At 42.0% G+C, this 81,939-nt stretch carries 63 protein-coding genes (1 of these 63 running past the window's edge); 44 read left to right on the top strand and 19 right to left on the bottom strand.

Features of this window, described 5'->3' with window-relative positions; genetic code table 11:
• Positions 1-767: 767 nt before the first annotated feature.
• Positions 768-2,009 (top strand): malic enzyme-like NAD(P)-binding protein, encoded by a 1,242-nt coding sequence (locus JIG37_RS22070; protein WP_054552813.1) that lies wholly within the window; start codon positions 768-770, stop codon positions 2,007-2,009.
• A gap of 99 nt (positions 2,010-2,108) precedes the next feature.
• On the opposite strand, the gene metJ is transcribed toward JIG37_RS22070, so the two are convergent.
• Positions 2,109-2,429, bottom strand: coding sequence for a met regulon transcriptional regulator MetJ (gene metJ / locus JIG37_RS22065; protein ID WP_036973203.1), 321 nt, complete (start codon positions 2,427-2,429; stop codon positions 2,109-2,111).
• 224 nt (positions 2,430-2,653) lie between these two features.
• On the opposite strand from metJ, the gene metB reads away from it, so the two are divergent.
• Both metB and metL read left to right on the top strand, forming a co-directional pair.
• Positions 2,654-3,913, top strand: a complete 1,260-nt coding sequence (metB, locus tag JIG37_RS22060; protein ID WP_054552812.1) for a cystathionine gamma-synthase — start codon at positions 2,654-2,656, stop codon at positions 3,911-3,913.
• A gap of 4 nt (positions 3,914-3,917) precedes the next feature.
• Positions 3,918-6,263, top strand: a complete 2,346-nt coding sequence (gene metL / locus JIG37_RS22055; RefSeq protein ID WP_199530289.1) for a bifunctional aspartate kinase/homoserine dehydrogenase II — start codon at positions 3,918-3,920, stop codon at positions 6,261-6,263.
• Positions 6,264-6,342: 79 nt separating this feature from the next.
• On the opposite strand, the gene JIG37_RS22050 is transcribed toward metL, so the two are convergent.
• A complete protein-coding gene (locus JIG37_RS22050) occupies positions 6,343-8,853 on the bottom strand; it encodes a PBP1A family penicillin-binding protein (RefSeq protein ID WP_054552810.1) in 2,511 nt (836 codons plus the stop codon).
• Between the two features lie 132 nt (positions 8,854-8,985).
• Between JIG37_RS22050 and JIG37_RS22045 the strand changes: the two genes are divergently transcribed.
• The 9 genes from JIG37_RS22045 (at position 8,986) to JIG37_RS22005 (ending at position 17,924) form a co-directional block, all read left to right on the top strand.
• A complete protein-coding gene (locus JIG37_RS22045; protein WP_054552809.1) occupies positions 8,986-10,065 on the top strand; it encodes a pilus assembly protein PilM in 1,080 nt (359 codons plus the stop codon).
• Entirely contained in the window at positions 10,053-10,625 is a 573-nt protein-coding gene (locus tag JIG37_RS22040; protein ID WP_054552808.1) for a PilN domain-containing protein, read from the top strand. The genes JIG37_RS22045 and JIG37_RS22040 overlap by 13 nt, the downstream gene beginning before the upstream one ends.
• Entirely contained in the window at positions 10,615-11,220 is a 606-nt protein-coding gene (locus JIG37_RS22035) for a type 4a pilus biogenesis protein PilO (protein WP_054552807.1), read from the top strand. Before JIG37_RS22040 ends, JIG37_RS22035 begins: the two co-directional genes overlap by 11 nt.
• Positions 11,217-11,753: a pilus assembly protein PilP gene (locus JIG37_RS22030; protein ID WP_199530288.1), complete on the top strand. Its 537-nt coding sequence runs from the start codon at positions 11,217-11,219 to the stop codon at positions 11,751-11,753. Before JIG37_RS22035 ends, JIG37_RS22030 begins: the two co-directional genes overlap by 4 nt.
• Positions 11,740-13,833, top strand: coding sequence for a type IV pilus secretin PilQ family protein (locus JIG37_RS22025; protein WP_138599276.1), 2,094 nt, complete (start codon positions 11,740-11,742; stop codon positions 13,831-13,833). Before JIG37_RS22030 ends, JIG37_RS22025 begins: the two co-directional genes overlap by 14 nt.
• Before the next feature lie 178 nt (positions 13,834-14,011).
• Complete coding sequence (gene aroK / locus JIG37_RS22020) at positions 14,012-14,530, top strand: shikimate kinase AroK (protein WP_036973192.1); 519 nt, start codon at positions 14,012-14,014, stop codon at positions 14,528-14,530.
• Between the two features lie 27 nt (positions 14,531-14,557).
• The gene (gene aroB / locus JIG37_RS22015; RefSeq protein WP_199530287.1) at positions 14,558-15,628 is read left to right on the top strand and encodes a 3-dehydroquinate synthase; all 1,071 of its coding nucleotides are present in this window, start codon (positions 14,558-14,560) and stop codon (positions 15,626-15,628) included.
• The gene (locus JIG37_RS22010) at positions 15,628-17,028 is read left to right on the top strand and encodes an AAA family ATPase (protein WP_054552804.1); all 1,401 of its coding nucleotides are present in this window, start codon (positions 15,628-15,630) and stop codon (positions 17,026-17,028) included. The genes aroB and JIG37_RS22010 overlap by 1 nt, the downstream gene beginning before the upstream one ends.
• Before the next feature lie 53 nt (positions 17,029-17,081).
• Positions 17,082-17,924, top strand: coding sequence for a Dam family site-specific DNA-(adenine-N6)-methyltransferase (locus tag JIG37_RS22005; protein WP_054552803.1), 843 nt, complete (start codon positions 17,082-17,084; stop codon positions 17,922-17,924).
• On the opposite strand, the gene JIG37_RS22000 is transcribed toward JIG37_RS22005, so the two are convergent.
• Together JIG37_RS22000 and JIG37_RS21995 are read right to left on the bottom strand one after the other, a co-directional pair.
• Positions 17,896-18,081: a DUF2970 domain-containing protein gene (locus tag JIG37_RS22000; RefSeq protein ID WP_054552802.1), complete on the bottom strand. Its 186-nt coding sequence runs from the start codon at positions 18,079-18,081 to the stop codon at positions 17,896-17,898. The two genes, JIG37_RS22005 and JIG37_RS22000, sit on opposite strands and share 29 nt — an antisense overlap.
• 5 nt (positions 18,082-18,086) lie before the next feature.
• Positions 18,087-18,383 carry a hypothetical protein gene (locus JIG37_RS21995; protein ID WP_054552801.1) on the bottom strand — a complete coding sequence of 99 codons (297 nt, stop codon included), beginning with the start codon at positions 18,381-18,383 and terminating at the stop codon, positions 18,087-18,089.
• A 333-nt stretch (positions 18,384-18,716) separates the two neighbouring features.
• Between JIG37_RS21995 and rpe the strand changes: the two genes are divergently transcribed.
• Genes rpe through trpS form a run of 3 tightly spaced genes read left to right on the top strand, consistent with a single transcriptional unit; the run spans position 18,717 to position 21,120 of the window.
• Positions 18,717-19,403: a ribulose-phosphate 3-epimerase gene (rpe, locus tag JIG37_RS21990; RefSeq protein WP_138599274.1), complete on the top strand. Its 687-nt coding sequence runs from the start codon at positions 18,717-18,719 to the stop codon at positions 19,401-19,403.
• The gene (locus JIG37_RS21985) at positions 19,400-20,065 is read left to right on the top strand and encodes a phosphoglycolate phosphatase (protein ID WP_199530286.1); all 666 of its coding nucleotides are present in this window, start codon (positions 19,400-19,402) and stop codon (positions 20,063-20,065) included. Before rpe ends, JIG37_RS21985 begins: the two co-directional genes overlap by 4 nt.
• A gap of 50 nt (positions 20,066-20,115) precedes the next feature.
• Positions 20,116-21,120, top strand: coding sequence for a tryptophan--tRNA ligase (gene trpS / locus JIG37_RS21980; RefSeq protein WP_054552798.1), 1,005 nt, complete (start codon positions 20,116-20,118; stop codon positions 21,118-21,120).
• A gap of 132 nt (positions 21,121-21,252) precedes the next feature.
• On the opposite strand, the gene JIG37_RS21975 is transcribed toward trpS, so the two are convergent.
• The gene (locus tag JIG37_RS21975; protein WP_199530285.1) at positions 21,253-22,146 is read right to left on the bottom strand and encodes a TraB/GumN family protein; all 894 of its coding nucleotides are present in this window, start codon (positions 22,144-22,146) and stop codon (positions 21,253-21,255) included.
• Between the two features lie 55 nt (positions 22,147-22,201).
• Positions 22,202-22,393 (bottom strand): hypothetical protein, encoded by a 192-nt coding sequence (locus tag JIG37_RS21970; protein ID WP_138599271.1) that lies wholly within the window; start codon positions 22,391-22,393, stop codon positions 22,202-22,204.
• A 277-nt stretch (positions 22,394-22,670) separates the two neighbouring features.
• Between JIG37_RS21970 and JIG37_RS21965 the strand changes: the two genes are divergently transcribed.
• The gene (locus JIG37_RS21965) at positions 22,671-22,916 is read left to right on the top strand and encodes a hypothetical protein (RefSeq protein WP_199530284.1); all 246 of its coding nucleotides are present in this window, start codon (positions 22,671-22,673) and stop codon (positions 22,914-22,916) included.
• 14 nt (positions 22,917-22,930) lie between these two features.
• On the opposite strand, the gene JIG37_RS21960 is transcribed toward JIG37_RS21965, so the two are convergent.
• Entirely contained in the window at positions 22,931-23,986 is a 1,056-nt protein-coding gene (locus tag JIG37_RS21960) for a hypothetical protein (RefSeq protein WP_054552794.1), read from the bottom strand.
• A gap of 12 nt (positions 23,987-23,998) precedes the next feature.
• The gene (gene uvrA / locus JIG37_RS21955) at positions 23,999-26,818 is read right to left on the bottom strand and encodes an excinuclease ABC subunit UvrA (protein WP_199530283.1); all 2,820 of its coding nucleotides are present in this window, start codon (positions 26,816-26,818) and stop codon (positions 23,999-24,001) included.
• Positions 26,819-26,980: 162 nt separating this feature from the next.
• Between uvrA and JIG37_RS21950 the strand changes: the two genes are divergently transcribed.
• From JIG37_RS21950 to JIG37_RS22960, 3 genes are all read left to right on the top strand, one after another.
• Positions 26,981-28,348, top strand: a complete 1,368-nt coding sequence (locus tag JIG37_RS21950; RefSeq protein WP_054552792.1) for an MFS transporter — start codon at positions 26,981-26,983, stop codon at positions 28,346-28,348.
• 20 nt (positions 28,349-28,368) lie between these two features.
• Positions 28,369-29,061: a single-stranded DNA-binding protein gene (gene ssb, locus JIG37_RS21945; protein WP_054552791.1), complete on the top strand. Its 693-nt coding sequence runs from the start codon at positions 28,369-28,371 to the stop codon at positions 29,059-29,061.
• A 326-nt stretch (positions 29,062-29,387) separates the two neighbouring features.
• On the top strand, positions 29,388-31,040 hold the full coding sequence (locus JIG37_RS22960) for an EAL domain-containing protein (RefSeq protein ID WP_199530282.1): 1,653 nt from the start codon (positions 29,388-29,390) through the stop codon (positions 31,038-31,040).
• Here the strand turns inward: JIG37_RS22960 and JIG37_RS21935 are convergent.
• Entirely contained in the window at positions 31,037-31,936 is a 900-nt protein-coding gene (locus JIG37_RS21935; protein WP_199530281.1) for a pyridoxal-phosphate dependent enzyme, read from the bottom strand. The genes JIG37_RS22960 and JIG37_RS21935 overlap by 4 nt on opposite strands.
• A gap of 238 nt (positions 31,937-32,174) precedes the next feature.
• Between JIG37_RS21935 and JIG37_RS21930 the strand changes: the two genes are divergently transcribed.
• The 9 genes from JIG37_RS21930 to tldD all read left to right on the top strand — a co-directional run bounded on the left by JIG37_RS21930 (position 32,175) and on the right by tldD (position 44,848).
• Positions 32,175-34,202, top strand: coding sequence for a formylglycine-generating enzyme family protein (locus tag JIG37_RS21930; RefSeq protein ID WP_054552788.1), 2,028 nt, complete (start codon positions 32,175-32,177; stop codon positions 34,200-34,202).
• A gap of 132 nt (positions 34,203-34,334) precedes the next feature.
• The gene (locus JIG37_RS21925) at positions 34,335-35,378 is read left to right on the top strand and encodes a rod shape-determining protein (RefSeq protein WP_054552787.1); all 1,044 of its coding nucleotides are present in this window, start codon (positions 34,335-34,337) and stop codon (positions 35,376-35,378) included.
• On the top strand, positions 35,378-36,220 hold the full coding sequence (gene mreC / locus JIG37_RS21920; protein WP_054552786.1) for a rod shape-determining protein MreC: 843 nt from the start codon (positions 35,378-35,380) through the stop codon (positions 36,218-36,220). The genes JIG37_RS21925 and mreC overlap by 1 nt, the downstream gene beginning before the upstream one ends.
• Positions 36,213-36,692, top strand: a complete 480-nt coding sequence (gene mreD / locus JIG37_RS21915; protein WP_054552785.1) for a rod shape-determining protein MreD — start codon at positions 36,213-36,215, stop codon at positions 36,690-36,692. Before mreC ends, mreD begins: the two co-directional genes overlap by 8 nt.
• The gene (locus JIG37_RS21910; RefSeq protein WP_138616160.1) at positions 36,692-37,261 is read left to right on the top strand and encodes a Maf family protein; all 570 of its coding nucleotides are present in this window, start codon (positions 36,692-36,694) and stop codon (positions 37,259-37,261) included. The genes mreD and JIG37_RS21910 overlap by 1 nt, the downstream gene beginning before the upstream one ends.
• A gap of 1 nt (position 37,262) precedes the next feature.
• On the top strand, positions 37,263-38,735 hold the full coding sequence (rng, locus tag JIG37_RS21905) for a ribonuclease G (RefSeq protein WP_138616162.1): 1,473 nt from the start codon (positions 37,263-37,265) through the stop codon (positions 38,733-38,735).
• Positions 38,735-42,592 (top strand): YhdP family protein, encoded by a 3,858-nt coding sequence (locus tag JIG37_RS21900; RefSeq protein WP_199530280.1) that lies wholly within the window; start codon positions 38,735-38,737, stop codon positions 42,590-42,592. The genes rng and JIG37_RS21900 overlap by 1 nt, the downstream gene beginning before the upstream one ends.
• Positions 42,582-43,412, top strand: coding sequence for a carbon-nitrogen hydrolase family protein (locus tag JIG37_RS21895; RefSeq protein ID WP_187489759.1), 831 nt, complete (start codon positions 42,582-42,584; stop codon positions 43,410-43,412). Before JIG37_RS21900 ends, JIG37_RS21895 begins: the two co-directional genes overlap by 11 nt.
• Positions 43,409-44,848, top strand: coding sequence for a metalloprotease TldD (gene tldD, locus JIG37_RS21890; protein ID WP_055021391.1), 1,440 nt, complete (start codon positions 43,409-43,411; stop codon positions 44,846-44,848). Before JIG37_RS21895 ends, tldD begins: the two co-directional genes overlap by 4 nt.
• A gap of 54 nt (positions 44,849-44,902) precedes the next feature.
• Here the strand turns inward: tldD and JIG37_RS21885 are convergent, their stop codons facing one another.
• The 3 genes from JIG37_RS21885 to JIG37_RS21875 form a co-directional block, all read right to left on the bottom strand.
• On the bottom strand, positions 44,903-45,634 hold the full coding sequence (locus JIG37_RS21885) for a glutaredoxin family protein (RefSeq protein ID WP_199530279.1): 732 nt from the start codon (positions 45,632-45,634) through the stop codon (positions 44,903-44,905).
• A gap of 125 nt (positions 45,635-45,759) precedes the next feature.
• Complete coding sequence (locus JIG37_RS21880; RefSeq protein ID WP_199530278.1) at positions 45,760-47,433, bottom strand: hypothetical protein; 1,674 nt, start codon at positions 47,431-47,433, stop codon at positions 45,760-45,762.
• 205 nt (positions 47,434-47,638) lie between these two features.
• The gene (locus JIG37_RS21875) at positions 47,639-48,679 is read right to left on the bottom strand and encodes a helix-turn-helix domain-containing protein (RefSeq protein WP_199530277.1); all 1,041 of its coding nucleotides are present in this window, start codon (positions 48,677-48,679) and stop codon (positions 47,639-47,641) included.
• Positions 48,680-48,874: 195 nt separating this feature from the next.
• Between JIG37_RS21875 and JIG37_RS21870 the strand changes: the two genes are divergently transcribed.
• Positions 48,875-49,033 carry a hypothetical protein gene (locus tag JIG37_RS21870; protein ID WP_166338734.1) on the top strand — a complete coding sequence of 53 codons (159 nt, stop codon included), beginning with the start codon at positions 48,875-48,877 and terminating at the stop codon, positions 49,031-49,033.
• Positions 49,023-49,616 carry a Fic family protein gene (locus JIG37_RS21865; protein ID WP_166338735.1) on the top strand — a complete coding sequence of 198 codons (594 nt, stop codon included), beginning with the start codon at positions 49,023-49,025 and terminating at the stop codon, positions 49,614-49,616. The genes JIG37_RS21870 and JIG37_RS21865 overlap by 11 nt, the downstream gene beginning before the upstream one ends.
• A gap of 87 nt (positions 49,617-49,703) precedes the next feature.
• On the opposite strand, the gene gorA is transcribed toward JIG37_RS21865, so the two are convergent.
• Positions 49,704-51,065, bottom strand: a complete 1,362-nt coding sequence (gene gorA / locus JIG37_RS21860) for a glutathione-disulfide reductase (protein ID WP_199530276.1) — start codon at positions 51,063-51,065, stop codon at positions 49,704-49,706.
• Between the two features lie 151 nt (positions 51,066-51,216).
• On the opposite strand from gorA, the gene prlC reads away from it, so the two are divergent.
• The 5 genes from prlC to JIG37_RS21835 all read left to right on the top strand — a co-directional run bounded on the left by prlC (position 51,217) and on the right by JIG37_RS21835 (position 57,977).
• Positions 51,217-53,268 (top strand): oligopeptidase A, encoded by a 2,052-nt coding sequence (prlC, locus tag JIG37_RS21855; protein ID WP_138616173.1) that lies wholly within the window; start codon positions 51,217-51,219, stop codon positions 53,266-53,268.
• Positions 53,269-53,375: 107 nt separating this feature from the next.
• Positions 53,376-54,554 (top strand): response regulator, encoded by a 1,179-nt coding sequence (locus JIG37_RS21850; RefSeq protein WP_199530275.1) that lies wholly within the window; start codon positions 53,376-53,378, stop codon positions 54,552-54,554.
• 43 nt (positions 54,555-54,597) lie between these two features.
• The gene (locus JIG37_RS21845; RefSeq protein ID WP_138599257.1) at positions 54,598-55,353 is read left to right on the top strand and encodes a class I SAM-dependent methyltransferase; all 756 of its coding nucleotides are present in this window, start codon (positions 54,598-54,600) and stop codon (positions 55,351-55,353) included.
• Positions 55,354-55,470: 117 nt separating this feature from the next.
• Positions 55,471-57,396: a methyl-accepting chemotaxis protein gene (locus JIG37_RS21840; protein WP_199530274.1), complete on the top strand. Its 1,926-nt coding sequence runs from the start codon at positions 55,471-55,473 to the stop codon at positions 57,394-57,396.
• Positions 57,397-57,503: 107 nt separating this feature from the next.
• Positions 57,504-57,977 carry a peroxiredoxin gene (locus JIG37_RS21835; protein WP_054552771.1) on the top strand — a complete coding sequence of 158 codons (474 nt, stop codon included), beginning with the start codon at positions 57,504-57,506 and terminating at the stop codon, positions 57,975-57,977.
• Positions 57,978-58,053: 76 nt separating this feature from the next.
• Here JIG37_RS21835 and JIG37_RS21830 read toward each other — a convergent pair whose 3' ends face one another.
• On the bottom strand, positions 58,054-60,189 hold the full coding sequence (locus JIG37_RS21830; protein WP_054552770.1) for a S8 family peptidase: 2,136 nt from the start codon (positions 60,187-60,189) through the stop codon (positions 58,054-58,056).
• 323 nt (positions 60,190-60,512) lie between these two features.
• Between JIG37_RS21830 and JIG37_RS21825 the strand changes: the two genes are divergently transcribed.
• Complete coding sequence (locus JIG37_RS21825) at positions 60,513-61,697, top strand: NAD(P)/FAD-dependent oxidoreductase (RefSeq protein ID WP_199530273.1); 1,185 nt, start codon at positions 60,513-60,515, stop codon at positions 61,695-61,697.
• 252 nt (positions 61,698-61,949) lie between these two features.
• Here the strand turns inward: JIG37_RS21825 and katG are convergent, their stop codons facing one another.
• The 4 genes from katG to JIG37_RS21805 form a co-directional block, all read right to left on the bottom strand.
• Positions 61,950-64,163 (bottom strand): catalase/peroxidase HPI, encoded by a 2,214-nt coding sequence (gene katG / locus JIG37_RS21820; RefSeq protein ID WP_199530272.1) that lies wholly within the window; start codon positions 64,161-64,163, stop codon positions 61,950-61,952.
• A 189-nt stretch (positions 64,164-64,352) separates the two neighbouring features.
• Complete coding sequence (locus JIG37_RS21815; RefSeq protein ID WP_199530271.1) at positions 64,353-67,106, bottom strand: prolyl oligopeptidase family serine peptidase; 2,754 nt, start codon at positions 67,104-67,106, stop codon at positions 64,353-64,355.
• A 119-nt stretch (positions 67,107-67,225) separates the two neighbouring features.
• Positions 67,226-68,785 (bottom strand): MASE1 domain-containing protein, encoded by a 1,560-nt coding sequence (locus JIG37_RS21810; protein ID WP_199530270.1) that lies wholly within the window; start codon positions 68,783-68,785, stop codon positions 67,226-67,228.
• A complete protein-coding gene (locus JIG37_RS21805; RefSeq protein ID WP_199530269.1) occupies positions 68,772-69,401 on the bottom strand; it encodes a response regulator transcription factor in 630 nt (209 codons plus the stop codon). Before JIG37_RS21805 ends, JIG37_RS21810 begins: the two co-directional genes overlap by 14 nt.
• Positions 69,402-69,627: 226 nt before the next feature.
• Between JIG37_RS21805 and JIG37_RS21800 the strand changes: the two genes are divergently transcribed.
• The 3 genes from JIG37_RS21800 (at position 69,628) to JIG37_RS21790 (ending at position 75,120) form a co-directional block, all read left to right on the top strand.
• Positions 69,628-69,870, top strand: a complete 243-nt coding sequence (locus JIG37_RS21800; RefSeq protein WP_138616187.1) for a DUF465 domain-containing protein — start codon at positions 69,628-69,630, stop codon at positions 69,868-69,870.
• A gap of 185 nt (positions 69,871-70,055) precedes the next feature.
• Positions 70,056-72,302 carry a S46 family peptidase gene (locus JIG37_RS21795; protein WP_199530268.1) on the top strand — a complete coding sequence of 749 codons (2,247 nt, stop codon included), beginning with the start codon at positions 70,056-70,058 and terminating at the stop codon, positions 72,300-72,302.
• A 139-nt stretch (positions 72,303-72,441) separates the two neighbouring features.
• Positions 72,442-75,120, top strand: a complete 2,679-nt coding sequence (locus JIG37_RS21790) for a M14 family metallopeptidase (protein ID WP_199530267.1) — start codon at positions 72,442-72,444, stop codon at positions 75,118-75,120.
• Positions 75,121-75,269: 149 nt separating this feature from the next.
• On the opposite strand, the gene JIG37_RS21785 is transcribed toward JIG37_RS21790, so the two are convergent.
• On the bottom strand, positions 75,270-76,730 hold the full coding sequence (locus tag JIG37_RS21785; RefSeq protein ID WP_199530266.1) for a Gfo/Idh/MocA family oxidoreductase: 1,461 nt from the start codon (positions 76,728-76,730) through the stop codon (positions 75,270-75,272).
• 274 nt (positions 76,731-77,004) lie between these two features.
• On the opposite strand from JIG37_RS21785, the gene JIG37_RS21780 reads away from it, so the two are divergent.
• The 5 genes in view from JIG37_RS21780 to JIG37_RS21760 are tightly spaced (at most 23 nt apart) and all read left to right on the top strand, a layout consistent with a single transcriptional unit that may run on beyond the window.
• Positions 77,005-78,270, top strand: coding sequence for a D-tagatose-bisphosphate aldolase, class II, non-catalytic subunit (locus JIG37_RS21780; RefSeq protein ID WP_054552755.1), 1,266 nt, complete (start codon positions 77,005-77,007; stop codon positions 78,268-78,270).
• Between the two features lie 23 nt (positions 78,271-78,293).
• The gene (locus tag JIG37_RS21775; RefSeq protein ID WP_199530265.1) at positions 78,294-79,412 is read left to right on the top strand and encodes an SIS domain-containing protein; all 1,119 of its coding nucleotides are present in this window, start codon (positions 78,294-78,296) and stop codon (positions 79,410-79,412) included.
• Between the two features lie 17 nt (positions 79,413-79,429).
• Positions 79,430-80,353 (top strand): ROK family protein, encoded by a 924-nt coding sequence (locus JIG37_RS21770; protein ID WP_054552753.1) that lies wholly within the window; start codon positions 79,430-79,432, stop codon positions 80,351-80,353.
• The gene (gene nagA, locus JIG37_RS21765) at positions 80,331-81,494 is read left to right on the top strand and encodes an N-acetylglucosamine-6-phosphate deacetylase (protein ID WP_199530264.1); all 1,164 of its coding nucleotides are present in this window, start codon (positions 80,331-80,333) and stop codon (positions 81,492-81,494) included. Before JIG37_RS21770 ends, nagA begins: the two co-directional genes overlap by 23 nt.
• A gap of 13 nt (positions 81,495-81,507) precedes the next feature.
• Positions 81,508-81,939, top strand: partial view of a GMC family oxidoreductase gene (locus JIG37_RS21760; RefSeq protein ID WP_199530263.1) — the 5' end (the start) only. Its footprint extends 1,263 nt past the window's final position; only the first 432 of its 1,695 coding nucleotides appear in the window; the start codon lies at positions 81,508-81,510; its stop codon lies off the right edge, out of view.

Genomic DNA, 81,939 nt, shown 5'->3' with positions numbered 1-81,939 from the left:
AATCATTTTGAGGGATTAAACCTGTCGCTATCTGCGTTAAAAATTTCTGATTTAGAACAACTAAATAACGAAATTTTTGCCTTGCTATCAACGAGGTTTTATTGCCTCAAAATAGATCACTTAATTAAGCGAATTGGTATAACGCCGCCACTTACTTATCATCTTCACTTATGTATCTTGCATAACTATTTCTGGCTGTTATGCCCATTATGTCGCTATTTTTGCAGACAAATTGCCACCCCTTGGCTATATTCTTTTTTGTATAAATGAGTATACCAATCCGCAATAATACTTAATCATTTTGAGGGATTAAACCTGTCGCTACCTGCGTTAAAAATTTCTGATTTAGAACACAACTAAATAACGAAATTTTTGCCTTGCTATCAACAAGGTTTCATTGTCTCAAAATAGACTACTTAATTAAGCGTATTGGTATCTAAAAGTTATTAGAAATAATAAATTTAAATAACTTTGTTAGCAAATGCTGTGAACTTCGTTGAAATGGCTGTTTTGGGCTAATTTCGGCTAATTGCAGTGTACGTGCGTATAAAATACAACAACACGTGCTTAAAAGGTCATAAATAGATGAATTTTTATGTCTGGTTAATCGCAACTATGCACAGAAATTGTTGGGAAATCCTTTAAAATTAAGCGATATAGCATATAACAGGATAGACCTGATAATACTTGGAATTTTTATACATTACAGGTATCGTACTGATGCAAGCTCTCTCACTTTTTAACTTTTTGCAGGATACTATCGCGTTATGTCAGATTTTCGTGAACAAGCATTACATTACCACGCTCACCCCGTTCCAGGTAAAATTAGTGTTGAACTAACCAAGCCAGCCGAAACGGTTAACGATCTCGCTTTAGCTTATAGCCCAGGTGTGGCTGAACCAGTCCGTGAAATTGCTGCTGATCCAGCAAACGCCTATAAATACACAGGCAAAGGCAACATGGTTGCAGTTATTTCAAACGGTACCGCAATTTTAGGTTTAGGTAACTTAGGTCCGCTTGCATCAAAACCTGTAATGGAAGGTAAAGCCTTACTATTCAAACGTTTTGCTGGCCTTGACTCAATTGATATTGAAGTTAAACACCGCACAACAGAAGATTTCATTAATACGGTTGCTAACATCGCTGATACGTTTGGTGGTATCAACCTAGAAGATATTAAAGCGCCAGAATGTTTTGAAATCGAAAAAGCGCTTATCGAGCGCTGTGATATTCCCGTTTTCCACGATGACCAACATGGTACCGCTATTGTTACAGCTGCTGGTATGCTTAACGCCCTTGAAGTGCAAGGCAAAGATATCGAAGATGCTATCATCGTATGTTTAGGTGCTGGTGCTGCTGCTGTTGCTTGTATGGAGCTTTTAATTAAGTGTGGTGCACTGCGTGAACACATTTATATGCTTGACCGTAAAGGTGTGATCCATACTCGTCGTGATGACTTAAACGAGTATAAGCAATTATTTGCTAACAACACCGATAAGCGTACATTACAAGATGTTATTGCTGATGCTGATGTATTCGTTGGTGTATCAGGTCCTAACCTGTTAACTGCAGATGATCTTAAGCTGATGGCAGATAAGCCAGTTGTGTTTGCATGTTCAAACCCAGATCCTGAGATTGCTCCAGAAGTTGCACATAGCGCGCGTAACGATTTAATTATGGCAACGGGTCGTTCAGATTTCCCTAACCAAGTAAATAACGTGCTTTGTTTCCCATTCATTTTCCGTGGCGCGTTAGATGTTCGTGCAACGGCAATTAATGATGAAATGAAAATTGCTGCAGTTCATGCTATTCGTGGCATCGCGAAAGAGCCTGTACCAAGTGAAGTATTAAAAGCGGCTGGCGTTGAGTCACTTGAGTTTGGTGCCGAGTACATCATTCCTAAGCCTATGGATCCGCGTTTATTACCACGTATTGCACGTGCTGTTGCTGAAGCGGCTGTAGAGTCGGGTGTGGCGCAAATCGATATGCCAGAAGATTACATGCGTTAAACTTAATTAGCCTTAGGTATAACGCTCAATAAAAAACTCAGCCTAGGCTGAGTTTTTTTATATCTGCGATTATCGGCGGTGATCCGATGGCCGAAATACTTATTCTGAATCAAGCACTGGGATATCTAATCCCATTTCTTGCATAATTCTTTTAACTTCTTCAGGTACCTTTTCAGGGTTGTCTTTACGTAGGTCGTCATCATTTGGTAATGGTTGACCTGTAAAAGCATGTAAGAAAGCTTCACACAATAACTCACTGTTCGTCGCATGACGCAGGTTATTGATCTGGCGGCGTGTACGCTCGTCAGTTAATACTTTTAATACGTTAAGTGGGATTGATACGGTAATCTTTTTTACTTGTTCTGATTTTTTACCGTGTTCTGCATATGGGTGAATGTATTCACCGTTCCATTTAGCCATAAGTTGTTTCGTTGCCTCGGTTGTCAGTGATTTACGCCTTATTCACAGCGCAAGATGCGGAAATTCTATCTCTTTAAAAAAGATAGTCAAATACTAGTTATTTGGCCATCTAGTGGTGTAAATGTATAAACCTCTATGTGTAAGCGATAAATGCTTTGACTTCTCATATTTGATCATCTAACCTTTTAGACGTCTAAACATCCAATTAAAGAATAGGTGATGAAATGAGCGAAAAAAATAAAGCGACGATTGCTGTTCGTCACGGCATAGAAGCCGATAAACATCATGGTGCGGTTGTGCCTCCTTTATACTTATCAACCACCTATTCGTTTGCTGATTTTGATACTAAGCGCCAGTATGACTATGGTCGCAGCGGTAATCCAAATCGCGATATCTTAGCTGAAACCTTAGCTGAACTTGAAGGTGGTGCTAAAGGTATTATCACTGCAACAGGTATGTCTGCTGTGCATTTAGCCACTCAGCTATTAAACAGTGACGACACGTTAGTGATCCCACATGACTGTTATGGCGGTAGTTATCGTTTATTCACCTCGCTTGAAAAGCGTGGCCTGTTAAAACTAAAAGTTTTGGATTTAACTAAATCTGAAAATCTCCAAGAAATTTTAGCGATTAAACCTAAGTTGATTTGGATTGAAACGCCAAGTAACCCAATCTTGCGTTTAACAGATATTAAAGCAATCACTAGTATTGCTAAGCAGTGTGGTGCTTTGGTTGCGGCTGATAACACCTTCTTATCACCTGCATTACAAAACCCAATTGAGTTTGGTGTTGATATTGTTGTGCACTCAACCACTAAATACATCAATGGTCACTCTGATGTAGTGGGCGGTGCAGTGATTGCTGCAACGCAAGAGCTAGGCGACGAGCTTGCTTGGTGGGCGAATAATATCGGTATTACTGGTGCACCATTTGACAGCTACTTAACGCTTCGTGGTTTACGTACTTTAAATGTACGCCTAAAGCAGCACCAAGAAAATGCCTTTGCCATTGCTGAGTATTTAGAAAGCTCTCCTTATGTGAGCCAAGTTTATTACCCTGGCCTTGCTTCTCACCCACAACATGAGCTTGCTAAAGCACAGCAACGCGGTTTTGGTGGCATGGTGAGCTTTGATATTAAAGGCGACATCAACGATGCTGCTGCGTTTTTAACAAGCCTTAAAGACTTTAGCCTTGCTGAGTCGTTAGGTGGGGTAGAAAGTTTGATTTGTCACCCTGCAACAATGACCCACGCAGGCATGGAGCCTAAAGCGCGTCTTGAAGCTGGTGTGGGCGATACCTTGATCCGTATTTCTGTAGGCATTGAAGACGTAAAAGATCTCATTGCTGATTTAGACCGTGTTTTCAATTTAGTTAAGCCAGGTCAAGGACTGCAAGTTACAAAAGCTGAAGCTAAGCAAGCACAGCAAGATACACAACAAAACGCGTCATTTAAGTTAACGCCAGCACATACGGCATTGTGGTAGAAAAATGGTAAATATTGTTCATAAATTTGGTGGCTCAAGCTTAAGCTCGGCAGATCGTTATCATGCGGTAGCGAACATCGTTCTTGCTAATACTGAGCAGGGCGATTGCGTCGTTGTGTCGGCATCGGGTAAAACAACCGATACCCTGGTAAAGCTTTGGCAAAGTTACCAGCAGCAAGATAGCCAAGCTGTTAGCGATATTCTATTGCTTATTGATAACAATCAACGTGCGCTTATTGAGCAGCTACTTATAGGGCAGAATAAACAACAGGCGTTGGCACAGTTAAAAGATGAACTTGCTGTATTAAATGAATTAATTAGTCAGCAGCAGTTACTTGAAGCCCCTTTACTTGCTCATGGTGAAGTGTGGTCGGCGCGGTTATTGGCTGCTTATCTAAATCAGTTAGGTGTCGATTCGCAAGATGTTGATGCAAGACAGCTATTTACTCTAAATGGTGGCCAGCTTTTACATCAAAAAAACCAACAGCAATGCAGTGATGCGATTAGCAGAACACATATCAACGTAGTAACGGGTTTTATAGCTGCAGATTGCCAAGGTAATACGGTGACATTAGGCCGTAATGGCAGTGATTACAGTGCCACTTTGTTAGCGAGTTATACTTTTGCCAAGCAAGTGTCTATCTGGACAGATACACAAGGGGTATTTAGTACTGACCCTCGTAAAGTTAAAAATGCGGTTAAGTACGCCAAAGTATGCCGCGAGCAAGCTAACTTATTAGCGCGTTTAGGTAACCCAGTATTGCATGCAAAAACCTTGTCGCCGTTAAAAGACTCAGAAATTAAATTAGTGGTAAGAAGTAGCTTTGATTGTGATGCAACGCCAACCGAGGTAGTAAAAGAAGGTTATAGTAAAGCAAAACGTTTTATTACGACCTTAGATAACATCGATTTATTACGGGTTGATAAACTAAGCAGTGGTGAAGTCGGTGAGCTTAGTCAGTTAATTCAACACAGCCTGCATCACTTTACTAAAGAGGGCGATACTTACTTATTAGTGCCAGGTCAAAGCACTCACCAAGTTGTCAGCCACTTAGCGGGCCGTGCAAATATTGTCGAGTCAAATTTAAGTGGTTGTGCAGTAGTTGCCCCAACAGCTGATGTATCTGCGCTAACAGAGCAAGCCACAGCGCTTTTAAAAGAGCAAAGTATTCATCCTCGTTTTGTACAACAAGACGATAACTATGTGTTGATCTTAAACGATCAGGCAATTGATAGTGATGTTTTAACTCTTCTACATGACAAGCTGGTAAACAAAGGTCAAGAGTTGGCCATTATCGTTGCTGGACTTGGTAATGTAGGCGAAGTGTTCTTATCGCAACTACAAGCTCAGTTTGCGCGTTTATCTGCTCAGTACAAAGTAAAAGTAGTTGCTCTTTTACGCTCTAAACAAATGCTTTTTAGTGCCAGTGGTTTAAATACCGAAACATGGCAAGAGCAGTGGCATAATGAAGCGCAAAGCTACGACAAAGCTGAATTATTAGCACGTATCAATGAACTAGATTATGAGCACAAAGTGGTGATTGATATCACTGCCAGTGAGGCGTTCAGTCAGTTATACCCTGACTTTGTTGAACTTAACTGTCATTTGATCAGTGCAAACAAATATGCGGGCACTGCAGAAAATAGCTGGTATCAAAACCTACGCACTAATTTGGCTGAGCGAAACTTGTTGTGGCGTTATAACACCAGTGTGGGCGCAGGTTTACCGATTAACTTTGCTTTAGCTGATTTGCAAAATAGCGGAGACAGCATTAACCGCATTGAAGGGGTATTCTCGGGTACTTTATCGTGGTTATGTAGCAGTTATGATGGCAGTGTGCCGTTTTCAGATTTAGTGCTTCAAGCTCAGCAAATGGGCTATACAGAGCCAGATCCTCGTGAAGATTTATCTGGCCGTGATATGCAGCGCAAACTGCTAATTTTAGCGCGTGACTTAGGCCTTGATTTAGAGCTTGATGATATTGCTTTAACACCTCTGATGCCTGAACAGCTTGCATCAGGAAGCTGGCAAGATTTCCTTGCAAACAAACAGCTACTTGATGAATTCATGACAGAAAAAGCAGCCCAAGCTGCGGCGGAAGATAAAGTGGTGCGCTACACCGGTGCTATAACACTCGTAGATGGTAAGGTTCAGGCTCAAGTTGGTTTAGTCAATGTTGGCAAAGATGATGTACTAGCAAGCCTTAAACCGGGCGATAACATCTTTGTGATCAATTCACACTGGTATACAGATAATGCATTGGTGATCCAAGGCCCAGGAGCGGGTAAAGAAGTCACTGCCGCTGGGGTGCACTCAGACCTATATTGGCTGGTAAATAACCTAAAGTAATTTTGCTGATCTTAGTTTAAATAGCTAAGCAAAAAGCGCCCCAAGGGCGCTTTTTTATGTCTTATAGCAACTTAGTTATTTAGAACAACTCTTCCTCTGTGCTGAGCTTTTCTTCAAATACGTCTGTTGGTTGATCGAGTACGTACTTAGTTGGTGCAGTGCCTTTAATGAAGTATTCAAAACGACTGGTGTAATCATTTTTGTGACTCAATAGACCTGTTGCTAAGTCGATTCGAACCGATACTAAACCTTCAGGAAGCTCAATAGGTGCTTCTGGCATACCATCAAGGGCTGCACGCATAAAGTCGACCCATGCAGGTTGCGCGGTTTTAGCGCCGGATTCTGCACCTGATATTTGCGATTTATCGAGGTTACTATTGTAAGTCGAGCGGCCTAGCGCTTTTCCAGGGTTATCAAAACCAACCCAGACCGAAGTCATTACATTGCGATTAAAGCCGCTAAACCAAGTATCTACCGAATCATTAGTGGTACCTGTTTTACCAGCTAAATCACGACGATCAAGTGCTTGTGCACGCCAGCCTGTGCCACTCCAGCCTGTTTTATGGGTCCAACTACCGCCCCCCCAAATTGCACTGTGCATAGCTTGCGAAATTAAAAATGCATTTTGCTTAGAAATGATACGAGGCGCACAGCGAGGTGTTTTCGTTATCTCCGCTTCAGTAAAACTCTGTTGATTCTGGTTAAGAGATGCAAACTCAGGGGTTACAGTTTGCTTAGGCGCATCACAAGCAAGTTCAGGCTCTGTTTTAAATAAAACAGTACCCGCCGAATCCTGAATCTCAGAGATAAAGTAAGGGGTTATCAAATGACCGCCATTGGCGAATGTACTCATACCGCGGGCTAGTTCAAGTGGAGTGATTGAAGCGCTACCGAGTGCGAGTGATTCACTGCGGTTAATATCGTTATTCAAAAAGCCAAACTTAAGCAAATGATCGGCTGTACGCTCAAGGCCAACACCACGTAATAGGCGCACCGAGATTACGTTCTTCGATTGTGCGAGTGCTCTGCGAATACGTATAGGACCATTATAAACCGCTGGGCTGTTCTTAGGGCGCCATGCCACACCTTGGCTTTTATCCCATTGATTAATTGGCGCATCATTCAAAATAGAAGCAAGCGTATAGCCATTCTCAAGTGCCGCTGAATAAATAAATGGCTTAATGTTTGAGCCTACTTGGCGTTTTGCTTGAACTGCGCGATTGTATTGGCTTTGTTCAAAGCTATAACCACCGACAATCGCTTTAATACGACCATCTTGCGGATCAAGTGAAACAAGTGCGCTCGATGCTTCTGGTACTTGGCTAAGGATATAGCTTTCATCTGCATTTTTACGCAGCCAAATTTGCGCTCCCGCTGATAAAATTTCGGTAGCTGTTTTTGGTGCAAAGCTTTGACGGTAACGCGTAATATATTTACGCGCCCATTTTAGACCATCCCACTCAACAGTGACTTGTTCACCGCTTTTTAATAGCACATCAATTGATTGTTCAGCGACGTTGGTGACAACACCTGCTAATAGCGGACCAAATTCTTTGACATCTTTTAATTTAGATAAGATCTCTTCTTGGCTAAGAGGGCTTTCATTTTCGCTGTCCCATAACTGAGCCGCAGCACCACGGAAGCCATGACGCATATCGTAAGCGTGTAGGTTATCAACAATCGCATCTTGAGCAGCCTGTTGAATGTTAGAGTCAACGCTGGTGTAAACTTTAAAACCAGTATTATAGGCGCGCTCGTGACCATAACGAGCTACCATTTCAGCACGAACCATCTCTGAAATATACGGGGCATAGACTTCAATTTCTGCGCCGTGAAATTTTGCAGTAATAGGTGCGTTAATAGCCTCTTCATATTCGCTTCGAGTGATGTACTTTTCGGTGTACATACGACCTAATACGACATTTCGACGAGCCTTTGCGCGAACTGGGTTACGAATAGGGTTAAGTGCAGAAGGTGCTTTAGGTAGGCCTGCAATCATCGCCATTTGCGCTAAAGTTAACTCGTTTAAATCTTTGCCATAGTAAACTTGCGCAGCTGCACCAATACCAAAGGCGCGATTACCCAATTCGATTTTGTTTAAGTATAATTCGAGAATTTCGTCCTTAGTTAAAATACTTTCAATGTGAAGAGCTATGAAGATCTCTTTAACTTTACGGATATATGCTTTTTCTCGGGTTAAGAAGAAGTTACGGGCAAGCTGCATGGTTATCGTACTTGCGCCTTGTTTCTTTTCACCGGTAGATATGAGTACAATGGCTGAGCGAACTATACCAATTGGATCAATGCCAATATGTTCATAAAAGCGATTATCTTCTGTTGCTAATATTGCATCGATTAATGGTTGGGGTATTTGATCTATTGTTACTGGAATGCGGCGTTTTTCACCAAATTGATTGATCAATAAGCCATCTCGTGAGAAAACTTGCATAGGTGTCTGTAACTGAACGTCTTTTAAAACCTGAACGCTAGGAATGTCGGGTTTAACGTAATAGTATAGACCAACTAAAGTGATTAGTCCTAAGAATGAGCAGATGATAATAAATTGTAAAGTTCGCTTTAATAAAATCACTTATATTTTCCCTAAATGGACTCCCAATTAGAATCGGAGACTGCTAGTATATATTGATTAAAAAATGAATAATATTTTTTCAGATAAAAATTATAACTTGTTTATTATTAAAACAAAGGCCAAGTTGCAAACATGCTAAGTCAGCTATTTAAAAAGCCTTCATCTATGATGGTAGGGATCGACATCGGATCACACTGTATAAAGGCAGTGTTATTGCAGGAGACAGACGCTGGTTTGCGGCTTGAAGCACTAGCTATTGAACCTATGCCTAAAGGCGCTATGTCTGAACGTTCTATTCAAGACATAGAAGCAATAGGTAATGTTATCGCGAAATTAAAAAGAAAAATACCTAAATCCGTACAACGCGCTGCTGTTGCAGTGTCTGGGCAAACCGTGATCACAAAAGTAATTTTTATGGATGTATCATTAACTGATGCTGAACTTGAGTCACAAATTGCTATTGAAGCAGACAGCTTAATTCCTTACCCCCTCGACGAAGTTAATATCGATTTTGAAAAACTGGCTATCAACGAAGCGGATCCAAGTAAAGTTAATGTACTTCTTTCGGCAGCGCGAACTGAAAGTGTGCAAGCTCGTGTAGGTGCTCTTGAAACAGCTAACTTAAAAGCGGCAGTGGTCGATGTAGAAAGTTATGCCCTCAGCCGAGCAATGGATGTTTACTATCAACAGTTGCCAAGCGATGCTTACAATAAGTGTGTCGCTGTGGTTGATATTGGTGCTGTTCTGATGTTGGTTAGTGTGGTGCAAGAGGGTGAAACAATTTATACCCGTGACCAAGTATTTGGCGGCGATCAATACACTAATAGTATCGTTGCTTATTATAATAAAAGCTTTGATGAAGCTGAAATAGGTAAAACAACAGGGGATTTACCACCAAATTATACTTTTGAGGTGTTAGCGCCATTCCAAACATCACTATTGCAGCAAGTAAGACGCGCAGTACAAATGTTCTTAACAACCAGTGGTAAAGAGCAAGTTGACTATATTGTTCTAACGGGTGGCACAGCTATGATTGATGGCCTTGACAGGCTTTTAATTGAAGAACTGGGAATCCATACGGTGGTTGCTGAGCCATTTGCAAACATTGAAATCTCCGCAAAAGTGGATCGGAATATGCTGCAGCGTCACCGAACTCAGTTTGCAATAGCCACAGGACTGGCATTAAGGAGCTTTTCATCATGCCACATATAAATTTACTGCCCTGGCGAGAACAGCAAAGAAAAGACTCACAGAATAAATTTATAACTGTGCTTTTTTCTGTTGTTGTTGTCAGCTTTATCAGTATGTATCTATTGAGCTCTTTTTACAGCGGCCTTCGTCAAGGCCAAGATGCAAAGAATAACTTTTTAAATACTGAGATCGCTCTTTTGAATCAACGTATTAGGGAAATTAATGAGCTTGATAAAAAGAAAGAAAACTTACAGCAACGAATGCGTTTAATTGAAGAGCTGCAAAGTAGTCGTAACTTAGGTACACAAATCATGGATGAAGTTGCGAAAATAGTCCCTGCAGGTGTCTATTTGACTAAGTTGGAGCGCCGTGGTGACCAAATTCATGTAACAGGTCGTAGCGAATCGAATAACCGCTTATCGACCATGCTACGTCAAGTTCAAAGTTCTTATTTACTAGAGCGCCCAGTAATGCAAGGCATTGTTGCAGGTGAGCAGACATCAAGGCTATTAAGTGACTTTAATATGGATTTTTATGTTAAACCGTTTGATCAGATAGGTGAGGCGCGTAATGAACCTTGATATCAAATCGTTAACTGAAATAGATTGGAATGAAATAGAGCTCGAAAACATGGGTGATTGGCCCATTGCTGTAAAAGCGTTATGTTGTGCTTTTGTAGCTGCAATCGTGTTGTATTTTAGTTATAGCCTATTGGTGTCTGATGAGATTGCCAGCTATCACAGCGCCGTAGCAAAAGAAACTGAGTTGCGTAACACTTACAAGCAAAAATATGCTTTAGCGAGCAACTTAGAACTGTATCGCCAACAAATGGTAGAAATGGAAGAGAAATTTTCTCAACTATTGAAGCGCTTACCTACCTCGAATGAAACACCTGGGTTGCTTGATGATTTATCTTATGTTGGAACGACAAGTGGTTTAACCTTCTTAAAAATTGGTTGGTTACCTGAAATTGAAAAAGAATTTTATACAGAGCTACCGATAAAAATTGAGGTGGTGGGTACTTACCATGAATTCGGTGAATTCGTTGGCAAAGTAGCACAGTTACCGCGTATTGTTAGTTTGCATGATTTTACAATTCAAACTTTAGGTAATGGCGAGCTTACTTTTAGTGTTGTAGCCAAAACATATCGTTACGAGGGGGGCACTAAAAAATGAAGAAGCTTTCCTTAGTTATATTAATGAGCTTTGCGTTAGCCGCTTGTAATGATGATACTGCTGAGCAAAAAGAGTTTATCGATCAGGTAAAAGCTAGCACAACGCCGAAAGTTGAACCGATCCCACAGATAGCGCAATTTGAATATTTTGAATACAGTGCAAGTAGACTTCGCAGCCCATTTGTTGCTCCGAAGCCTGAGATTATTCAAAATAACCTTGTGCAGGTGAAGAACTGTCTTCATCCTGATCCAAATCGAGTTCGCCAACCTCTTGAGAAATACCCATTAGATAATTTGCTTATGAAAGGTACCATAGGCCGAGCTGGCAATACTTGGGCACTCATCAAAGCGGCAGATGAAACGCTTTATCGCGTAACCGTAGGTAATTACATTGGTTTGTATCATGGTGAAATAAAAGAAGTGCACGACAATTACATAGAATTATTAGAATTAATCCCTGATGGGGCTGGTTGTTGGAAAGAGCGTCTGACAAAGCTAGAAATGTTAGAGGCGGATACAAATGGTGCAAGTTAATCTTATGAAAGGTAAAAAAAATATGCATAAAGGAATGGCTTGGTTTAAAAACATGCATAAGTTCATGTTAGCTGCACTTGCTTTTTTAATAGCGCAGTCAGCAGTTGCGGCACCTTTACTATATGATGTGCGTTATAACCCATTAATGAAAGGCGAAACACAACTACAGCTTGTGTTTGATGAGGCACTGACATTCGAACCAAAAGTCCAGGTGTATAACTCACCAGCACGCATCGAAATGTTATTCAGTAATGTAGGTGTTGATAATGAAATGCGTGATGTACCTGTGAACCAAGCAGGTATTCAGCATGTAACAAGCACCATGACCGCTGATGGTTTGAAGGTCGTTGTATCGTTAGATAAATTAAAAATCTATAAAACGTTCGCTAAAGATAACATCCTAACGCTGCATGTTTCTGATAACCCAATTAGTGGAGACGAAATAGCGGATCCACTCTCAGCAGCCAATAATTATATAAATACAGTTCAGTCGATAGATTTTCGTCGTGGTGAAAAAGGCGAAGCAAGGCTGTTAGTATTTTTACAAGACACGCAAGCAGCTATAGATGTTCACGAAAGTGGTGGCAAAATTATTGCTGAGTTCCACCATACTGATATTCTCGATGATCTACTTTATCAGCTTGATGTGATGGACTTTGGCACAGTCGTTAGCAATATTGAGACGTTTAAAGAAGGCAATATGACACGTATCGTGGTTGAGCCAAACGCTGCATTTAAATTCACTCATCAGCAAATTGAGAATATTTTTACTTTAACTGTCGAAAAAGATGATACGCAACGCGCTTACCTTGAAGGGGGAATTGAGTATCAAGGACGTCCAATGACGTTAAACTTCCAAGATATTCCCGTGCGTTCAGTACTGCAAATAATCGCAGGTTACAATGAATTTAACTTAGTAACGAGTGATTCTGTTACAGGCAATATTACTTTACGACTAGAAGGAGTCCCTTGGGATCAAGCGCTTGACGTAGTATTGAAAGTGAAAGGCTTAGATAAGCGCATGGATGGCTCTATTTTAATGGTCGCCCCTTCTGAAGAGTTGGCTGCCCGAGAAGCTAAAGAACTTAAAGCTAAGCAGCAAGTTGAAGACTTAGAACCGCTTTATAGCGAATATATTCGCCTTAACTATGCAAAAGCTGAAGAGTTTGCAGACCTATTGAAAACAGACACAAATAGCATTATCTCAGCGCGAGGAAGTGTTTCTGTTGATAAACGAACGAACACTTTGCTGATCAAAGACACTGCAAAAAGTATTGAAAGTGTGCGTCGTATGGTTGAGACCCTAGACATTCCTGTTAAGCAAGTCGTGATTGAATCACGTATGGTGACAGTGAATGATAATGTGCAAGAAGACTTGGGTGTTCGTTGGGGTATTAGTGACGTAGGAAGCGATGGTGCTATTTCTGGCTCTTTAGAAGGCGCTGGCGGCATGTTTGGTGCGGGCTCTTACGATAATATTCCAAGTATTTCTGATCGCTTAAATGTCAATTTACCGGTTTCAAGCCCTGCGGGTAGTATTGGTGTGCAAGTCGCTAAGCTAGCCAATGGCACTATTTTAGATTTAGAGTTAAGTGCGCTTGAAGAAGAAAATCGCGGCGAAATTATCGCAAGCCCACGCATCACGACGGCTAATCAACAAAAAGCACGAATTGAGCAAGGTACAGAAATTCCATACGTTGAAGCTGCATCTAGTGGCGCAACGACAGTAACATTCAAAAAAGCGGTATTGAGCTTAGAAGTAACGCCTCATATTACACCTGACAACAAGGTGATTTTAGACTTAGTAATTACACAAGATACTCGTGGTGATACGGTACAAACGCCAACAGGCTCTGCTGTGGCGATCAATACCCAAGAAATCCAAACCCAAGTATTAGTAGAAAATGGTCAAACAGTGGTGCTTGGTGGTATTTTTCAACAACAAATTGTTAATTCAACTAAGAAAGTACCATTGTTAGGTGATATTCCTTATTTGGGTGTGCTGTTTAAAAGCACGAGTGAATTTAACGAGAAGAAAGAGTTGTTAATCTTCGTAACCCCTAAAATTCAAATTGATTAAGTGATTTTTTCTTAAGCAACGAGCAATTAGCATTTTAATTGCTCGTAATCTGGCTTTTTATGCTAATTGACTTGAAATACCCAAGCAATTACTGAGATAATCCCCTCCTTAATTTTGGGGCCAGGTCGTTAGGCGGGGTTTTATTTCAAATTTTAGAGTTCGTTTGTACTAAAAAGATATGGCTGAGAAACGTAATATATTTCTAGTGGGCCCTATGGGGGCTGGCAAAAGCACAATTGGTCGTCACATTGCTGACCAATTACACCTTGAATTTTTCGATTCAGATCAAGAGATCGAGCGTCGTACTGGAGCAGACATTGCTTGGGTATTCGATCTTGAGGGTGAAGAGGGCTTTCGACTTCGTGAAGAAACTGTAATTTCAGACCTAACTGAGATGCAAGGTATCGTTCTTGCAACAGGTGGTGGTTCTGTGATCAGTAAAGAAGTACGTAACAAGCTTTCTGCTCGTGGTATTGTTGTATACCTTGAGACACCAATCGAAAAGCAAGTTGCACGCACACAGCGCGACAAGCGTCGCCCATTATTGCAAACAGAAGAAGCACCGCGTGATGTACTAGAGCGCTTAGCTGAAGAACGCGAACCGTTATACAAAGAAGTTGCTGATTTTGTTGTCCGCACTGATGAGCAAAGCGCGAAAGTTGTTGCTAATCAAATCATCGAGAAATTAGATTTTTAAAAACCAATAATAAAAAGGAAACTAGCTATGCTTGAATTAACAGTTAATTTGGACGAGCGAAGTTATCCTATTTATATTGGTCAATCTGCTCTTCAAGAGACTGGTCGGCTGCGCGAGCACATCGGCGACTGTCGACCTATCATTATCACCAACGACACCATTGCACCTTTATATCTTGATAATGTAATGACGTCGTTGGCTGATCTAAACCCGTTATCTTTTACCATCCCTGATGGCGAACAATATAAATCACTTGAGTGGTTTGAAAAGATTTCGGCATTCTTACTTGAACATAACTGTGGCCGCGATACTTGCCTTATTGCCTTAGGTGGCGGTGTGGTGGGTGATCTCACTGGTTTTGTTGCTGCATGTTATCAACGTGGCGTGCCTTTTATTCAAGTGCCAACGACTTTGCTTTCGCAAGTCGATTCATCTGTTGGCGGTAAAACGGCAGTAAACCACCCACTTGGTAAAAACATGATTGGTGCGTTTTACCAACCACAAGCAGTATTTATCGATACGCAATCGCTACATACTTTGCCTGAGCGTGAATTCGCAGCGGGCATGGCTGAAGTGATTAAATATGGCCTTATTTACGACACTGAGTTATTTGCTTACCTTGAGCAAAATATCACTAAACTTAAATCTCTTGATGAACAAACTTTACAGCATGTGATTTATCGCTGTTGTGAAATCAAAGCCTTGATTGTTGCACAAGATGAAAAAGAAGCTGGTTTACGTGCATTACTAAACTTAGGGCACACCTTTGGCCACGCAATTGAAGCGCAAATGGGCTATGGTAATTGGCTACATGGCGAAGCCGTTGCGGCAGGTATGGTACTGGCAGCACGCCTTGCACATACCCGTGATGACTTAAACGCAGCAGAAGTTGAACGCATTATTAAATTGATTGCTGAGTATGATTTACCTGTCGATATTCCGGCAGAAATGACCAACGAGCAGTTTTTAACGCACATGCGTAAAGATAAGAAAAATAAAAAAGGCACGATTCGCTTTATTCTACCTACCCAATTTGGTCAATGTGCGCTGGTAAGTGATGTTACTGATCAGCAGGTTTGTGATTTAATAGCGCGCTAATGCAATCGCAAATATTGCCTAGCCGTGCTGCGCTAGTTGATCGAATCGCTCTGCAGTTTGAATATGGGCAAAACCTAATTTGCTTACTCGGTCCTTCTGGCCTTGGTAAAAGCTATTTATTAGAAACCTTCATCACGGATAAATACCTCGACTTTAATAAAGCGTTTGTTCAGTTGTCGGGAAAAATGACCGACCAACAGTTTATGACTGAACTGTTAGAACAAAGCTTTAGCAACCCACTAATTGATCACGCTTTAAGTTTGTCTGAAAACTTCTATCAACTTTATAAACAACAGCCTTGTGGTGATTGTTTATGGGTCATTGATGGAGGGCGTCATTTATCTGAAGAGTTAATTCAGCAATTAGAAGTCCTTGCCAAGCAAAGCCCGAGCACGTTATACATACTGATTGCATCACAATCGGCAGGGCAGTTTAGTCAAGCAGTTGAAATCCACTTAGAGTCGCTAAATTTAAGTGAAAGTAAGCAACTGATGCGTTGGTTTTTCGATAACCTCCCTGTTGAAGAAGACCCCGTTTTTCGCACCTTTTTACAAGAAGCGCATGGTAACCCAGCTTTATTACTTGCTTGGCAGCCGGAACAACAAACTGCAGACATTCGCGCACCAGAAAAAAGCTATAAACTGCTTTATTTAATTTTGCTCTTAATCACGACCATGGTGCTGATCATTGGCTTTTTATATAAAGCTGATATGACTGAGTGGTGGAAAGCGCATTACCAGCAGGATACAACGAACTCTGTGGCAACAGCACTGCCTGCAGAAGCAGTAATCAATGGTCGAGTAGAAAGCAAAGAGCTAGTTCTAGAACAAGCTCAAGACGATCTTCAAGCCGAGCAGCAAGTTGCTACTAATGATGAGGACAACACAACTCAGGCAGCTAAGGTGCCAGTTGATAACTCTGCGATAGAAAACCGTGAGAATGAAAGTCATAACAATAATGTCGCTGCGATTGTTGATAGCCTTTTGCCAGCAGAGCGAATAACACAAGAGACTGAGCAACCAACGACAGATGAAGTTATAGCTGCCGTCATCAACGATGCTGAGCAAACCGAGTCTGCCATTGAGCCAGAGCTGCCATTAGTAGGAAATGCGTGGTATTTATCTCAGCCAGATGACAATTTTGTAATCCAATTACTTGCGGTGACTAAAAAAGAGATTAGCGATAAGTTTATTACTGAAAATGGCTTGCAAGGGCAAGTAAATACTTACCAAAGCTTACGGAGTGGTAAGCCGTGGTGGATTGTAACTTATGGTAGTTACACCACACTGAATGATGCTAAGAAGGGCGTAACAACACTTTCTGATAATGTGCGTAAAAATCAGCCGTTTTATAAAAAAATAAGTAAAATTAAACAAGAAATCGCTTCACTAAATCAGTAAATTAAAACTGATTAGTGTAAAATCGCGCAACACCGAATTGAAGTTAAGAGCAGATGCAGCAAAAGACCAGAGCCTTCCTTAAATGGGCAGGTGGAAAATACAGCCTAGTTGAAGATATTCGTACCCGCTTGAAGCAAGCGAGTATGGATGCTGACACCTTAGTTGAACCTTTCGTTGGTGCTGGCTCTGTATTCCTTAATACTGATTTTAAGCATTATATTTTAAATGATATAAATGCGGATCTGATCAATCTTTACACTGAGCTTAAGCGCACGCCCGATGAGTTTATTAGCGACGCTAAAAAGTTGTTTGTAGAGCTTAATAACCACCCCGAAGCCTATTACGAATATCGTGTTCAGTTTAATCAAAGCAGTGATGTGTATGAGCGTGCGATTTTATTTTTATACATGAATCGCCATGGCTATAACGGGTTGTGTCGCTATAATCTAAAAGGTATTTTTAATGTTCCTTTTGGTAAATATAAGCGCCCGTATTTTCCTGAAAAAGAAATGCATTTCTTTGCTGAAAAAGCTCAGCAAGCAACCTTTACTTGCTTAGGTTATGACAAGGTATTTAAGCTTATTCCTAATAATGCGGTTGTATATTGCGATCCACCTTATGTGCCTTTGAGTAAAACAGCTTCATTTACTTCTTACGCTAAAGGCGGTTTCAATTTAGATGACCAAGCAAACTTGGCGAATTTAGCTGAGCAAGCCGCATTCGAAAATAACACGCCGGTACTTATTTCTAACCACGATACAGTGTGGACGCGTAAAATCTACAGCCAAGCATCATTAGATGAGATTCAGGTAAAACGCACGATTAGCCCCAAGGGCGGTTCACGCAATAAAGTGAACGAGCTAATGGCTATGTATTTAGCACCAAAGAAACGGTGAAATAAATCGCTGCTACAAATAGACTGAAAAAAATCAGGGCAATGACGATGATAGTACTGAGCGAGTGCTCTTTGAAGTCAGCTTGACGCTTATTTTCTGATTGCACACCAAAAAATGCCGCAAAGACACTTTGTAATGCACTCATGAATTTGTTCATACGATTTAGAACTTAGAACCTAAACCGCTAACTTTCTTTGACTCTTCACTACTTGTTAATAACTCAAGTAAATCAAGATAATGGAACTGAGCACTGCGGCTATCACCCGTTAACCAAGAAAACCATCCTGTTTCTTGTTCTGCTTTCATACATTGAGCAGAAGATGATGATGCGTTAAGCGTGTTGCATGAGCAACCAGACGCCGCTGCTAAAAAGTCGTCTTCATCAGCAGATGAAAAAGATACAAACGCAGCAACCGTAAGTGCGGACGCGATTAAGATCCCTATTTTAAAAGCACGCATGAGAATAACCCTTGTTTGTGTTACTTAAACAAGCATACATAACAATTGCTCAAATAACAAACTTAATTATCGCTGAATTAAATAAAAATTTAATAAAATTAGCTCTTTAAAGTAAATTTAATGTTTATTATTTGTTTCATTTTATTGTGTTGTAGATGGCTTTTTAATAGAGTTATTGCTCAAATTTTGACTAAAATAACACTAATTCAATAGGCTAAAAGGATTAGCTTAAAGCAATCGCCCTTTAACAATCAGCTGCGGTGTTTAAATCAGCAGTCGATTGGGTTACATTATGCGCTCTTCTTGCAGTCGCAAATTTTAATGGAATCTCTCATGTTGGAAACATTACAAAAGTATTTAATTGCCCCTTCTATTTTATCAGCCGACTTTGCCCGTTTAGGTGAAGATGTTGATCGTGTACTAGCAAGTGGAGCAGATGTTGTACATTTTGATGTGATGGATAACCATTATGTGCCAAACCTAACTTTTGGTCCGATGATTTGTAAAGCACTGCGCGATTACGGCATTACAGCCCCGATTGATGTGCACCTTATGGTAAAGCCTGTCGATCGTCTAATTCCCGACTTCGCTGAAGCGGGCGCTTCTATCATCAGCTTTCACCCAGAAGCCAGTGAGCATATTGACCGTACCTTGCAACTCATAAAAGACAGTGGTTGCCAAGCAGGGCTTGTATTTAATCCTGCAACCAGCCTTAGCTACCTTGAGCATGTGCTCGATAAAGTTGATGTGGTGCTATTAATGTCGGTTAACCCTGGTTTTGGCGGCCAAAGCTTTATTCCTCATACCCTCGAAAAGCTTCGCCAAGCGCGTAAAATTATTGATGATTCAGGTCGCAAAATTCGTTTAGAAGTTGATGGTGGCGTTGGTGTTGATAACATTGCTGAAATTGCCGAAGCGGGCGCTGATATGTTTGTTTCAGGCTCGGCGATTTTCAATCAACCAGATTACAAAGCGGTTATCGATGCGATGCGTAACGAGCTTGCAAAGGTTGAGCCATGAAATACGATGCGGCATTTTTCGATTTAGATGGCACCTTAGTCGACAGTGTTTATGATTTATACATTGCGATGAACCTGACCCTAACTGATCTAGCATTTCCGATTGTGACACAAAAGCTAGTTGAAAGCTGGGTAGGTAATGGCATAGAAACGCTTGTAAAGCGTGGTTTGAGTGGCGATATGCAAATCAGTGAGCATTTAGATGAAGCCCTTGCTGAGCGTGCAATTAATTTGTTTTATCAGCACTATGACCAAGTTGTAGGCGATTACAGTGCGCTTTATCAACATGTAGAAACCGGGCTTGCTGCCCTTGCTGGTATTCCTAAAGTGGTGATCACCAATAAGGCTCGTCGTTTTACCGAAAAGCTACTTGATAAACTGTCACTGACTAGTCATTTTCAGTTGATTGTATGTGGTGATGATATGGCAAAGAAACCATCACCTGAGCCTTTAGTATTTGCTTGTCAGCAATTAGATGTCAGCCCAGCCAAAGCGGTTATGATAGGCGACTCTAAAAGTGATATTTTGGCTGCCAAAGCGGCTAAGGTGGATGTTGTTGCGCTTAGTTATGGCTATAACCAAGGTGAAAACCTCGCTGATTTCAATCCAGAGTACCTCTGCGAGAATTTCTTAGATATAATACCCGTTCTTACCCAAAGGTAAGTGCATTTTAAATTCGTCTTTTTAGTTTAGTAAAAATATAAAGGAACATCATGAGTAAACCAGTAGTGTTAAGTGGCATTCAGCCAACCGGTGGTATGACAATAGGCAACTATGTTGGCGCTATTAACCAGTGGCTTAAGCTACAGGAAGACCACGAAAGTTTCTTTATGTTAGTTGATTTACACGCTATTACTGTACGCCAAGATCCTGAGCAACTACGCTCGCGCGTGCTTGACGGTATTGCGCTGTATGCTGCATGTGGTATCGACCCAGAAAAAGCGGCGTTATTCGTACAATCTCAAGTGCCAGAACATGCACAGCTTAGTTGGGTTTTAAACTGTTACGCTCAAATGGGTGAGCTTAACCGTATGACGCAGTTTAAAGATAAGTCTTCTAAGCATGCTAATAACGTGAATGTGGGCTTGTTCTCTTACCCTGTACTGCAAGCTGCAGACATCTTGTTATACCAAGCAGATCAAGTGCCAGTGGGTGAAGACCAAAAGCAACACCTTGAATTAACACGTGATATCGCAACACGTTTTAACAACCTATACGGTGACGTGTTCAAACTACCTGAGCCGTACATTCCTGAGTTTGGCGCACGTGTAATGAGCTTACAAGATCCGCTCAAGAAAATGTCTAAATCAGATGAAAATCCAAACGGTTACATCATGTTATTAGATGAGCCGAAGAAGATTGAAAAGAAACTGAAAAAAGCAGTAACCGATTCAGACGAGCAAGCTCGTATTTATTTTGATCGTGAAGAAAAGCCAGGTGTATCTAACCTACTTACTTTATTATCAGTGGCCACTAAGCGCTCTATTGAAGATTTAGTTCCAGAATACGAGGACAAGATGTATGGCCATCTGAAAAAAGACACTGCAGCAGCGGTTGTTAATATGATTGAGCCAATTCAAGCACGCTTTAAAGAAATTCGCGAAGATCAGTCATTACTTGATAGCATTATGAAATCAGGTGCTGAAAAAGCGAGTATCCGCGCTGAAAAAACATTAAAAGCAGTCTACGATGCGGTAGGTTTTATCCCTCGCCCGTAAGCTTGTGATAAATTATTGAAATAAAAATACCGCTTGATAGCGGTATTTTTTTAGCTATTAAAAGCTAAGCGCCATTAATACTGTAAATAAACAGATAAGTGCAGCAGCGGTTTTGTCTGTTTTTTCCATTTTTTATTTCTCACCTGTGTTCAATTGTTTAATTACATAACCTTTATTTTTTAATAAGCCTAACAAGCTATCTTCACCAGCTAAGTGGGCTGTGCCAACGAGCAGTAACTCTTTTTGCGAATTAGTAAAATAATTTTCAATGTGACCAAGCCAAGTTAGATTTCGTTGCTTGATCAACATTTGGTAAGTATTAGGGTCATGTTCTTGTAAAGGCATAAGAGTAAGTTCATCTATTGCTTGCATATCGCCATTTTTCCATGCATTAAGCATTGCGATGTACAGTGCTTGGTAACTAGAAATTTGCGTTAATAGTGACTCAATAAAGGCATTTTCGTCTTGGCTACCTACTTGTTTAAACAGGTCTAATTGAAAAGCCACGGTCTCTAGATAAGCGACTTCTTTTTTATCTCGCTTAGCCAATTTCGCGAAGTAACTATCAACACCTTCACCCATAAGTTGTTGCTTTTGAAGTTCTAGCGGCATGATTAGCACGCTTAACATAAAGGGGCGAAAGCTATCGAGTTCGCTGAGTTTCATATCATACTGGGCAAGTTGTTCTTCTAGTTGCTGTTTCACCTTTGCTGATAACTTGCTACTCAGTGTTTCGCCAGCTTGATAACTAAGAGTTTTAAGCATAGTGAGTTGTGCTGAGCTATCGCTTGGTGCGGGCACATCAGTTTCAAGTACTAAGATATCAGCCTGTTTATACGCTTGATTAAATTCATCAGGAAGGGGGAGTTCCTTGGGCGGCAAAACGTGGATTGAACCAGCAACATATATAAATTCATTACCTTTACTAACTTTCCATACGGCACTTTTTGCTGCACCAAAACCACTTATTAATAGGCCTGTCGCAGCAATTGATGAGATTAGCAAGTGTCTAGTTAGTGTTTTCATTATTTAAGCCTGTTAATTTAAAGAAGCTTGCTCAGCATGCTGAGCAAGCCAAGTATTACTTATTCAGTTGTTGCTCAATTTGCTGATCAATTTTATTGTTCATTTGCTCAATAGATGCTTCGATAGAGGTCTCTAATTGCTTGTTTAGCTTTTGAGTACCTTGAGCATTAAGTAAGGTATTCGTTGATGTAATAATGATTGCAGTGACCGCTAAAAGTGACATCATTTTTAAGACTGAGTTAGCCATAATTTAATTCCTTTAATTGGTTGATTAGTTTTATCAGCGAAGCAAAATTGGTTGGTAGCCCGTTGATGGAAACTACAATAGCGAGGAAAGCTGCTAGAGTCGCTTATCTAGTTCTAAGCAATTTATATATAAGGTTTTAAAATATTAATTTGAATATTTTCAATGGTTTAAGTTTAATTCTTATGAGGGGAAATAAGGTTTTAAATCATTTAATTTTTGCGGTTTTGTCTTTTGATGATAGTTTGGATGCAGCAAATAGGAACTTGGAGGTTTTGATATGGGTTTTAAAGTAAAACATTATGCGGCTAAAACTATACCTGCGAATAGCTCATTAGAATGGGAGCTAATCTTAACTGAGCTTATCATTGGTAGCCTTTGTGCTGCATTCGCAAAGATCGGCTATGATGCCGCTATGTTACTTATTTTTATACCTAATTTAGTAATCGCCTTAGTTTGCTTTGGCTTTATTGGGCTTTCGATATTTCACTTCATAAGAGAAAAACGCAGTAAACCAAGTGAGTAGTATAGATTGCTGCGCTATTTTTCTACTGGGGTAACGCCTGGCGAGTCGCACGCAATGACTTCAAATCGATAGCCATACTCAGCATGGTGATCAGGGGTTACTTGCACAATCTCATAATCATTCAGCTCAACGGATTTACTGTTTTCTGCTTTTAAACAGCGTGAATAACTATCGGCTTCAAAGCTGTAAGCAAACATGGCAATTAAACGTTTGCTACGTTCAAAGTAACCTTTGGTATCTAGAAACTGACGAAGGTTTTCGGCGGTTTCGCCGTCAACTTCTACATCTACGTCTTGGCTTGGGGCTGAGCTTTGTGTATTTTCAGGAAGTTGTTGCTCGAGCTTTTTACCAAGTTCTTCGACTGCTTTTTGCTGTTCTTCACCTGATTCCTTGGCAATGACTTTACTATCCACAAAGGTGCTGACCATATTGTCGAGCACTTCTTCAGGTGGCTTATCATCAAGAAATGAAATTAAGTTAATAAAGACTACCGACGCTAAAACAAAGCGTACAATGGCGGTTAATAATGGTGAGTAGCTTTGACTAATAAACTTAACTCGCTCAGAGCCAAATGGCTTTATCAGCAATAAAACAAAAATATAAAAAGGTAAAAAAAGTTGAAATAACAATAAAGTACCTAGGGTTATTCCCATTGCCCAAGGTGGTAAATATAACAAGGTGGCAAAGTTATGTGTGTAGTTAAAGTGACTAGCTGAGACATGAGTTACATCATTAACTATGCCGCTTGCACCAGCCAACACAAAATTAGCGATACTGGCATAGAAGATTAAAATCAGTGCTTTGCCGGCAAGCGAGTGCCAAAGTTGGTTAAACTTGGGCCAAAACTCAATAACAAGCGCAATAATGGTGATGGTGGCACTTAACCAGCCCGATTGCAGAACAATCAGGCTGCTTAATGCTAAAAGATAGAGCTTTTGCGCGGTACTTAAGTTAAACCAAATGGCTTTTAACTGTTCAACCAGCCTCGTTTTATGAGGCTGCCAGCTACGTTGCTGTTGTTGAAACTGTTTATTAGCGCGCCATTTTGCAATTTTTAAATACCTACGCACGCAATATCCTTTTTATAGTAATGGTTTTAAGTACCTTCCTGTGTGTGAACGCTCACAATCGGCAACGTCTTCAGGTGTACCAGAAATTAAAATTTCACCACCGCCTGAGCCGCCTTCAGGGCCTAAATCGACAATCCAGTCTGCGGTTTTGATCACATCAAGGTTATGCTCGATAACAACAATGGTATTACCGTGATCGCGTAAGCGGTGAAGCACGACTAATAATTGCTGAATATCAGCAAAGTGTAAACCCGTAGTTGGTTCATCAAGGATATATAAGGTTTTACCTGTATCGCGTTTTGAAAGTTCGCGAGCTAGTTTTACACGCTGTGCTTCACCACCAGAGAGGGTAGTAGCAGCTTGACCTAAGCGAATATACGACAAGCCTACATCCATTAGGGTTTGCAGTTTACGTGCAATAGCCGGAATTTTATCAAAATAGTCACGGGCATCTTCTACGGTCATTTCGAGTACTTGGTGAATGTTTTTACCTTTGTACTGTACTTCGAGGGTTTCACGGTTGTAGCGCTGACCTTTACATACATCACAAGGTACATACACATCAGGTAAAAAGTGCATTTCTACCTTGATCACACCATCGCCTTGGCAAGCCTCACAACGGCCACCTTTAACGTTAAAGCTAAAACGGCCCACTTTATAGCCACGTGAACGGGCTTCTTGAGTACTCGCAAATAGCTCTCGAATACCGGTGAAAATACCGGTGTAAGTTGCTGGGTTTGAGCGCGGAGTACGGCCAATTGGGCTTTGGTCAATATCAATCACTTTATCAAAATGCTCTAGACCCTTGATTGACTTATACGGTGCCGCCTCTGCGGTCGTTGCGCCATTTAACTCGGTATGAGCCAGTTTAAATAAAGTGTCGTTGATAAGTGTCGATTTACCTGAGCCTGATACACCTGTGATACAGGTCATTAAACCAAATGGAATACGTAAATCAACGTTCTTTAAGTTGTTACCTGTGGCACCAAATAACTCAAGCCATTTGTCGGTAGTTTGATGGCGAGCCGCCGGTACTTCGATTTTCTTTTCGCCAGAGAGGTACTGACCCGTGATTGAATCTTTGCTAGCTAGAATATCGTCATGGGTACCTTGTGCAATAACATGGCCGCCATGAACACCGGCACCCGGGCCGATATCGATAATATGATCCGCAGCGCGAATGGCATCTTCGTCATGTTCAACCACAATAACGGTGTTGCCTAAATCGCGTAAGTGAATAAGGGTTTTTAGTAGGCGGTCGTTATCGCGTTGGTGCAAACCAATTGATGGTTCATCCAGTACGTACATAACACCAACAAGGCCTGCACCAATTTGGCTTGCCAAACGAATACGCTGAGCCTCACCACCAGAAAGGGTATCGGCACTTCGCTCAAGTGATAAATAATTAAGGCCGACATTGATTAAGAAAGATAAACGGTCGCGAATTTCTTTGAGAATTTTTTCGGCAATTTGTGCGCGCTGACCAGTTAAATTCAAGCCATCAAAAAATGCCATGCTTTCACCAATACTCATTGTGGTGATAGCTGGCAAGTTTGTTTGACCTATAAATACATGGCGAGCTTCTTCACGTAGTCGCGAGCCATGACAGCTCGGACACGCTTGGCTTGTTTGGTATTTAGCAAGCTCTTCGCGCACTGAGTTTGACTCGGTTTCACGGTAGCGGCGATTCATATTATTTAAAACGCCTTCAAACTCATGGTTACGCGTAATTAAGTCGCCACGGTCGTTACGATAGTTAAAGGCAATTTTAGTTTTGCCAGAACCTTCAAGAATTACCTTTTTGGCCTCTTTACTAAGCTCTTGGAAAGGCACTTCTAGGTCAAACTTATAATGCTCTGCGACAGCTTGCAGCATTTGGAAGTAATAAAAGCTGCGTTTGTCCCAGCCTTTAATTGCACCGCCCGATAAACTTAGCTCTGGATTTTGTACAACACGGTTTGGATCAAAATACTGACGCACACCTAAACCATCACAGCTTTGACACGCACCTGCCGGGTTATTAAACGAGAATAAACGCGGCTCAAGTTCACTCATAGCGTAGCCACACGTTGGGCAGGCAAAATTAGCAGAAAAAAGCATATCTTCGCTGAGTGAATCGTCCATTGCCGCTACATGGGCAATACCACCTGATAGCTCAAGGGCTGTTTCGAATGATTCAGCTAAACGCTGTTGTTGGCCATCTTTAACTTTAAAACGGTCAACCACGACCTCGATAGTATGCTTTTTATGAAGCTCAAGGGTCGGAGGATCTGATAAGTCACAGACTTCGCCATCGATACGGGCGCGAATGAAGCCTTGACTTGCGAGTTGCTCAAGCAGCTTAACGTGCTCACCTTTACGATCTTTTACTACTGGCGCTAATAGCATTAGCTTACTTCCTTCAGGAAGCGCTAAAACCGTATCGACCATTTGGCTGATCGTTTGTGCTGCAAGCGGTAAATCGTGAGTAGGGCAGCGAGGCTCACCTACACGGGCAAATAATAAACGTAAGTAATCGTAAATCTCGGTAATCGTACCGACCGTTGAACGCGGGTTATGCGACGTTGATTTCTGTTCGATAGAGATAGCCGGCGATAAACCTTCGATGTGATCAACATCGGGTTTTTCCATTAGTGATAAGAACTGTCGTGCATACGCTGACAGTGACTCAACATAACGACGTTGCCCTTCTGCATACAAGGTATCAAACGCTAAAGACGATTTCCCTGAACCAGATAGGCCAGTGATAACTATCAGCTTATCACGGGGAATGGTTAGGCTGATGTCTTTTAAATTGTGCGTACGGGCGCCTCGGACTTCAATGTTTTCCATGCTATCTCGTTTTATTACCTAATTATTTTTTCAGTATCTCATAATACGCGATAAGATTAATCCTTGATCAAAGAAAAAATCATCACTTACAGGTGATTATTTAGTTTTCGCTTGTGGTAGAATCCACGCTCAAATTTTAATAGACAGCAAGATCAGTAATTCATGACAGCATCTTCACTCAACTCTCGAGAAAAACGCGCTGCCGTTTCGTTGGCGAGCGTATTTGCATTCCGTATGCTTGGCCTATTTATGCTGATGCCAGTATTGGCGATTTATGGTCAGCAATTAGAAGGGTTTTCGCCGCTTTGGATTGGCTTTGCTATTGGTGCTTATGGTTTAACGCAAGCCGTGCTGCAAATCCCTATGGGTTGGTTGTCTGATAAAATTGGTCGTAAAAAAGTGATTATTGGTGGCCTTTGTGTGTTTGCACTTGGCTCTGTTATTGCTGCAACCGCTGAGTCTGTGCAAATGGTTACGCTAGGGCGTGCACTACAAGGCATGGGGGCAATTGCCAGTGCCTTATTGGCGCTTGCTTCTGATTTAAGCCGTGATGAACAGCGTCCGAAAGTTATGGCCGTTATTGGTATGTGTATTGGTATGAGCTTTGCCGTTGCTATGCTACTAGGGCCTATTGTTGCTGCATCGTGGGGAGTTGCTGGGGTATTTTGGCTTACCGCAGGATTGGCCATTTTAGGTATTTTAATTGTGTTGTTTTTGGTGCCTAATGCTGTCAATAAGGCGCCAAAAGGTGACACACTTGCTACGCTTGATGATATTAAGCAACTGATTAAACACCCACAATTAGCACGCCTCGATTTTGGCGTAATGCTGCTTCATCTTACATTAACTACCGTATTTGTAGCCTTACCAGGCCAACTGATAAAAGACGGCTTAGTCGCAGACCATCATTGGTATTTATATATCCCTGTGCTGTTTTTAGCGTTTTTCTTGATGGCACCAATGATGATTGTGGCTATTCGTAAAGAAAAAGAAAAACAAGCCTTTATTGGCTCAATCGCACTGCTTGTTTTAAGTATGCTCGCGATGTCGTTATGGGTTGATTCGGTGATTGGCATCGGTATTTGTATGTTGGTTTACTTTATTGCTTTTAATTTTTTAGAAGCAACCATGCCTGCACTTGTTTCGCGTATTGCCCCAGCAAACCAGAAAGGTTCTGCGATGGGGGTATTTTCATCTACGCAGTTTTTTGGTGCCTTTTTAGGTGGTTTATTAGGGGGTTACGTTGCTCAAGCATTAAGTGCGCAAGCAGTGTTTGCGGCGGCGGCACTTGTTGGGGTAATATGGCTTATCCTTGCTTGGAATATGCAAGTCCCACCAAGAAGTAAAATAATTAGCTTAATGACTGAATTAAGTTCAGAGCAGCAGGCACAAGCGCTTGCTTCTCGTCTTGTTGCTTTACCGGGCGTAATTGAAGCAACGGTTGTCTGTGATGAAAATCGCAGCTATTTAAAGATTAATGATAAAGAATTTGACCTAGACCAAGCACGCAAAGTGGCTGGTTTAATCTAACGTTTTATAGGAGAAGTTCCATGGCACGCGGTGTGAACAAAGTTATCTTGGTTGGTAATTTAGGCCAAGATCCAGAAGTACGTTATATGCCTAATGGCAATGGCGTAGCGAATATCAGCATTGCTACGACAGATAGCTGGAAAGATAAAAACACAGGGCAAATGCAAGAGCGTACTGAATGGCACCGTGTCGTGTTATTTGGCAAACTAGCAGAAGTTGCTGGTGAATACCTTCGTAAAGGTTCACAAGTGTACATCGAAGGTCGTTTACAAACGCGTAAATGGACTGATCAATCAGGCCAAGAAAAATACACTACAGAAATCGTGGTAGACATGGGCGGTCAAATGCAAATGTTAGGCGGTCGTGGTGAGCAGCAAGGTGGTGGCGGTGGCTATCAAGGTGGTCAATCACAAGGCGGTTACCAAGGTGGTCAGCAACAAGGTGGCGGTTACGGCGGTGGTGCACAGCAATCACAAAGCAATAACAGCTATGCTCCACAGCAACAGTCTGCGCCAGCACAGCAGCAACAGCGTCCACAACAGCAGTCTGCACCGCAGCAGAGCAATAACCAATATGGTGGCGGTTATGGTCAGCAGCAAAACAATGCACCTCAACAAGGTGGTTTTGCACCTAAGCCTCAAAATGCCCCACAAGGCGGCGCATCAAATCCAATGGAACCACCAATCGACTTTGATGACGATATCCCGTTCTAATTCACAATATAATTAGATTGTAGAGTTAGTTTTTAAAACCCAGCTTAGTTGCTGGGTTTTTTATTTACGCAATACTTCGTAATCACTACTTTTGTTTGGGTTGTGTTGATTACAAAATAATTCTCATAAACTGTTTTTGCTAGGTGTTTAAAATTACAAAACTTTTGACAGCGCTGGTTATAGGATATTTCTGATATTGCTTTAAATCGCCCCGCAGCCTTGTATTTATAGGGTTCTTGAACAACACTTTGTGTATGTTTAAGCAACTAACCTGTGAAATGAAACGAGACTTAACTTCACGAATAAAGCAACCGGAGGCCATCTACGTGGCGGCCGCATTTTTGCTGTTAGTTGTTTTTAATATTTTTTTAAGTGATGTGTTACACGACAAAGTGCACCGAACAGGCACTGAACTAGCCAAGCAGGTGTATGAGCTGAACCTTGATCCGGTTGTGTCGCAAGATATCATTGCCACATTAGTTAAAAGCCAAGGCTTTGCAATGAATGCTAGCGACGTTCCGCAAAACTTTGCGAATTTCATCGATCTTGAGCAGGAGGTTTTTAGCTATAAGACCGTTAATTTACGCTTATTTCATTGGCCTTCATGGTTAGTTGAAAGTCACTTATTTATATTTTTAAATTTAATATTGCTTGGCACTGGGTATTGGGGTTTCCGTTGGTGGAAAAAAATGTTCAAGCAATTAGAAACCTTAGAGCAGCCACAAATACAAAGCCAAGAGCAGCAAGTGGTTGAGGCACCGCCAAAGCAGTTGACATCTCCAAAACCATTAGCGCACCAAGATTTGAATATCTTATATGGTGTGCCAACTAATTATAATCATTTGTTTGCACTATTTTTTTGGAAAAGCCCGTTTCCTGCTAACCTTGATATCGATAACTACTTTAAATTAGTGATTGCTAAAGGCTTTGGTGAGCTTGTAAATCGCTCTGTTAAATTACTGCCTTCTGGCGGTATCGCTGTCACCTTAAATAATGTACCTGCCACTGAAATTGATAAATACACAAAGCGACTACATCAAGTTATCTATCAAGCTTGTTTAAATTACCGTAGTGATTTGTCTCGCGCTGATATAAAAATTGGTGTGTGTAATTACCGCACAGGGGCTGATCAGGCAGTGGTTTATCAGCTTACTAAATCGGCATTAGCACTGGCGAAACAAAGCGCTTGGCAGCATATTCATCGCTTACCTTTTGGTCACACGCAGTCAAACATGCTGGCTGATAGCAAAGAACATCTTTTTGAGTATATAAAGAAAAAACACTTTATGTTGTTTTTTCAGCCGTTATTTGACTTGCAAACGGGCGATATTTTGCAGCATGAGGCATTGATCCGTATTCGACACAAAAGCTTAGGTTTGCTTGCTGCTAGGCACTTTATTCCACACATGAGTAGTAAAAAAGATGTTTTACTGTTAGATAAAACCGTAATTTTACAAGTAAAAAAGATGTTGTTGAATGAGTCTGGTAGCTTAAAGGTAAGTATTAACTTGCATGCGATGAACTGGTTCAATGATGAGTTTTGGGATTGGTTAAATCAGCAGACAGATGACTTTAAGTGTATCGACAGGTTGCAATTTGAACTCAGCGAAGATGATTATTTAAAACAGCATAAAAAGCTTAGTACACAGTTCGAGTGTTTAGAAAAACTCTCGGCAGGTATAGTTATTGATAATGTACGCAGCAGTGAGCACCTAGCGACCTACAAAGGCATTAATAACATTTGTAGTATTAAGCTAGCTTTAGAGCTAATTCATAATATAGACACAAGTGCTCAGCAACAAAAAATTGTTAAGCAAATAATTACTAAAGGGGCAGAGCTAAACTTTCCTGTCTATGCAGTTGGAGTAGAAACACAGAACGAACTTGCGACCTTAAAAAACTTAGGTGTTATTGCCGCGCAAGGCTTTTACTTTGCTGAACCTTTGCAGAAGTTAGCAGATATAACACCTCATAGTTAGCTTATCAGGCCTCGATATTTCAGGCCAGTTAACCCTTGTAGCCCACCTGTATGGATTGCAATGATGTGCGAACCTTTAGCAAAGTAGCCTTGCTCTATAAGTTGCCATACAGCAAAGAGCATTTTACCGCTGTAAATTGGCTCAAGCGCAATAGTGTGTTGCTTGCTAAAAGTTTGGCAAAATTGCCACAAGTTATCGCTAAACTTTCCGTAGCCACCATCATGAAAGTCGCAAAGCAGCTGCCAGTTTTGTTGCTGATTTGCTTTATTGCTTAGCTGCTTTATCTCATCAATTAAGTAGTGCGCTTGTTTCAGTACTGCGACACCTAACAGCTTTGTGTGCTGCGGTGCGCCTTCAATTAACCCCGCCAATGTACCGCCACTGCCAGTAGGGCAAACAATCACATCAGAACTTGGTAGGCTCTGTGCTAACTCTTTGCAACCTAAAAGCGCAGCTGCGTTGGTGCCGCCTTCTGGCAGTATGTAGGCATTAGGAAATTGTGCTTGCAATTGTGCTAGGTAAGTTTGGTCGTGCCTTAACCGGTAAGTAATTCGATTTACTGGGTGTAAGCTCATACCGCATTGCTTTGCGTAGTTGAGTGTTGGATTTGCTTCGTCTAGCTCAGGGCCGCGAATAATGCCGTGGGTTTTAAAACCAAATAGTTTACCCGCAGTTGCTGTGGCATGAATATGGTTTGAAAATGCACCACCAAAAGTGAGTAGTTCAGATTTCTTCTGTTGCTGCATGGCTTGCAAGTTAAATTTTAGCTTACGCCATTTGTTGCCACTAATTTGCGGGTGAATAAGATCATCACGCTTGATGCTGAGCTGAACTTTACGTGCCGCTAATAAGGGGTGATGAATTGTTTGTACTGGTGATTCAAAAGAACTATTCACGGTATCATTTTTTAGTAAATAAACACGCCCAATTGTAGCAAAGTCGTCTTAGAGATAGAAATTAGTCAATTAAACCAAAATGATTTTGTTATTTACTGGCATCAACTAAGGTAATAGAGGTAAACTGAGATAATAATTGAACAAAGCTTGTGTTTTGCCTTGCAAGTACATAGCATAAGAGTTTAATTATAAAAAATAATAATGACCAAATAATTGCCGCTTTTTGGGAATGGAATATATGCGAATTGCTCCTTTATCTCTGTTAATTTCAGTTAGTTTGCTAGCGACAAGTGCATTTGCACAAGATACAGCTACGGTAACTGGCATTGAATCAGAGATCAGTAAAAAACAAGCCGAATACGATAACTCGACCCTAATCCTCGAAAAACACCTAAAAGAAGAAAGTCAGTTACAAAAACAACTCGAATTATTGCGCGCCCGCTCAACTGAGCTAGATAAAGAAAAAAACCAAGCGCTAGATGCAATGAACGAGATGTATCGCCGACTGATTGATGACCCAACTCTTGATATCAGCAATGCGCAGTCGCGTTACCAAAAAGCTGTGGTTGATCATAAACAAAACAAAGATGATATTTCGATGCAATTGGCGGCAATTGCTTCGCATAGAAAAGATATCGAGCAAATTCGTGTATCTAAGCACACTCAGCTGAATACCTTAGAAAGCTTAAAAGAGCAGTTAGCAACAGCACGTGTTGAGCGTTTACGTAACGAGTTTACACGTGAAGGCACGCTAGAAGTTAATCATACGATTAACTGTAAGCGTACCGAAACGCTTGCTGCCTGTGAACAGCGCGGCCAACAAATGGGTTTACAAAAAGCCACTAAACGTTTTGTAGACCAGATTTTTGCTAACTTAACAGAAGAGCGTTTAGTTGAACCGAAACGTAACCTTGCCGGTGCACAGGTTAAGATTTTAAGTAGCCATGTCGTGAACAGTGCTTTTAGTGGTCAAGGTAACTACAACGTTAATTTAAGCGTGACCATGCGCGGTGATGTAAACAGCAGTCGTTTATGTAGCCTACTTAATTTAGACAATCGTTTTTGTGCAGATTATGGCACGCCTTTGGCCGGTAATTATCAAGCAAATTACGACGCAACGTATTCAGATAGTCAGTTAACATTCAGTAACTCTCAGGATAATAATCAAGTGGTTTCTGTATCACGTTTTAATGAGCAACCTGTAAGCGATTATTCTGTAAAAAAGCCAATTAAGGTTGAACCATTACCTGATCAAAATAAATCTAAAATGGTTGAATTAACACTGCGTTCAAATGTTTATGATGATGAAGTGTTTATTGATGGCGTGAGCTATGGTGCAACTAGGTTAACAACGTCATTACCAAAGGGCTTTCACAATATTGAAATTCGCAAACGTGGCTACAAAAGCTATAAAGCGCGAATTGATCTGCGTAAAGCACAAACCATTAATGCAAACCTAGTTAAAGTGCCTGAGCCAGTTGTTGCTGAAGTGACAGCGGCACCAGAGCAACCTGTAACAGCACCTGTTGCAAGTATTGTTAATAAAACCAGTTCTGCCAGCATTGTAGTTATTCCCGCTGGTAAATTTAAGATGGGTGACATTAACGGCAATGGGTTAGCGAATGAGCGCCCAGTGGTAGAAAAAACCATTGCTAACTCATTTGCAATGCAAAGCAAAGAAGTAAGCGTTGGTGAGTATGAGCAATTCGTTGCGAATACCGGCTATAAAACAGAAGCAGAAAAAGATCGCGGCTGTGCATATTACTTAAATGGTGAACCAGTTTGGGAAGCAACTCTAAACTGGCGCAATCCGGGTTTTGATCAAGAAAGCGATTTCCCGGCGGTTTGTTTAACTTACAACGATGCCAAAGCGTATGCAGATTGGTTATCGGGTCAAACAGGCCAGTTATTTCGTTTACCAAACGAGGTTGAGTGGGAATACGCTGCACGTGCAGGTAAAGAAACTGAATACCCTTGGGGTAACGAAATTGGTAAAAATTTAGCGAACTGTGGCTGGTGTGGAAGCGAATGGTCAAACAGGAGCGCAGCACCAACAGGGTCGTTTTCTCCTAACGCATTCGGCCTATACGATACAGTAGGTAATGTGTGGGAATGGACAAACAAAAAGTCAGGGCAGTCTGATGTGGCTGTTCGAGGCGGTGCATGGAATTTTGCTCCAAGCCTAGCACGCGTTTCAACGCGCTTAATCTTAGCGCCAGATTTTCGTGCAAACTATATCGGTTTCCGTTTAGTACGCGAACGATAAGAATTTAAAAAGGAAGCAATGGATGCTTCCTTTTTTAGCAATTTAATTAAAGCAGTTGCGCTTTTTCATGATTAGCATGATAGAGTGAGAGCAGCTAGTATAAGAACGAATTTTCAAAGGTCATCCAGCCTCATGTTTAAAAAACTCCGTGGTATTTTTTCAAACGATCTATCGATCGACTTGGGTACAGCCAATACCCTAATTTACGTAAAAGAAGAAGGTATTGTATTAAACGAGCCTTCAGTTGTTGCTATTCGTCAAGAGCGTGCTGGTGGCCCTAAGAGCGTAGCATCTGTCGGTACCGAAGCTAAGCAAATGCTAGGTCGTACACCGGGTAACATCAAAGCGATTCGTCCAATGAAAGACGGTGTCATTGCTGACTTCTACGTGACCGAAAAAATGCTACAACACTTTATCAAGCAAGTGCATAACAACAACTTTATGCGCCCAAGCCCGCGTGTTCTTATCTGTGTGCCTTGTGGTGCAACACAAGTAGAAAAACGTGCGATTCGTGAGTCGGCTATGGGTGCCGGTGCTCGTGAAGTTTATCTAATCGAAGAGCCAATGGCTGCGGCTATCGGTGCTGGCCTACCAGTGTCTGAAGCAACCGGTTCAATGGTTGTTGATATCGGTGGTGGTACAACTGAAGTTGCCATTATTTCATTAAATGGTGTGGTTTACTCTTCATCTGTACGCATCGGTGGTGACAAATTTGATGAAGCTATCATTAACTATGTACGTCGTAACTTTGGTAGCTTAATTGGTGAAGCAACTGCCGAAAACATCAAACACCAAATCGGTTCGGCTTTCAAAACAGATGAGCCAATTGAAATTGAAGTACGTGGTCGCAACCTAGCGGAAGGTGTGCCGCGTTCATTCACCCTTAACTCGCACGAAATTTTAGAAGCACTGCAAGAGCCATTAATGGGTATTGTAAGCGCGGTAATGGTTGCTCTTGAGCAATCTCCACCAGAGCTTGCATCTGATATCTCTGCTCACGGTATGGTATTAACCGGTGGTGGTGCATTATTAAAGGATCTAGACCGTTTATTAATGGAAGAAACTGGTATCCCAGTTGTGGTTGCTGATGATCCATTAACCTGTGTTGCACGTGGCGGCGGTAAGGCACTAGAAATGATTGATATGCACGGTGGTGACGTATTTAGCTACGACTAATGAAGTTACTTTTTGGTCGTACCATCTCTTTGCAACTGCGGCTTTTTGTCGCAGTGCTTTTGAGTGTCGTGCTGATCGTGGGCGATCGCTACACGCAAGGTGGTACAACAATCCGCACCAGCCTAAACACTCTAGTTAGCCCACTCATTTACCTTGCCAACTTGCCGTATGAGCTATTTAGTATTGGCGCGAAGAACCTGCATACCCGCGAACAGCTTTTAACCGAAAACGAAGCATTAAAAAAGAAGCAGTTACTACAAAGCGAACAATTACAACAACTGCAATTTCTATCTCGTGAAAACGATAAATTACGTGCTTTACTCGGTTCATCGGCTAAACAATCAAACCGTAAAATTATTGCACAAGTCCTCTCTGTTCACTCAAATCCGTATAGCCACCAAGTGGTTATTAACCGTGGTACAACCGATGGCCTAAGCGAAGGCCAAGCTGTGATTGACGAAATGGGTGTAGTGGGGCAAATCACTCAAGTGGGGTCAACTACTTCGCGCGTACTGCTGATGACAGATACAACTCATGCCACACCTGTGCGTATTTTACGTAACGATGTGCGTACCGTGGTTGAGGGCATTGGTAAAATTAACGTGGTAAAGCTTTCGCATGTACCGCATAGCCTTGATGTTCGCATTGGCGATATTTTGGTTACGTCTGGTCTTGGTGGTACCTTCCCAGAGGGTTATCCGGTTGCCGTGGTGACCGAAATTAACCGCGATGAAGGGCGTCCTTTTGCGCAAGTTTATGCTGAGCCAATTGCGCAACTTGACCGTATTCGCTTATTGGTTGTGCTGTGGCGTAATCAGCAGGAGAGCATCAGCAATGAATAGTCGTCACTCTTTGCTGATTGCTATCAGTATCTTTTTTGCATTGGTAATGGCACTAATGCCGTTACCAATTTCGTTTGAGCCATACCGCCCAGATTGGGTGTTAATGGTATTAATGTATTGGTCGTTAGCGGTGCCGCACCGTCTAAATATTGGCACAGCCTGGGTCGTTGGTTTATTAATGGACCTTGCATCAGGTTCGCCACTCGGTGTGAACTCACTGACTTATTCGGTGTGTATATTTATCACTGCGAGTAACTTCCAAAAAATTAGAAACTTTTCTTTATGGCAGCAAAGCATTTTAATTGCTTTGTTTTTAACGCTTTACCACCTCATGCAATTTTGGCTTAACCACTTTTTAATGGGCGTTTATTTTAGCCCGCATTATATGTGGCCAGTGCTAACCGGCATGCTTTGTTGGTGGTGGATATTCTTAATTTTGCGTAAATATCGCCGTCATTTCAGGATTAGATAATGCAAACCGCAATTTATTTGGCGTCTGCATCACCGCGCCGAAAAGAGTTGCTCAGCCAACTTGGCGTTGAGTTTTCTCAATTTAGCGTTGATGCTGATGAAAGCCAATTCCCAAACGAAGCCCCGCGTGACTATGTAGAGCGCCTAGCCAAACTCAAAGCACAATCGGGCGTTGCTATGGGTTACACCGACCGCCCAGTACTTGGCAGCGATACCGTGGTTGTCATTGATGATACCGCACTTGGTAAGCCGCTAGACCAAGCTGATTTTACCGCCACCATGAAGCGCTTATCTGGCCGTACTCATCAAGTGATGACGGCTGTGGCAATTGCTGATAGTGAGCAAGTAAAAAGCTGCCTTGTTGTCACCGATGTTACATTTAAACCACTAAGCGATGCGGAAATTGATGCCTACTGGCATAGTGGTGAGCCGCAAGATAAAGCCGGTGGTTATGGCATTCAAGGCTTAGGTGGCCGCTTTGTGAGTCATCTTTCGGGTAGCTATTTTGCGGTTGTCGGCTTACCTTTATATGAGACAGAGCAGTTATTAAACGAATTTTTAAGAGGGTAACATGAGCACCGAATTACTGATCAACGTTACACCGAGCGAAAGTCGCGTTGCGCTTATCGAAAATGGCGTACTGCAAGAAATCCAATTAGAGCGAATTGGCAACCTTGGGATCGTGGGCAATATTTACCTAGGTAAAATCAGCCGCGTACTACCGGGTATGCAGGCTGCGTTTGTCGATATTGGCTTAGAGAAAGCCGCCTTTTTACATGCATCAGACATTGTAAACAGTGCCTCAATTGTAGAAGGCGTTGACGAACAGCCAATCAAAAAAGTACAAGATATTCGAGAGCTTGTGCGCCAAGGTCAACATATCATGGTGCAAGTGGTTAAAGACCCGCTAGGTACCAAGGGCGCGCGCTTAACAACCGATATCACGATTCCTTCTCGTTATTTAGTGTTTATGCCAGATGCAACACATGTAGGTGTAAGCCAGCGTATTGAAACCGAAGAAGAACGTTCGCGTTTAAAGAAAATTGTTGCTGAATATGGTGATGATGACGGCAGCTTTATTGTTCGTACCGCAGCAGAAGGTGCATCTGAAGCAGAGCTACGTCACGATGCGGAATTTTTAAAAAAGCTGTGGCAAAAAATCGTCACTAAGCGCAAAAAAACCAGTAAAGAAAGTATCTTGCATGAAGACTTAACACTGGCTTTTCGTACTCTACGTGACTACGTAGGTGAAGACATGGAGCGTATTCGTGTTGACTCAAAACTAACCTATCAAGAGCTTAAAGAATTTACTGAAGAATTTGTGCCGCTGTTATCGGGAGCATTAGAATACTACCCGGGTGAGCGACCTATTTTCGATTTATTCGATGTTGAAACCGAGATCCAAAAAGCACTACATCGTAAAGTTGAGCTTAAATCGGGAGGTTATTTAATTATCGACCAAACCGAAGCGATGACAACCGTTGATGTAAATACCGGTGCGTTTGTTGGCCATCGTAACCTCGAAGAGACCATTTTTAATACTAATATCGAAGCAACCTCAGCGATTGCTCGTCAGCTACGTTTACGTAATTTAGGCGGCATCATTATCATCGACTTTATCGATATGATTAGTGATGAGCACAAACGCCGAGTATTGCATTCACTTGAATCTGCGCTTGCAAAAGATCGTGCAAAAGCCAACATAAATGGCTTATCTGCACTAGGCTTAGTAGAGATGACCCGCAAACGCACCCGCGAAAGCTTGGAGCACATTCTTTGTGATGTGTGTCCAGCGTGTTCAGGGCGCGGCTCGCAAAAAACGGTCGAAACGGTTTGCTACGAAATCTTGCGTGAAATCGTGAGGGTAAACCGTGCCTATGCAGCTGATAAGTTCATGGTTTACGCATCGCCTTCGGTAAGTGAAGCATTGATCAATGATGAGTATCACAACCTTGCTGAGCTGGAACTATTTATTGGTAAGCAAGTCAGTATTCAAACAGAGAGTTTATACAACCAAGAACAGTTTGATGTGGTAATGATGTAATGAAGGCAAAAACGGTCTGCTTTTATTGTTTACGTAAGTTATGGCAAGTATTTGCTATTACTCTCGTACTGCTGGCCGTAATTGTCTCTGTGGTAAAGTATTCACTGCCATACGCGAATGACTATAAAGATGACATTGAAGCGTTTTTGTATGAACGTTTTGATGTAAATTTAGCGATTGGCTCAATCTCAGCCAGTTGGCAGGGGAAAGGACCTGCTTTAGTTATCGAAGATATTTCCTTTGAAGATAACCAAACCTCACCCATTGCACTCACCATTGATAAAGCGAGCCTTGAAGTTAACTTATGGGAATCTATAAAAACCCGTCAGCTTAAATCGAGCTACTTTGTGATCAATGGTTTTCATGCTGATGTCGATTTACCAACGATGCTTGATTTAGGCACTAATCAACAATCAGGTAACTTTGAGCAAAAAGAACTTATTGAAGGTTTGTTTCTTGGTGAAACAGGGCACTTTGCAGTGCAAGATAGTAGCCTTAACTTTATCCTCAATGATGGTAAAGAGCGTAAGCTCATTCTTGAAAACATTGTCTGGCAAAATACCCCTGAGCAACATCAAGGCTCAGGTACATTAGCGCTACCAGGAATTTCTGTTGGTAGCTTTGACGCCCGTATGGCATTGAATGGGTCGACCCTCGAAACCATGGCAGGTGATATCTATGTGCAAGCGGCGAACGTTGATGTATCTAAATGGCTGGCACAATATATTAATACCGACAAGCAGCAGCTTAATTCAGACATCAACTTACAAACTTGGTTTAGCCTTGATAAAGGCCTGATCAGCGATGTAAAAGTGCAGTGGCTACCGAGTTTTATCAACTGGCAACAAAACCAAGAAGCGCATCAAATTAGTTTAAGCGAAGGTGGTTTTCATTTATTTCCAAAGCAAGGTGGCTGGCGCTTAAAAAGCACCGGACTTACCTTTGAAAGCGATTTAAAACAATGGCCAACCTTACAATTTGAAGCTCAGCTTGGCGATAAAAATCAAATTTGGTTAAAGCAATTTGATTTTGCATTGCTGGCCAAGTTATCGCAGTTAAGTAACTTTGAAGTACTTGCCCCGTTTTTAGCTCGTCAACCCAATGGTCAGTTAAGTGATGCCTACCTTGAGTTAGGTCAGCAGGATAACTGGCAACTTTGGTTTCAGGGCGAACAAATTAATTGGCTGTCGCTGCAAGGTGTTCCGGGTGGGCAAGCTATCCGCGTTAATGGCTTAATTAATCAATCAGCTGGGCGAATTCAGCTTTATGGCGAGAATAATCAACTATTAACAAACGGCAGCTTTAGCCAAGATATTGCCTATAACCAATTAAATGTAGAACTAGACCTTCATCATTATGATGATGGCTGGCGCATTAGTAGCGATAATATTTGGCTTGATAACGACGAAGTAACTGTGGCTGCTGAGATGATGCTCAGCCTGACTGATGAACCGCGGTTAGATTTATATGCTGAAGCCTATGCCCCTGATGCCAAAGTCGCTGGGCATTATTTTCCGTTACCTGTCATGAGCAAAAGCCTTGTTAGCTACCTCAATGGAGCCATTAAAGGTGGCGAAGTAAATAAAGCGCAAGTGTTGTTCTCAGGGCCATTTAAAGGGTTTCCGTTCAAAGAGCAGCAAGGTCAATTTGAAGTGTTAGCGAATGTTGAAAACGCGAACTATAAGTTTTCACCAAGCTGGCCAGAAGTTGAAGATGCCAACGTCATTTTACATTTCGAAAATGAGCGCATGGATATCTATAGCAAGTCGGGCAAGCTGGTTAATCTAGTCCTTGGCGATAGCGTGCATGTCAGTATTGCCGATTTAATGAATGCAGATGTCTTAAAAGTTGCTATTAATAAACGCGCCCATGGCGATAAGCTTAATCCCTTCTTTTCTGCGACTCCGTTAGCAAAACCGTTAGCTGATGTATTTGAGGTAGTTCAAGCGAAAGGGGAAGCGCAGGCTGAAATTGAATTATTAGTAGATCTAGAATCTGGTCATGTTGATGCGATTGGTGAAGTTGAGTTAGCTAATATTCCGATTTACCTTGCACAGCCTGGGATCACACTTAATCACATGACCGGTATTGTTAAGTTTAACAACGATAAAATCGACTTAAAAAATGCCAAAGCAGATTGGATGGGTATGCCGCTCACTGCAAGTTATAACAGTGAAAGTGTGGCTGATAACTATCGCGCTGAAATTGCTATAAAGTTAGCGCTTGAAGCTGAGCCTTTAATTGAACAGGCCCATGGTTTACTGGCCGGTTACTTAAGCGGCCAAAGTGATGTAGATATTAATGTGTCGCTTAACTTTTTACCGAATGACTTTAATTACCGCGCCGATGTGAGTGGTAATTTAATCGGTGTGACTAGCCAACTACCTGCACCTTATAACAAAGGCGCAGAGCAGAAATGGCCATTAACTGCAGTGGTACAGGGCGACCGTATTTCTAATTTGATCACCGCAAATGTTGATGAGCAGTTATTTTTTAATGCGATTTTAGATAATGGCGAAAAGAAATTTAGTAATGCCCATTTAATTTTAGGTGCACAAGATTTAGGTTTGAACCGTGAAGGTTTTGCGGTATCTATTGATTTACCAGAAACCGAAATAGTGCCTTGGTTTGGCTTAATTGATCAAATTATTGCGCTTACCAAAGTTAAGTCAGATGCGCCAAGTGTGATGCCTGCATTCAACAACGTAACGGGCAAATTTAATAAACTGGCACTACACAATATCGACTTTAATGATTTTGAATTTCGCTTAGCGCCAAAACAATCAGATTTAGAGTTAAAGCTAAATGCTAAAGAATTACGTGCCGATGCACTGATCCCAACCGGTGAAACACGCAGACCAATTCAAATTTTTACTGACTATCTGCGTATTAATTTTAACGAAGTTGCAGAGCAAACAGAGCAAAGCACTGAACCTGAAGATTTAAGCTGGTTAACCCGAGTCCCAGCCATCGAGTTTAACTGTGAAGATTGTAAAGTCGCTGAGTATCAGCTCGATAAAATTAAAAGCAGCTTAGTTGGGGAGAACGATAAACTTTTGTTTACTGAGCTGGTCATCGACAAAGGCGATCACGTATTGCGCGGTAAAGGGCAATTTGCCGATGGGCAAACACGCTTTAGTGGTAACTTACAAAGTGACGATATTGGTGCGCTATTTGATGAGTTTGATATCACTACTACAGTAAAAGACTCTGACGCCAATATTAAGTTTGATCTTGCTTGGCAAGGCGCACCTTATAGCTTTGATGTACCAAGTTTAGCCGGTGAGTTAGATTGGCGTTTAGGTGAAGGACACCTTGCTGAGATCAGTGATGGTGGTGCGCGAGTATTCTCATTACTGAGTTTAGACTCGTTAGTGCGTAAGCTGAAACTGGACTTTAGAGATGTATTCTCCAAAGGCTTTTTCTATAACAGCATGCAAGGCACGATGCAGCTAGAAAAGGGCATTGCTTACACTCAAGATACCAAACTTGATGGTGTGCCTGCTGATTTAACGATTAAAGGCCATACAAACTTAAATACCTTTGAAATTGATTACGATCTAGCGGTTGCGCCGCAGGTAACGTCGAGTATTCCAGTGATTGTGGCATGGATGGTTAATCCGGTAAGTGGTCTTGCTGCGTTGGCAATCGACAAAGTGATTCACTCAGCGCGGGTGATCTCAGAGATCAACTTTAAAGTAACAGGCAGTATGAACGACCCTGTTGTCGAAGAAGTTGATCGTAAGAGCCGTGAAGTGACGTTACCGCAAGCCGCGCAAAGCCAGCCGCAGTCGTCGACGCAACTAAAATTAAAAGATGCCGCATCTTCAGCGAGTTTAGATAATAATGAAGGCTAATCCTCACCCACAGGTTGTTGCAGTACAAATGTGCTCAAGTATGAATGCTGAGCAAAATCTCGCTTTTTTAGCAGAGACATTGAATCAGTTACCTGCAACTCGGCCATTGCTAGTGTGTTTACCCGAAAGTTTTTTGATCTTTAGTAAGCAAAGCCAAGCAAGCTATCAATTAGGTCACCAAAGTGAGGCATATAAAGCGCAACTTGCCGATTTATGCAAGCAACATGATATTTGGTTAGCCGCTGGCACCCTGCCTGTTTCGCAGCAAAATGGTAAGTATTTAGCCGCCTCGTTTTTATTTAACAACCAAGGCGATGTGGTTGCGCAGTACAATAAAATTCATTTATTTGATGTAGATGTAGCCGACACTACCCGCAGTTACCGAGAGTCTGATGCGACGCAAGCAGGCAATGATATTGTGGTGGTCGACTCGCCATTTGGTAAAATTGGCTTAGCAGTATGTTATGATCTACGTTTTAGTGGCTTATTCACCGCCATGCAGCGCCAAGGGGCTGAGCTTATTTTAGTGCCCAGTGCCTTTACCACAGTCACCGGCGCTGCTCATTGGCATATTTTATTAGCTGCGCGGGCAATCGAAACACAATGCTATGTGGTTGCCGCAGCGCAGTGGGGCGAGCATGAAAATGGCCGCCACACATATGGCCACAGCATTATTATTTCACCATGGGGAGAAACGCTCAGTGAGCTTGCCTCTGGTACCGGGTTTATCAGCCATGAGCTTGATTTAAACCGCTTGAATACAATTCGCCAAGACATGCCTGTGCAGTCTCAGCAACGATTTAGAGAGCATTTATTATGAACACGGTTGAACAGCATTTATTACATGACAGCCAATTAACAAGAGAAGAATTAGAAAAAACGCTCGCTTTTATTCATCAGCACCAAGTTGACTATGCCGACCTGTATTTTCAATCGAGCCATCACGAATCTTGGGTGCTTGAAGACGGTTTAGTAAAAGAAGGCTCATACAACGTTGAGCGTGGTGTGGGTGTGCGTGCTGTTAGCGGTGAAAAAACCGGTTTTTCATACTCAGATGCGATTAACCTTGAAGCGTTAAACAAAGCAGCAACGGCTGCGCGTAGCATTGCCAATGCTGGCGAAAACAAAACAATTCAGGTGTTCAGTGATGTAGCTGCTAAAGAGCAGTATGCGCCGCATCAGCCAATTCAAAGCATGAGCAACGATGACAAAGTAAGCCTGCTACGTGAACTTGAAAACTATATTCGTCAATTAGCGCCGGATGCTGAGCAAGTGATCAGTTCAATGTCGGCGGTTTATGAAGAAGTGTTAATTGCTGCAAGTGATGGCACCTTTGCCACCGATATTCGCCCGCTTATTCGCTTAAACTGCTCAGTGTTACTTGAGAAGAACGGCCGTCGTGAGCGCGGTGGTGCAGGGGGCGGTGCGCGTTTAGATTATGGCTATTTTAAAGAGTTAGTCGATGGCAAACCGCGCTGGATGGAATACGCCGAAGAAGCTGTTCGCCAAGCAAAAGTAAACCTAGAAGCAATCGATGCACCTGCCGGTAGCATGGAAGTCGTGCTAGGCGCAGGTTGGCCGGGTGTGTTACTACACGAAGCGGTAGGCCATGGCCTAGAAGGTGACTTTAACCGTAAAGGCGCATCAGCGTTTAGCGGTAAAGTAGGTCAAAAGGTGGCATCTGAACTGTGTACAGTCGTGGATGATGGCACCATTGCTGATCGCCGTGGTTCATTGAACGTGGATGACGAAGGGACACCAGCTGCGTATAACGTGCTTATTGAAAACGGTATTTTAAAGGGCTACATGCAAGATAAGCTCAATGCCCGTTTGATGGGTGTTAACCCTACTGGTAACGCACGCCGTGAATCGTATGCTCATTTACCTATGCCGCGTATGACCAACACCTATATGTTAGGTGGCGAGCACAGCCAAGCTGATATCATCAGCTCAGTGAAAAAAGGTATCTTCGCGCCTAACTTTGGTGGCGGCCAAGTGGATATTACGTCAGGTAAGTTTGTATTTAGTGCCTCTGAAGCCTACTTAATTGAAAACGGTAAAATCACGCAACCTATCAAAGGCGCAACACTGATTGGCAATGGCCCAGAAGTGATGCAGCAAATTTCGATGGTAGGCAACGACTTAGCGCTTGATAAAGGCGTTGGCGTGTGTGGCAAAGATGGCCAAAGCGTACCTGTTGGTGTGGGTCAACCAAGCCTTAAAATTGATAACCTAACCGTGGGTGGTACGGCTTAATAATCCTCACTAATAGTTAAAATGAACGCGAGGGTAATCCCTCGCGTTTTTGTATTAGCCCAATAGCATCCATATACCCGCGGCTATCATAAATAGGTTTTCACTCAGAGAGATAAAGCCGAGCGGCACATTACTGTCGCCACCAACACAGGCACATTTCAGTTCTCGTTTATCGATATACACAGCCTTAATAACCGATATCGCACCTATACCACCAATAAATAATGAAAATGGTGCAACAGCTAAGGCGGGTAATTTAGCCACCATACCTATCGCTACATACGCCTCGATAAATGGATAAACATAGGCGTAGGGCACGACACGCATGGCTAGTAAGTCATAGGTAATAAATGAGTTAGAAAAGCTGAATAAGTCTTGCAGCTTTTGTATCGCTAATACCGCCATTGATAATGCCACGAACAGCATCAGATTTTGCATAGAAAATAAAGCTTCACCGCTGGCATAAGTAAAACCGCAGCTTAGTAGCATGGTCACTGTAAAAATCGCTAATACAGGCGTATAACTGGTACCTTGTTGACCTGCCTCGGGCAGATTAAAAAAGTCGCGCAAATCATCGTAACCGCCAATACGTTTATCATTGATAAAGGTTTGTGGTGTGGTTTTTACATCATGCTGCTGTTTGAATTCGTCAGTTTGCTCACGGCTGGTTAAGTGACGATCATCAACATCGTAACCATGACGTTCTAGTAAATCTTTTGATTTTAAACCAAATGGGCAAATATGCTCATCGGTCACCATGCGATATAAAATTGCAGACTTAGACACAGTGCCTCCTTGTAAAAATGCCTTGTTTACTGCGTAATAATTGCTTAATTACACAGTAAATAAGGGCAAATTCTTGCTATAACTGGTTACTTTATTAACAGTTACAAGGTTTATGCCAGTACTGTTTATTGCTTAGTTATGGTTAAAATAGCATCCATGACCGGATCGATACCTGCAAAGTAGTCTTTTGCAGAAAGCGTAATTGGCATATCCGGTGCTAACCAAATACGATGGTCTTCGGCACGGCTTTGCTGGTGGAATTGGCTCGAAATAAGGCCTGTTTGTTTACTGTATGGTAGATTAAACCAGCCTGCTTCTCCTGCCACATTAGGGCGGGTGCCTGATGATTCACCTACAAAAATCGCTGGCACTATATTGGCAATCTTAACTGCTACATCATGACCTGCCGAAAACGTATTGCGGCCAATTAATATAAATAACTTTCCTTGTGGCTTTAATACTTTAAAAAATGCGGCCGTTGCCACCAAAGGCGGGGTGAGCGAGCCATTACCACCACTGTTATGGCGAAGATCCAATACCAGATGCTCAATATCATCGTGTTTGATTTGTTCTTGTAGCTGCATGGCAAATTCAGTAAGGGTGAGATCTTTGCTATTACGCACATCATTGAATTGCACATACAGTAATTTATTTGTTTTGATTTGTTCGCTCCAAAACGGCGTATTGTTTTTTGCTAAGTATCTAAGCGTAGGGTGCTCAGCAAGTTTTGGTAACTTAGGAAAACCTGTAAATTGCATTGGTTTGAGCGCTGGTGTAACTGTGGTGATAGCGCCTTGTGGTGAGCTGAGCGTAAGTGTTACCTCGCTCCCTTTGCTAATGCCAAGCCCGTTTAGCACATCAAGCAAACTTAAATAATAGGGACCCAACCAAAGGGTTTGCATTTCATTATCGCGAGCATTAATACGTTTAGTTAACTCAAGAGCTTGCTGGGCTGGTGTATCGGCAAATGCCTCAACTTTATAGCCAACATATTGCTGGTAATCGCTACTTGCTTTGCTGATGTATAAACCGTCACTAAATTGATAAAACTGGAATGGTAGTTGCTGAAAGTTGCCTGTTTCACCCCATGCTGGGATCAATAGATTATGACCATTGCCAAGTAATGCAATTAGCTCCATAAACTGAAAAACAATTTGCTGATCGGTTAGAATAGGAATCGACTTATCAATCTCAGCTACTTTTTCTGCAAACTGTTGTGAGCTCATGTTTTGATACATTGCCACGTGTAAACGTTTGATCTCTGAAACTAAAAACGCTAAATCGGCGCGCCATTTTTGATCTCGATTGAGTTCAGTATCCAAATTATTACCTGCAAGTGATTTATAACTGGCTGATTGTGCAAAGCGTTCAAAGTAAGGGTTAATACCAGATTTAAATAAGCTGGTGCCAGCAAGTGTTGGGCGGTCATCCCATCTTGCTGCTAGTGCTTTTTTAAGCCAATACTCGGCTTGCTGTTGGTTATCAAGCTCTGCGTATGCCTCTGCAATTTTAACCATTAAATCGTTTGGGTTACTGGCCCCATTAGGAATGCCTTTTAAGCTAGTCCCAATTGCAAGTGCGCGTTGCAAAGCATTGCTGGCATTTTGGTAATCGGCCAATTGAAAATAACTGAGGCCAAGTACATACCAAGTATCGCCATCGTGTTGATATTCATTAATGAGCATTTTTGTGAGTTTATTCACCTGAGCCCAGTTTTGTTGTTTAGCAAATTCTATTGCTGCTGTTTTCGATTGAAAGTAAGCGATTGGATCGCTTGCACCAACACGACTTGGCTGCACTTTTAAAGCTTGGTTCGTCACCTCTAAAGAGTGATTCGTTGCTAAAGCAAAACCCGAAAAGTTTATTAATAGGCACAAAGTTAGTAGTAAAAAATAGGACTTGTACATCAGGAGTCTCAAAGTTGTTTTTTGTTTAAATTAGCGTTTGAGTTGTAAAAAAGCGTCCTAAAACAGGATTTAGGACGTTTTTTGTCTGTTTTATGAGCTAATTCTTTTGCGTTTGCTTCTTAAATTGACTCGGTGTTAATCCCGTTTCTTTTTTAAACACGGCATTAAAAGTCGATTTAGAATTAAAGCCTGCTTGAAATGCCAGCTCTATCAGGCTGAGTTTTTGAGGTGAGTCTTGCTCTATTTCGCGTTTAACATCATTCACTCTATGCTGGTTGATGTACTCACAAAAGTTGTTCCCCGTAGAGCTGTTAATAGCCCAAGATATTTCTTTACTACCGAGCCCGGTTTGATTTGCTAAGTCGTTTAGTGAGAGCCTAGGTTGTCGATAAAGCGATTCGTTAATAACCAAGTTATCAATGGTTGAGAAAATTTGCTGCGCTAGTTGCTCGTCAGCCGAATCAGTTTGTTCAGCTTCGGGTTCTTCAGGCAATGTGACTGGTTCGAATTGAAAGCTATTTTTGATGGTGTGAAACAACAAAAAGCTAAACATTAGCAGTAACAGTATTTCGTTTAATAAATACCAGTGCATCTTTAAATCGAGCGGCGTGATTGGTTGCATATTCATGCGCAGCAAATCAAATACGACAATAATGGCAAAAATAAATAATGCTTTGATCAGCCACTTTAATTTAAGGCTCTCAGCATCTGAGCGCGCATGCATAAGTTGTTTGTGATAGCGCTTTAAAATGCCATAAGCGAAGTAGAAATAACCAAGTTGACTGAGCGAACCAAGTAAAATGATCGCTTGCGTGTAGTGGGTAAAGGCCAAGGAAATAGCCGCAGGAATTAAGTGTACCGCGTAGTGTGATGTTTTAAAGGGCTGTTTACCTGTAATCGACAAGGTAAAAAAGTAAATCATAGGCCCATACAGTAATGTAAATGCAGGGGTAATTAAGTAACTAGAAAACCCTAACCCTTCTAGCAGGTTAAAGGCGCACACACAGCCTTGAAATGCAAACAGCAGCACCAAGGAACGACTTTGTTTTTGGCTATTAATTAATAATGCACCAAATAACATTTGGAACAGAAAGATACTCTGTACAAGGTGTACAGGGAATAAAGTGATTGATTGCAAAGTAGTTTACGTTTTTATTCTTTTAGCTGAGTTTAACAACTCCCCCTCACTTTGTAATCATAGGCATTAAAAAGTTTAAATTGGTCAGTATTTTAATTGCCTTTTTCTCTTCTTTTTGGCTGTACTTTCGAATAAGTTGATTAATGGCAATTTATGCTTGAATAAGCTAGAATTATCAGTATTACAGGAGGGTTTATGACTACCAAAACTGCTAAGACTAGCAATCAGCAAAAAACTAAGTTTATGCCCGATATGGATAACTTTAAGGTCAGTTTAAGCTATGAAGGTCTAACGCTGAAAACTAATAGTGAAGGCAAAAGTATTGCTGAATTGAAGCGTAAATATGCGCGATAAATACGGGGTAGCTCAAGATAAATATTGCTACCCTGCCTCTGATGTATTAATTAATTTATTAGATATTCGAGAATCGGATATATTAGATCAAGCTGAAGCTGAGTTTACCGCTGAACGCTATAGAACTTATGACTCCCCCGAACAACCTCTATCTAAGTTTTCACTTGAGCATTTAAAACATCTTCATCACCACTTATTTCAAGACTTATATGTGTGGGCAGGTCAAATTAGGGATGTTGATATCTCCAAGGGTAATACCCGCTTTTGTACTTGGACGCGTATTGAGCCTGAAGCTAACAAATTATTTCGAACCATTCCGGCAATATCGAATTGTCAGAATAATGATGAACTAATTGAAAAAGTGGCAGACTTGTTTTGTGAGCTAAATTTACTTCACCCATTCCGCGAAGGTAACGGTAGAGTGTTACGTTTCTTTTTTGAAGAAATGTTATATAGCATCGGCTATAAGGTTTCGTGGCCTCCAATCTCTCAGAGAGAGTGGATTGATGCGAATATTGCAGGTGTGAATTTAAACCTAGATTTACTTAAACGTATTTTTAGTCAAGCAATTTCTGAGCTTTGATAGTGTACTGAAATCACTACCAAATTTACTCAATAAAAAACCTTGTGGCAGCACCACAAGGTTTTAAAATTGACTCGCAACGCGAGTTTATCTCATCGTTACAAACTCTTCTGAGCCCGTCGGGTGAATAGCCACAACAGCATCAAAGTCTGCTTTGGTTGCGCCCATCTTCATTGCAACGGCAAAGCCTTGGATCATTTCGTCAACGGTAAAGCCAATGCCGTGTAAGCCAACAACTTTTTCGTCTTCGCCTGCACACACTAGCATCATGTTACATGCTTGACGGTGCTGAGTAACCGCTGTGTACATTGCTGCAAAGCTTGATTTATATACTTTAACGTTATCGCTGCCGTATTGATCAATCGCTTGCTGCTCTGTTAAACCAATTGTGCCGATTGGTGGATGGCTGAATACCACAGTAGGTACTAGCTCGTAGTCCATTTTTAAATCATCAGGTAGTTCTTTATTGAATAAGCGCTCTGATAAAATACGACCTGCTTTAACGGCTACTGGCGTAAGTTCGATACCGTTTTCGATGATATCGCCAACTGCGTATACGTTTTCAGCTGTGGTGTTTTGGAATTCGTCTACTTTAACGTAACCAGCTTCAGTTACTTCAACACCTGCCGCAGCAAGATTGATCTTGTCAGTTGTAGGTGTACGGCCAATTGCCCAAATAACTTCATCAACGTTTTGGCTGTGACTATTTTCAAAGTGAATGGTTAAGCTGCCATCGCTTTCTTTAACTACTTCTTTAGGTGTGCACTCAGTGTGAAGAGTCGGGCCTTCTTTTGCCATAATATCGACAAGCGTATCAACAATGTATGGGTCAAAAGTACGTAATGGTTTGTTTTTACGAACAAACAGGTGTGTTTCTGTACCAAGGCTATGAAGTACGCCTGCGATTTCAACGGCAATGTAGCCTGCACCAACCACAGCAACACGCTTAGGCTGTGCGTCTAGCTCAAAGAAGCCATTTGAATCAATACCAAGCTCAGCGCCTGGAATGTTAGGAATAGTAGGGCGACCACCAACAGCAACAAGGATATGGTCAGCAGTGTATAGCTCACCGTTTACTTCAACTGTTTTGTTATCAACAAACTTAGCAAAGCCATTGATTACAGTTACACCATTGCTAGATAAGTACTTGTTGTAACCTTGGTGAATACGGCCAATATACGCTTCGCGGCTTTCAACTAATTTAGCCCAGCTAAAACCTTTTAATTCAACATCAAAGCCGTAGTCAGGTGCATATGCGTTAATTGCTTCAGCAATTTGTGCGCCGTGCCACATTACTTTCTTTGGAACACAACCCACGTTTACACAGGTGCCACCCATGTGTTTTGCTTCAATAAGAGCGACTTTTGCGCCACGCATTGCTGCACGGTTTGCAGAGGCAATACCGCCACTACCACCACCAATTGCAATGTAATCAAAATGCTGAGCCATAGTTTGTCCTCAAAAATAGATAACTTTTTATTAATTAATCGATTTAGTAATAAGTTGATAATAGCATAATAAAGACCAAGGTTAAGCCCCTTGTATTTCATCAATTCGCCCCAACTTCAAAATCATCTTCGCATAAAATTTGAGAACGAAAATGACAATTGCAGAAAATAACCCGCTCATTGGCTTAGAAGGGCTTCCGCCGTTTTCTAAAATTAAACCAGCACACGTAGTGCCAGCATTAAAAGCAGCGATTGCTGAGTGTCGTACCAAAATAGATGAGGTACTGGCAAGCAAATCATACACATGGAATGATTTGGTGCTTCCGCTTGAAGAAGCTGATGACAAGTTATCACGCTTATTTTCACCGGTATCACATATGAATTCTGTCGTTAATAACGACGAGCTACGTGAAGCCTATGAGCAATGTTTGCCGTTGTTATCTGAGTATTCAACCTTTGTTGGTCAGCATCAAGGTTTGTACGATGCTTACAACGCACTTCACAACAGTGATGAATTTAAAACACTAACGACTGCCCAGCAAAAAACTATTACTAATGCACTGCGCGATTTTGAGCTATCTGGTATTGCCTTAAAGCCTGAGCAACAAAAGCGTTATGGCGAAATCAGTGCGCGTTTATCTGAGCTGGCCTCTAAGTTCGGTAACAATGTAATGGATGCCACGCTTGCTTGGCAAAAGCATATTACAGATGAAAGCGAACTGGCTGGTTTACCAGAGTCTGCGTTAGCACTAGGTGCTGATACAGCTAAAAGCAAAGAGCTAGAAGGCTGGGTATTCACGCTAGATTTTCCATCTTACCTACCCATTATGACTTATGCTGATAACCGCGAGTTACGTGAAGAGTTTTACACTGCGTTTGTGACGCGTGCCTCTGATCAAGGCCCTAACGCTGGTGAATTTGATAACTCAGCTATTATGAGCGAAGAGCTTGCCCTGCGTCATGAACTTGCCGAGTTACTTGGCTTTAACAGCTACGCTGATATGTCATTGGCGACTAAAATGGCAGAAACGCCAGAGCAAGTTTTCTCATTCTTAGAAGATTTAGCTGCTAAGTCTAAGCCACAAGCTGAGCAAGAGCTTGCTGAGCTAACAGCTTACGCAAAAGATAAGCACGGTGTGACTGAACTGGCTGCGTGGGACTACGCTTACTACGGCGAAAAGCTCAAGCAAGAGAAGTACGCGATTTCTGATGAAGTGCTGCGCCCATATTTTCCAGCCAATAAAGTTCTAAGTGGCTTATTCACTACCGTTAATCGTTTATTTGGTATTAGCGTTAAAGAAGTGACAGAGTTTGATACTTACCACCCTGATGTACGTTTCTTCGAAATTTACGATAACAGCAACACGTTACGTGGTCGCTTTTATCTAGATTTATATGCCCGCGATCGCAAGCGTGGCGGTGCTTGGATGGATGACTGCATGGGTCGAAAAGTACGTGCAAACGGCGAATTACAAACCCCAGTTGCGTACTTAGTGTGTAACTTTAATAAAGCAGTGGGTGATAAGCCGGCTTTGTTTACGCATAACGAAGTGACTACGTTATTCCATGAGTTTGGTCATGGTATTCACCATATGTTGACACAAGTTGATGCAGCGCCAGTTGCTGGTATTAACGGTGTTGCATGGGACGCGGTTGAGTTACCAAGTCAGTTCCTTGAAAACTGGTGTTACGAAGAAGAAGCGCTGAGCTTTATTTCGGGTCATTACGAAACAGATGAGCCATTACCAAAAGAGTTACTAGATAAACTCCTTGCGGCGAAGAACTTCCAATCAGGTATGCAAATGCTGCGTCAGCTTGAGTTCTCGTTGTTTGATTTTACTATTCACCATACTTACAAAGCAGGTGAGCCATGTCATATTCAAGCAACACTTGATGAGGTACGCAGTAAAACGGCTGTTGTTAAAGCGCCAGCGTTTAATCGTTTCCAGCATGGCTTTAGCCATATTTTTGCAGGCGGTTATAGCGCAGGTTATTACTCTTATAAATGGGCTGAAGTACTCTCGGCCGATGCGTTTTCTAAATTTGAAGAAGAAGGCATTTTTAACCCAGCAACGGGCGAAGCTTTCTTAAAGAACATTTTAGAAAAAGGGGGGAGCGAAGAGCCTATGGAGCTATTTAAAAAGTTCCGCGGACGCGAACCACAAGTTGATGCACTACTAAGACATAGTGGTATTGCAGCATAATACACATTACTTAAACTAAAGCGCCGTAAGGCGCTTTTTTATTAATAATTCTTAGCAAATTCAATCTTGCGTACTATTCTTTTTAAAAACAGTTGCAGGAATTAAGTATGTCAAAACTTGTATTAGCCATTGATGATGATAAGTATGTCCATCATGTGATTGAAGAATCACTATCGGGCTTTTGCACGTTGATCCATGCTAAAAATGGTGAAGAAGGATTAAGACAGGCGATAAAGTACAGCCCAGACATTATTTTACTTGATGTTGAAATGCCTGCTAAATCAGGGTACGAGGTGTGTAACGAATTAAAAGCTAACCCGCAAACTAAAGATATTCCTGTGATGTTTTTATCGGGTAAAGCGGACTTACCAGACCGTGTAAAAGGCTATAACGCAGGTGCAGCTGATTACATTGTAAAACCATTTAATGCTGAAGAGCTGATGGCACGTATTCGCGTGTTATATCAGTACCGCCAGCATTCAAAAAAATTAACCAGTGACGTTGAACGAGCGCAAATAACTGCCGAAATAGCGATGACAGATTCAGGTGATATGGGACGCATCATGCGCTACGTTGGGCAGACTTATCATGCGCATGATATCAAAGCGTTATCTGAGCATATGTTTGAGTTTTTTAACCCGATGGAGCTTGATGTCGTGCTGGCGTTTTGGTATCACGATGTCGGCGTGTTTTGCTGTGCCGAAGGTGGAGTATGTCCTTTAGAGCAGGAGTTACTAGAAAAACATCGTGATGCGAATCGCTTTGTTGATTTTAGCCACCGCACCATTATTAATTACCCTAAAGTGTCAATGTTAGTCAAAAACATGCCACTTGATGATGCCCAACTTTATGGTCGTTATAAAGATTTATTCCCGCATATCCTCGAAGTCACAAACGCAAAAGTTCAAGATATGGAAATTAATGAGCGGGCACTGACTCAGGCACAGCAAATTGGGAATGCCTTTAATGAACTATCTCAACAAATGTATCAAAACAGTGATTCACGCGAACGAGCGGTTGAAAAGCTAGCTGCGCAATTGGATGAGTTAAATAAGTCAGTCGCACAAAGCAATTTGTCGAGTAGTGATGAAGTAACTTTTCATCTACAGCAATTAGAGCAGACTAAGTTATTATTTTCTTCGCTCAATGATGATTTAGCGTTTATAAAATATCAGTTAAAACACATTATTGAAGCGCGTAATGATCTTCTCGCCAGTTTGCAAAAAATGGCAGAGCCTAGTCACACTGAAGATGTCACTTCACAAACGGATATCGAGCTATTTTAAGCCATGCTATACTGACGCCGATTAATATAGCTCGGAGTTTTGTGTGGTAATTCATTGTCCTTTTAAAGAAATGCGTCCTTATTTAGATGCAATAGAGTTACGTTTTGGTTTAGCTAAGTGGGCTGAGCAGAATGCGGGCTTTTCGCTTCATTATGACGACCAAGGTCTTAGCCTGAAGAAAAAGGACGAGCCAAAGCTGGGTGCAATCCACGTTGATTTTGTAACGGGTGCTGCAGCTCACCGCCGTAAGTTTGGTGGAGGTAAAGGGCAAGCTATAGCAAAGGCTGTAGGGTTAAATAAAGGTGCCACACCAGTGGTTCTTGATGCCACCGCAGGCCTTGGTCGTGATGGCTTTGTACTGGCATCACTAGGCTGTAAAGTGATTTTACATGAGCGCCATCCAGTAGTTGCCGCGCTATTATTTGATGGCCTAGAACGCGCCTATAACGATGCAGAAATTGGCCCCTGGATGAAAGAAAACATGAGCTTAGTGTTTGGCTCTAGTCATACGTTACTGGCGCAATGTAGTGATACTCCTGATGTTGTGTACTTAGATCCTATGTTTCCTCATCGTGAAAAATCAGCCCTCGTTAAAAAAGAAATGCGAGTATTCCAAGAGCTTGTTGGCTCAGATAGCGATGCCGATGATCTATTAGAGTTTGCTTATCCGCTTGCTAGTAAGCGAGTGGTTGTGAAGCGCCCTGATTACGCGCCATTTTTAAATGACAAAACCCCGAGTATGCAAATCAAAACCAAAAAGAACCGCTTTGATGTATATGTAAAAGCGGCAATGGTTTAAATCTAATGTTTTTGGATGTATCTGGTTTTTTCGTGTAGTTGTTTATGGTGGCATTTCATCATATTGTCATAAAAGGTTAATATTCTACGCGCGCAACGTTACTTGGGAATATCGTTTATGCGCGTGTCATCATTTACTCGGCTATTGGCCGTTTTACTTACTCTCGCTAGTATTTTATTAGCAGCCACTCTGTTTTGGGCAAGTCAAACCTTATTCGGTTTAGAGCAACAAGATAACGCTTATAACAAGCTAAAAAACACCATCATTATTGATTTAAAAAGCTACCTTGATGATTATTTAGAACAAGGTGACAGCCAACACTTAAATAAAGCTTCTACGCTGATAAGTGATGTTAAAAAGCAGCATTTAGCTAAGTTGCCTAGTGATCTTGCAAGTCAGCTTAATAGCCAGCTAACAGCACTCGATAAAGACATCAACGGTAAGTACCGCGCTTTAGGTAAGCTATCGGGTAACGAAATGGCGCTGCTTGATAACTCGTTAAGACAAATGGCAGGTTCAGCTTCATCATTAATTGGCTATGCAAGTAAAGCCGAGCCGCAAACAGCGCTTGCACTTGAGTATTACCAACTAGCTGCTGACTACTACAGCGAAGTCACTTCACTTGCTTTGTACACTTATAAGTTAGTGATCAACTTTGATCAAGACACTAAAAACAGCCTCAATCAAAGTGTTGAAAACCTAAATGCGCTTGGGGCTAAAATCGATAAACTCGAAAATTTAGGTGTAATGAGCGAAGTGGATGAAGACGCTTTATTTTTTGGCGAAGAAGCAGAAGATTTGGCCGGTGACATAAAAGCTGAGTTAAGTAGCTGGCCCAAACGCTTCCCACGTGATTTAGCATCCACTCTTGAGCAAGCAGAGCAGCGTCAAACCGGCATGCAAGCATTGCGCGAGCAAATAGGCGCCTTGTCTACAACGGTGCTCGGTGCAGAGCAAAAGCTAAAAGATGAACAGAGCGACCTTAAGCAGCAAGTGTTTATCGTATTTTGTGTAGCCATTGGCATGCTGGTGGTTTTAGCAGCAGGTGTGTATTTCGTACAGCGTAACCAAGTGCTTAACCCGCTGCGTCAATTGCGTGATGGTTTTGCTTTCTTAATTGAGAGTAATGAGCTTAAAAACATTGAGAGTAAAAATCCGAAAACTGAAGTCGGTGAAATTGCCAATTACTTTAATCAATTGATTGAGCGCCAGCGTGGTGAAGCAGAAGAACGAGCACAAATGCTTAAGGTTATTAATGACTTTATGCTAGAGATGAGCGAGCACTTACATACGATTGCCCAGCAAACTGATGCTAGCCACTCTCAGGTTGAACAAAACCAAAGTTTACTTACTGATATTCAAGACATTGGTGAACAGGTTAATAACATCAATGGTCAAGTTGCTGATAACGCCAAACAAACCTTTGGTGCGATGGAGCAGAGCCTAGGCTTTGCAGATAGCATGTTAACCGCAAGCTCTCGTACTGAAGAACGCGTTGAGCAAGGTCTAGATAGCTTAAAAGAGCTATTAAAAGGCGTTGATGATGTGGGCCAAGTTATTGAGGTGATCAAAAATATTGCTGAGCAAACAAACTTATTAGCACTGAATGCAGCGATTGAATCGGCGCGTGCAGGTGAGCATGGCCGAGGCTTTGCGGTGGTCGCTGACGAAGTACGAAAACTTGCCAGACAAACGCAGGGGTCACTTGATGATATTAACAATCAGTTAAACCGCTTAAGTGAAAACTCCACCATGGTATCGGAGCAAATTAGCGCACTGGCTAATGATGCCGAGCTACAAACACAAAATGCCCAAGAACTTAAACGTAACTCCGAAGGCGTAGCTGGCAACGCGCAAGATGCAAATAAGGTCGCATTTGATGCTATGGAGCTGGCTAAACAGCAAAACGCCTTACTAGAAAACTTCAGTCAATCAATGCAAAGCATGAAAGGGCAGGTAAGCGAATCAAACTCTCTGGTTAGTGATATTCAGCATCGCCTACAAGAGCAAATGCATACCATTAAAGCCAGCTTAGGTTTATAACCCTCCAAAGGGCGAGCAATGGTTTACGTTGTTTGTCCTTAAAATCATGCTGTATTCAATTTTTTAGGTATATACTCTGTACTCTTATTTTCTTTCAAGGAATTACGATGATCGAACAAGGCCAAACTATACCTACAGCAACCCTTAGTGAATTAACTAGCGAAGGCATGCAAACCTTAACAACAGAGGCATTATTTGCAGATAAAAAAGTAGTGTTGTTTGCCGTGCCGGGTGCATTTACACCAACATGCTCTAATGCTCACTTACCTGAGTTTATTACCCTGGCCGATAAAATTACTGCTAAAGGCGTTGATGCAATCTACTGTGTATCGGTGAACGATGCATTTGTAATGAAAGCATGGGGTGAAGCTCATAACGCTGAGCATATTCGTATGTTAGCAGATGGTGATGCAAGTTTTACCAAAGCACTTGGTTTAGATAAAGACACAGCTGGTTTTGGTGGTATACGTTCTAAACGTTATGCAATGATCGTTGAAAACCAAACTGTAACAGGGCTGTTTGTTGAACAAGACAAAGAGTTTGTAGTAAGCCGCGCTGAAGCTGTGCTAGAAAAGCTTTAATAGCAATTCATAAATACAAAAAAGCCGGACGTAAGTCCGGCTGAAAGTCCCTGGGGGTGACTTAGGAGATCAACTATTAAGGTTGATATTGCGCATCCAGTGTAACACCCGAGAAAGTACGGTAAGCATTTAAGCTTAAGTGCCAAGTACCTGCTTGTGGATTACTGAACGTACAAGTTTCTGCGTTACCGTTTTTGTAAGGGCGACAATCATAGCTTGATGATGTTGGTTGGCTACCAAACTTAACGAATAAGTCTGAATCGCCAGTACCGCCTGATGTCGTTACTGTAAAGCTTGCCATACCGGCAGGAACATCAATAGTGTAATGCTTCCATTGGCCTGCACTTGCAGAGATATCTGTTACTGTGCCACCACCTGCTTGTGGTGAACCTGAGCCTGAACCACCGCCAGAAGTTGTTAAATCACCTACTAGGCTAACACCTGAGTATGCAGAGTAACCATTCAGCATTACATGGTAAGTACCTGCTGTTGGGTTATCGATAGAACATACTTCGTTGTTACCGCCTTTATACGGGCGACAATCATAGGTTGATGTTGTTGGTGCGCTACCTGCACGAACGTAAAGGTCAGCATCGCCTGAACCGCCACTCATTGTGAAGGTTACGTTAGTCGCACCTGTTGGAACTTCCATTGTGTAGAAAGTTTGGCTGCTAGCAGAGCCACTTAAACCAGTTAGTGCTTGACCATCTTCTAATACGTTACCCGTTGGTGGTGGCGGTGTTGTACCTGAGGCTGCTGCAACCGCGGCTGCCGCATCAACAATACCTGTACCACAGCTAGTACATGTTGCTGGGAAAGAACGAGTTGTCGATTTTAAGATACTTTCGATTTCATCAGGTGTTGCTGATGGCTTAGCTTGTTTGATTAATGCTGCGACACCCGCAACATGTGGAGCTGCCATCGATGTACCTTGTGAGTAGTGGTATGAATCACTGCTAGGGCTTGAAGAGCCTGAGTTGTGAGTAGATAACACACCTTCAGAGTCATTCGCAAAGCTTTGCGCGCCACCCGGTGCTGCAACGTCAATGTTGCTACCGTAGTTTGAGTAGTATGCACGACCACCGTTACGACCAACAGATGCAACGTTTACAACACCATTACAGTTACCAGGGTTGTAGTTTGCAGAGTTATCGTTATCGTTACCTGCAGCGATTACAATTACAGAACCGTTGTTACGCGCTTGATTGATTGCATTTTGCGTTGTTGAGCTACATGAACCGCTACCACCTAAACTCATGTTAATAACATCAGCAGGGTTAGCATTTGCTGGTACGCCAGAAACTGAACCACCCGATGCCCAGATGATGCCGTCAGCGATATCAGAAGTTAAACCACCACATTTACCAAGTACACGCACTGGCACTACTTTTGAGTTGTAAGCAACACCGGCAACACCTTCACCGTTATTAGTGACTGCTGCAACAGTACCCGCAACGTGTGTACCGTGCCAGCTTGAGCTTTGTGCACTGTGTGTGTAACCACATTCGTTAGCGCTGATTGCATCACCCGGATCGCGTGCATCGCTATCACGACCACCGCCATCGTTCGCTACAGACACGTTAGAGATCATGTCATAGCCTTGAAGAATGTTAGCATTTAAATCAATATGAGGGCGGTAACCAGTATCAAGTACCGCTACAACGACACCGCTACCCGTTGCTGTATCCCAAGCAGTAGGAAGGTTAAGACCGCCCGCTTGCTCGTAGTAGTGCCATTGGTCGTCATAACGAGGGTCGTTAGGCGTCGCAAACGGCTTTAACATTTGGTCGATTTCGATGTATTCAACGTTACCAGAAGCGACCATTTCTTGCATAAATTCTTGGGTTTCTTCAGCTGATAGTTTTTTATCAGCACGCATTACGTGGTGATTACTCATCGCCATTGCACGAACGTATTGTGCTTTTACTTTACCTTTTTTGCTGCTGAAGTTTTTAATAAAGCCTTTTGCTTTTTTGTTCATCATAGTCGGCGTTTGTTCTGCTGCCGACATGGTCATCATTTCATCACTATTGTTTTTATACTTGATGATAAATTGAGTACCAAAGCCTTCTTGGCCTTGTAATTTAGCTGCAGTTTCCTGCATAGATGGTGACATAAGTTGATCTGGAGTAGCCATAGCTGCTGTTGTTCCAAACAACGCAGTCAAGCTCAGTGCAATTGCGCATTTCTTCAAGTTGTTGTTAGTTGTCATAATGATCCCTAGATTGTTATGTAAATCTCCACGATGTTTTTCGTGAAGGGGGACAAAGGTAAAATATATGTTAATTTAGTTAAAATATCGTTTTATTATGGTTGTCTCTATTTTGGTTATAACTAAATGTATAGACGTCTAAACCAGTCTTTTTGTGGTGTTTTTTGCTTGTTTTCTCATAATAAAGTTATAATTTTATGGTTTTGAGTTTTTGCTTTATTTCGTTTTTTGGTTTTATCTTTTTTGTAAAAACATCTCTGAGTTAACACAGCGACGACAATAACTTGTTATAATCAGCTAAATTTTTTTAGTGAGTATGAGTAATGACCCAAGTAGATGTAATTGTGATTGGTGCCGGCGCCGCAGGTTTGATGTGCGCTGCACAAGCAGGCTACCGTGGTCGCAATGTTACTGTGCTTGATATGGGCAAAAAGCCGGGCCGTAAAATATTAATCAGCGGCGGCGGGCGTTGTAACTTCACCAATGAAAACGCAAGCCCAGACAACTACTTATGTGGCAATCCTCACTTTGTAAAATCGTGTTTAAGCCGTTATACCCAACATGACTTTATAGAGCTGGTGGACCGTCACGGCTTGGCTTATCACCATAAAACGCTGGGTCAGCTATTTTGTGATAACAGCGCACAAGATATCGTCGACATTCTTTTAACTGAGTGTGAGTGGGCAGGTGTTAACATAGCGCTGCGTAACGAAGTACTCAGCGTGACAAAAAACGATGCGGGCTATGAAGTTATTACCGAGCAAGATAGCTATCAATGCGAGTCGTTAGTTGTCGCATCGGGTGGACTAACCATGCCTAAGCTCGGTGCATCACCAATTGGGTATAAAATTGCAGAGCAATTTGGTTTAGCAGTGCTACCAACCATGGCGGCATTAGTGCCATTTACGTTGCACCAGCATGATAAAGATCGCTTTGATGGGTTATCGGGGATCAGCATTCCTTGTCTGGTTACCAGTGAAGATGGCACCCAGTTTAAAGAAAACATCTTGTTTACTCACCGTGGCCTTTCGGGCCCAGCTATTTTACAAATCAGCTCTTTTTGGCGTGCAGGGCAAACTGTGTACATCAACTTGTTACCCGAGCTTGATTTAAAGCAGCAGCTTGAGCTTTGGCGTCAAAGCCAAGGGCAAAAGTCACTAAAAAATACCCTTGCGACAATTTTACCAAAACGTTTTGTTGAAATGCTGCACGACACGAAAGCGATCCCAGATTGCAATGTAAACCAGCTAAGCCATGCGCAAATCGACGCATTACATGATTACATTCACAATTGGCAAATTAAACCCAACGGCACAGAGGGTTATAGAACAGCCGAAGTCACGCTTGGCGGTGTAGACACCGACGAATTAAGCTCAAAAACCTTCGAAGCGAAAAAGTCACCGGGCCTTTATTTCATCGGCGAAGTCACTGACGTCACCGGCTGGTTAGGCGGCTACAACTTCCAATACGCCTGGAGCTGCGGCTTTGCAGCAGGGCAGTATTGTTGATTTGAGTTGCGAGTTGCTAGGTTAGCACTTGCTTGTAGGTCGTGCTTTAGCGCGTTTATTATGACGCCATAAATGGCGACCTACATCTAATGTTACGGTGGCTTCATGCTATTGAGTAATGAGCTGAACTCGAGTGCCTGTAAATCTCAAAGTGCTCTGATAACTCGGTTTGAAATAAAAAAGCCGCTAACTTAGCGGCTTTGTTGGTTGCGAAAATATGATACCAATCGACTTAACACGATTGATATAGGGTTAACGTAGGTCGAAGCGATCTAGCGTCATAACTTTTGTCCATGCTGCTACGAAGTCATCAACGAACTTCTGTTTAGCATCGTCAGAGGCATACACTTCAGCAATTGAACGTAGCTCTGAGTTTGAACCGAAGATTAAATCTACTGGTGTTGCTGTCCACTTAAGTTTGCCTGATTGACGGTCACGGCCTTCGTAAACACCTTCTTCAGAAGACTTAGACCACTTCGTTGACATATCTAATAGGTTAACGAAGAAATCGTTGCTTAATGTGCCAGGCTTTTTCGTGAATACACCGTGTTTAGTTTGGTCAGTATTCGCGTTAAGGGCACGCATACCACCTAGTAGTGCAGTCATTTCTGGTACTGATAAGCTTAGTAAATCAGCGCGTTCAACTAACATTTCAGCCGGTGATTTCCATGCTGAGCTGTAGTAATTACGGAACGCATCTGCTGTTGGCTCAAGTACTTCGAATGATTCAACGTCAGTCATTTCTAATGACGCGTCCATACGGCCTGGCTTAAACGGTACTGCGATAGAGAAACCTGCGTCGCTTGCTGCTTTTTCGATTGCAGCCGCACCACCAAGAACAATCATATCTGCAAGTGAAATTTCTTTACCACTAGATGCTTTTTTATTGAACTTAGTTTGGATTTTCTCAAGTTTGCTAAGTACTTTAGCTACTTCTTTCGGGTTGTTTACCGGCCAATCTTTTTGCGGAGCAAAGCGAATACGTGCACCGTTTGCACCACCACGCATATCTGTGTCGCGGTAGCTTGCTGCTGATGCCCAAGCAACACGCACTAGTTCAGATACAGATAAACCTGAATCTAAGATGCTAGCTTTAAGTGACGCGATATCTTTGCTATCAACTAGCTTGTGGTCGACCGCAGGGATGTAGTCTTGCCAAATTAATACTTCTTCTGGCACTAAGTCACCTAGGTAACGAGCACGTGGGCCCATATCGCGGTGGTTTAGTTTGAACCATGCTTTAGCAAATGCCAGTTCGAACTCTTTCGGGTCGTTTAAGAAACGCTCTGAAATCTTACGAAACTCAGGATCTGCTTTTAACGCGATATCAGTTGTGAACATGATAGGCGCATGACGCTTACCTTTAATGTGTGCATCTGGCACTAGGTTAGACGCTTGACCATTTTCAGGGATCCATTGAGTCGCACCTGCAGGGCTCTTAGTTTTAACCCATTCAAAAGCAAATAAGTTTTGTAGGTAGTTGATTGACCAGCGTGTTGGTGTCACTGTCCATGCACCTTCAAGACCTGAAGTGATGGTGTCTTCTGAGTGACCTTTACCACATTTGTTTTTCCAACCTAAACCTTGCTCTTCGATACCGGCTGCTGCAGGCTCTTTGTCTAAGCAGGTCGCTTTTTTCGCACCGTGTGCTTTACCAAAGCTGTGACCACCGGCGATTAGTGCAACGATTTCTTCATCGTTCATTGCCATGCGGCCGAATGATAAACGGATGTCGTCTGCTGCAAGTAGTGGATCAGGGTTACCGTGAGGGCCTTCTGGGTTTACATAGATTAAGCCCATCTCAACTGCCGCTAATGGGCCTTTAAGTTTGCCTTTTTTGTCACGACGTTCGTCAGTTAACATTTTGCCTTCAGGGCCCCAGTATACATAATCTGGTTCCCAATCGTCTTCACGACCACCGGCATAACCAAAGGTTTTGAAGCCCATTGATTCAAGCGCAACGTTACCTGTTAACGCCATCAAGTCAGCCCAAGAAATGCTGCGACCGTATTTTTGTTTTATAGGCCAAAGTAAACGACGTGCCTTATCAAGGTTTGCGTTATCAGGCCAGCTATTTAGCGGGTCGAAACGTTGTTGACCACCGCCTGCGCCACCACGACCATCAAACGTACGGTAAGTACCTGATGCGTGCCACGCCATACGGATGAAGAATGGACCATAGTGACCGTAGTCAGCAGGCCACCAATCTTGAGAATCAGTCAATACTTTCTCAATATCAGCTTTCACTGCGTTTAGGTCTAACTTTAAGAATTCTTTTTTGTAATCAAAGTAAGGACCCATAGGATCAGACTCTGTACCATGGGCACGAAGTTGGCTAAGATCTAATTGCTCTGGCCACCAGAATTGGTTTGATTTGATCTCGTTTGTAGCTTGTACGCCTGTTGCCACCAACAGTGATACCGCAACAGCTACTTTAGACAAAGCTGACGTTGATTTTTTAAACATTGTGTAGTCTCCAGTTAGAAGTTGGGTGAAATATAGATTTGTTCAGGTTAACTTTCCACTTACAAACTGGGGTTTAAATCGATTGATAAAATCGAAAAAACAGATGGTTTAATTGATTTTATAGAATAAAGCCAGCGAAAATGCTGGCTCTAGGGGAGGTGTGCAGTAAGCTTAAATTCAGCTTGTTGCTTATTCTTCAATAAAGGGTACGCCGTTTTTGATCCACTCAGCGGCTGGTTTGCCTTTTAAGTAGTGATCAAAATATTCCATCATGCGTACTGAGAAATCCACTTGGTTAGGGAATTTCTTCAGGTGATGTGGTTCACCTTCGTATTGTAAGAAGGTGGCATCTTTACCCGCACGACGAAGTGCTAGGTAGTATTGAACACCTTCGTGCCATGGCACAGCATCATCTTTGTCGCCAAACATAATCAGAATTGGGGTATTCACTTTATCAGCGAAGAACACCGGTGAGTTTTCGATGTATAGCTCTGGCGCTTCGAATAACGTTTTACCAATGCGGCTTTGCCCTGTTTCGTATTGGAACTGACGAGCAAGACCTGATTTTAAGCGAATACCGCTGTATGCACTGGTCATGTTAGATACTGGCGCACCCGATACAACCGCCTTAAACATATCTGTCTGCGTGATCATAAAGGCACTTTGGTAGCCTGCCCATGAGTGACCTTGTAAACCAATTTTATTTGGATCAGCAATGCCTAAATCAATCAACTTTTGAGTGGCGTTGATCATCGTTTGGGTTGACGATTTACCCGGATGACCAATTTCAAAACGGATATCAGGTAAGAAAATCGCATAACCATTTGAAGTAAACATCGGGAAGTTAGGACGATGATTTAATTCCATTTTCGGGAAGTCATACATGCGTTGGCTCATATAGCGGTAGAAGTACACAACCACTGGCACCTTATCGCCTTTTTTGTAGCCCGCAGGCTTAATTAATACGCCTTGTAAATCTTCACCATCAAACCCTTTATAGCTAATAAGCTCAGGTTTTTCGCCCCATGCAAAGTTGCTAATTTGTGGGTTGAGGTTGGTAACACGCTGTGGCTTTTTGAAGCTAAAATCAGCTTGGTAGTAATCAGGGAATTGCTGATATGTTTGCGCTGTGAATAGGTATTTGTCGGCATTTTTCGCCTTTTTAACTACATCATAGCGCTTTTTACCCGAAAGTACTTTGCTTACTTTATTGCTTGTTAAATCAAGTTTTGCAATTTCAGTTTGCTTATCTTGCAGGTTGGTTGCGCTTAGTAATAATGTTTCGTCTTTGGCAAAGCCCACTTGGTCTTTATCTAGTTTAATAACACGATATTGGGTATTGCTTTCTTTACCTTGAGTTAGGCGCGTTGCCTTTTGTGTTGCGACATCAAAAGCCCAAATATCAAATTTACTGTAAACCAGTACTTGGCTGCTGTCGTTTAACCAGCCTGCAAAACCATAACCCGGCTGAGGTGATGGGTAGTCATGTTTATCATCAGCAAAAATAGCGTTAATTGCTTTAGATAAGGTTGAAACCTTGTTGTTACCTAAATCTTTAAGCTGTACTTGGCTGTCTTGGAAAAATGCTGCAAATTGACCATTTGGCGCAAGGCTTGGTCTAAACGGATAGTCGCTGACGATAGCAGTTTGTTTACCAGTTTTAACATCAACACTGAAGTAATCTGCGTAAAAGCCGCCATACATAATACGTTCTAGGTAAGGTCGGTCTGAATAGCCTAATAGCGCTTCGCGATGAGTATTAAGTGAGACCTCAGGCATGCTCGGCGTGCTTAACTGCACAACTTGCTGACCATTTACATGATATACCGCTTGGTAGTGGCGAAGCTTATTCGCTTTGTTCCATTGCTGCTCTTCGCGTGGCTTAATTTCAGCGTCTTTATTGTGCCAAACGTTAAGGCCCTTTTGGTCGCGAATGGTATCGAAATCATATAAAGAGGCTTCATCTTTGTATTCTTTTAGGGCAACTTTTGCAGCGAGTTTAGGGTGGTTTTCAAAGTATAAACGAGCACCATCTTCAGACCATTTTAGCGATGCTGTTTTGCCAATAGTCCAGCTGCTATCTGCAGAATTAATGGTTGAAAGTGCCCCATTTTGTAAAAGCTGTAAGCTGTGGTCACGACGGCGTGTATCATCATTAACGTAATTACCAATTAACAGCGCTGCGGTATTGCTGTTTGGCTGCCAAGCAATTTTGTTTGCCACAACGCCCGGCTCATCAATCAGTATACTCGTTGCAAAGTCATTATTAAGATTAACTAATACAACTTGGTTGTCGGCACCATCACTGTAGCTTTGGCTTGCTAATAACTGCTCACCGGTACTGCTCATCGCATAGCTGAATACGTTGTTGAGAGTGTGCGTGGTTTTGTCTTGAAGGTTAACAAGCACTAAATCAAAGCTTTTATCTTTTTTATCTGGCTTGATTTCGCTGCTGTTTTCGTCTTTTTCTTCGCTGTCTTTTTTATCTGCTTTTTTATCGAGTCGGTAAGCAAGCCATGCACCATCATCCGATAATACATAGTCTTTTACATCGTTAAAGGTCTGTTGCTCACCACTTTTAGTATTCACTAAAACAAGGTTGTTCTTTAGCTCATCTTTTTTCTTGGTGGTTTCTTTTTCAAGTAAGCTTGGTACCTGAGTAAAAGCCACCCAGTTTGCTGCTTTATTAATAGTTGGGCGAGTACCGCGCTCAACGCTAGTTAGTAGGGTGTTGTTGTTTAATGTATAAACCTGACCTTGTGCATTACCGCGATAAGGGTCGGCACTAAAGCTAAGAATTTGGCCATCTTCAGAAAGTTGGGTGCCTTTTGCGTATTTAAAATCAAACACGTCTTTAAATTGCAGAGCTTCTTTCGCACTAACCTGTGCACTACCAAGGCTTGTCACCAAGGCTAAGCTCAAAAGTGATAATTGCGCTTTCATTCATCTTTCTCGTTGTTTTTAAATTGACGCACCCAGTGTAGCGTTTTTAATAAACAATTCGAGTAGAAACGATAAATCGCATATTTATCACGTTGGTTACGTAACTCTAATACATGAAGTTAAAAAGATACTTTAATAGCGAAGCCATCCTGCGTGTCAAAACTACACTTACCACCTAAAGCAAGCACTCGCTCTTCAATAAATAAAAGGCCATAGCCACCAGATTCTGCGTTGTTACGCACTTGCTCACCATTATCTTTAATTATGAGATCTATGGCTTGTTTATTTACACTCAACTGAACAAATAATTGTGAGGCGCTGCTGTGTTTAATGCAATTGGTAACAGCTTCTTGGCAGATTCTGTAAATAGCCGTTTGGTGTTCATCAGCCAAGGTACTGTTGATATCTAAGTTCGTTTGATACTCGATATCAGCTTTATTTAATAGGGATTTTAATTTGCCATTTTTTAGAGCGTGTTCAAGGCCTAACTCGTCAAGCTCTCTCGGTCTCAAATGATGCATAATTTGATACACAGAGTCATACATAGCTTTGGCATTTTCTCTAAGGGTAGCAATGATTGAATTATTGCTGTTTTGTTGTGAGAGTGATAATACTGCTAAATCTGTTTTTAGCGCTGTGAGATTTTGCCCTAATTCGTCATGTAATTCTTGAGACAGATATTTGCGCTCGTCTTCTTGGATTGTAACCATCCGTTTTGCAAGTTGTTTGTTTTTAGCAAGTAATTGAGAAAGTTGTTCATTGCTTTGTTGTAATTCAGCATTTTTTAATTTGAGTTCATTTGTTGCAGTACCAATTAAAAGCCCAGTAATTGAGTTTGCTAAGATAAATAACTGACTTATATAAGTATTCGTTGCATCTTGTTGGATGCCTGCTTGTACAACAATTAGACTATTGCTGAGTAAAGCACTCAAAATAGCACCTGTTGTAGCAAACTTATAAGAAAACCAAAGAATAGGCAGTAAAGAGAACAAGCGTAGCAGAGAATATAGGTCAGGCCTATGTATATAGGCTGCAAGGTAAACTATGGTCAGGGCTAACAGCGCAATTACGAGTAAATAGTTGTTTAGCGTAATTTTATGTTTATAGCTTTCCTTAATACTTAGCAATATTGGCGCAACGAGTAGTGTCCCTGTTAAATCACCTAGGGTCATATTGAGTTGGTATTGTAATAACTGCTTACCAGCTAACCATGTAGTGAACTCAAAAGCACTAGCAAACAAAAACCACTTGATAGCGGCTGTTGAAGTAGCCAACAAAACGATTGAGATAACGCCGGTATTAGCATCGATCTTGGGTGGCCAACGACTTTCTTTAAAGCAGTGTACTATTATCATGTAGGTAGCTTCTTGCCAAAAGCCATGTAATAAATCGAAGTGCCAAGCATCGTTATAAAACATGCCGATATAAGCAGCATAAAGCCTTGAGCTAAACCAAAGAATTGGCCAAAACCTAATTGGGAAGATAATAAAAAAAGCGAGCTTAACTCCCGCAGGCAAGAATATGGCGCTACTTTGCGCCACCGTTTCTAAATGATTACTTACCCAAGAAGAAAAGCATAAGGTAACAAAGTAAATAACAGCGACTAGAGCTTGTTTTGTAAACTCAGCAAAAGCTTGGTTTACAGATACATTCACGAAAGGAAAATTATGCCAGTTCATCAAGCGCAATGAGTCCATTATCTATTGCAATTTTGAGTAAATCGAACGAGTTAGATACTTTTAGTTTTTGGTAAATATTAGCCTTATGCACATGAGCAGTTTTAGGCATCATGTCTAACTGTTGCGCCACTTGTTTTGCGTTAAGCCCTTTTGCAAATAGAGGTAAAGCTTCCTTTTCTCTTGGTGTTAGTAAAGCGAGTTTATTAGAAGGGTCTTTATAGTTAAACTTCACATCTTCACTTATATACCTGCCGCCCTTAATTACAGAATTGACAGCGTCGATTAAGGCTTCTGATGCTGAACGTTTAGAGACGTAACCTTGCGCGCCCAAGCTAAGAGCGTTGCTTACATAAGGCTCGTAGTCATACATGGAGGCAACAATTGTTTTAATTTCAGGGTAGTAACTATTTAAGTAGCTTAAAAATGCTAGGCCAGTTTCTCCTTCATGCATTGAAATATCAACTATAAAAATATCAGGTTGTTCAATTTCAACGGCAAGTTTAGCCTCGCTAACCGTGCAGGCTTCAATAATTACCTGCCACTCCTGTTGTAGTTCTAGTAACTTTTTAAAGCTATCCCTTACTAGTTGGTGATCTTCAATAATACCAATACGCATGTTTCCCTCCATCAAATTTGATTATATCTCTAATTCAAATGGTTATGTCTAGGAATAATTCTTAGAATTTTGTGCGAACTACATCTTCTTTGTTGCTTACTCAATGAGTTTCAGAAACTTGTATGAATCGCTGTATTTTTGATCTTGGACAAGGTTGCGACATTGACTCTGTATGTTAGGGTGATACATTGAAATTGAACTGAAATTCTAGCCAAAGGAGTTGCCCATGTTAGGTGAGAAACACTCGTTATTGAATGAATTCCCTGAGTTTAATGAACTAATCCACAGCCTTGCAAAACACGATGCTCATTTCAAGAAAACCATGCAGCGTTATGATGATATGGATAAAGAAATTCGTGAGCTTGAATTGCAAAACTCGCCGATTGAAGATGCGGATATGCATGAAAAAAAGCAACAACGCGCCGTGCTTAAAGATGAACTTTATGACTTTTTAAAAGCCAATGCTTAATAATTGAATCGAAGCTAATGCTCCTGCTTACTGCATTCTTACGGTAGGAGCTTTTTCTCCCCTCTATTTTTACTCTCCAATTGTATTTAATCGCAATATGTCTTGAGTCAATCAAGGTTATGGTAGTCTTAGCGCGATTTTTTAAGGCAACAATGGAATAGTGCTTTGCACTGACTGGGATTAACATGATTAAAAAAAATATTATTACTACTTCATTAGCACTCATGGGTGTTGTCGCTGTCGGTAGCGCGCACGCTGATGAAGGGCAGTGGCAACCGCATCAATTAAAACAATTACAAAGCGAGTTTGACCGCGTTGGTATTGAATTACCGGCATCACAAGTGGCAGATCTTAACCAATACCCACTCAATGCAGTGGTTGGTTTAGGCTATTGCTCTGCGTCATTTGTGTCACCAAAAGGCTTAGCGGTAACAAATCATCACTGTGCTTATGGCGCGATTCAAAATAACAGCACACCAGAAAACAACTTAATTGAAAAAGGCTTTTTAGCAGCTGATTTATCAAAAGAGCTACCAGCAGGCCCACAAGAGCGTTTGTATGTAACTGAACAAGTGGATGATGTTACTGAGCGCGTACTGGGTAACTTACCTGCAGAACTACACGGCAAAGCGCGTTATGAAGCAATTCAAGCAAATCGCAAAGCTTTGATCAGCGAGTGTGAGTCAGATCCTAACTACCGATGTACCGTGCGTGATTTTCACCATGGCTTAGAGTACTTCATGATCAAACAACTGATGATCAAAGATGTGCGCTTAGTGTATGCTCCAGCAGAAGCGCTAGGTAACTTTGGTGGCGACATTGATAACTTTGAATACCCACGTCACACGGCGGATTTTACCTTTGTACGTGGTTACGTTGGTAAAGATGGTAAGCCTGCAGATTACAGCGAAGATAACGTACCTTATGAGCCAAAGTCGTTCTTAAAAGTGAATGCGAGCGGCGTAAGCTTAGGTGATGGTGTGCTGGTGGCTGGTTACCCGGGTCGAACTAGCCGCTATAAGCTTGCAGACGAAGTAAATTATTCTGCGAGTTGGTATTACCCAACATTGCTTAATACTTATAACATGACCCTAGACGTAATCGCCAAGCAGAGCGAAGGCGATGAGCAAGCACAAGTTAAATATGCCTCTCGTGTAAAAAGCACTAACAACCGTTTAAAGAAACTGGAAGGCTTACAAGATGGCTTTAAAGTAACGGATATTCCGGGTATTAAAGCTGCGCAAGAGCAAGAGTACCTCGCTTGGTTTGCACAAAGTGCTGAACGTAAAGCATACGCAGATTCATATCACGCATTAAAGTCATTATTAGTTGAAGCACATGCACAGCAACAAAGCCATTTTTACTTTAATTATGCAAAACGCGCAGACTTACTAAGCACGGCAATTCGTTTATATCGTTTAGCTAAAGAAAGTGAAAAACCAAATGCAGAGCGCGAAATGGGTTATCAAGAGCGCGATCTTCCTATGCTTAAAGCGCGTTTAGAGCGTTTACAAAAACAGTTTACGCCTGAAGTCGATAAAGCCTTATGGTTAAGCTACTTAGGTAACTATTTAGCGCAAGATAAAGCAGCGCAAGTTGCGGCATTAAACGACGGCTTAGGTATTACAGATACCACAACACAAGCTGAACTTGATGCGATTATTGCTTCTTTTTATGCTAATACAGAGCTTACAGATGTAGAAGCACGTGTTAACTGGATTGGTAAATCTGTCGCAGAGTTTGAAGCATCAAACGACCCATTCATAAAGTTAGCTGTTGCTCTATACGATACCAACATGGCACAAGAAGCTGACGAAAAAGAAATGGCGGGGCGTTTAGCTGAAATTCGCCCGCAGTATATGCAAGCTGTGATCGCTTTCAATAATGCTAAAGGTAAGCCAGTTTACCCAGATGCAAATGGCACATTACGCGTAAGCTACGCACAAGTTGATGGTTACCCAGCAGCAGATGCTGTGTATAAAACGCCATTTACATCACTACGTGGTTTAGTGGCTAAACACACAGGTGAAAAACCATTTGTTGTTACCGATAAAGTACTTGAAGCATACAAAAAGCAAGCATTTGGCGCGTATTACCGTGGTGACTTAGGTCTACCAGGCGTAAGTTGTAGCTTATTCAGCTTTGGTTGTGAGTCACAAGCGGCTAAACCTCTTGAAGTTAACTCAGTACCAGTCAACTTTTTAAGTAGCGCTGATACCACAGGGGGTAACTCAGGTTCGCCAGTCATGAATGGTAAAGGTGAATTAGTGGGTCTTAATTTTGACTCGACTTATGAATCAATCACCAAAGATTGGTACTTTAACGCCAAAATCACCCGTGCTATTCACGTTGATATTCGATACATGCTTTGGTTAATGGAAGAAGTTGATAACGCAGGTTACCTACTTGATGAAATGACCCTAGTTAAATAGCCCTGCTAGTTTGAAAATAACCGCAGCAATTGCTGCGGTTTTTTTATGTCTTTAATTTTTGCCAATCTAACGTTTTTAATTTGTTTATTTTCAATACTTTTGTAATGTACAAAGCAGATACTTTTACTTTGGAAAAATAATGAGCGCCAAACAAATAATAAAAGCCATTTCAGTGAGTGTTGTGGCAATAACGGCAAGCTTTAATGCCAGTGCAGCGAATACCGAAGCAATGTGGCCGGGCACGGCTTATAATCAGCAAATACCAACATTTAAACAAGTACTTGGATACGATGTAGGTGAGCGCATTACCAATTACAACGATATGCGTCGTTATTTAAGTGCCCTTGAACAAGCTGCGCCTGATCGTATTAAAGTGTTTAAGTACGCAAACAGCTGGGAAGGTCGTGAACTGGTTTATGCGGTGGTTGGCACTGCGGAGCATATTCGCTCATTAGAAACTCTCGCCAATAACACCCAAGCCTTGGCTGATCCGCGTATCACCTCTGAAAAAGAAGCTAAGTCGCTAATTAAAAATTTACCGACGTCTGTGTGGCTTCAGTATGCCGTGCACGGTAATGAAATTAGCTCAACCGATGCTGCACTATTCACTGCATATCACTTACTAGCAGCCCCGAATGATGCCGTTAACAGCAAAATTTTAGACAACACCGTGGTGTTTATCGACCCATTGCAAAACCCTGATGGCCGTGAGCGCTTTGTTACTCGTTATTATGCAACCGTGGGTCTTGAGCACAGTGCAGATAGGCTAAGTGCAGAGCATAATGAGCCATGGCCAAGAGGCCGAACAAATCATTATTTGTTTGATATGAACCGTGATTGGTTGGCACTTACTCAGCCTGAAAGTAAAGGCAGAGTGGCTGCAATCAATAAATATAAACCGCAAGTAGTGGTTGATATTCATGAAATGGGCGGCGACCAATCTTACTACTTTGCACCGGCTGCTCAGCCATTTAATCCGCATATGACGAAAACTCAAATCGCCAACATGGATGCGATTGGGCAAAATCATGCGAAGTATTTTGATGAGTTTGGCTTTGATTATTTTACCCGTGAAATTTTTGATGCCTTTTACCCAGGCTACGGTGATAGCTGGCCTGTTTTTTATGGTGCATCAGCATCAACTTACGAAGTAGGCTCTGCGCGTGGCCATGTTTTTGAGAAAAATACCGGCGAACTACTCACCTATTTTAATACTGTAAAGCGTCAGTTTGTGGCCTCAATTTCGACTGCCGAAGGGGCTGCCAATCAACGTGAAAAACTACTAGGTGACTTTTATCAATATCAAGTTGATGCGATTGATTCGGGTAAAGATAGCAAAGAGCGTGTTTATATCTTACCTAAACAAAGTAACCGTGAAGGCGCTCATAGACTCGCAACCTTAATGGCTGAACATGGTGTTGAAGTTAAACAAGCAACTGAAGACTTCAAAGCCTGTGGCGTTAAGTACAAAGCAGGCAGCTATTTTATTGATACTGCACAGCCACGCGGGGTATTTGTACGTACCACCTTTACTGACCAAGTAGATATGGCAGAGGCTTTTGTAAAAGAGCAAGAAAGACGCCGCGCTCGTAACCTAGGTGATGAAATTTACGATGTCACAGGTTGGTCGCTGCCGATGATGTTTAATGTTGATAGCGATAGTTGTGGTCGCGCAGTTAGCGCAGATAGTAAAGCGGTTCAGGCCGACGACACATTGCTTGGTAAAGTGAATAATCCAGAAGCCTCAGTGGCTTATATTGTTGCTTGGGGTGATACGGCCGCAGCACGCTTTTTAACAGCAGCACTGCAAGCTGGCATTAAACTGAAAAGTGCTGACCAAGCATTTGTATTAGGTGATAAAACTAACTACCCAGCGGGTAGCTTAGTAATCGAAAAGCGCCTAAACGATAAAGACTTACTGACTAAAATTAGCCAAATTGCCGAGCAAACTGGTGCAATAGTTGATGGTGTTGATTCAAGTTGGGTGATTGAAGGCCCAAGCTTTGGTAGTAACAAAACAGTGCCTATGGTAGCACCAAAAGTGGCGATTGCATGGGATGCAGCCACTCGAGAGCTAAGCGCCGGTAACACTCGTTTTGTTATCGAAAGACAGCTTGGCTACCCGGTGACAGCTATTCGCACACCTATGCTTGCTTGGGCTGATTTAAGTGATTACCAAGTGCTTATTTTACCTGAAGGTAATTATGAGCAAGCACTCGGTAAATCGGGCGCGGCTAATTTAAAAAGCTGGGTTGAAGCAGGCGGCGTGTTGATTGCCCTCGGTAATGCTAACCGTTTTACCACCAACGCTGATTACGGTTTGTTAGATGTTAAACGCGAGCAAGCTTACCGAGAAGATAAAGCCGATAGCAGCGATGATAAAAGCAGTAAAGTGGCAGGGCAGTTATTCACTTCTCGCGATGATTTAAAAGCGGCGAGCATTGAGCCACATACATCGCCAGACTATGTAGCCGGTGTACTTGCTAATGTTGAAGTAGACCAAGAGCACTGGTTAACCGCTGGGGTTGATAAAGACCTTGTTGCGGTAGCTTACGGTAATGATATTTACACGCCTATAAAACTGAACTCAGGTAAAAACCTAGCGTGGTTTACAGGTAAAGATGATGTGCTAGCAAGTGGTTATCTATGGCAGCAAAATAAAGCACAGCTTGCGTATAAGCCATTGCTTGTTCATCAACCGCAAGGCAAAGGCATGGTGATTGGCTTTACACAATCACCAACCTACCGCGCCTACCTTGAAGGCATGAATGTACTTTTAGCTAACACGATTTTCCGCGCTGCAGCACATGCTCAGTAAGCTAAAGGCCTAATTAAAAAGCCCGCTGACGTTGCGGGCTTTTTTGTGGGTAAAGTTTTATAGAGTAAAGCTCTATAGGGAGTGAACAATGAAATAAAAAAAGCCCGCAGGGCAAAGGGCGGGCTTTTAGTTTTTCAGGAGAGAAAGTGTTAAGACACAATTCCCAGAGGCTTACCTGTTTGCCAAGCGCCACGGGTAAAGTCTGGAATTGTTTTACTGTTACTTCTATCAGCAACCGATGCCATACTTTGCGGGAAGATTGATGACCATGCTGCGGCATCGTATACATCTTGATCGAGTGGCTCATTATTGCGTAAGCAGTAGATCATGCGCCAAAGCATAATGAAGTCCATACCGCCGTGGCCACCGTTACGTACTGCTTCTTCACCCATGCGTTTCCACAGTGGATGATCAAACTCAGCACGCCATTTTTCCATATCTTGATCCCAGCTATGGAAGTTTTGCATATGTGGCTTACGCCCCTGTGAACCTGCTTTCTCCCAGGCAGCGAGCTCTGCTTCATATTGCTGTTGGTAAATTTTCGCGATGGCTGGTGGCACATCTTCAAGAGCAATACGATTAGGGAATCCTGCAAATGTGCCATTAGTACCTTGAATTAGGTTATGGCGACTATACGGGCGAGGGCTTGTGGTGTCGTGCTGAACCATAATGCTACGACCTTTCACTGTTTTAATAATGCTGGTATTCATGTCGCCAGCAGTAAATTTCAGTGAACGGCGTTCGTGGCCTGCAGGGAATTCACGTTCTGCGTAAGCTGCACGGCCAAGTGCAGGTGAGCTGACTGAGGTAACAAAGTCAAAGCGGTCACCACGGTTGATATTCATATATTGAGAAACCGGCCCTAAACCATGGGTTGGGTATAAGTTACCGTTTACTTTGGTATGCCAATAAGTACGCCATGAGCCTGTGCTGCGGTCAATTTCTTTCATTTGCCAACGCAGGTCATGAATATAAGCAGCTTCACCATGCAGTAACTCACCAAATACGCCTTTACGAACCATGTTTAAAACCATTAACTCGTCACGGCCATAGTTAACGTTTTCCATCATCATGCAGTTCTTTTGCGTGCGCTCTGCGGTGTTTACTAGTTGCCAACACTCTTCCATCGTGGTTGCTGCAGGTACTTCAACAAAGGCATGTATACCACTTTCCATGGTCTCAACACTCATCGGTGTGTGCCATTTCCAAGGCGTTGAAATGATCACAATGTCGATGTCATCGCGAGCGAGCATATCTAAATAGGCTTTATCTGAACCCGTATAAGCAGTTGGTTTAGGTAAGCCTTTTTCAACAACATAATTAACAGACTTATCTAGCATTAGCTTATCTGTGTCGCAAATAGCTTTGATTTCAACACCTTCAATATGGCAAAGATGTTTCACATGGCCGCTACCACGTTGACCAACCCCAATAAAACCAACACGCACCACATCCATTGCAGGCACAGCTAAGCCCATTACGCTTTTACCTTGTGCTGCAAGAGGTGTGCTTTGATTATCACCTTGTTGGCTTTTCGCACAGCCAGTCACGACTGTCGCGGCGGTAATGGCTGCGGCAGATTTTAAAAAACTACGTCTATCTATTGTCATAACGATACCTAAATCACTGAGATTATTTTTAATAGTGGGTTTCAGTTGTTTCTGTTATATCGCAACTAAAAGTTAATTACAATTAAATGCTTTCAAAATCTTTCAAATTGGTAGCTGTATTACCCTTAATGCCTTTTTATGGTTTTTTAGGTCAAATTTCAGCTTTGATTTGCACTTTCGTTTTCTTTCATTTTGTTGCGTGGTGTTTCGCTGTGTGCTACTGTAATTTCAAATCACGTATCTAACCTTTGATGTAAGCTGCTTGGAGAGAACCATGAATGCATTAAAAACGATTATTAATAACAATCGAGTAGGGCAAGCGCAGGGAATTTACTCTGTATGCTGCGCGCATCCACTCGTTATCGAAGCAGCGATGTTGCAAGCTCTTAATGATGACACTGAAATTTTAATTGAAGCTACGGCAAACCAAGTTAATCAGTTTGGTGGCTACACGGGTATGAAGCCTCATGACTTTGTTGAATTTGTTTATGCAATAGCCGAAAAAGTGGGTTTAGATACCCAGCGCATTATTTTAGGTGGTGATCACTTAGGTCCTGTGTGTTGGGTGAATGAGCCTGCAGAGGTTGCGATGGTAAAAGCTGTTGAACTTGTTAAAGCCTATGCGAGTGCGGGTTTTAAAAAAATTCATCTAGATGCCAGTATGCCATGCGCTGACGATGGAGAACGTTTAGCTGATGCAGAAATTGCCAAGCGTGCAGCATTGATGTGCCAAGCTGCCGAGTCGGTCTCAAAAGATAACGATATTCTTTATGTGGTTGGTACTGAAGTTCCCCCTCCGGGTGGGGCAACAGAAGAGCATGAAATTATTGAGGTATCCCATGTTGAAGGGGTACAGCAAACAATCGAATTACATCAGGCAGCATTTGCTAGCTTAAACATAAGTGACGTGTGGTCGCGTGTTATTGCTGTTGTTGTGCAGCCAGGGGTTGAGTTTGATAATCATCAAGTTTTTAATTACCAACGTAATGAAGCGCAAAAACTGAAAGAGTTTATCACTACTGTCGATAATCTTGTGTATGAAGCTCACTCTACTGATTACCAGCCAGATCATTGCTATCGCGAGTTAGTACAAGATCACTTTGCCATATTAAAAGTGGGGCCACAGCTTACCTATGCACTACGCGAAGGTTTATTTGCTTTAACTTATATTGAAGATCAGTTAGTTGAACCTGCTAAGCGTTCTAATTTACGTGATGTCTGTGAGCGCATCATGCTAGAAAAACCACATTATTGGAATAAGTTTTACCCATCGCAGGGTGCTGAAGCTAAGCTGTTTAGGGCTTATAGTTATAGCGATCGCATCCGTTATTACTGGCCTGAAGATGAGATAAAACAAACAGTAGAAACGCTGTTTGAGAACTTAGAAGGGCAAATTATTCCACAGACCTTACTTAGCCAATTTATGCCAATGCAATACAAAGCATTAACTAAGGGCCAAATTAACTCATCACCGCGTGAGTTAGTACTTAACAAAATAATGGAAGTGACGAATAGCTATTCGCTTGCTTGTAATCAATAAGTGGTGTTGAGAGAGAATTTAATATGACACAGTTTTTATCCTTAAACGAAACAGAACTTAAGCAACAGAACGCTTATTGGACCGCAAGAGAAATCACACAACAACCCAAATCATGGTGTAATACGGCAACAGTGATTGATAACAAGCGAGCTGAGATTAATGATTTTTTAGCGCCGATTTTAGCACTTAATAACTTAAAAGTTGTTTTAACAGGCGCTGGTACATCAGCTTATGTGGGCGAGGCTTTAACACCTCATTTAACTGCGAAAACCGATTTGGACGTATGTGCTGTCAGCACCACTGATATTGTCTCAAACCCATATGGTTTTTTACAAAAGGGCACGCCAACCTTACTTATTTCTTATGCGCGCTCTGGAAATAGCCCTGAAAGTGTCGCAGCGGTCGATATTGCAGAGCAAGTCGTTGATAAATGTTATCACTTGGTTATTACCTGTAATGAAAACGGTGAGTTAGCTAAAAGCGCATCAGTTAAAAGCAATAGCTTAAGTGTGATAATGCCAAAAGAAACACTTGATGAGAGCTTTGCAATGACAAGTAGCTTTACCTCAATGCTGATTTCAACACTGTGTATTTTTACTCCAGATAGCGTTCAATTAGAAAAAGTTGTGGCGCATACTAATCAGCTACTCGATACGCAAATTGATGACATTAAGCGTTTTGCACAAAGTAACGTTGAGCGCTTAGTGTTTTTAGGAGCCGGGTCTTTACTTGGCTACGCCAAAGAAGCTGCATTAAAGTGTTTAGAGTTAACAAATGGTGAATTAATTAGTTATTTTGAAACGCCTTTGGGTTTTAGGCATGGCCCGAAAACCATTATTAATACCAAAACTGCCGTACTATTGATGTCATCTGGAAATCTATACAGCAGTTTATATGACACTGATTTATATAATGAATTAGTCAATGAACAGCAATGCCTGCGAATAGAAAAATTATCGGTAGGTACAAAGCAGCAACCGCTGGATGATGTGTGGCAAGGTCTGTATTATATTGTTTATTGTCAGATTTTTGCATTTTTTAAATCAATCTCACTCGGTTTAACACCTGACAATCCTTGCCCAACGGGCGAAGTTAACCGTGTTGTACAAGGGGTAACTATTTACCCGTTAACTTCTTGTTAGAAAGTGTTAGGTAGAGTATGGCTGTTTATGGACTCGATATTGGTGGAACAAAAATAGAAACCGCCATTTTTAATAATAATTTAGAGCAACAGCAGAGTTGGCGTATTACTACGCCAACTGATGATTATCAGCAATTTTTGCAGGCAATATATCAGCAGGTGCTAAAGGCCGATGAATTAACAAGTAGCCAAGGTGCGGTGGGCATCGGTATGCCAGGTATCATTAATGAGGCTGGCAAAGTGTTATCTGCCAATGTGCCTTGTGCCACAGGTAAGGTGATTGCCGACGACCTACAAGCATTATTAAAGCGCCCTGTTGCGATATTAAATGACACCCGCTGTTTTGCTTTATCAGAAGCAAATGGCGGAGCCGGTGAAGGTTATAGCCGAGTATTTGGTGCCATTGTTGGTACAGGTGCGGCGGGTGGTATGTGTATTGATGGCACTTTGTTTAACCAAGGTTTAGGTATGTCGGGAGAATATGGTCATTTACCGCTTTCTGCGTATCTGCAACAAAAATATCAGCTGCCCGTTTTAAAATGTGGCTGTGGTTTAAATGGCTGTGTAGAAAGCTATATTGCAGGGCCCGGTGTACAAACTCTGTATCAACATATTACGCAATCCCCTAAATCAGCGATTGAATGGGCAAACGATATTAAGCTAGGTGATGAGCAAGCCTTAAAGGTGCTCGCCTGTTACTTAGATATTCTTGGCGAAACCTTTGCTGCCATTAGTAAAAGTTTGCACCCAGAAGTTATCGTACTTGGCGGGGGGTTGTCGCTCATTGATGCAATAGTAGAAAAGCTCCCTGATGCGATTCAAACTCATTTATTTTCAGGTTTTGCCGTGCCCGACGTGAAGCGTGCAAAGTTTGGTGATTCTAGCGGCGTAAGAGGCGCTGCAATAATAGGAAGTGTTCATGCTAATTCCAACGGATCTTAATCGCTATTACTTAAAAGCCGCAAAAGTGGTGACTGCTGAGAAGGTTTTACTCGATCATGCGGTCTTGGTCGAGCGAGGTAAAATTAGTGCTATTACCACGCAAATTGAGCCAGAGATTAAAGTAATCGATTTAGGTGAGCACAGTTTATTTCCGGGCTTTATTGATTTACATATTCATGGCCGGGAAGGCTGCGATATTATGGACGGCACCCCAGAATCACTAGAGATTATTTCTCGTTCTTTAGCAAAGCATGGCGTAACGGGGTTTGTTGGCACAACGGTGACTGCGGACTGGGACGTCTCAATTCAAGCTTATAAAAATATGGCGAGTGCCTATCAAAAAGGCTTGGCTGGGGCGCAGTTGCTAGGGGCTTATAACGAAGGTTTATTCTTTGCAGAAGCGCATAAAGGCGCGCATAACGAGTCATTTTTTTTAGAACTTACTAAACAGCGATTTGATGAAATTTATGCCGCATGTGAAGGTTGCTTAAGTTCATTTGCGTTGGCGCCAGAACTACTTAAATCGCCCGATATGATCCGCTATATCACCGATAAAGGTGTGCGTGTGATGCTGGGTCATACAGATGCTAATTTTGAGCAAACAACACAAGCTCTTGCCCATGGTGCTTGCGGTGGTGTGCATATTTTTAATGGTATGCGCGGTATTCATCATCGTGATCCTGGTTGTACTGGCGCACTGTTGATGGACAGCGATGCCATGGTTGAGCTTATTCCTGATGGTATTCATTTGCACCCGAGCATCATGAACATGGTTTACCGTTTAAAAGGGGCAGATAAAATTGCTCTGATCACAGACTGTGTGAGCGCCGGAGGCTTACAAGATGGTCGCTACCGCTTAGGTGAGCTTCCTATTGTGGTTGAGCAAGGTGTTGCACGAACTGAGAGCGGTTCTTTAGCGGGCAGTACATTAACCATGGAAGTTGGCGTTGAGCGTTTTTATAACTTAACCGACGCAAGCCTAGTTGAAGCAACTAAAATGGCCAGTTTAGTACCCGCTGAGTTTTTAAATAAAGCGGAGCAAATAGGCAGTATTGCGGTAGGTAAACAGGCTAATTTTGCCCTGCTCGATAAAGACTTTTCTGTTCAAGCAACGATCTGTGCGGGTAAGCAAATCTTTTAAAAGTTAAGTGAGAATGCAGGCAAAAGTATTCGATGCCATTGTTATTGGCAGTGGCATTACTGGCGGCTGGGCTGCTAAAGAACTGACCGAAAAAGGGCTCAATGTACTGCTACTTGAACGTGGTAGGCAGGTTGTGCACGGTACTGACTATATCACTGCCTTTAAAGATGATTGGCAACTGCCACTTCGCGACAGGCCCAGCTTACTAGAAAAACAGAATCAAGCTAAACAAGCACGCACTGGCTATGCCACCAAGCAATCAATAAAACACTGGTTTGTGAATGATTTGCAGCACCCTTATCAAGAATCACAGCGTTTTGATTGGATCAGAGGGTATCATCTTGGTGGGCGCTCATTAACTTGGGGGCGGCAATGCTTGCGCCTCAGTGATATAGATTTTGCAGCCAACAAACAAGATGGTCACGGCGTTGATTGGCCTGTGCGC

The sequence above is a fragment of the Pseudoalteromonas sp. bablab_jr010 genome, assembly GCF_016464105.1.
Classification (GTDB): domain Bacteria; phylum Pseudomonadota; class Gammaproteobacteria; order Enterobacterales; family Alteromonadaceae; genus Pseudoalteromonas; species Pseudoalteromonas simplex.
This window is presented reverse-complemented; position numbering and strand designations above follow the sequence as displayed.

Coding starts and splice junctions, on each gene's coding strand:
- JIG37_RS22070 (WP_054552813.1), top strand. CDS start 768: ATGTCAGATTTTCGTGAACAAGCATTACATTACCACGCTCACCCCGTT.
- metJ (WP_036973203.1), bottom strand. CDS start 2,429: ATGGCTAAATGGAACGGTGAATACATTCACCCATATGCAGAACACGGT.
- metB (WP_054552812.1), top strand. CDS start 2,654: ATGAGCGAAAAAAATAAAGCGACGATTGCTGTTCGTCACGGCATAGAA.
- metL (WP_199530289.1), top strand. CDS start 3,918: ATGGTAAATATTGTTCATAAATTTGGTGGCTCAAGCTTAAGCTCGGCA.
- JIG37_RS22045 (WP_054552809.1), top strand. CDS start 8,986: ATGCTAAGTCAGCTATTTAAAAAGCCTTCATCTATGATGGTAGGGATC.
- JIG37_RS22040 (WP_054552808.1), top strand. CDS start 10,053: ATGCCACATATAAATTTACTGCCCTGGCGAGAACAGCAAAGAAAAGAC.
- JIG37_RS22035 (WP_054552807.1), top strand. CDS start 10,615: ATGAACCTTGATATCAAATCGTTAACTGAAATAGATTGGAATGAAATA.
- JIG37_RS22030 (WP_199530288.1), top strand. CDS start 11,217: ATGAAGAAGCTTTCCTTAGTTATATTAATGAGCTTTGCGTTAGCCGCT.
- JIG37_RS22025 (WP_138599276.1), top strand. CDS start 11,740: ATGGTGCAAGTTAATCTTATGAAAGGTAAAAAAAATATGCATAAAGGA.
- aroK (WP_036973192.1), top strand. CDS start 14,012: ATGGCTGAGAAACGTAATATATTTCTAGTGGGCCCTATGGGGGCTGGC.
- aroB (WP_199530287.1), top strand. CDS start 14,558: ATGCTTGAATTAACAGTTAATTTGGACGAGCGAAGTTATCCTATTTAT.
- JIG37_RS22010 (WP_054552804.1), top strand. CDS start 15,628: ATGCAATCGCAAATATTGCCTAGCCGTGCTGCGCTAGTTGATCGAATC.
- JIG37_RS22005 (WP_054552803.1), top strand. CDS start 17,082: ATGCAGCAAAAGACCAGAGCCTTCCTTAAATGGGCAGGTGGAAAATAC.
- JIG37_RS22000 (WP_054552802.1), bottom strand. CDS start 18,081: ATGAACAAATTCATGAGTGCATTACAAAGTGTCTTTGCGGCATTTTTT.
- JIG37_RS21995 (WP_054552801.1), bottom strand. CDS start 18,383: ATGCGTGCTTTTAAAATAGGGATCTTAATCGCGTCCGCACTTACGGTT.
- rpe (WP_138599274.1), top strand. CDS start 18,717: ATGTTGGAAACATTACAAAAGTATTTAATTGCCCCTTCTATTTTATCA.
- JIG37_RS21985 (WP_199530286.1), top strand. CDS start 19,400: ATGAAATACGATGCGGCATTTTTCGATTTAGATGGCACCTTAGTCGAC.
- trpS (WP_054552798.1), top strand. CDS start 20,116: ATGAGTAAACCAGTAGTGTTAAGTGGCATTCAGCCAACCGGTGGTATG.
- JIG37_RS21975 (WP_199530285.1), bottom strand. CDS start 22,146: ATGAAAACACTAACTAGACACTTGCTAATCTCATCAATTGCTGCGACA.
- JIG37_RS21970 (WP_138599271.1), bottom strand. CDS start 22,393: ATGGCTAACTCAGTCTTAAAAATGATGTCACTTTTAGCGGTCACTGCA.
- JIG37_RS21965 (WP_199530284.1), top strand. CDS start 22,671: ATGGGTTTTAAAGTAAAACATTATGCGGCTAAAACTATACCTGCGAAT.
- uvrA (WP_199530283.1), bottom strand. CDS start 26,818: ATGGAAAACATTGAAGTCCGAGGCGCCCGTACGCACAATTTAAAAGAC.
- JIG37_RS21950 (WP_054552792.1), top strand. CDS start 26,981: ATGACAGCATCTTCACTCAACTCTCGAGAAAAACGCGCTGCCGTTTCG.
- ssb (WP_054552791.1), top strand. CDS start 28,369: ATGGCACGCGGTGTGAACAAAGTTATCTTGGTTGGTAATTTAGGCCAA.
- JIG37_RS21930 (WP_054552788.1), top strand. CDS start 32,175: ATGCGAATTGCTCCTTTATCTCTGTTAATTTCAGTTAGTTTGCTAGCG.
- JIG37_RS21925 (WP_054552787.1), top strand. CDS start 34,335: ATGTTTAAAAAACTCCGTGGTATTTTTTCAAACGATCTATCGATCGAC.
- mreC (WP_054552786.1), top strand. CDS start 35,378: ATGAAGTTACTTTTTGGTCGTACCATCTCTTTGCAACTGCGGCTTTTT.
- mreD (WP_054552785.1), top strand. CDS start 36,213: ATGAATAGTCGTCACTCTTTGCTGATTGCTATCAGTATCTTTTTTGCA.
- JIG37_RS21910 (WP_138616160.1), top strand. CDS start 36,692: ATGCAAACCGCAATTTATTTGGCGTCTGCATCACCGCGCCGAAAAGAG.
- rng (WP_138616162.1), top strand. CDS start 37,263: ATGAGCACCGAATTACTGATCAACGTTACACCGAGCGAAAGTCGCGTT.
- JIG37_RS21900 (WP_199530280.1), top strand. CDS start 38,735: ATGAAGGCAAAAACGGTCTGCTTTTATTGTTTACGTAAGTTATGGCAA.
- JIG37_RS21895 (WP_187489759.1), top strand. CDS start 42,582: ATGAAGGCTAATCCTCACCCACAGGTTGTTGCAGTACAAATGTGCTCA.
- tldD (WP_055021391.1), top strand. CDS start 43,409: ATGAACACGGTTGAACAGCATTTATTACATGACAGCCAATTAACAAGA.
- JIG37_RS21870 (WP_166338734.1), top strand. CDS start 48,875: ATGACTACCAAAACTGCTAAGACTAGCAATCAGCAAAAAACTAAGTTT.
- JIG37_RS21865 (WP_166338735.1), top strand. CDS start 49,023: ATGCGCGATAAATACGGGGTAGCTCAAGATAAATATTGCTACCCTGCC.
- gorA (WP_199530276.1), bottom strand. CDS start 51,065: ATGGCTCAGCATTTTGATTACATTGCAATTGGTGGTGGTAGTGGCGGT.
- prlC (WP_138616173.1), top strand. CDS start 51,217: ATGACAATTGCAGAAAATAACCCGCTCATTGGCTTAGAAGGGCTTCCG.
- JIG37_RS21850 (WP_199530275.1), top strand. CDS start 53,376: ATGTCAAAACTTGTATTAGCCATTGATGATGATAAGTATGTCCATCAT.
- JIG37_RS21840 (WP_199530274.1), top strand. CDS start 55,471: ATGCGCGTGTCATCATTTACTCGGCTATTGGCCGTTTTACTTACTCTC.
- JIG37_RS21835 (WP_054552771.1), top strand. CDS start 57,504: ATGATCGAACAAGGCCAAACTATACCTACAGCAACCCTTAGTGAATTA.
- JIG37_RS21830 (WP_054552770.1), bottom strand. CDS start 60,189: ATGACAACTAACAACAACTTGAAGAAATGCGCAATTGCACTGAGCTTG.
- JIG37_RS21825 (WP_199530273.1), top strand. CDS start 60,513: ATGACCCAAGTAGATGTAATTGTGATTGGTGCCGGCGCCGCAGGTTTG.
- katG (WP_199530272.1), bottom strand. CDS start 64,163: ATGTTTAAAAAATCAACGTCAGCTTTGTCTAAAGTAGCTGTTGCGGTA.
- JIG37_RS21815 (WP_199530271.1), bottom strand. CDS start 67,106: ATGAAAGCGCAATTATCACTTTTGAGCTTAGCCTTGGTGACAAGCCTT.
- JIG37_RS21810 (WP_199530270.1), bottom strand. CDS start 68,785: ATGAACTGGCATAATTTTCCTTTCGTGAATGTATCTGTAAACCAAGCT.
- JIG37_RS21805 (WP_199530269.1), bottom strand. CDS start 69,401: ATGCGTATTGGTATTATTGAAGATCACCAACTAGTAAGGGATAGCTTT.
- JIG37_RS21800 (WP_138616187.1), top strand. CDS start 69,628: ATGTTAGGTGAGAAACACTCGTTATTGAATGAATTCCCTGAGTTTAAT.
- JIG37_RS21795 (WP_199530268.1), top strand. CDS start 70,056: ATGATTAAAAAAAATATTATTACTACTTCATTAGCACTCATGGGTGTT.
- JIG37_RS21790 (WP_199530267.1), top strand. CDS start 72,442: ATGAGCGCCAAACAAATAATAAAAGCCATTTCAGTGAGTGTTGTGGCA.
- JIG37_RS21785 (WP_199530266.1), bottom strand. CDS start 76,730: ATGACAATAGATAGACGTAGTTTTTTAAAATCTGCCGCAGCCATTACC.
- JIG37_RS21780 (WP_054552755.1), top strand. CDS start 77,005: ATGAATGCATTAAAAACGATTATTAATAACAATCGAGTAGGGCAAGCG.
- JIG37_RS21775 (WP_199530265.1), top strand. CDS start 78,294: ATGACACAGTTTTTATCCTTAAACGAAACAGAACTTAAGCAACAGAAC.
- JIG37_RS21770 (WP_054552753.1), top strand. CDS start 79,430: ATGGCTGTTTATGGACTCGATATTGGTGGAACAAAAATAGAAACCGCC.
- nagA (WP_199530264.1), top strand. CDS start 80,331: ATGCTAATTCCAACGGATCTTAATCGCTATTACTTAAAAGCCGCAAAA.